This window comes from Microcoleus sp. (genome assembly GCF_041354475.1).
Taxonomy (GTDB): domain Bacteria; phylum Cyanobacteriota; class Cyanobacteriia; order Cyanobacteriales; family Microcoleaceae; genus Microcoleus.
The window spans coordinates 15,874-131,216 of record NZ_JBGJZU010000002.1 but is presented as its reverse complement, the minus strand read 5'-3'; the positions used below and the strand labels follow the sequence as shown (position 1 = coordinate 131,216).

Genomic DNA, 115,343 nt, shown 5'->3' with positions numbered 1-115,343 from the left:
GTAGGGACACGGCATTGCCGTCTCCTCCATCATTCCGGTGCAGCCGGAATTCATATAATAATTAACAAATAACAACTCACAAATAACCAAGCACAAAAAATAAGATACAATAAAAACCACAAGTTCAAGCGATCGACCTTATTTGACACTCAAGCTATGCAATCTACAACAAATCAGTCCGAGACAGAGCCGGTAATGGACGCCCCCAAACACGGCTTGCCAGTTACCATCATTACAGGATTCCTCGGCAGTGGCAAAACAACCCTGCTCAACCATATCCTGACCAACCAGCAAGGTTTGAAAACCGCAGTTTTAGTCAACGAATTTGGCGAAATTGGCATCGACAACGAACTGATTGTCACCACCGAAGACAATATGGTCGAGCTCAACAACGGCTGCATTTGCTGCACAATTAACGAAGATTTGGTAAATGCAGTTTACAAAGTTTTAGAACGTCAAGAAAATCTAGATTATTTAGTAGTAGAAACTACCGGACTCGCCGACCCCCTACCAGTAGCTTTAACTTTTTTAGGCACTGAATTGCGAGACATGACTCGTCTCGATTCCATCGTGACAGTAGTAGATGCCTCCAATTACAGCTTGGATTTATTCAATTCTCAAGCAGCATACAGTCAAATTGCCTATGGCGATATTATTGTTCTCAACAAAACAGATTTGGTTGAGGAAGCAGATTTAGATTTGTTGGAAGTTAAGATTCGTGATGTCAAAGAAGGCGCTCGAATTCTCCGCACAGTAAAATCCCAAGTTCCTCTGCCACTCATCCTCAGTGTAGGATTGTTTGAATCGGACAAATATTTCCAAGCTGAGGAAACTGCTAGCAGTCACGACCATCACGACCATAACGACCATAACGACCATCACGACCACGCTCATCACGACCATCACGACCACGCTCATCACGACCATCACGACCATCACGACCATCACGACCACGCTCATCACGACCACGCTCATCACGACCATTCAGACCATTTAGATAATGATGGATTTACCTCACTTTCATTTCAGAGCGACAAGCCGTTTTCTCTGAGGAAATTTCAATATTTCTTAGACCACCAAATGCCTACAAATGTGTTTCGGGCAAAAGGGATTATGTGGTTTGAAGAAAGTCCCAAACGGCATATTTTTCACTTGAGTGGCAAGCGATTTTCCATCGATGATGATGAGTGGAAAGGCGAACGGAAAAACCAGATTGTCTTGATCGGTCAAGGTTTGGATATCGAGACTTTGCGATCGCAAATCGAAAACTGTCTCTGTCTGCCTTCACCGAATCGCGGCAAAGGATTTGGCAAAAAATAAAGACAACAGGAATTACACAGTACAACTTCCATGCTAGAGCCTGGAAATGTCTAGAGGATCTATCTGGCTTTTATTCATGAAAATAGGAGGTAGAGCCTCTGGATATGCGTTACCAGACTCTAGCTTGGTAACGAGTAAACGAATAAGTTCTGATGTCTTTAATGTCAGGAAAAGTCTATGAAACTGCCGTTTAGTATCATCTCTATCGATTACCAATTACCGATTCTGAATGCGAATAATCATCCAGCGAGTCCAATCGTCTCAAGTCGAAGTTAACGATCGAATAATTGGCAAAATTAGCCGCGGACTGAATCTGCTAGTAGGCATTGCCACTACCGACACCGAAGCAGAACTAGATTGGATGGCTCGCAAATGCCTAGAATTACGTTTATTTCCAGATCCAGCCACTGACACTGGCCGCTGGGAGAAATCCGTACAAGACATTGGTGGCGAGTTGCTTGTTGTCAGTCAGTTTACGCTTTATGGCGACTGCCGCAAAGGTCGGCGACCCTCATTCGATCGCTCTGCGCCCCCAGAAGCCGCCTCCATTCTGTATGACAAATTTGTCGAAAAGTTGCGCGCCAGCGGTTTAAAAGTCGAAACAGGCGTGTTTGGAGCTCAAATGCAAGTCTCTATAGATAATGATGGGCCGGTGACTTTGGTGTTAGAAAGAGAAGCAGGGTAAATTATCTACTGCTCTACCGGGTTTTGTCCAAGAATATTTCGTTATATCAAATCCGTTGACATCGGAATTATGATTTCTCTCTTCTCTTTCTCTGTGTCCTCTGTGTTCTCTGTGGTTTAATCATTCCGATACAACCGGAAACGATATTACAAGCCTGATGCAATGGCAAAAACCCGGTTGCTTTGGTTGTCCTGAGAAAGGATACATACCAATTTTCTAAATTAACCGGGTTTTCAAACTGCTCTGTCGTAGGTAGAGAATACATTGCAGTTCCCTACATTCTGCTGACTACCAATTCCAGAATCTTCCACCCCCAAAATCCCGTCTCAAGGCCAGTTAGTAAATTGTCCACTGAACGGCCTTGCTATACCCTCACTCGCAAGTGCGATCGCCCCACCTTCGCAATAGCTCACAATGTTTGTACAGCATAGGTTTAAGCACAAAATCACCAATGCTCTACAGCCAAAGCTTAAAATCAGATTCAGCAGCCAAAAACAGTTGCATGAGAGAGTGGAACACCTGAGTCACTGCACTATTTGTACTTCCCGTACATTCAATGTATAGAGAGTTGAATCCGCACAGCAAGCCAAACCGCCTGCAACTGCATCACTCACTCTCTGACAAAAGTCCTCGCACTGTCGCTGCGGTGCCCTACCACCTGATAAATACCATGACTGTCACAACTGCCACCAACTCCGTTAACTGCAACACCGCTTCTACCATCAACTCCATTCAAACTGCCCCCTGCGAACAAGCCCTCGAAATCAATCACGTTCCCAGCGTCGATACCCTAGCTTTGGCTGACTTCGCCCTCAAAGCGTTGCAAGCAGAGATGAAAACAGCAAGCCGTAGCGCTCAATCGGTGGCGATGCGGATTGCGAAGGAAGTCGAACGGATTTGCCAAAAAAGCGATCGCATCCAAATTTCCGGCGAAGTCCAAGCTTGGCAAATCACCTTAGCCGAACACCGCTTGCAAAAAACCCTGGAATTCTATCGCCTCGGTTCCAAGCAAGGCCGCGTCGAACTTCACTCTCACCTCGCATCGATGATTTACCGCCATGTTGCTTCCTTTAGATCGAACTTGAACTACCAAGCTCGCTACAACATGATTGAAGACTTTTTGCAAGGCTTTTACATTGAATCTTTACGGGCTTTCCGCCGGGAACACCAACTCGATCTGAGCTACCAGCCCCGCACACAGCTAGAATTGGCTGAGTACATGGCTTTCACCGAACACTACGCCAAACGCCAAATTGGCTTACCAGGCCGCAACCGCCAACGCCTGATTGTCCTCCGCGCTCAAGGTTTTGCCAAGGGTCAACCTCCTGAAACTGCGATCGACATTGAAATGGCTGTAGAATCTGGCAAGGGAGAAGATGCAGAAATGTACAGCCGCTCTCCAGCGCTGCAACAAGTGCGCGAACAAATGGTGTCTGAAACTGTCGATCCGGCTGATGCTGTGCTGCGCGATCGAGTAGTATCGGAATTGATTGCTTATCTGGAATCGCAAAATCAGCCAGAATGTGTTAGCTACCTCAATTTGAAATTGCAAGACCTTTCTGCTTCTGAAATCGATCGCGTTCTTGGTTTGTCTTCCCGTCAACGGGACTACTTGCAACAACGTTTCAAGTACCACGTCGAAAAATTTGCCCGCACTCAAAACTGGAAATTAGTCCACGAATGGCTCGGTGCTGATGTCGATCAAAAATTGGGAATGACTTCGGACAAGTGGGAAACATTTCGCGCTCAACTTTCCCCCGAACAGCAACAACTGTTAGCAATGAAGCGGAATCAAGAAAGTGACAAGGCGATCGCCACTGCGATCAAATGTACTCCCAAACAAGTCCAAAAACGTTGGGCGCAACTGTTGGAGCTGGCTAGCCAGACTCGCAACAGCACCCAAGCCTAACGGGTACTTCAACATGAATGTAACCCTTGGCTGGAGACAGGAAAATGCGATCGGGTGCGGTGTACTAAAAACAATGCCCGCCCCGGCGTCCTCTCTCAAAACTCCCACTAGGGATGCGGGATTATGAAAGATTTTCAGCTAATTAAATATATTAAAACAGCACTACTTTTTTTTAATATTTATGATTCCCAGGCCTAACCTGGGAATTTGTTTTTTATTGGTATAATTACCCTCCCGAACCCCGATTTCCCGTCGCCCCCCTTAACCAGCTCAAATTTGGTATGATTATGAATATTAACCATCGCACCCCCAAAAGATTCTATAAAATTTATGTCTCTCAATCCCGGAGATGAACTGACCGGACGCTATAAAATCATTAATAAATTAGGACAGGGAGGAGCAGCCATAACCTACACAGCTCAAGATTTACAAAACCCCTCAAATCCACCCTGCGTCATTAAAGAAATTCCTTTTCCACATACCGAAAATCCCTTGGTACTAAAAAAAGCTAGGAACCGATTTCAACAAGAAGTTTTGGCTTTGCAGACTTTGGGAAATGATTCGCGCATTCCCACATTATTAAATCACTTTGAGGAAAATGATAATTTTTACATAGTTCAAGAATTTATTACAGGAACTGCCATAAGTCAAGAACTCCTTACAGCAAAAAATCAGTGGAATGAAGCACAGGCGATTTCCTTTTTACGAGAAATTTTTGAAATCTTACAACTTGTTCACGACGCAAATATTATTCATCGCGACCTGACACCTTCTAACTTAATTAGGTCTACAACAGGGAATAAAATTGTTCTGATTGATTTTGGAGCGGTCAGAGAAGTCAGCACTTTGACTTCTAACAGTACAGGTGAAATATTGACATCAAAAGCATGGGGGACAACAGGTTATATGCCAGCAGAGCAATACAATCCCCAGTCAATTCCCCAACCATATAATGATATTTATGCAGTAGGAATTATCACGATTCAAGCTCTCACCGGGCGCCGTCCCACAAATCTGCCACAAGACCCTGATAGTTGCGAATTTATCTGGACTCATTTAACATCCGATCGCCTGAGCGACCCACTCAAAAATATCTTAACCAAGATGGTGCACTTTAACTTTAAAGACCGCTACCAATCTGCTACCGAGGTGTTGCAAGCCTTAAAGCCACTTGTAGCACCAGTCAAGTCAAAACCCAGAAAAAATTCACCCCACTTTCGTTGGTTACTATTCGGCTTTGCGGGAGTAGCCTCTGCATTAATCATCGCCTATTCTTTCTCCTTATTTCGACCAACAATTCCTTCACTAGCCTCTGTAGAGGGTATCAGTTCAGGAGAAAAACTCCTCATTCAAACCTCGCCACTCTGGTCAAAACAAAGAGGAATCAATGAGTTTGCCGATTTAAATTATCCAGAAGCTTTAAAATTGCTCAAACAGTCTTGGAGAGAAGACCGTAAAGACCCAGAAACTTTAATTTACATCAACAATGCCCTGCTCAAATCAATCAACGCAGAATATTACACCATCGCAATAGTCGTTCCCGTCCGCAGAAATCAGGACGGCAGCATTTTCAATGCCAACTTAGCAGAAGAACTGCTGCGCGGCATTGCTCAGGCTCAAACAGAAGTTAATTTAAGTCTCATCACTCCCAATAGTAGCAATAAAGACTTTCCCGGTCAAGAATTGCTCGAAACAAAACCTCTTAAACGCAAAGGACTGAGAGTCATCATCGCCGATGACGGCAATATCAAATCCTACGCAGTTAAAAGAGCAAATTCTCTGGTTGCTCAGCCCGATATTTTAGCAGTAATCGGACACTACACCAGCGACATGACCGTGGAAACAGTAGATATTTACAATCAAAATAAACTTGTCGCTATTTCTCCGGGAAGCACAACAGAAGAACTGACACGCAAACCCCGGAAATTTTTCTTTCGGACGGCTCCGACAACTAGCATAGAAGCTGAAGCTTTAGTAAATCAACTAATCTCAGTCGATCAGAAAAAAGTTGCAGTATTTTACAATCCCAACAGTCCGTTCAGCGCTTCTTTGTGGGAAGAATTTAAAAAACAATTTGAAGCCCTAGGAGGAACGACTTTTAGAATCAATAATTATTACGATTTATCTAAAAATAATTTTAACGCCCCAGCAGCAATCCAAGAAGTTGAAAAACAGGGAAAAATAGCCATACTTTTGATTCCAGATGGTCAAGTCACCAGTTCCCTAGAAAATGCGATCGAAATGATTAAAGCTAACAACGATCGCAATTGGATTGTCGGCCCTTGGACGCTGTACGAAACGAGAATATTAGAATTAGCCAAAAAGTTAAAGTCTGTTAAAAAACTGGGAATATCCGTGTTTTGGCATCCGTTAATCAGTTTTGACAAAAAATTTCCACTCAACGCTGAAAAATTGTGGGGAGGTCCGGTAAATACTCGATCGGCCTTAACCTACGACGCAGCCCAAACACTGATTAAAGCCCTAGAAATACAGCAGCAACCAAGTCGGGAGGGAATGCAACAAACCTTAGCATCACCAAATTTTCAAGCCAGTGGAGCCACGGGTATAATTGAATTTGACCCAAACACCGGCAATCGAAAAAACTCTCCTAAACGATTGGCGCACATTGTTCCGTGTTCTAGAGAACAATTTGGCCTGACATTTGTGCCGCTCGAATTTCCCACAGCCGCCGCCGCAGGTTTAAAATGCGAGTGAATTAATATCTTGCACCATTCTCAACAAACCTGTACGGGCGGGTTTTACAAACCATTTCTGCCGAAAATCAATAATTTCATAAACTCGCCCCGCCCGGTGTCACTCTCGCCACAAGTGCAACATATCAATTTATTAGATATATTGAACAAGGCTAGTTTTTTTTATAGGAACATTTATGAATGTCAATCTCGCTCCCTCACCCGGTTCTACTCTCAAACCAGAAGCCCAGAATATATGTGCACTCAAACAAGTCTTCCAGACAATTGATGCCCATAGCTGTCCTGGTTCCTATAACTTCCATATGCACACAGTCTACTCGGATGGACGCTTGCAGCCAGAGGAATTGCTCCAAAAAGCGATCGCCCTTGGTCTCAAAGGCTTAGCTATTACAGACCACCACAGCACCAAAGGCTACGAAAAAGCTCAAATTTGGTTGAATAATTGGAAATTAGACCATCCCGACAACAATAGCACCATACCCACTCTGTGGACAGGGGTGGAAATTAATGCTGAATTACTAAATAACGATGTACATATTCTCGGTTATGGCTTCGATCCGCAACATTCCAGTCTCCAACCCTACTTAGGAGGTAAAGGTACAGAAGGAACTTATTTGTATCCAGCCATCAGGGTAATTGAAGCTATTCATGAAGCAGGAGGTTTAGCCGTTCTGGCCCATCCCTGTCGGTATCGTTCTACCGCTGATAAATTAATCCCAGAAGCTGCTCGTTTCGGCATTGACGGTGTAGAAATCTACTATGCCTACGGTAATCCAAATCCTTGGAAACCAAGCCCCAAACAAACTGCTTTAGTTAAAGATTTAGCAGAAACTCACAGCTTGTTTGGAACTTGTGGAACTGATTCTCACGGTCTGAGTCTTTTAGTCAGAATCTAGATATAGGATCAGATTCAAACTTAAGGCTCTGCTTTGAACTTATCGCATAAGTTTTCTGCAATAAGTTGACCAACTTGCTCATAGCCTTGGCTATTCCAATGACCTTCACAGGGCAGAGCATTGGGAAAGCCCTGTACACAAGTTTTATTTTTTTCTGCATACTCTCGCAATCGCGGGACTGTATCCAATGTCGTAATATTGAGGCGATCGCCAAGGGATTTGATTCTGTGATTAGGATAATACAAGTCCTTAATGCCAAATTGTTTCATATAGCTTTGACGAGCTATAGGATCTGGATGGACTTGATATCCCGTACTAACAATCAAAACCATAAAATCTGCCTTTTTTACCTTAACTTCCTGATTTATTAGTGTAATTAATCCTTCTGTCACCTGCCAAGCCTCTTTCCATACTGGCTCAATAGGTTCTTGAAAGTTCTTAGGGAATCGTTCTTTTTCTGTGGCATCAAGCAGACGTTTTTTATGATCTAAATCAACTTTTCTGACTAACCGCAAAATGCGTGAATTATTGACGAACCAAGTGGGAAGATAATCAACCGAGGAAAATTTTAAATAGTCATGTTCTTCCGGTGACATTTTCAGCCATGACATATCTGGGACTAATTCACCATTTTTATATAAAAAAAAGGGCCGACGTTTATAAAATTCAAGCTTTTTTGAATTATTAATAATATCGTTGCCCGAAAAAAAAGCTAAGATCACCAAATCGGGAGAATATTTCCAGACTTTCTGGCGCAGAGTCATTAGTTCTTGAGCCGTCCCATAACCCTGAACCCCAAAATTAATTACCTCAACTTTGCGATCGCCTAAAGCACTACATTTTTTATTGAGTTGCTTTCTCATTTTCCACCAAAAAGTATTTTCCATCGGCACTTGTAAAGCTTCGGCAAAGGAATCTCCCACCACCGCGATCCGAAAAGTTTTTGGTGGTTTCTCCTTCGTATGTTCACGATCGCGTAAACCATCTTTATTCGCTTGGATCAAGGAGCGCTCTCCTTCACCCAGCCACTCGAAAGACGCGCCCGGATTCAATGACCAAGCTCCAGCGGGATCGTCTAATCTGTAAGTATCAAAAGAGACAGGCTCACGGGGCTTTTTCAGACCTTTAATTCCCCCCAGATGAAGACCTAATTCTCCCAGGAAAACACCCGCCATAATTCCCCCCAAAATTAGGCTCAGTTGTTGCCCCCATAAACTTAGTTTTCTCATGTTAGTTTTCTCATGGGTAGAAAGCTGAAATCTGGAACTAGATGCTAGCCTTATCTGTAGGTTTTACAGAACGCGATCGCCCCCAAGTCAAACTCAAAGGCGATCGGCACTTAATTCCACTCAAATAGGACTCACAAAGCCCACGCTACAGAAACTATGCTGCTGGCACAAAAACACTTGCCGTAAGCTCGCTTGGGGCAACCCCTACAACGATACCCAAATAGCCGCCGAGTTTAATTGCCGTAGCACTAACAGCAGCTCCTCCATTCAGATTCAAACTTACAGTTTCCAAGGTGAGGCTAGCAAATACACTCCCGCCGGTTAGACCAATTTTGTCCCCAACAGTAAAGTCTGTAATCACATCTGCCTCTGCTAAGGTGGCTGCCGTCGCCGCCCCTCCAGTTAAGATAAATGTATCGTTTCCAGCGCCACCTGTGAGGATGTCTTGACCGCGATCGCCACTCAGTATGTCGTCGCCTAAGCCACCAATCAGGACATCATTTTCTTTACCACCGGTGATAGTGTCATTGCCATCTCCTCCGGTGAGAGTATCGTTGTCATTATTGCCGGACAAGTTGTCATTACCAGCACCGCCTTCAATCTGATCCGATCCTTTACCGCCGGTCAAAGAGTCGTTGCCAGCCCCTCCGTCAATTGTATCGGCTCCTTGCATTCCGTTAATGATATCAAAGCCGCTTGTCCCGGTAATATTGTCGTTGCCAGATAGCCCCAAGATTGGTTTGCCAGCAGCAGCCGGGGGCAGTGATGACACCAAAATATTGTCATTATTGTCTGACAGGTTGTAAGACTGACCGCTAACAGTGTTTGCTGGTTGCCCAGTAGGAGTACCAGGGCCGGAAGAATTGATTGCAGGTGCCGCGATCGTTACAGGCGTACCACCAGCCGTTGGTGTTGGTGTTGGCGATGGTGTCGGTGTTGGAGTTGGTGTTGGAGTTGGTGTTGGTGTCGGTGTCGTGACCACAGGTGTTGGAGGTGTGACCACAGGTGTTGGAGCTGTGACCACAGGAGTCGGTGTTGTGACCACAGGAGTCGGTGTTGTGACCACAGGAGTCGGAGTTGTGACCACAGGAGTCGGAGTCGTGACCACAGGAGTCGGAGTCGTGACCACAGGAGTCGGAGTTGTGACCACAGGTGTTGGAGTTGTGGAAGTAGCAAATGCCAAATTCAGAGTGTATTGGCTACTGTTATTCTTACCCTGACCTTCACCAGTACCAGCTACAACAACTTTGTCCTTAACGTTCAAAAAATATCTTCCGCCCGGTGTAAGTATCTCAAATTCCAATTTAGCGTCAGGCTTATTATCGTTACTTACAGAAGGAGAACCTACTACTTTAAATCCTTTGCTGTCTAATAACTCTACAGTGATATTACCATCTATATTTCCCAGAGTTGCGGTTAACTTACCCCGACCCGGCTCTTCAATGCGGTAGTTGTCAACAGTGTCAATCGAACCTACCCACCCTGAATAAGTTCCGGGGTTAACGGCTGGAGTATCACCATTTGATGCGTTGTTAAGATCGTTCGGCTCTAAATTAACTTCGACTGTGTACGCTGTTAGCGCAGTAGCGGCCCCTGTCTTGTCGCTAACAATCCCCGTGAAATTACCGCCTACGATGGGGGTAAAAGTGACGGGGTTAGTAGTTGCAATGTCACCACTTGCAACCTCGACGCTGCTAGGATTGTTGACCCGTAAAAAAGGTTTAAATTTGCTGTCATCGGCACTTTTTACAGAGATTTGAGTACGCTGATTTGCGACTATGCTCGGCAAAGGAAAATTAACACTTTAATCAGTTGGTGTGATTTGTCTAAATAAACTGTAACCGCTCATTGTTTTATTCCTCAATCAAGTTTGCTTGGATGGTTAGGCACTGGTTTAGTGACTAAAGTTAATCATTCGTTAGTATCTAATTGACTGGACAAATTGACAGACATTGCTATTGGATTTAACCTCAATAATTAAAGTTTGAACCGAGTTTATGAAGTAGGGACACGGCACCTTGCCCTTATTCGTGTCAACTTAAGGTCAAACCCTGTCACAGACTGCTGTTTGACTATTAACCCTAGATCCCCCCTAGCCCCCCTTAAGAAGGGGGGGACAAGAGTCCGATCAAAGTCCCCCTTCTTAAGGGGGATTTAGGGGGATCTAGACTTGGCTATGAACGAGAGATACCAAGGCTTTCATGCTTAAGTTGACACGAAGAAGGGCTCGCTTGAGTGTCCCTACCGTGGGGATAGATCGATCGCGCGGTGTCCTTCATAAATGTGGAATCTGCTGTATTGCTACACATCTCCCACGAGTCACCTGTGCAGTCATGCTGAAATCTGGAACTAGATGCTAGCTTTATTTGTAGGTATTACAGAAGGCGACGCACCTTTTTCAACCGGGGCGATCGCGGGGAGTAGGGGTCGGATTGCCCCTACAATAATTATGGGAGATGTCTAATTACTAACTACCGTTCGGGAAACAACTGACAAGCCCTGTTAGTTGGCTGATTAGCCCAATTTAAGCGAGAATTCCCAAACCGATCCATCCAACCTTCCAAATAAGCCCGATTAGCCTTTCTTTCCTCTGGATTAGATGTATTCATCGGATGAGGCGCTAAACCCAAAATAGTAGCCGTTGTCACGCAAAACATTGACTTTTGAAAACTCTGACAAATTTGCACCCGCACATCATCTTCGCCTCGACAGCTAGTGCGATAAATTTCTTGCAAATACTCCGGCAAAAAATGCCGCATATCTTGCATCAATTGAGTTGGCGGAATTCCCGCGCCGCCAATCGGTAAAGGATCGGCAAACAAAGCACCATAGCTAAAGTCTCTTTGTTGTTCCGGGATTTGATGAGCTTGAGCGTTGTAGGAAACTACTCCAAAAAATGCAGTTCCCCGAAAGAAAATTGACTCGACATAGGGAATCGCTACATCTGCTAAAAATGTCAATCCAGCCTCTGGGGGAATGATCTCGTAGACTTGACCGTTAATCTTAACGCTGTAGGTAATTGGTAAACTGGCGGCTGCCACTAACCCAGCTTTGACAAAATCAACTACGTCAGCAATAGACTTAGTTTCCCCTCGATCGTAGGAATCAGATAGGTCCATAAACAAATCGCTCATTACCCGCCAAAACTGACCTAAACCGGTGTAGTAAGCCAGCATCCGCACTTGTTCCGGCAAAAAATCAGGAAATGCTTTATGGAGTCCCTGCATGAAAATGTTGCCTTTCAATTTAGCTGCGATCGCCTTTTCGACCAAATTATCAAACTCCGGCGAATCTAAATAACTATCCAAACCACCGCCGCCGTGCCAAAGCATGGTTTTCATGCAATATTCGGCATACTCAAAATTTATGCGATCGTGCCACAAATAGCGCATCAATTTGGGCAGAGTAACTTCCCCATTGAAATATTTAAAAAATGGGAAAAGCACTAAAAACTGTTCTTCAGCGATGTAGTTCAGATTCCGAGAATAGGCATCGAGAACTATACCATAACTTTTGAGAACTCCAACAACTTCTATTAAATTTTCCGCAGAATCAGGTAGTAAAGCTTTGCCTGATTCCAAGATGTCAATGTATGCTGAGAGAGGATGAGAAGATGGTTTTAATACGGTACTTGTCATTTTAATTTAACCTTAAATGAAGGAAGAAGGAAGAAGGAAGAAGGAAGAAAGATGTTTGTAGTAACAACTTTAGTCCTTTCATGATGGACTAAAAGCTTTTCAGATATAGCATTTCTTGGTCTAGTAGGGACACTGCCGTGGGGAGCATTCAGAATTTGCAAATATATCGGTAGGGGCGAAGCATGACCGTAGTAAATCCTTCCTTTTAACCAATAACTTATCTGCCGGAATGCGAGAGCCCTTACAAAATCGGGATTCTCCCCTGCCCATTGGTGTCAACTTAAGCTGTCAGCCCGCCAAGTCCGTTAGTCATTCATCAAGTCCGCCAGGGGTTGAAACCCCTGTCTAATAGCGAAAGTCCTCTCAAAGAGGACTGAAGAGAAGAATCTCAACTCATTAGTCCTCTTTTAGAGGACTTTAGCTTTGAGACAGGGGTTTAAACCCCTGTCGGACTATCGGTTTGACGTTAAGTTGACACCAATGTCCCCTGCCGTGTCCCTACAGCTAGGTCATATTTTATGGTAAGTTTTGAGCGATCGCCTTAACTTGCGTTGGCACATTAGATACCATCGCGATCGCAGTTTTCTCACTCAAAGCCAAAATCACTCCCGGCTGTACTCCCATAATCAGAATAATCACAGCCAATACCAAAGAAGGAATGCGATCGCCCCAACGCACTTGTGGTAAACTCACCACCAAATCCGAAAGCCGACCAAAAAAAGCACGGTTGACCATAATTAAAAAATAAACTGAAGTCAAACCAGTGCCGATCATGCACAGCAAAGTTTGCACCGGAAACACTTGCAAGCTACCGCGAAATACCAAAAATTCAGCAATAAATCCAGCCAAACCTGGAATACCCGCACTAGCCATCACTCCCAGAATCATTAAACTACCAATCATCGGCAAACCTCGATCGGGATTAAACAAACCCCGCAGCACATCTAAATTACGGCTACCTGATTTTCGGTAAACAACACCGACGGTTAAAAACAGTAGCGCCGAAATTAAGCCGTGGCTTACCATTTGTAAAACAGTACCCAACATACTCACCGGAGTAGCCGCAGCGCTAGCCAACAGAATGTAGCCCATGTGAGCGATCGAACTATAAGCTACCATTTTCTTCATATCTTTTTGGGCGATCGCGCAACTAGCCCCATAAAGCACACTGACAACCGCCCAACTCGCCAACCAAGGTGCAGCCACCGCCCACGCATCAGGAAACAAACCCAAACCAAATCGCAGCATCCCGTAAGTTCCCAACTTCAAAAGCACCCCAGCCAGCAACACCGAAACCGGAGTCGAAGCTTCTACGTGAGCATCAGGAAGCCAAGTATGAAAAGGCACTAAAGGCATCTTAATCCCAAAAGCCAATAACACCCCAGCCAGTAACACAATTTGCCTCACCAAAGGCAAAGGTAAAGCACCCTGCAAATGGGATGCACCCACAGCACCAACAATATCAAAACTAGAAGCACCACTCAGCCAAACCGTCCCCAAGAAAGATGCCAGCAGCACAATCCCAGCAAACGCAGTATAGATTAAAAACTTAGTAGCAGCATAACCCCGACGTTCGCCTCCCCAAATCGCAATTAACAGGTAAAGGGGGATTAGTTCCACCTCAAAAAACAGGAAAAAGAGCAGCAAATTTTGAGCTAAAAAAGCGCCATTCACGCCACCCATTATCAGCAAAATCAAAGAATAATAAATTCGAGGTCTGCGAATAAACTCATCTGTACTGTAAATAGCCACCCCAGTCAGGAGAGCATTTAAAATCACCAAAGGCAGAGACAAACCATCAACACCCAGATTGTAGTTCAATCCCAAAACATCTATCCAAGGCAGAAATTCTGCAAACTGCAACTGACTCGCATTTATATCAAACTGAGCCGCTAGAATCACCGATAAAATCAAAGTTATACCTGCCATCGCCAGGGCCAGATTCCGCACAATTTTAGAACTAACCGCACTAGGCCAAAACCCAATCAGAGCCGCCCCCAATATTGGTATCCAAATTAAAGCACTAAGCATCAATTAAAACTTTCCTTTACTACAACTTTTAAAACTATATTTAAGATTAGCGCAAACCCAGACAAGATAAAAGCGATCGGCTGATTTTTTTTGTTAACATAGGTTCAGATGTATTTGGAACCATCCTATGACCTCAAGTCTTACAGAAAGTCTCACAGACCGGGAAGATTTGCAAGTTCGATCGGCTTATCCTTCCACCCGCCTCACAGTTGCCGACTTGGAACAACTGCAAGGTATACTCTGCGAAGCACAGCTAGACTACCAATTAGAACTCGTAGACGGGAAGATTATCATTATGGGCGGATCAGACATTGTATCGAGCGAAATTGGACTTGAGTTTGGCAGACTTTTGCTTAACTGGGTCAAACCCCGCAAATTGGGACGAGTGTTTGAATCTAGTGGCGGGTTTATTCTCCCGAATTCCGATCTGAGAGTTCCTGATGTTTCTTTTGTGGTAGCCTCGCGCCTCAAACAAAGTAAAAGGTATTTTGCCGAACTCGTCCCCGATTTAGTTGTAGAAATAAAGTCTCAGTCCGATCGCATTAAACCCCTGCGAGAAAAAATCCTCTCATTTCTCGAACTCGGAGCAAAAGTAGGAATATTAATCGATCCAGACAAATGCACAGTCACAATTTACCGCCCCGCAACCGAACCAGTTATATTGAGAGATGGAGACATTATTTCAATTCCTGAACTATTACCTGGTTGGGAAGTTCCCGTTGCAGAATTATGGCCGATCGAGTTTGAGTAAAATTGGATAAAAAGCAGACAAACCCAGAATAAAATCATCTGCTCTCATCTGCTCTCATCTGCTCTCATCTGCGGTTTAAAACAACCAAACTATCAAAGCCAGCAATACAGCCACTCCCCCAGCAATAGTCAACACATAAAACTGGGACTGACCATTACCACTATACTTCAAACCTTCGCCACTGAAAATGGTGGCAAAACCAAACAAATTCACCACGCCATCCACCACATACCTGTCAGTCCAAGCACTCATCTTAGAAATAGAATCAACTGCCCAAACCACAGTCAAACGGTAAACGCGATCGATATAAAAATCGTAAGCCAACAAATCCTGCAAAGCCGGAATCGGTAATCGCACAGGCCTAGGTATAACCCCATACCAATAAATAGCCACCCCGATCGCACAACCAATAAACCCAGACAACATCAACAACGGTGTATCCAAAGTTTTCAACAGCAAATTTAAACTATCAAAATCTCCAGTTTCAGCCCAAGGTCCACTCCAACTAATTAATAATTGCCACCGCTGCAACATCCAAGGCACTAAGAGTCCCGTAACAGTTAAAATTACCATTGGCACAGCCATTAGCCATCCGACTTCTGGAGTTCGGTGAGTTTTTGGCTGCGGTTTTCCGACAAACACCAAACCAAATACGCGAGTTAAATTGAGCGCCGTCAAACAATTAACTAACAGCAGCACAACTACCAACCATAAAGGTACTGTCCAAAAACCATTCAGCCAGCGCCGCATTGCCCAAAAATTCCCTAGGGGCAACAGTGCTACCATCCCCGCAGCGCCTACTACAAAAGCCGCAGTCGTGGCGGGCATTCTCGACCATAAGCCACCCATTTCTGTTAAATCTTGAGTGTTGGTGGTCGAAATAATCGACCCAGCGCTCATGAATAATAGTGCCTTGGAAATCGAGTGTGCGAACAGTAACAGCAAAGCAATGTCAACTTGATTTAACCCCACTGCGATAAACACCAAACCTAAAGAAGCGCTCGTGGAATGGGAGAATGTTCTTTTGAGGTCAATTTGGGCGATCGCCACTAAAGAAGCCCCAACCGCCGTCACCGCACCCAAAACCACCAACACCGCACCAGTCATCGGCGACAGCGCCAAAACCGGCTGAAGTTTAATCAAAACATAAGCCCCACCACCCACAACTACCGTATTCCGCATAATTGAAGCTGGGTTCGGCCCTTCCATCGCCTCGTCTAGCCACAAATGGAAGGGAAATTGAGCGCACTTAGCCGTAGGTGCGGCAATTAAAGCCAAACCTAATAAATTCCCAACTACAGGAGATAAAGTTGCCGATTCTGCCCATGTTTCTAAATCCGAAAAATTCAAACTTCCTGCTAAAGTAGAAAGTGTCACTACTCCCATCAGCAGGGGTACATCTCCCACTCGTTTGGTTAAAAACGCATCACGAGCCGCGGTGACTACCAGGGGTTGAGCGTACCAAAATCCTACTAGCAAGTAAGTTGAAAGTGTCAGCATTTCCAACAAAGCGTAAGTTAGAAGCAGCGAATCGCTAATTGCAATGCCACTAATTGCTGCTTCAAAAAAACCCAGCAACCCGAAAAATCGAGCCATCGCCCAGTCTTTTTCCATGTAGCCCAAAGCATAAATTTGTGCTAGCAAACTTAGAAATGCCACCAACTCCATTGCGCCCACACTTACGGTAGAGATTTCTAGGGCAAAAGATAGGTTTAAGTCTGTTACTTGCACCCAGTTTAGCAGCAATTGTTGAGGTGGTTCATTCCAAGTTTCTCTGAAAATCACTGACCCGTGGATAAAAGCCAACACAGTCATCAACAAATTGAAATAAGCCGCTGGTCTGGGCCCTGTTTTGCGAATTGTTCCCGTAGACCAAGGCAAAGTTAAAATAGCGCCTATTAAGCCATATAAAGGTACCCACCAACAGGTTTGGAGGAGCAATGGATTCATGAATTTATCCTGATAAATTTGGATTTTACTGCTGTCTTTATGAAAAAATATCCGCGAGCGATCGCACCCTCGAATTTTGGCTAAACGTGATTGTATAGTTTTGGCAAAATTTTTTGCACTAATGTTAACTATACCTTAAAGAACTCAAACTGAGAATTCTATCACTGAGAAATTAGTTTTTACCGCATAAGCGAACTCTACTTGACAAGTATTTTTACTTAGCGGACTCTCCAATTGCCACCTGCATCTACTCCTGACTATGTTAAGTTTATTAAAAAAATATTAAATCATTTTAAGGATCATAAAATATTTTAATTTTTGTTATTAAACATTATGATGTTGGTTTATATTGTCAAGGTACACAGCTTACCCTATTCTTAGAGGATAGGAAGCTTTAAACCGTTTTTCTAAATAATCTGGGCTCCCCCGTCCAATTTTTAAAATTGGTCAAAGATTTGTAACGGTAATTCCACTAACTCTCGCTTAGGAGATTCAAAAATGTCAATTGCCGTGGGAATGATTGAGACAAAAGGTTTTCCCGCTGTTGTGGAAGCTGCCGACGCTATGGTCAAAGCTGCTCGTGTCACCCTCGTGGGCTATGAAAAAATCGGCAGCGCCCGCGTCACAGTAATTGTGCGTGGTAACGTGTCGGAAGTCCAAGCCTCAGTAGCAGCAGGAGTGGAATCCGTCAAACGGGTCAACGGCGGAGAAGTTGTCTCTACCCACATCATCGCCCGTCCCCACGAAAACCTAGAATATGTTTTGCCGATTCGCTATACCGAAGCAGTCGAACAGTTCCGTGGCGACTAAGTTCTCACCGCACAGAAACTTAGTTCAGTGAAAAATTAGTGCAACCGTCAAAAAAACATCGTTTAGTTCCCCCAATATTAAATCAGGAGTAGAAACAATGGCAATTGCAGTTGGCATGATTGAAACTTTAGGCTTCCCGGCAGTTGTAGAAGCAGCCGACGCGATGGTCAAAGCAGCCCGCGTTACCCTAGTAGGGTACGAAAAAATCGGCAGCGCACGGGTTACAGTCATCGTCAGAGGAGATGTCTCGGAAGTACAAGCTTCAGTGGCCGCTGGAGTAGAATCCGTCAAGCGTGTTAACGGCGGACAAGTTATGTCCACCCACATCATTGCCCGCCCTCACGAAAACTTGGAGTATGTACTACCCATTCGCTACACCGAAGCTGTGGAACAATTCCGCGAAGGCGTGAGTGGCATTCGCCCACTCAATAGATCTTAAGACAGGCGATCGTTCATTGAGCTTTTGGTAATTAAAAATTAAAAATGAAAAATTTAAAATCCTGAGAGATTTTGATTTAGTATTTTTAATTTTTAATTGAGTAGGAGATGGCAGATTGGTTGTTAGTCATTAGTCATTACTCATTAGTTATTAGTCATTAGTTATGAGTCATTAGTTATTAGTAGACAAATAACTATAAAAGACGAAAAAAATGATGGAGGAAGGCTAATCTAAAAAGACTAATGACATCGAAAAATTGACAATTACCAATTACCAACTACCTGTAACCTAAAATGCAAATGGCAAAAGTTCTCGGCACAGTTGTCAGTACCCAAAAAGAGCCTAGTCTCAGAGGATCGAAATTTCTGCTGCTGCAATTCATCAATGAAGAAGGTTCGCCAGTTCCCGGATATGAGGTAGCCGCTGACTGTGTGGGCGCTGGTATAGATGAATGGGTTTTAGTAACTAGGGGAAGCGCAGCCCGGATTGCACCAGGAAGCGAAAACCGTCCGCTGGATGCTTTGGTGGTAGGTATTATAGATACTGTCAATGTAGAAAATCGCCTCATTTACAGTAAAAAAGACGACCCGTACCGCTAGTTGACAGTTGACAGTTGGCAGTTGACAGTTGACAGTTGACAGTTGGCAGTTGACAGTTGGCAGTTGACAGTTGACAGTTGGCAGTTGGCAGTTGACAGTTGACAGTTGGCAGTTGACAGTTGACAGTTGGCAGTTGGCAGTTGACAGTTGACAGTTGGCAGTTGACAGTTGACAGTTGGCAGTTGACAGTGAACGGTGAACAGTGAACAGCTAACAGTTAACAGTTAACAGTTAACAGTGAACAGCTAACAGCTAACATTTTTTTTTCAGTTCAGGAGAACTTAACTTATGGCAGCCCGCAGTGTTGCGGCTCCCCCGACGCCTTGGTCGAAAAACTTGGCAGAGCCCAAAATTCACGAAACCGCCTATGTACATTCCTTTTCTAACATTATTGGGGATGTGCGTGTCGGTTCTAAAGTGCTGATTGCCCCAGGAACATCTATCCGCGCCGATGAAGGTACTCCTTTCCATATCGGAAATAGTACCAACATTCAAGACGGAGTGGTAATTCATGGTTTAGAACAAGGCAGAGTCACAGGAGACGATGGCAACTCTTATTCCGTTTGGGTAGGGGAAAATACTTCCCTGACTCACATGAGTTTAATTCATGGCCCGGCCTACGTAGGCGATAACTGTTTTATCGGCTTTCGCTCTACGGTGTTCAATGCCAGGGTAGGAAACGGTTGCATTGTAATGATGCACGTACTAATTCAAGATGTAGAGATTCCTGCAGGAAAGTATATACCTTCAGGAGCTGTCATCACCAATCAGCAGCAAGCCGATCGCTTGCCAGATGTTCAAGATTCAGACGTTAAATTTGCTACCCACGTCATCGGAGTTAACGACGCTCTGAGAACTGGTTATCGCTGTGCCGACAACATCGCTTGTCTGGCACCTATTCGCAATGAACTTTCTAAAAATTCGGACATGACTCCAATCACTTATTCTACCCATGGGACCACTCAATTGAGCAATTCGCTAGTCGATAGCGTCCGCAACCTGCTAGCTCAAGGATACAGCGTCGGAGCAGAACACGCTGATGCTCGTCGCTTCCGCACCGGTTCTTGGCGTAGTTGCGGACCCATCTCGTCCACCCGCGAATCTGAAGTAATCAATGCTTTGTCGGCTTGTATGAGCGAACACCAAGGGGAATACGTCCGCTTGATCGGCATTGATACCAAAGCCAAGCGCCGCGTACTTGAGGAAATTGTCCAAAGACCGGGTGACAATGGCTCTAACGGTTCTAATGGCGCGACAACTCGCCAATCTAATGGCAAAGTTGCTCAACCTGCTCACCAGAATGGCGCTGCTGCGTCCAATGGTCAATTGAGTGGGGATTTGGCTGGGACTATTCGCAGCTTGCTAGCTCAAGGCTACAAGGTGGGGACTGAGCACGCTGATGCTCGTCGCTTCCGCACCAGTTCTTGGCAAAGTGGGGCTTCTGTGCAAGCACGGAACGAATCTGAGGCGATCGCCGCTTTGCAAGCTGTGATGCAACAGTACCCAGGAGAATACGTCCGCTTAATCGGCATCGATCCCAAAGCTAAGCGCCGCGTAGTAGAAGAAATTATTCAGCGCCCAGATGGTCCCGTTGCTCAATCTGCTCAACCAGCAGGGACTGCATCATACAAAGCAAATTCGACTGCAACAGGCAGCGCACTGTTGAGCGCCAAGACGATCGAGCAAATCCGCAATCTGCTCTCCCAAGGATACAAAATTGGTACCGAACACGCCGACCCGCGCCGCTTCCGCACAGGTTCTTGGAACAGTTGCTCGCCGATCGCCTCCAATCGCGAATCGGAAGTGATTTCTGCCCTGGAAAGCTGTCTGAAAGAACATACAGGCGATTACGTCCGCTTGCTAGGAATTGATTCCAAGGCTAAGCGCCGGGTGTTGGAAGAGATTATTCAGCGTCCTTAATTGGCTAGTAATTAGCATTTTTTTCCCGTTAGTTGCTGTCTAAGCTAACGGGAGAACCGCCAGGAAATTGAAGTAAAATTTGAAAGAGTTAGAAGGATAGAGCAATAATTATTGCTCAAAATTAGGCATTCTCTCAAAATTAGGCATTCTATCTATCAATAATACCATCCAAAATATCCTTGTTAATAAACCTAAAATCCTACATCTAAAATGGTTAAGTTGAATGTATTTACGGCCACTGCAATTAAGTAGCAACTCTCAAGTTTATATCAGTGGCGATGTGGTTGTTGATGAGGGTGTGGCGATCGCTCCTGGAGTGATTCTTCAAGCAGATCCAGATAGCCGGATCTCGATCGCCGCCGGTACTTGTATCGGTATGGGAGTAATTCTTCACGCCCGTCAAGGTACTCTGGAAATCGGAGCGGGTGCGATTCTCGGCGCAGGGGTGCTAGTAGTAGGTTCGGGGGCGATCGGAGCAAATTCCTGTATCGGTGCGGGGACTACGTTGATTAATCCTTGTATTGAGCAAAGGCAAATTTTGGCCGCCGGTTCTTTGATGGGAGATGATAGCCGCCAAATCACCGCAGAAGCAAAACCACAATCAAAACCAGAAACCTCCCCTGTCGAACCACCAGTCGAACCACCAGTCGAACCACCTGTAGAACCACCTGTAGAACCACCAGTCGAACCACCAGAAACTGCTCCAACAAATCCTCTCACGCCACCGGAGACGGCTGCATCCCCTCCATCAACGCCCACAGAGCAACCTCCTCAACCCGGAGAAATACCAACCATTTTGTACGGACAAGCTCACATCAATCGGCTGCTGGGAACGCTGTTTCCGCACCGCCAAGCTTTCAATCGATCGGAGGAAAACGGTAAAACTTTTTCTGGCGGTTCGGAGTAGTCGTTTTTTCGGCAAAATGCAGCTATGCTGAAAGCAGAAACATGAAATATAAATAGGTAATATCATATTATTATTGGTCGCCCCGCAATTTTTAATGCCTTGTAGCAGAAATATGTGTCTTGTAGCTCACGTAATTTGTCCGATCGTCTGACACACTAAAACTATAAACAAATTTCTATTTTGGGAAGTTTCTAAGGGTAATAGAAGATGAACGGACACACAAATAATCATAGTAACGAATCGCAATCTCAGCGCCAGGAATACTTCAAAGACACAGCTTTGGGTTTGGTATCCACCAAAAGTTTTCCGGCAATTGTTGGGACTGCTGATATGATGCTGAAGTCGGCTGGAGTGATTCTAGTAGGATATGAAAAAATCGGTTCAGGTCACTGTACGGCGATCGTCCGGGGTAGAATTTCTGATGTTCGTTTGGCTGTAGAAGCCGGAGCACAGACAGCGGAACAGTTTGGTCAATTTGTTTCTAAATTAGTCATTGCTAGACCTTTGGCTAATTTGGAGGTAGTTTTGCCCATCGGTTTTCGCCTGACTCAACTATCTGAAAGTGGCAGTTATTCTCGTCTGAGCAATCAAGCAGTTGGTTTGCTAGAAACACGAGGATTTCCAGCAATGGTAGGAGCTTGCGATGCTATGCTCAAATCCGCAGACGTACACTTAGCAGCTTATGAAAAAATTGGGGCTGGTTTGTGCACGGCAATTATTCGCGGTGCAGTCGCCGATGTGGCTGTGGCTGTCGAAGCGGGAATGTATGAAGCTGAACGCATTGGTGAGTTAAATGCAGTGATGGTAATTCCGAGGCCTTTGGAAGATTTGGAACAAACTTTGCCTCTGGCTAGTTGTTGGATTGAGCAGCGTCAGCCTGTAATGATGCCCCTCTCGGTTAAGCAAAAGGAACAAGAATTAATTCAACTTCCAGATTTGGAGAAGTTGACAGTTTCTGTGGAAGAGGAAGTCAATCGCTAGTTGGGAATCGTTCATGGGGAATCGTTCATGGGGAATTGGGAATTGGGAATTGTTCATGGGGAATTGCCAATTTGACCATAAACCTGTGGAAAATACTTAGAAAGAATCACAAATTAATGTATCAAATTTCATCTTGGGAAGTGCGTATAACAATCAGACCCAGTTGCTGATTTAAGTTGAATTGCGCGATCGAGCCATAGTTATTCAAGAATCAGACACAAGACAGCAACTCAAAGGAAATTTTTGAGTGGAAGTTGGTATTGTAAATAATCTAACTTGCTAAGTCAGTTGAGCCTCGGTTACAGATCTCTCCAGAAGATCGAAAAGCTGTTAAAATCAACCTAAAATCCTGTTTTCGTTAGATAGCTTAGAATAATTTTCTGGGTAATCTAATCGCAGGTGGGAAAAAAATAAATATTCAACGGTTGTCCAACTAAAAACTGAATCCTTACGAATCAACCCCCAGAATCAAGCAATCCTACAAGTTTCACTTATGAACGTTAAGCAATTTTACAAACGCGGTTTACAAAACGCCAAAAAAGGAAACTACTTCGAGGCGATCGACGAATTCGATCGCGTACTGCAACTCAACCCAACCGATGCCAAAGCCTATAACAATCGCGGCTTAGTCTACTATTACATGAAAGACTACCAAAAAGCAATAGCAGACCTGAGCCAAGCACTGGATCTCAATCCTAATTTATTCGAGGCATACCTCAATCGAGGCAATGCTTGGCGACATCTTGGAGAACACGAAAAAGCTATTGACGACCTCAACTGCGCTCTAGAAAATAATCCTGACAGCCATGCTATCTACAACAACCGCGGACTTGTACTTGCTAATTTAGGACATTACGAAGAAGCAATTCAAGACTACGATCGAGCTATATCCATCAATTCCCAAAATTATAAAACCTATTACAACCGGGGACGCGCTTACTACCTGTTGGGAAACAAGGAGGCCGCAACGGATAATTTTAACGAAACCCTACGGCGGAATCCTAAATATATCAAAGCCTACATAAATCGCGGTCTTTCTTATCACCAATTAGGAGATAATACTCAGGCGATCGCCGATTACAATACGGCACTGGGTATAGATCCACAAAATGTCTATGCCTATTATAACCGAGGTTGCGTCCGCTACAAGCTAAAACAAATGAAACTTGCCATTGAAGACTTTGACAAAGCAGTAGAAATCGATCCAAACTATGTCAAAGCATATCTCAACCGGGGTTTAGCTCTGTATAAACTGGGAGATATTACGACAGCAAACAAGGATTTTTATCATGTAATGTGCATTAATGCTGAAGCTTATTCATACTATCAAGCACAGCGTTGTACCCCAGATATTAATTCCTACTTCAAGGAAGCGCCACAAATGGAACTGAATAATGCTGTGGAATACTACAACACAACATTAAACAATACAATGTCAACTTCATTCAGTTCGGCAGCATTAAACTCGGTTTGGAATCAAGAAGATTTGGACAAAAGAGATTCTATTATCTGCGAAGGTGAATTTATGAATGATTGATTTAGTTGTTAGTTATTAGTCATTGACGGTGCCGGCTCAGCTTCATCAAAGGGTCCTATCGTTGACCGTTGCATGGTCATGATTTAACCACAGAAAACACAGAGAACACAGAGAGATCGGAGATAAATTAATAATTCCGATGAAGAGAGGAATTGATATCATTAGTTGATATGTAGGTTGGGTCGAGATCGCCAAACCCAACCTACTTTTAAATTCCTGACTACGAACAGAACTAAATACTGCTCATCACTTCACGAGCAGCGGCCAAAGTGCGATCGATATCTTCGTCTGTGTGAGCCAAAGAAGTAAATCCAGCCTCAAACTGCGAAGGAGCTAGATAAATTCCGTGTTCCAACATTCCCCGGTGAAAACGGCCGAACTTTGCCACATCAGACTTTTTGGCATCATCGTAATTATGAACTGGGCCTGCTGCAAAAAACAAGCCAAACATCCCGCTAATTTGTCCGCCACAAGCAGCGTGTCCGGTTTCTTTAGCAATTTGCAACAAGCCGTTAGATAATTTTTTTGTAATCTTATCTAATTGTTCGTAAGTACCAGGTTTTTGCAGCAATTCCAAAGTTTTAATCCCAGCAGTCATCGCCAAAGGATTTCCAGAAAGTGTGCCGGCTTGATACATCGGCCCAGCAGGAGCAACCATCCCCATAATATCCCGTCTGCCACCGTAAGCTCCGACTGGCAAACCACCACCGATAACTTTACCCAGAGTTGTCAAATCTGGGGTGATACCGAATTTTTGCTGAGCGCCACCGTAGGCGATGCGGAAACCGGTCATTACTTCATCAAAAACTAATAAAGCACCGTTCTCTTTGGTAATTTCCCGTAAACCTTCGAGAAAACCTGCATCCGGTACGATAAATCCGGCATTCCCCACAACTGGCTCTAGAATTACGCCTGCTATTTCGCCGGGGTTTTCGGCAAATAAAGCTTTGACTGCTTCCAAGTCGTTGTAGGGAGCGTTGAGGGTGTTGGCGGTAACAGATTTAGGTACGCCAGGGGAGTCAGGAAGGCCGAGGGTGGCGACGCCGGAACCAGCTTTTACGAGGAACATATCGGCGTGCCCGTGGTAGCAGCCTTCAAATTTAATCAGTTTGTCGCGCCCGGTGAAGGCTCGCATGAGGCGCAAAACGGCCATGCAGGCTTCGGTACCGGAATTGACAAATCGCACCATTTCAATGCTGGGAACGGCATCGATGACCATTTCAGCAAGCACGTTTTCCAGGAGGGAGGGTGCTCCGAAACTGGTACCTTTTTCCAGGGATTCGTGAAGGGCTTTGATGACTTCGGGGTGGGCGTGGCCGCAGATGGCGGGGCCCCAAGTCCCTACATAGTCAATGTATTGGTTTTGATCGACATCCCAAATGTAGGCTCCGTTGACGCGATCGAATACAATAGGTTGTCCGCCTACGGATTTGAAGGCCCTCACCGGGGAACTGACGCCACCGGGCATCAATTTTTGCGCTGCGGCGAATATTTCTTCTGATTTGGTTGTTTTCAAGGTTGTGGAAACCAATGTTTTCTCCTTAGTTAACGTCTGTTGTTGGTAGAATAATTTTATAGCCAGTTCAGCATAAAGGTTAGGTCGATGCCAGGAAACTATGCTTGTAGATTTTAGAGTAGAAACAACTTTGTAGCAATACTAGCTTGGGTTTTTCAGCCTTGGTCGCACTAGCACCGTGAAGCGAAGCTATCCCGTAGGGAATCGCCCTCAAGTGTAATAATTTGTAAAATAGTTCTTGACAATTTACCCATAACTAGGTAAAACTCCTCTTTTCTCTAACTCTGCGCGCTCTGCGCTCTCTGCGGTTAATAAAAAGAAATATCCGACAAGAAAGCGTAAATGTATATTAAATAGTTGAAATAAAATTATGTCTGTTAGTGATTTGTCTAGTTTAAGCCGATCGATCCCAATTGAAAAGATCCGTTACGACGATCGAGGTTTAGTACCAGCCATCGTCCAAGATTATTTAGATGGTACAGTGTTGATGATGGCATGGATGAATCGCGAGTCTCTGCAAAAAACCCTCGAAACCGGTCAAACTTGGTTCTGGAGTCGATCGCGTTCCGAATTGTGGCCAAAAGGCGCGACTTCGGGACACGTTCAAAATGTCAAAGGGCTGCGTTATGACTGCGATAGCGATGCGTTGCTAGTCACAGTCGAACAAGTCGGAGATATTGCTTGTCACACGGGAGAAAGAAGTTGCTTTCACCAAGTTGATGGGCAAATTGTAGCGCCTCCGGGAGATATGTTATCTCAATTATTTGAGGTAATTTGCGATCGGCGCGACAACCCTAACGAAACTTCTTATACTTGTAAATTGTTCGCCGGCGGCGACAATAAGATTCTCAAAAAGATTGGCGAAGAATCGGCGGAAGTCGTGATGGCTTGCAAAGATGACGACAAAGATGGAATCGCTGGGGAAGTTGCCGATTTATTTTATCACGCTTTGGTGGCGATCGCTCACCATCAAGTAGATTTGAGAGATGTTTATCGCAAATTGGGCGATCGACGAAAATAAGTTAGTTGACAGTTGACAGTTGACAGTTGTTAATCATGATAACTAACAACTACTGACAACTAACAACTAACAACTGACCCTTCGACTACGCTCAGGGCACCGCAACTGACAACTAACAACTAACAACTAACAACTAACAACTAACAACTAACAACTGACAACTGACAACTAACAACTAACAACTGACAACTGACAACTGACTGCTATTTTTTTAACCTGCGATCGACAATCTGCAAAATTAAGATCGCAACGCTGACACTCAAAGCCAAACCCAACCAAAAATTATTCGCTGCAAATTGTCCTCTATCCAAAGCCCAACCACCCAAAGGTGGCCCGATTAAATAGCCGATCGCCCAACACTGAGAATTAATTGACAAATACACGCCCCGCAAAGACTCTGGGGCTAATTCCACCACCAAACCAGAGGCAAAAGGAGTGTAAGCAACCGTTGCAACTGACAAGAAAAACAAGCCGATAACAGCTAAAAATAGATTGCCAGTTGCAGCCATTCCCGTCAAGCCGATCGCAATAAATCCAATGCCCCAAAGCAAAGCAGAAATCATCAAAGCTCGCGGACAAGAAAACCGCCTCAAAGCCCTAGCAACGGGCATTTGCAGCGCCACAGTCAAAAAAGTGCTAAAAGCAAACAAAATAGTGATTGTAGCTGTTGAGAAGCCTTTCCCCGACGCATCCACCGAGACAAAATTGGTAAAGTAGAGCGGCATCGTGGTTTGGATTTGGGCAATATATAAAGTAAACATCGTGTTGACAACAGCATAGATCAGCAAAGTGCGATCGCTCAACGCCACCATCCAGCCATTTTGCTGAAGTTTTTTACCTATTTCCGGTGAAGTAGATGGTTTATAGGTTTCAGAAATCGCCGCCCAAACTACCGCAAAAAATATCAAAAACGAGATACCATCAATTATAAAGAGCGATCGATAATTCCCCGTTAGCGAAATCAAAAAACCGCCCAGAATAATCCCCACCTGCAAACCCAAATTATCCGCCAGTCGCGTCAAAGCAAAAGCCTCTTGGCGATGTTCCCCATCAGCCAAATCCGCCACCATACTTTCGGTTGCAGGCCAATATAACCCAACACCAAAACCCATTAGTAAATTCGCCACAACTAAGCTGGGAAAATCCTTAGCAGCGGCCAACAGGAAAGAAGCCACAGCCGAAATAATTGCTGAAAGTAATAAAGTTCGTCGCCGTCCCATTTTTGGGGAATCAGAAAAAGAACCGCCCAAAATTCGACCAAATATCCCCGAAATAGAACCACTTCCCAAACCAATCCCCACCGCAGTAGCAGATAAACCAACTTGAGAGACAAAAAATATCGGCGCGTAAAATAAAGTAAAACCAGTGCCGCTTTGGGAGAGGAATCTGCCAAAAGCCAGAATCCATACTTGAGGGGAAAGACGGGGAAACCAAGATGGTAATTTAGGCACTTTCAATAAAAATTATTACTCAATTACACAAAAGTTAGCATTAAATTAAAAATACTTAACACCATTTGAGAAAAAAACTGGTTAAGCTCTAAAAAGAGGCAGAAAAAATTTTAGAGGATAAGTTTATGACAGCTATTAGTACATCAAGAGTAGAATCTATCAGACCCCGCTGGCAAGCAATTGTGATGGTGGCATTAATTTTCTGGCTAAGTGGTAGCCTGATTATCGATTTAGTAATCATGCCCAGCCTTTACGTCTCTGGAATGATGACATCTCCCGAATTTGCCACGGCCGGAAACTTAATGTTCTGGGGATTTAATCGCGTAGAGTTAATTTGTGCAGCTTTGGCGATGACTGGTTTGATGGTTTTGAGCAATTTATCCAGTGGCTTTGGCAAGCAAAGCCGCACAGCAATTATCTTATCTTTGGTACTTCTGGCGATCGCCCTGATTGACACCTACGCTCTGACACCACAAATGAGCGCCTTGGGAATGCAGCTAAATCTGTTCGATTCCCCAGAAGTCCCCACCAGCATGAATCTACTGCACAAAGGCTATTTCGCTTTGGAAGCAGTCAAGTTGGCTGTCGGTGCCACCCTGCTTAGCTTCTGCTATCAGCATCAAGCTTAATCCACAAAACACTCAACCGTCTTATATCTTAGTCCGCGCAGGCGGACTTTGTTTGTGTAGAAGCGGTTTCAACCGCCTAGTCTATCTCTTCCGGCACATCAGCTTTTGGCCACAGCAAACGCAAACCCATCACCGCAAATCCGATCGCCGCCATCCCCTTTACCCAGTTTGCGGGTAACACCTCAGCCGTACCTTGGCCCACCACAACACCGATCAAACTCGCTAACAACAGCGCCGATGCTGTGCCGAAAAACACAGCCCGTGGCGATTCACAACTGCTACCAAGGGCGATCGCAGCTACCTGACTTTTGTCTCCCAATTCCGACAAAAACACAGTAATAAAACTAATTCCTAAAAGTTGCCAATCCATGTATTTTCACTAAATCTAGTTTAGAATAACAGACAATTAACTAATCACTTCCCACAGCAAGATAGCTGAAATTCCTAGCAAAATCCCTCCGGCTAATCTCTCCAAAGTTCTCGGATCGATCCGACTTGCTAGCCATCTGCCCAGCAACACACCCAACAAACTCGTTGCTACCAAAGCTGAACCAGCACCGGCAAAAACAATCCAAGGATTGTGAGATTCAGCAGTCATTAACAAAACAGCAATTTGGGTTTTGTCTCCAATTTCTGCCAAAAAAATAGTTACAAAAGTAGAAGCAAAAATTGCCCAGTGCTTCTGAGTCAGTCCCTTTGGTTCTGGACATAAATCAGAAGTTGAACTCATGGAACAATCCACAGGTTCGGGAGTGAGTTTGAGAGCAATCTCAGGATTGCTTGTCAGTTTGATTTCTAACTGTGGCGACAAATCGGAATTGGGAGTTGCTGACTCAGAAGCAGACACATTTGGCGGGACAGAATCAAGTTTCACGGGCAATATTGCTAAAGGTTATTTATTACTTAATTTTGATGTTAACTTTGACTGCCTGCTTTTTAAGAAAGCAGGGTCATCTTTTTTTTACAGACTTCAGAAACTAATTTCTGAACTAACTTACTTCCTGGCTAAGTGCCGTAAGTTCGATCGCCCGCATCGCCCAACCCAGGTACAATAAAGCCCTGCTCGTTGACTATTTCGTCGATCGTCGCCGTGTAGATATTCAAAGTCGGATACTCAGCACTCAGCTTATGCAAAGCCGGAGGAGCCGCCACCACAGAAATAATCCGAATCAAGCTCGGATCGACTCCCCGTGAAATCAATTCCTGCATCGTCGCCATAATCGTCCCACCCGTAGCCAGCATCGGCTCGCTAATAATCACCCGCGTTTGGGGGTTAAACTGCGCCGGCAACTTGTTTAAATAACAACTTGCTTCCAGTGTCTCCTCATTCCTTACCATACCGAGGTGGTACACCGAAGCCAGCGGCACTACCGTCTGAATTCCTTCCAGCAGTGACAGCCCCGCCCGCAAAATCGGCACCACGCATAAGGGAGCTTGCGGATCGATAAACGTCGCCGGACATTCCCCTAACGGGGTTTGCACCGTTGTTTCCACTGTCGGCAACCAATCTCGAATTGCTTCGTAGGCTAGCCACCTTCCCAATTCTGTCATTGCAGAACGAAAAAGTACCGATGGGGTGCCACAGTCGCGGGCGACTGCTAGCCAGTGCTTAATTAATGGATGCGGAGGAACGTAAACGCGGAGTTGCAGGGACATTGGAAAATTTGGGGGATTTTGAAGTTTTTTGCGGTGCGGTCGATCGCGCGATCGCTTGCTCCGTCAACTTATCATATCCCTGAAGTGTATACAAGCCGTCCCTTAGAGCCCGTGGAACACTCAATTTTTCTCAACTTATTGAACATTTTTATCAAGAGTATTGACAGAATTTAGCAATAAGGCTATATTGATTTTCAGTGTTCTCCTCTCAAAGGATGTGCAGACGGGGGCAGTCGGCAATGGTAGACTGTTCCCGCATTTTTTTTGAAGCCTTGTATAAGGACGGGGCTTTAAACTCAAATTTCCGCTAATATTATAAAAATATTAAGATTTTTAACCTAATGCCTGCTCCTACCCAATCCCAGTTATTTTCTGCCAACAGCAGCCCGACAGCACAAGAGTTTGACGTGATAGTCATTGGTTCTGGCATTGGCGGACTCGTGACTGCAACCCAGCTAGCGGCGAAGAAAGCTAAAGTTCTCGTCCTCGAAAGTTACCTGATTCCCGGAGGTAGCGCGGGATATTTCGATCGCGAAGGCTACAGATTTGATGTCGGTGCCTCCATGATTTTCGGCTTCGGAGACCGTGGCACCACCAACCTGCTCACCCGCGCCCTAGCAGCAGTCAATGTCAGCCTCGAAACCATTCCCGATCCCATCCAACTTCACTATCACCTACCGGCAGGTCTCGACCTTCAGGTTCCCCAGTCTTATGAGAAATATTTGCAAGAATTAATTGACAGATTCCCCCAAGAAAAGGCAGGGATTACCAAATTTTACGGCGAATGCTGGAAAGTATTCAACTGTCTGAACGCCATGGAATTACTCTCCCTCGAAGAACCGGGATATTTAATGCGAGTCTTTTTCCAAAATCCTTTTGCGTGTTTGGGATTAGTCAAATATCTACCTCAAAATACTGGCGACATAGCAAGGCGCTACATTAAAGACCCCGTGCTGTTGAAATTCATTGATATGGAATGCTACTACTGGTCCGTAGTACCCGCCGACTTGACACCCATGATTAATGCCGGAATGGTATTTTCCGATAGACATTACGGCGGAATTAATTATCCCAAAGGTGGAGTCGGTCAAATCGCCCAAAAATTAGTCGAAGGATTAGAACAGTGTGGCGGGAAAATTCAATACAAAGCTAAAGTCACAAACATTATTACAGAAAAAGGCCACGCTGTCGGAGTCGAGTTGGCAAGCGGCGAAGTTTATCGGGCCAAGCGCATAGTTTCTAATGCAACGCGGTGGGATACTTTTGAGAAATTGCTGTCTCCAGCAGAGATGCCAGCTAGCGAGAAGAAATGGCAACAGCGCTATCAGAAAGCTCCAAGTTTCTTGAGTTTGCACTTGGGAGTGGCAGCAGATGTAATCGCTCCTGGTACTGCTTGTCATCACATTTTGTTAGAAGATTGGGAAAAAATGGAAGCACCGGAGGGAACTGTGTTGGTATCAATTCCTACGCTGTTAGACCCAAGTTTAGCACCAGAGGGCTATCACATTGTTCATGCTTTTACTTCCAGTTGGATAGAAGAGTGGGAAGGGCTTTCGCAGCAGGAATATGAAGATAAAAAAGAAGCCGCAGCGGGCAGAATTATCGATCGCCTAGAGCAGATTTTTCCCGGTTTAGATGCCGGTTTGGATTATATGGAAGTTGGCACAGCCCGATCGCACCGTCGTTTTTTGAATAGGGAAGATGGCACCTATGGACCCATTCCGAAACAAAAGTTAATGGGTTTGTTGGGAATGCCGTTTAATCGAACTTCTATGCCCGGTTTGTATTGTGTGGGTGATAGTACCTTTCCGGGACAAGGTTTAAATGCTGTGGCGTTTTCGGGGTTTGCTTGTGCCCATCGTATTGCGGTGGATTTGGGGTTGTAGCCGAGAATTGTGGTAACACAGGTTGCCCGATTCATTTCTCACTCAGGATTTGACGAATCAATTAAAAACCCGATTTCTGAAGAGAAATAGGGTTTTTTAACGGAAATTTGGCGGTTAGGAGTTTATATCAAATCCGGTAACATCTGAATGATTCAGATCTCTATTCTCTCCCTCTGTGTCCTCTGTGTTCTCTGCGGTTAAATCATTCCGATGCAGCCGGAAACGATATTACAAGTCAATTACTCATCGTAGCTACCACCAACACCGATTTGGGTATTGTAGATTTGGGCATCAGTGATCGTCATATCTTCCATGGATGCGCCGGATACATCTGCGGTGTTAATGATAGCGGCGGTCAAATTTGCCCGATCGAGGTCTGCATCATTTAAACTAGCATTCGTCAGGAAAACTGATGTTAAGTTAGCACTCCTCAAGTTAGCACCAGTCAAGTCAGCGCCTTCGAGGTTGGCCTGAGATAGATTTGCTCCTGCCAAATTGGCTTCTCTCAAATCAGCACCAATTAAATGGGCTTGTCTTAAATCAGCTCCTGACAAGTCGCACTGAAAACACTGCCCAGTCGATAGTAACTGCTCGACATCAGAAGTACGCTCGGCACGAGCAGGGCTTACCAACAGTAGGGGAGTAACTAAGAGAGTAGCAGCTAACAGATTCAGTTTCATAATGTATGTCTCCTGGGACGATTTTAGGTTTATAAGTTTTTTTTGTTTATAGCTACCATTTTACCACAGTGGTTTTTGCAAGTTGCGATCGAGTACACAGCCCGGATGTGACATGGAACCCGATGGGCGATCGCCCTCTAGTCAGTACCGCAATCTTCGCAAAACTTAACACTACAAAACTCAACAATATGAAATTCGATCTGGTGTGAATTTCAGTAGTAACACCTCTAATATTAACGAATGCAAGTAACATTTGCGTCTTTCTACAGATAGATATGAGTGGTGAGGAAAGATGGGATATTAGAGACTTAATGTTTTTGTTAACTTTCACATCCGATCTGGGAATCAACCCTAACAAATTCTGTAAAAACCAATTACAGTTGGTAATAGCAGTATCCTAGGTGCTGTTTCGATATCCCAAAGCCAGTGGTAGGTAAAATTCAACTCATTACCATCCCAACCCGCTCCTTTGGTACATAAAAAAGATACACTCTTAATTTCATAGATATAGCAAGAAACTTCGCCTGCTATCACAGTTGTGCCACCAGCAGGAAACTAGCCACAGCTCAACCAAATCTCCCAGGTGAATCTTTAACAACAAATTTTAATTAGTTAAAAGTTACGCACTTACTCCCCGCAACAGGGTTGATTCCTAGATCGATCGCAGCTAAACCTCTAATTTTTCCGACAAAATAGGGTTAATCAGTCTAACTCAACCAAACCTAGCCACCGTCAAACCATCTAGATACTGCTGGGGTAATAACTCGCAAGCAGTGCCTTGCTCAAAAGTCCTAAATTCTCTGCGATCGCCAAAAATTAAATATGATAAAAAACGATTCCTCCAAGTATCTACCAACCTTAGACCAAGTAATTGACCGCAGCCCCTTGACAGTTGCGCCAGATACCCCATTAGCAGAAGTAATTACCCTCATGGGTCAACTACGCGAAAGTTGTCCCCGCGAAACACAAATTCCACCCACAAGTATTTACCACCAACTAACAGAAATTACCCATCCCCTGACACCAGCAGATACACTCCGAGATACCAGAAGTGGCTGCGTCTTTGTCGTCGCCAAATTGAAACAAACTTGCTCTTGGGATGCCGATCGCATTTCTCCATTGCAAGGACTATTTACCGAGAGAGACCTGGTAGATTTGATTGCTTCAGGCAAAAACTTAAAAGCTGTCACCATCGCCGAAGTAATGAAACAGCCCATAGCAACTCTGACAAAATCCGAAGCTCAAGACATTTTCAGCGCCCTAATTTTACTTCGTCAATACAAAATTCAGCATTTACCAATATTGGACAATGACGGTCAACTTTTAGGAGTAATTACCCCCGAAAGCATTCGCCAAGCCATGTTGCAACCGGCCAATATTTTAAAAATGTCCCAAGTCAAAGAAGTAATGACAACTCAAGTCATTCAAGCCCCGGTAACTGCTTCAGTGATGAGTTTAGCGGAGTTGATGGCGCAACACCGCGTTAGCTGCGTCGTGATTACAGAAACAGAATTATCTAGAAATTGGGAATTGCCAATTCCGGTAGGCATCGTCACAGAACGGGATATGGTAGAATTTCAAGCCCTAGAAATAGATTTATCCCAAACGATCGCCCAAACAGTCATGAGTACCCCCTTGTTTTGTCTCAAACCAGAAGACTCCCTGTGGGTAGCTCATCGGGAAATGCAGCAACGCTTAGTCCGCAGGTTGGTTGTTACCGGAGAACAGGGAGAACTTCAGGGCATAGTTACCCAAAGTAGTTTACTCCGAGCACTAGACCCAATGGAAATGTCAGGGGCGATCGATGTGCTCCACGATTCGGTGCAAACACAAACTCACAAATTGCAAAAAGCCATCGCCTCCCTCAGCTTAACCAACGCCCAACTAGAAAGCGAAATCGCCACCCGCATCAAAGCCGAGGCCAGGCTACATCTTTTAGAATCAGCCGTAGTCAACGCTAACGACGCGATCGTGATTATGGATGCCGGACACAGCGATATCTCTGACCCCACCATCATCTACACCAACGAAGCTTTTACCCAAATGACGGGCTATCTACCCACAGAAATCATCGGACAAACGCCCAGTTGCTTGCGTGGCCCAGAAAGCGACCCAGCCCAAGTAGCCAAAATTCGCCGCGCTTTCTCTCGCCGCGAACCTCTGCGCTTGGAATTGATTAACTACCGCAAAGATGGTTCGACTTATTGGGTGGAACTCAACAGCGTACCCATTGCCGAAGCGTCGGGGAAAGTGACACACTGGGTGTCTGTACAGCGCAATATTAGCGATCGCAAGCGGCTGGAACAAGCATTTTTTCAAGAAAAAGAACTCGCTCAAGTTACTTTACAGTCGATCGGCGATGCCGTAATTACCACAGATGCTAGTGGCTACATTTCCACCCTCAACCCCGCCGCTGAAAAAATCACCGGTTGGTCAACCTGCGAAGCCAAAGGTTTGCCCCTAGCAATGGTGCTCAGCATAGTTGACGAAACTACCCGGATGTCGATCGCAAATATCGCTGACATCGCTTTGTCCCAAGGTCAAATTGTGGACAAAGGACAAAACAGCTTGTTAATTGCCCGCAACAACCGCGAATTTGCGATCGACTATTGCGTCGCCCCCATCCACGCCAGCGATAGCGAAATCATCGGTGCCGTCGTGGTGTTCCGAGATGTCACTCAAGTGCGAACTCAAGCGCGACAATTAACTTGGCAAGCAACTCACGACTCCCTGACGCAATTAGTCAACCGCCGCGAATTTGAATACCAGTTAGAATACGCCCTCCACAGGACTCTAGGTTATGGCCAAGAACACGTCATGCTTTACCTAGATCTCGATCGCTTCAAAATAGTCAACGACACCTGCGGCCATATGGCTGGGGATGAATTACTTCGTCAAGTCAGTCAGCTATTTAAAAATAATATCCGCAAAACCGATATTTTAGCCCGTCTCGGTGGCGATGAGTTTGCCGTACTCCTGTACGAATGTTCCGCCGAACAGGGATTGGAAGTAGCAGAATCTCTCTTAAATTGCATAGAAGGCTTCCGGTTCGGATGGCTAGACAAAACTTTTTCTATTGGTGTCAGTATTGGTTTAGTTGCCATTAATCACAAGACACCATCGGCCTCTGGAATTTTGATCGCCGCCGATATTGCTTGTTATGCTGCTAAAAATAAAGGTCGCCATCGAGTGCAGGTTTATCGATCGGGCGATCGGGAATTGCTCAAGCAGCACGGCGAAACCCAATGGGTAGTGCAAATCAATCAAGCCCTAGAAGATAATCGTTTCTGCTTGTATTCTCAGCCGATCGTACATTTGCTACACCCTCAAACCACAGGAGTTCACTGCGAAATTCTACTCCGTCTCCAGCTTGAAAGCGGCCAGTTAGTCTCGCCCATGGCGTTTATTCCCGCGGCCGAACGATACAATTTAATGAACGCGATCGACCGCTGGGTCCTCCGCACTTTATTTACAAATTTGTCACAAGTTTTTGGTCCAAATTCCTTAGCCCAGAACCAAAGCCCCCACAGCCAGTCCATCGCCACTTTGCCTGCTTGTTGTGCCATGCCCAACTTGCGGTCATCGATGGGTAACTATGCCAGCCTGTATGCTCTTAACCTCTCTGGTGCTAGCATCAACGAAGAACGGTTTATTGAATTTATTTACGAGCAGTTTTCCATCCACCAAATCCCCCCGGAAATCATTTGTTTTGAAATTACAGAGACCGTGGCGATCGCTAATCTCAGCAAAGCAGCTAGTTTAATATCTAAACTCAAGCAACTGGGATGTCAGTTTGCCTTGGATGACTTTGGTAGCGGGATGTCTTCCTTTGCTTATCTAAAAAGTTTACCAGTTGATTATATTAAAATTGACGGCAATTTTATTAAAAATATTGTCAACAATGAAATTGATATTGTGATGGTGGAATCCATTACAAAAATTGCTCATGTAATGGGAATTACCACTATAGCTGAGTATGTAGAAAATGAAGAAATTATGGAAAAACTAAAAGAGCTGGGAGTTGATTATGGTCAAGGTTATTTTTTGGGAAGACCTCAACTTTGTAATTTAAAAACTCTAAATTTACAGGAAGTTTTGGAAGAAGTTACTGTAAATTCTTTGGATTTGAAAACTCAGATAGCTTCTTGAAAAGTCCTTGGTCATTAGTCATTAGTTATTGGCGGCATCCGCTCAGATTCATCGAATAATCGAAATACAAGGCGCGCAGCAAATAACCAATAACCAATAACCAATAACTAGCTTCAACCCTCAACAATAGTTTCCACAGCTTCAATATACTGACTGTCTAGGAGGAAAGCACCTTTTTCAAAACGAATACCCCAATAATTGCCGGGACGTCGATCGAGTACAATACCCTCAGCGCCGATCGCAATTACATGAGCAGGCCGCAGCATCGGCATCCGTTCCGCAGTTTTCACGTAGGGTGGCATCGCCACAACTCGCACTTTTTGACCGACAGTAAATTCTTTTTCCATGAGTTTTTTTCCCTTTGACAATCTGGTGATTTGAGTAGTAATATCAATTCCGGTTGTATTGGAATGATTTAACCGCGAAGGCGCTAAGGACGCGAAGGAAGAGAAGAGAGAGTTTAATACAGGACGATGAAGACAGGATTTTATATAACTTTAGTAATGTATGTAACTGTTTATTTTAAATAGTCCTGCAACAATTTCCAAGCCATTTGAGTACCCTCCCCTGCGTTTACTTTCCCAAAATCTACATCTTTTCTCAAAACCACAAAACCCACACCTTCTTTGATTTCTATGTCCTCGAAATTGCTAACTCTCGCCAAAAACAAGTGATTTTCTTGTATAATTTGGGGATTGTTTTTGGTCTTTGGGTGAATAAAAGTTCCGATAAATTCCATTGTGTAATTGGTTTTGAGGCAAGTTTCTTCCTCCAGTTCTCGGACTGCCGCTTGCTTTGGACTTTCTCCAATGTCCACGGCACCTCCAAAAGTAGACAACATCCCTTGACTTGCAATACCTGGAATATTATCTCGCAGTTGTGCCACAATCTGACCGTTCGGGAGCTTGAGAAAAATCCGAACAATTGACTTAGGAATATTCATATTAGATGTGTTTTAGATTGAGAGTGAGTCCTGGACTAGGTTTGCACAATTGACTAAGTGCTGATCGCTCGTCCTGCTTCTCCATCCCTTTGACATACTAATCCAAATTTTTGGACCGATCACGCTACAATTGTCAATCGGGATAAAAACGGCAGACATAGCCGATCTAAAAGTAGGGGATAGTTGGTATGGCTACAAGTCGTCGCATAGAGCGCGTAGCTTCAATGATTAAACGCGAAGTCAGCCTCATGTTGGTCAACGGCATTAAGGACGATCGAGTAGGTGCCGGTATGGTTAGCGTCACCGAAGTAATTGTTTCGGGAGACCTTCAGCACACAAAAATCTTTGTCAGCATTTATGGTACTGATGAGGCGAAAGCCGAGACTATGGAAGGTTTAAAATCCGCTACTAGCTACGTCCGCAACCAGTTGGGCCAAAGGATGCAACTGCGCCGCACACCAGAAGTCACCTTTCTCGAAGACCGCTCCCTAGAACGAGGTGATAAAATGTTAATACTGTTGAATCAGCTTTCTGCCAATCGCAAACCGGATCTAGAAGATTCAGATGCAGAATTCAGCGACGATGAAATTGACGATACAGACGATGCAGATGAGGATTAATATTTAACTGGTTTTAACTGGTTCCCAGGCTCTGCCTGGGAACCGAGATCCAGAGGCTCTGCCTCCAAAGATCCTCCCAGCAAGCAATATCAGGAAATGAGGAGGCAGCCTCCCCACACACATTCCCAGGAAACAAGTAAACCAATAACCAGTTAGCAATTTCCCATGATTGACAATCTTTCCCTACCAGAATTAGTAGCCCAGATGTTCGTAGTGCGCGCTTCTGGTTATTTGTTCGATCGCCAAATTCGCTATCCCGAATGGGAACCAACCGCCGACAAACTCCGCCATTACGTAGAAAAATTGGGCGTTGGTGGTGTGATTTTGGTAGGGGGAAGTGCTGCGGAATTGTCAGTTCGATCGCACCAATTGCAATCTTGGGCAAAATTTCCGCTATTACTGGCGGCGGATATTGAGGAAGGTGTCGGCCAGCGATTCAGCGGCGCAACTTGGTTTGGCCCACCCATGGCGATCGCAGAAATTGCCAAGCAAAATCCTGAATCTGCTGGATGTTATGCCCAACAAATGGGCGCTGTGACTGCCATCGAAGCTAGGGCGATCGGTCTCAATTGGGTTCTGGCACCAGTAGTTGATGTCAACAACAATCCTGACAATCCGGTAATTAACGTCCGCGCTTTTGGCGAGACACCAGAAATTGTCAGCAAATTAGCCAGTGCTTTTATTCGCGGCGCCAGCACACAATCAGTTTTGACTACAGCCAAGCATTTTCCTGGCCACGGCGACACCGCCGTTGATTCTCACTTGGAATTGCCAGTTTTGCCCCATTCCCCAAGTCGATTGGCGGAGGTTGAGTTGCCTCCTTTTGTCGAAGCCATCGCCAATGGAGTTGATGCTGTGATGAGCGCCCACTTGCTGATTCCGGCTTGGGATGCCGAATTTCCGGCTACTGTTTCTCGCAAAATTTTGATGGGGAAACTCCGCCAAGAGTTGGGTTTTCAGGGTTTGATCGTGACAGATGCTTTAGTGATGGGGGCGATCGCCAATCAGTATGGCCCTAATGAAGCAGCGGTTTTGGCGGCTGAGGCTGGTGCTGATGTTTTGCTGATGCCCCTAGACCCCCAGGGCGCAATTCAGGCTGTCTGTGAAGCTGTGACTCAAGGTAGGATTCCCAGAACACAAATCAAGGAATCTGTCAAGCGGATTTGGGAGGCTAAGCGCAAAGTTGGTTTGCAGATTTCTGAACCCTCCCAACCCCCTGTTGTTAAGGGAAGGAGTAAGGATCAAACTGCTGTTGTCGAAAGCGGTAGCAAGAATCTACAATCCCTAAATTCGATCGACTTAAGTTTGCTGGCAACTCCCGCAGCCACGACAATTGCTGCTAATATTTTGCGAAATTCCTTGAAATTTGGTGGGAATCTACCTTTGGCTGTGTCGCCGACTCAAAAAAATCAGCCGTTGCGGAATTTAATAGTTGTAGATGATGTTTTGGCGTGCGAATTTTTGGGAAACCATACTCCCGCGATCGCCCTGCCGGCCAAGTTTGGTTACGAATTGCAACTGATTGACGATCGCACAGTCTCCATCGCACACAATACAAATGCAGAGTCCTTTACTCCCACTTTGCTGCAAGTTTTCATTCGTGGCAACTGCTTCCGAGGGAGTGCTGGCTTGACCTTGGCTGCTCAAGATTTATTTAAGCAATTATTAACAACTGGTGAACTTCAAGCTGTGTTAATCTACGGAAGTCCCTACGTTTTAGACCAATTTTTGCCCCACCTATCTCCCAGCATTCCCCATGTATTTTGTTTCGGCCAGATGCCGAGTGCCCAAGCCATTGCTCTAGAATTACTATTTGGTCTGGACTCAAAGCCTCTAGCATAACTAACAAAGTTGTAGGTGAAAGTCTCGCGCCTTCACCCACAGGCAGTGTCAATTATGAAAATTTTATAAATTTTTGTTAAGCTTATACTTGAGTAAATCTACTTAGTTGGTACGAAAAATCAGAGTTTTGAGACCGAAAGAGCCCTGCTGAAACTCCGAATAAGTCGTTACTGAGCGGATTTGTGTAATTATTAGAATTTCTTTTAAGTTTATATAACTAAATTGTATCTATATATACAGACAAAAATTAATCTAGGAATTAGTTGGGTGTACACTATATTATTAATAAGGACATAAAAATTTTTAGGAAACATTGAGGGCGCATTATGATTCAGTCCACCATCCACCCATTGCAATACTCTTTAGATGTCATCCAAGATGAAGCACGTCACCTCGTGCATGATGGCGTACTCAGCCGTCAACAGCCGATCTATACGATGTGCCAATTCATTCCCCCCCGCGAATGGGCCTGTGTGGAGTGCGAACTAGAAAAATGTGACTTTTTGCTGCGCGATCGCATCGCCGACCTGATCGGTTCAGAAAAGTGGGACAATGACTAAATTTGCTTCATCCAGTCCGGCTGTGTTGAGCAATTGAATCAGTTATGGGTGTTTGTTGTAGATGAGGCTGGTAGCAGAATTGGCAATTAGCACAATGTAAGTGTTTAAGTTAGAACGGCTTTTTTTCACACACATTACTCCTAATTGCAACAGTGTTAGAGGAGGTTGCTTGTTTGGGAAATACCTTTTTCGATTAAAAACTTTCAAATTAGTTTGTCTGCGACTCAAGATACTTTAATCCTGAGAATTTTCAGCCCGTAAACTTTCTAACTGGGTTCTGAGTGCCACCATTTGTGCAGTTAACTCTTGAATTTCTAGTTGTACGTCTGGTTGTGACACAGTATCGGGAGGATTACCTATGGGTGAATTCGATTGCTGAGGCGAGACTGATTCGCTTTCGGTATTCTCCCGCTCGTTTTGTCCCGAAAAAATAGTATCTACAAAATTCCGGGCTTCTGTATCGGTCATTTCTCCTCTTTCTAGCAACTCATCGGCTAATACACCCAAGTCTGACTTTAATTTTTCCAGATTTTCCTCTCGCTTCAGCGGGTCTTGCAATGTCTCAATTAAAAAAGAAGTTGCACCCAAAGCTAGGTGAAATCCGGTTTGCAGAATTTGAGGCAGTTTTTCAGAATTCATTTAAAAATTCCGCTAGTGCGAATTTGTGGATCGGGATCGCCCCAAATCACAAAAAACAAGTCTTTGGGGGGATGGCTTTCTATGTTACTTAAACTAATTTTAGCATTACTTGGCAAATTCAGAAATGTCAAGTGTAAAATTTTGTTACAAAAACCAAGGCTTTGAGATATTCAGGTTAAGCACCCATTAAGGGTAGAGTGTATCGCCGGTGGAAGGGTCAAATACAAATAGCCGATCGAAATCAAGCTCTACACTCAGTCGATCGCCCGATCGACAGCGCCCATTCCCAGGCACCACTACCTGTATCGTAGTTTCTGGACTCAACATCGGCAAACTCGCCCGGATTAAAGTTTCCCGCCCCAAAGGTTCAACCACTTTCACCTCTAACTCTAGAGGCACTTTTTCTAAGGCCCAAACATCGGTTTTTAAATCCTCATTCTCCGCCATGGATTTAGTAAAAACTGCTATGTGTTCTGGACGAATTCCCAAATCAAAACCCTGTCCTTCCCTAGGCTGCAATTTTTTCTGAATCGAGGGCGGACAAGCTAGAGATTGATTTCCCACTTGAAAAGATTCGTTCGCATAAATTGCAGGCAAAATATTCATAGCCGGATTGCCTAAAAATGTCGCCACCATCCGATTTACTGGTTTAGCATAAACAGTTTGAGGGTCTCCAATTTGTTGAATCAGACCGCGATTTAAAATAACTATTTTGTCAGCTAAAGTCATCGCTTCCACTTGGTCGTGGGTGACATAAACAGTCGTAATTCCTAGCCGCTGATGCAGTAGTTTGAGTTCGGCCCTAGTATCATCTCGCAATTGAGCATCCAGGTTAGAAAGCGGTTCATCTAAGAGAAAAACTTTGGGTTCGCGGGCGATCGCCCTTCCCAGTGCTACCCGCTGTTGCTGACCTCCTGAAAGCTGTTTCGGCTTGCGGTTAAGCAGACGATCGATCGATAGCGTCTGGGCTACAGTCTCCACCCTTTCTTGAATTTTTGATTTTTCAACATTCCGCATCCGCAATCCAAAAGCCAGATTTTCTGCCACAGTCATGTGCGGGTAAAGCGCATAATTTTGAAATACCATTGCCACATCCCGCTGTCTGGCTGGAATGTTATTGACTAAATTATCTCCAATATAAATATTGCCAGAAGTTGCAGTTTCTAGACCTGCAATTGTCCGCATAATTGTAGATTTACCACAACCGGATGGTCCGACTAATACCCAAAATTCTCCGTCCGGGATTTGGAAGCTAATATTTTCGATAGCGGTGACATTTTGGTAGCGTCGGGTAATATTTTCTAAGCGAACATTTGCCATTTTTCTTAGTTAGGAGTTACTGGTTATTAGTTAGGAGTTACTGGTTATTAGTTATTTGTTTATTCCCGGAAGCACTAATAACCTAAATCATCTCATTCTCTGGGTTGGGAAGCATCTCAAATCTTTGCCACACCGTCACCATGGGTCTAGGACTATAGTTTTTACATTATCGCCTAATTGACGACAATCTTTTAAGGGCGATCGCACCTTATAGATTTTATCAGGAGCCGAGACCAATCTGAGTGAACTAGAAGCATGGAGAATGCGATCGTGTCGCCAAGGGAGATTAGGTGTCCTGTGGCTTTCGGTATAGCCGTCTTTGACACTCCCCGGCGTGAACGCCTCGTTCCTCGATCGCCTAGTCAAGTAAAATTGCGATCGTCTCATGTTCCGAAGCCCCCTACTCTAAAGCTATACTAACAGTATCCAACATCAGAATCATCAAAGAGAGGTTGCGATCGTGACAGCTACTATAATTATACCCAAAAATGCAGACCCAAAAATAGAGCCAGAATCCCAGCAAAAATCAGAAAACATACCAGAAATTCAGCCAGAATCCGAACCCAAACAAGTCATATCTCTGGAAGATTTTTTAGTCAAGCCTGCTGATAGAATGGAATGGGTTGACGGCAACTTAGTGGAGAAAACAGGAATGACATTCAAGCACGGTCTCGCTCAAGTTAAATTAGCCCGTTTCTGGGGAAATTACAAAGACTCCAGTGGACAGGGAGGAGAAGTTATTACAGAAGTCCTTTGTCGTACAGCCAAACAGGGCCGCCGTCCCGATGTCGCTTACATCACTCCTGAACTGCTGCCACAATCTGGCAATTTTACAGCATTTTTCCAAAGTTTCCCCCTGATAGCAGAAGTTGCTTCTCCCGAAGATAGTGGCGAAGAGTTATTTGCAAAAGCTCAAGAATATTTAGAATCAGGTTGTTTAGAAGTTTGGCTGCTATTTCCTGAAGCTAGATTAGTATTTGTAAATGCAGGGAAAAACTGGCAGTTATTTAATGGGGATGAAGTTGTTAATACTCAAAAGGTGCTTGCAGGTTTTAGCGTAGCTGTTAGTGAATTGTTGGCTTAAGAAAATTGTTAAAATAATTTATTAACATCAGAAAACTGGCTACTCAAGTGCTGAATCAAAAAATCAATGCGATCGCCCAAATCTTTCGGATATGCTAGAGATATCTCCGTTACATAACTCAACCTATGGCACTCCCCGCAAGCACCCAAGCGCAAACATTCCCAGCGATTGATGGTTATACCATTGTTGAGCAACTCTATCTAGGGTCGAGAACAGCGGTCTATCGCGCGCTCCAAATCGCGCAGCAGCGTCCAGTGGTGATTAAGGTCTTGCGGCGGGAGTATCCCAGCTTTGGCGAATTAGTGCAGTTTCGCAATCAATATATCATCGCCAAACACCTCCCTGTCCCTGGCGTGGTTCAACCCATCAGCCTGGAATCGTTGGGGAGTCGGTATGCCTTGGTGATGGAAGATATGGGCGGCATTCCTCTCGGACAATATGCTCAGATGCAGCCCTTGGCGTTGACGGAAATCTTAGCGATCGCACTTCAAATCGCCGAGACACTTCACAATCTTTGTCAGCATCGAGTGGTGCATAAAGACATCAAACCCGCCAATATTTTGATTCATCCAGAATCCAAACAAGTCAAGTTAATCGATTTCAGTATCGCTTCTTTACTACCCAAAGAAACGCAAGACATTCAAAACCCCAATGTTTTAGAAGGTACTCTGGCATATCTGGCTCCAGAACAAACCGGACGGATGAATCGCGGCATTGATTATCGGGCGGACTTCTATGCGCTCGGTGTCACGCTATATCAACTCTTGACCGGAGTGTTGCCGTTTCAGTCCGACGAGCCCTTGGAGTTAGTGCATTGTCACATTGCAAAAATGCCGACCCCGATCGCGCAAGTGAATCCCGATGTGCCGCAAATGGTGAGTGCGATCGTCACGAAACTGATGGCAAAAAATGCCGAAGATCGCTATCAAAGTGCGAGGGGACTTAAACATGATTTGCAACAATGTTTGAGCCAGTGGGAAGCACTCGGTGCAATAGTCGAATTTGAACTAGGAGAACGGGATTTGAGCGATCGCTTCCTGATTCCCGAAAAACTTTATGGACGCGAAGCCGAAGTTCAAACATTATTGAATGCTTTTGATCGCGTTGCCGATGGAGCCTCTGAATTAATGCTCGTCGCCGGATTCTCCGGGATTGGTAAAACGGCGGTGGTCAACGAAGTCCATAAGCCTATTACTCGACAGCAAGGCTACTTCATCAAAGGCAAGTTTGACCAATTTAATCGCAACATTCCGTTATCGGCGTTTGTGCAAGCCGGGGGGGATTTGATGGAGCAATTGCTCTGTGAATCTGACGCGCAACTGGCGCAATGGCAAGCCAAAATTCTGACAGCAGTGGGAGAAAACGGCCAGGTTTTGATTGAAGTCATTCCTGAACTAGAACAGATTATTGGCAAACAGCCCTCTGTTACGGAACTATCGGGCAATGCGGCTCAAAATCGATTTAACCGACTATTTCAAAACTTTATTGAAGTATTTACCACCGCCGAACATCCGTTAGTGCTGTTTTTAGATGATTTGCAATGGGCCGATTTAGCCTCGCTTCAGTTAGTCAAACTGCTGATGAATGACAATGGCTATCTGCTGATGTTGGGTGCCTATCGTGATAATGAAGTGTCGCCCGCGCACCCGTTTATCATGACGATCGAAGAACTGAAGAAAGCAGGCGCGATTGTCCATACGATTACCCTGCAACCGTTAACGCTGAATGATACGAATGCGCTGATTGCGGACACCTTGAATTGTTCCACCGAACTGGCAAAGCCCCTTACTGAACTCATCGATCGCAAAACCCAAGGCAATCCCTTTTTTACAACTCAATTTCTCAAAGCGTTGCATGATGACGGACATATTACCTTCGATCGCGATCGCCGCTATTGGGAATGCGATATTGCTCAAGTGAATGCGCTGGCTCTGACTGATGATGTGGTGGAGTTTATGGCGTTGCAGTTGCAGAAATTGCCACCCGAAACTCAACAGGTGCTGAAGTTGGCGGCTTGTGTCGGGAATCAGTTTGATTTGGCGACATTGGCGATCGTTTCAGAGCGATCGCCAATTCAGACCGCAACCGCATTGTGGAAGGCGTTGCAAGAAGGCTTGATTTTGCCTACGAGCCAAGTCTATAAGTTCTTTCAGGGGACAGAAACATCAGATACGCAAAATACGGTCAATCCGAAATATCGATTTTTGCACGATCGCGTCCAACAAGCCACCTATTCTTTGATTCCAGAAAATCAACAACAGTCAACTCATTTAGCAATTGCTCGATTGCTGCGACAAAACATCCCAGACGCAGAACTAGAAGCCAATATTTTTGAGATTGTCAACCACTGGAATCGTGCGATCGCCCTTCTGGTCGATCCACTAGAAAAAACGAATCTCGCCCAACTTAATTTAATTGCTGGAAACAAAGCCAAAGCCTCTAATGCCTATGAACCCGCGCTCAACTATTGCAAAACAGGTATCGCTCTGCTAGAGGATCTGGGCTGGAAGAACCAAGCGAGTCTGATGTTGGAATTACATGAAGGTGCCGCATTAGGGGCTTATCTCTGCGGCGACTTTGCCCAAATGGAGCAGTGGGTGAGCGTCATTTTAGCTCAAGAATTAGATCCACTCGATCGGGTTAAAACCTATGAAATCCAGATTCAAGCCCATAGCAATCAGAGTCAGTTTTCAGAGGCGATCGCGATCGCACAAAACGCGCTAGAGCAATTCAATATTCATCTACCCAAACAACCAACACCCGCAGATATCGTCCCAGCCCTGCAAGATGCTGCGGCACTACTCAAGGGCAGAACCGCCCATGATTTACTCGAGCTGCCCGTGATGACAGACGCAGTATCTTTGGCAAGTATGCAGTTACTGTCGAGTATTATCCCAGCCTCTTATATTTCTGCCCCCTTACTGTTTCCCTTTATTACTTTGGCTCAAGTCAAGCTATCGATTCAATCCGGTAATACAGCCCTCTCTGCTTATAGCTACAGTTGCTATGCTATTTTATTAAGCACCGTTTTAGAAGACTTGGACGCAGCCTATGAATTTGGCCAGATCGGGTTAGAACTTGTGGAAAGGTTTAAAGTGCAAACTGTTCAGACAAAAGTGAATTTCATCGTCGGAACCTTTATTCTCCACTGTAAATCCCACTTCCAAGATAGTCTACCTCTGTTCACAGAAGGATTCAAAATTGCACTAGAAGTGGGTGATTTTGAACATACGGGCTACAATGCGTCCCATCTTTGTCAATTTTCCTATGCTGTTGGCAAAGAATTAACGACACTGCTGGCAGAAGTAGAAATTTATATCGCCACACTCCTGAAGCTAAACGTCGTCACAGGCTCAAACCATACTTCTACTGTTTTTCAGACTATTCAGCGATTACAAGCTACTCGGAATGAGGCTGGGCTGACTGCCCAAAAGGAGTTGCATCATACCTTAACTATTTCTAATGATTTAACCGGATTACATTATTATTGGGTTTGTCGGCTGACAGCTTCCTACTTGCTCAACGAAATGGTTGAGGCAAAACAAGATGCGGTGGAAGCACGCCAAACCTTAGCAGCCGGTGCAGGTCTGATTAGCACACCCATTTTTTACTTCTATGATTCTCTGACTGCATTGGTTGACTTTTCGGAGGTGACAGACAAAACGGCAGTCCTCGATCGCGTCTCTGAAAACCAGACCAAACTGCACCATCGCGCTTACCATGCGCCGATGAACTTTCAACATAAATATGACTTGGTGGAGGCAGAACGATATCGCGTTTTGGACAATAAAATTGAGGCAATAGAAATGTACGATCGCGCCATTACCGGAGCCAAAGCCAATGGTTATATCCAAGAAGCAGCCCTTGCCAACGAACTCGCTGCTAAATTCTACCTCAACTGGGGTAAAGAAAAAATTGCCGCCAGCTATATGCAAGAAGCCTACTACGGCTATGCTCACTGGGGTGCAAAAGCTAAAGTTCAAGACTTAGAACACCGCTATCCCCAACTGCTCGCACCGATTTTGCAACAGCAAAAACGATTTTTGTCGGCAACAGAAACAGCTTTTGCGATCGATCCTCTGAACACAATCCATGCGACTATATCGCAGACATCTCATAGCACTAGCATCAGCATTTCTGACACCCTCGACTTAGCAACCATCCTGAAAGCATCGCAAACCCTTTCGAGTGAAATCCAACTCGATAAACTCTTGGCAACATTGCTGCATACGGTACTAGAAAATGCCGGAGCCGATAAAGGCGTATTACTGCTACCGCACGATCGGCAATGGTTTGTGGAAGCGGTTGCCACCCTCGATCGGCCTGCACAAGTCCAATCTATCCCCTTGCTCAACAGTCTAGAAGTCCCGCACAGCTTGATTAACAGCGTCAAACGGAGCCTCCGCCCGATTGTGATTGCCGATGCGCTTGCCCATCCTACTCTGGCGACAGATGTTTATATCATGCAACAACAACCCAAGAGTCTGTTGTGTACTCCGATTTTGCAGCAGGGTAAACTCGTCGCCATATTGTATTTGGAGAATCAGGTTACGGTGGGGGCGTTTACGCGCGATCGTGTCCAACTCCTCAACTTCCTCTGCGCCCAAGCCGCCATTTCCCTCGAAAATGCCCGCCTTTATCAACAAGCCCAAGACTACGCCCAGCAGCTTGAACAATCCCAACTGCAAACCATCCAAAGCGAAAAAATGGCATCTTTAGGGAATTTAGTGGCCGGTGTGGCCCACGAAATCAATAACCCGATCGGCTTCCTGAATGGCAGTATCAACAACGCCAAAGACTATGTGAAATATCTGCTCGGACATCTAGAACTCTATCAACAGCACTATTCCAACCCAGTCACATCAATTCAACACAATGCCGAAGACATCCATCTGGAATTTCTCAGCAAAGATTTCCCCAAACTACTCAACTCGATGAAAGGAGCCACCGATCGCATCAAAGGCATCAGCACCAGCCTCCGCACCTTTTCCCGTGCGGATACCGATCGCAAAGTCACCGCCAACCTCCACGACGGCATCGATAGCACCCTGCTAATTCTCAAATATCGCCTCAAAGCCAACGAATATCGACCGGAGATCTCAGTGTTCAAAGACTATGGTAAGTTATCACCAATTGAGTGTTTCCCCGGACAACTCAACCAAGTGTTTATGAATGTTTTGGCCAATGCGATCGATATGTTCGATGAGATGGCACAGACTCAATCCTTTGAAAAACTCCAAGCCCATCCTCAGCACATTACGATTCGCACCTCAGTCGATGCAACCCAGGTGCAGATCCAAATTCGCGATAACGGCAGAGGCATGACCGAAGCAGTGAAAGCCAAAATCTTTGACCATTTATTTACCACTAAAGGTGTAGGGAAAGGAACTGGATTAGGATTGGCGATCGTCCGTCAAATTATCGTAGAAAAACATGGAGGTGCGATCGAGGTGAATTCTGAGATAGGTCAAGGAGCTGAATTTATCTTGACATTACCCCGCTGTTAGTGCTCTTTGGAGTATTAGTTATCCCATTCTTTACTTGATTGCTTCGCTATTGTCATTGAACAATACGAGTTATTAGCATAAAAAACTTGCCAAGAATGCCATCTTATGAAATAATCTAAAATGTTCAATCTTTCAACTATAGCAACCTTCAAAAATAAAAATATATATGGATAGATTCAGAGTAGAAGTTATTTCACAAACACCAAATCCTCAGCAAGTAATTTATGCTGCCCTCCATCAAGACTATACCGAGAATTTCGTATTTGACGAACGCGATTCCTGGCCCTCAGACGCAGAATGTGGCGAAATAATCGTCAAAAGGCTCCTCGCAGGCGATCGGGGTCACTACGGCCCCTTAGAGCATCCCCAAATTATCTTTAATTGTGGCTACTTTCCCCACAGCGTCATGCAGCAGGCCAGGACACATCGTGTAGGAGTATCCTTCGATGTGCAATGTCTTGCTGCTGATACCATAATCACTTTTGTTGATTGCGACGGAAGTGCTAGCAAGACAAATTTGAGTAAAACCATTGAAGAACTGTATGATCTTTGGACTAATGGAGAAAAAGCGATTCGTTCTCGGTCTATTCGAGGTCGAAATGGTAAACCACCAGGCGAATATCGTCGTGACAGCAAGCAAAGAATCCGTAAAATGCGCTTACGAGTTTTAAATGAACAAACTGGCTTGTTTGAAGTGGGTCATATCAAAGATGTCATGTGTAGCGGTATTCAACCCGTTTATAAAGTTACATTGGAGGATGGCAAGACTTTAGAGTGTACGACCAATCACCGTTTATTCACCGCAAACGGTTGGCAAACAATGAAAGATGCGGTGGGATTGACAACGGCATCTGATGGCAATGTCGTTAGCATAGCCAAAAACTCCTATGTCATGTGCAATGGTTTATCAGTAACTGACGATCGGCTTTACACAGACAAATCATGGCTAGAAGCCCAAATTGCCAAAGGATTAACTATCAAAGAAATTGCTGGTTTATCGGATTGCTCTATTGCTACGGTTAAAGTATGGATTGATAAGTTTGAGTTATCTTTAAAATGCTCAACTCCAGGTCATCTCAACAATCACAAACCTTGGAATTATGATCCTAATGCCCTCTATCGCAACAAGCCTTGGTTGGTAGAGCAACTTAATCAAGGACTGCACGCCGATGAAATAGCGACTTTAGCTAACTGTTCAATTGAGGCGGTCAAAAAATGGGTCTATGCTTATGAATTGTCTCTAAATAAGCGAAAACCTGGAAGAGATGAACCTTGGAATAAAGGTAAAGGAGGTTATCAACTTAACCTCTCCGAAGAAAGCCGCCAGAGACGAATCGAAAATGGAAAAATTTACACGCAAAGAGGTACTGAGTCTAATTTTTGGAAAGGTGGTACTTCTACAGAGCGAGAATTAATTGGGGCTTGGACGCGGCAAATTGCGCCCCAAGTCCATAAAAAGTTTGATTTTATTTGCCAGAAATGTGCTGTCAGAGGTGGTGTTCTTCACGCCCATCACTTAATACCAGTTTTTGCAGATCAGTCTCTTGCTTATGATTTTGATAATTTAGTGACTTTATGCAAAGAATGTCACGAATATATTCATCAAAACAACTTAGAGCTTGAATTTGCTAAAGCTTACTCGCCAATATTAGAGCCTCAAAATTGGCAAGTCAAGCCAAAGCCAAAAGGGAGAAAATTGCGTTCTCATCCCGTAAAAGTCAAGAGTGTTGAATATGTTGGCGAACAAATGACTTATGACCTAGAGGTGGATGGTGAATGGCATAATTTCGTTGCTAATGGTTTAGTAGTACATAATTCTCTGCGTTATACAGGTAATCAATTTCTGGATGCAGCGATCGGCAAAAAAGACATAGAAGACATTTTTTACCTGCGTCCAGTAGATTATTACACAGACCGCGAAGGCAAAAAATACTACTATTCTCCCGAACAAAGACAGCAAGATTTAGAGTGGTGTCTAGAAGCCGCTAAACGTTACAAAATAGACTTCGATGGTGGAATGTCCGAAGAACACGCCAGAGGCAAATTACCCTTTGACTACCGCCAGCACTTTGTAGTCAGTTTCAATTTAAGGTCATTCCTGCACTTTGCTGACTTGAGAAACAAAAAAAATGCTCAACTAGAAATTCAAAAACTCTGCGAAATGATGTGGCCTCATTTTGAAAATTGGGCACCAGACATTGCCAAGTGGTACACAACAACTCGCCTCGGAAAAGCCAGACTAGCCCCGTAATAATTGCAAGATGATTCATATTGCTCTCTCTTCTCTTCCTCTGCGTCCTCTGCGCTCTCTGTGGTTAAATCATTCCGGTGGAACTGACATTAATACCACTAAAAACTTTGCTGTATCAGCATTCTACCTCCCACTCGCCAAACAAAATGAAATTAAAAATCCTTCAACTCCACGAACTAGCCATAATCCCCAAATACGCCCATGAATCCGATGCTGGACTAGACTTATTTTCGATAGATGAACTAGAAATTAGTCCGGGAGAAAGCAAATTAATTCATACAGGTATATCCATCGAATTACCAGAAAAAACAGAAGCCCAAATTCGTCCCAGAAGCGGTTTAGCTCTCAAACACCAAATCACTGTACTCAATTCACCAGGAACCATAGATGAAGGCTATCGAGGGGAAATAGGAGTCATCTTAATCAATCATGGTAACACTTCTTTTCAAGTGACAAAAGGCATGAAAATTGCTCAAATGGTAATCGCCCCGGTAATTCGCGTGGAAATTGAAGAAGTTAAAATGTTAAGTTCCAGCTCTAGGGGAGATAATGGATTTGGCTCCACTGGCATCTCCCAATAAATGGCTTCTCTCAATACAATTCTCATTCTATACTTTAAATGCAGAACACACCAGACAACTACGACCCTCCTCAAAGACCAGATTGGGATGAATACTTTTTAATGTTAGCCAAATTAGCCGCAACTCGATCGACTTGTCTGGCCTTTCCCGTAGGTGCTGTGATCGCTAAAAATAGGCAAGTGTTAGCCACCGGTTACAACGGTTCCCCCTCTGGTTCGGCACACTGCATCTCTCAAGGATTCTGCTATCCTGGTTTGAGCAGTTGTGATGCTAGCAAAACCTTACCATCGCGGGCGGTTCATGCAGAAGCAAATGCGATCGCCAAAGCCGCAAAACATGGTATATCTACTGCTGGAGCTACCATCTACGTCACCTTAGAACCCTGCATTTATTGTCTTAAATTAGTCATTGCCGCTGGGATTCGAGAAATATTTTACGAAACCAGCTTCAACAGCGGAGAAAAAGCAGCCTTGAGAGATACTTTTATCAGTGAAGGTATTGTGGAACTCAAGCAAATTCAGTTATCTGAAAATACAGCAAAAAAGGCTGCCCTATTTTTGCTGCATCCTACTTCTGTCCTCAAAGATTCTATTTATTGAAAATCACTATAACGGTTTTCCCTAGCGTCCACAGTCAACATTTAATCAAACTCATTCACAGCTTGCAAATAGTCGATCGCAGCATCTATCCTCGAAGAATACTTAAAAGCAAACTGATCGAACCAAAATCTCTCATCAGAATCTTTACTTAAGTTCTTCAGCCAAACTTGAGCTTGTCTCACTTTCTCCCGGTGAGTTTTTACTTCCACCTGCTGTGGTTCCTGTTTGAGAATTTTCTGAGCTTTATTTTGTGCTTCATCTTCAGCCAAAAGCTGTTCCTGTTTGACAACTTCTTCAGCTTGCTCTTGTGCTTGGTATTCAGCCTTAATTTGAGCTAAATCACTGTCGAAATTATCCAAATCCAAATTTTTGCCATAAGTTTCAATTACTTGACTAGACGGCGCAGTAGTTGCTTGCAAAGACGGTTCTGGTTGCACCATCCGCTGGCTTTTTAAGTCAGCAGATTTTTTTTGAGATTCTTGATACTCAGCCCTAAGTTCAGCTAACAAACGATCGATCGATTCCATTACTTAACCCCCTAAACAATGCTTCTGAGCCATCCGGCCAAAATACCATCGCCTTAAACTTAATTCACCTTCTCAATCAGTGATTGCATTCAGCAATACTTCCGTCAGAGTCATTCCTTCCATATCGTCCATAGTTACAGTATCCACGATATCGAATTTAGCCCCAGCGCTTTGTAGTTCATCATCCAATATCTTGAGAAACTTGGTAGCTTCTGGAGCATTCCCGACTTGGATAAACGAAATTGCTAATTCTTCATCTCGATCTAGCTTCCGCGAAGCTTCTATAATTGTTTTCATTACTTCTTTGCGATCGTCCGGTTCTCCGTCCGTCACCACTAATATTGTTTCCCCATTTTGCTGAGTCTTACCGGATATTTTTCGCTGAAAATAGTTGTTGAGAGCGTCTTGCAAAACTATCGCTAAATTCGTAGTCCCGGAAGGCTCATTTTCTTGGAATATTTGTACGACTTTCCCTGCTGTTACATTGTCGTACCGTTTGAAGCGACCCGAAAACAAGTAAACTGTGATGCCATCAGGGTCTAGTTCTTCGCATTTATTTGCTAATGCGATCGTCGATTCCTGCATCAGCGCCCACCGACTTTTGCCACCAGTCTTGTCTTTGGTGTACATACTGCCACTCTTGTCAATGATTATGGTATAATCTCGGTTGTGAAGCATGAGAGTTTTCCTGTTACATTAAGTTTTTTCAAAAAAGAGCAAAACCAGCGAGCAGAAGCTGTTGAGCTTTAGTTGCTCGCTGTGTTTTTTTTAGTTGATTGGCGATCGACTGAAACCCAATTTAAGCTGTAACTAAAGCATCCTTGAGTGGCTTCCAACTAAAAACTCGATCGCCCCCCATCTCTACAGCTATTTTAACTCGCGGTTCTAACGTCGGCAAAATAGTTAAATATTCGACCTCCTGACTAGACAAAATCTGCCCTTCAATGATCCACAGCACCAGTCCTTTTGCTTTCGGAGGCAAATTGTCCAATTGAGTCTTCAACATCGGTGGCACGTAGTAGGTATAACCCACCGACGCTTCATTACCAGTGGTTTTCTTACCCAAATGGGGCGGCCGCACCCCGTGTACCCCCGTCAAATACATCGCCAAATCGCCCAAACCCCGCGCTGTAATGTTGTAGGCACCATAGCCCGCAGCCCTGAGTCGGCGCAGGTAACGTCCCTCAAAACCTCCCTCCAAAGGAACGTACAGGGCTAGGGACCCCGACTTTTCCAAATCCCGAATCATATCTGAACCCGTCGTAATCAATCCCATAAATTTGTGTTGCTGTATGAAAATTTGGTCGATCGCCCAAGTGCGAACTGCAAGTATTTTGACACTCCCCAGTCTAAAGACGTGGGGATTCTTCATTCACAGGGAGATGCCTTGCAAAAGCAGTGCCTTTACTTGGTCTTACTCTCCCTCCCGAAGCAGTGGCGGTATGCCCTACCGCCAGAATTCGTAACCCTTCATCCCGAATATTCTTAGCGGCATTGATGTCTCTATCGTGGTTTTCTCCACACTTAAGGCATTGCCAACTACGAATATCTAAGCTCAAACTATCAAAACGATTTAAGCAGTTACTACAGGTCTTGGAACTGGGGAAAAATCTGTCAACTTCTAGATAGATTTTTCCTTCCCATTCAGCCTTGTATTTCAACATAGTACAGAATTGACCCCAGCCAGCATCACTAATTGATTTTGCTAGTTTAGGGTTTTTGACCATGTTGCTGACGGCTAGATTTTCGACCACTATGACTTGGTTTTCGTCAACTAATTTACGACTTAGCTTGTGGAGAAAATCTTCACGACAACGAAGGATTTTAGAGTGAACTTTAGCAACTTTAACTCTAGCTTTATTGCGGTTATTAGAGCCTTTTTGCTTGCGATTAAGTTTCTTTTGTCTCCTCGCTAATCTTCGTTCGTAGTTACGATAGTATTTAGGGTTCCCATGTTTAGTCCCATCTGATGTAATCGCAAAATGGGTTAGTCCAACGTCTATCCCGATAGCTTTTCCTTCTGATGATTTTTGGGGCAAATCCTGACCATCATCATAAAGACAAGATGCAAAATATTCTGCTGATGGATTAACTGAAACCGTAACCGACTTTAAATCTCCCTCGGGTTGCCGTGAAAGTTTGCAATAGACTTTGCCGATTTTAGGTAATACCAGAACATCATTTTTTAACTGACAGTGCTGAGGAAATCTAATCGACTGCCTATTTTGCTTTTTCTTGAAGTTAGGATATTTAGCTCTACCTTCAAAAAAATTAAGGAAAGCACTAGAAAGATTTAAAGCGGCTTGCTGTAATACCTGCGACGGGACTTCGCTTAACCACTCATACTCTTTTTTTAGGGAAGGCAGAAGCTTGATTATTTCGTTTCTGCTTAATCCTTTTCCAGTTTGTTTGTAAGTTTCGGATGTTAGATTGAGAGCGTAGTTGTAAAACCATCTAGCACAGCCAAACGACTTGGCAAGCAAAACGGATTGCTCAGCGGTCGGATAGATTCTGTACTTGAATGCTTTTAACATTTTGCTTACCACACTACATTTACTATGGTAAATTGTTTGGTCAAGAGTGTCAATCCGTCCTCCGCTACGCTAAAGGACGGGGTTTTAAACCCAAATTTTCGATAAATCTTTAAGCTGAGTCAAAAAAAATCTCATCGTGGCCTTGACAAATAGCCAACACTTCGCATACTATTGTAAATCGTTGCTGTAAAGGATACTGAGTGGTTAACTGCTCAAGTCCAGGCACGAACAAGCAAGAACGAAATAAATCTCGGAGACACAACAGCTAGAAGCCTGTGAATCTCGAAACTTGCAAGACTTCCACAAGCTAGCTCCCAAATTTAAAATTTAAATTTTAAACACCGCGGAAAGCTGTTGGTTGATAACAGTTAATTGCAGAATCATTGAAATAAATGTTTCTGCACAAGAGCAAGCGGATTGACGAAAACTTCGCAATCCGAAACCTCTTGCGTAAATAAAAGGAAAAAAAATCCGTGTCAGTAGGCATTCTTGGTACAAAACTAGGCATGACTCAAGTGTTTGACGCAGAAGGGAAAGCAATCCCCGTCACCGTCATTCAAGCAGGGCCTTGTACAGTAACTCAAATTAAAACAAAACCAACAGACGGCTACAGTGCCGTTCAAATTGGATACAGCGAAGTCAAACCAAAGGCTCTCAACAAGCCAGAACTAGGACACCTAGCCAAGTCCGGGGCGAATCCATTGCGCCACTTGCACGAATACCGATTGGAAGACACAAGTTCCTTTGAATTAGGTCAACAACTAAAAGCCGATGCTTTTGCAGCCGGACAAATAGTAGATGTGATCGGTACAAGCATCGGTAAAGGCTTTGCCGGTTTCCAAAAGCGCCACAACTTTAAACGAGGCCCAATGTCTCACGGTTCCAAGAACCACCGCGAACCAGGCTCGATCGGACCTGGAACAACCCCCGGCCGCGTCTATCCAGGGAAAAGAATGGCAGGACGGATGGGGAATGTTCAAGTAACCGTTCGCAAGCTAACGATTGTGCGGGTAGATACAGAGCGGAATCTGCTACTAATTAAAGGAGCCGTTCCCGGTAAAGCCGGTGCCTTAGTCAATGTTGTACCTGAGAAAAAAGTTGGGCGGTAGTCATTAGTTATGGGTTATTTCGTTATCAGTAGTAGCAGATAACAACAAACAACTAACAACTAACAACTAACAAACAACTAACAACTAACAACAGACAAAGGACAAAAGAAATGGTTAACTGTGTAGTGCGAAATTGGCAAGGCGAAGAAGTTGGAGAAACAACTCTCGAATTGCGCGTAGCCAAACAAGAAAATGCCTCTCACATCGTTCACAGAGCATTGACGCGGCAACTGAATAACGCTCGTCAAGGAAATGCTTGCACCAAAACTCGATCGGAAGTCAGAGGCGGTGGCCGCAAACCCTGGCGGCAAAAAGGAACAGGCCGAGCTAGAGCAGGTTCTATCCGTTCTCCCCTGTGGCGTGGTGGCGGTGTCATCTTCGGACCAAAACCCAGAGACTTTGAAGTCAAAATGAACAAAAGAGAACGCCGTCTCGCTTTGCGGACAGCATTCTACAGCCGTACAGAAGACTTGATTGTGGTGGAAGAATTTGCAGAGCAATTTCCGAGACCAAAAACCAAAGAATTACTAAATGCGATCGCCCGGTGGGGCATCGAAGCCGATACAAAAGTTCTGTTAGTCTTGCCAGAACCCCAACTCAACGTCTACTTGTCGGGACGCAACGTCGAATTGATGAACGTCATCCTGGCAACTTCCCTGAATGTATATGACGTTCTGGCCGCTGACAAAATTATCGTCACATCCACAGCCCTAGCAAAAATTCAGGAGATTTACGGTGAGTAAAATCGACCCCCGCGACTACGCAGATTTGATCCAGCGTCCTATTCTCACTGAGAAAGCTACCCGCATGATGGAATTAAATCAATTCACCTTCGACGTAGCCCCCAAAGCGACCAAGCCTCAAATCAAAGCAGCCATCGAAGAACTATTTAAGGTTAAAGTCACCGGTGTCAATACCCAAAACCCGCCGCGCAAAAAGCGTCGAGTTGGCAAATCCGTCGGTTTCAAACCTTGTTACAAGCGTGCCACCGTCACTCTCAGCGACGGAGATTCACTCCGCAAACTCTTATTCCCAGAAGTTTAAAATTTAGTAATAGGTAATCGGTAATGGGTACTCAGTAATAGGCAATCGGTAATTGAAAAGTATGAAAGATGAATTCGGACTTCACAATTACTAATTACCAATTATCAATTACCGATTACCAATTACCAATTACCAATTACCAACTACCGATTACCAACATTATGGGCATTCGTTCTTACCGACCTTATACCTCCAGTACCAGGGCACACACCGTTTCCGACTTCGCTGAAATTACTAAATCAGAACCAGAAAAGTCTTTAACGAGTAATAAGCACACCAAACAAGGCCGCAACAACCGAGGCGTCATCACCTGTCGCCACCGGGGAGGCGGTCACAAGCGCCTTTATAGAGACATCGACTTCCGTCGCGACAAACACGGCATTCCCGGTACAGTCAAGGAAATCGAGTATGACCCCAACCGGAACGCCCGTATCGCCCTCGTGTTCTACAAAGACGGCGAAAAACGGTACATCCTTCATCCACTGAACTTAACCGTTGGTACAGTCATTCTCTCAGGCCCCGACGCACCAATCGAAATCGGCAACGCCCTACCCCTGAGCAACATCCCTCTCGGTACAAGCATCCATAACGTTGAGCTAGTACCAGGCAAAGGCGGACAAATCGTCCGTTCAGCAGGTGCCAGCGCTCAGCTAATGGCAAAAGAAGGCAGCTACGTTACCCTCAAACTACCATCCGGCGAACAGCGCAAAGTCCGCGCCAACTGCTACGCCACCATCGGTCAAGTCGGCAACACAGATGCTAGAAACATCAGCCTCGGCAAAGCCGGCCGCACCCGGTGGAAAGGTCGCAGACCAACAGTTCGTGGTTCCGTCATGAACCCAGTAGACCACCCGCACGGTGGTGGTGAAGGCAGAGCTCCCATCGGGCGTTCAGGACCTGTCACACCTTGGGGTAAACCAGCATTGGGTGCCAAAACCCGACGCAAAAACAAGCGCAGCGATGCTTTAATTGTCCGCCGTCGTCGCAAGTCTTCCAAGCGCGGCAAGGGTGGCAGACAAAGTTAATGTTAAGAGGTAATGGGTAAATAGGTAATGGGTAATGGGTAATAGGTAATAGGTAATAGGTAATAGGTAATGAGTTATTGAAATTAACAAATGCCCAATGCCCAATGCTATAAGGCCCAATGCCCAATACCCAATGCCCAATGCCCACTGCCCACTCCCCAATTACTAATTACCAAAATCATGTCTCGTTCATTAAAAAAAGGCCCGTTTGTCGCAGACCATCTGATGACAAAAATCGAGAAACTCAACGCCGCCGGCCAGAAACAGTTAATTAAAACTTGGTCGCGAGCCTCCACAATCCTGCCCCAAATGGTAGGCCACACCATCGCAGTTCATAACGGCAGACAACACGTTCCTGTCTACGTCACAGACCAAATGGTTGGTCACAAATTAGGAGAATTTTCTCCTACTCGCACCTTTAGAAGTCACGCTAAAAGTGGTGACAAAAAGGCAAAGAGATAGCCGCCATTAGGTGACAGGTAAGAGGTAATCGGCAAACAATTACCAATTACCAATTACCTTCCAATTACCTTATTCCCAATTACCACAATCGCAATGGCTATAGATACCACATCCGAAATAAAGGCGATCGCCCGCTATATTAGAAGCTCGCCCTTCAAAGTGCGCCGAGTTCTCGATCAAATTCGAGGCAAAAGCTATCAAGAAGCGCTGATTCTACTAGAATTCATGCCCTACCGAGCTTGCGAACCAATTGTCAAAGTTTTGCGCTCCGCAGTAGCCAACGCCGAACACAACGCCGGATTGGATAAAGCCAAGCTAGTAGTTTCTCAAGCCTACGCAGACCAAGGTCCAGTCCTCAAGCGCTTTAGACCCCGCGCTCAAGGCCGTGCCTACCAAATTCGCAAGCCAACCTGTCACATCACTGTGGTAGTAGCTCCGCTCCTAGAACAATAAACAAGAGCACAGGTAATAGGTAAAAAACTGCTAAAAGTTGCAAACATCGGTAAACCCAATTACCAATTACCAATTACCAACTACCAATTACCAAATATCAACTTTTATGGGACAAAAAATACATCCAATTGGTTTCCGCCTCGGCATAACCCAAGAGCACCGCTCCCGCTGGTTTGCAGATGCCCGAAACTATCCCGAACTCTTGCAAGAAGACTACAAAATTCGCCAGTACGTTCAAAAAAACCTCAGTAACGCTGGGATCTCCTCCGTCAGAATTGAGCGCAAAGCCGATCAAATCGACCTAGAAGTGTTCACAGCTAGACCAGGTGTGGTAGTAGGCCGTGGTGGAGCAGGGATCGAAACCTTGCGAGTCGGTTTGCAGCAGCAACTCGGCAACAACCGCCAAATCCGCATCAACGTTGTGGAAGTCCAACGGGTAGATGCTGATGCCACTCTGATCGCAGAATACATCGCTCAGCAGCTAGAACGGCGCGTATCTTTCCGCCGAGTAGTCCGTCAAGCAATTACTCGCGCTCAAAAAGTCGGCATCGAAGGCATCAAAATTCAAGTCAGCGGACGACTCAACGGTGCAGAAATTGCCCGTACCGAGTGGACGCGGGAAGGAAGAGTCCCATTGCACACCTTGCGTGCTGATATTGACTACTCTTACTGCACCGCTCAAACCATCTACGGTATCCTCGGCATTAAAGTTTGGGTTTTCAAAGGCGAAATTATTCCTGGACAGGAACAAATAGCAGCCCCGAACAACGATGCCCCTCGGACTAAGAACAAGCGCCGTCGCCAGCAATTTGAAGATCGATCCAACGAAGGCTAGTGGTTAACTGTTAATTGTCAGTTGTTAATTGTCAGTGGCGATGCCCTGAGCGTAGTCGAAGGGTTCACAACCAATTACCAATTACCAACAACCAATTACTAATTACCAATTTCCAATTACTAAATCCCCCAGCCATGTTAAGCCCTAAAAGAACCAAATTCCGCAAACAACAGCGCGGGCGAATGTGCGGTGTTGCCACCCGCGGCAATACAGTTAGCTTTGGTGACTTCGCGCTCCAAGCTGTTGAACCCGCCTGGATCACTTCTCGCCAAATAGAAGCCGGACGGCGTGCCATGACCCGCTACATCCGCCGGGGTGGCAAAATCTGGATTCGCATTTTTCCTGACAAACCAGTCACTCAGCGGGCAGCAGAAACCCGGATGGGTTCCGGTAAAGGCTCACCTGAGTTTTGGGTTGCCGTTGTCAAACCGGGTCGGGTAATGTTTGAAATTGGCGGTGTCGCTGAAGAAATTGCCCGTGAAGCAATGCGTTTGGCAGCCTTTAAATTGCCAATCAAAACCAAGTTCATCACCCGCGAAGATGAGCAGTCATAGCGATTTTGGACTTTAATTTCCTCCTCAGATTCTGGGAAATAACTTAAGCAGATTTAGGATGATTTTTCAACCTCAAATCTCTCACCTAAAATCCATTGACCGATCGCTAACGATCCACGACAAAATTATGTCTTTATCCAAAATTAAAGAAGCTAGAGATTTAAGCGATGCCGAAGTGGCAGAGCAAATTTTAGCCGTTAAGCGCCAACTAATGGAACTGCGGTTATTCCAAGCTACTGGCCGTGTAGACAAACCCCATCTGTTTAAGCACGCCAAACACAGACTGGGTCAACTGATGACTGTTGAACGCGAACGGCAAATCGCGGCTGAAGCTGCTGCAAAATCAGCTTCGTCTACAACTGCCGAATCAACTGCTTCAACCGCAGCAGTCAGTTAAAAGACAAAAGTAGCCCAACCGAATCGCACAGCAGTTACACAAAACTCCATTGCACAACAAAAATAGGTAGGTATGGCAGTTAAAGAACGAGTTGGCGTAGTAGTCAGCGACAAAATGGACAAAACTGTGGTAGTGGCAATCGAAAACCGCTCCTCCCACACCAAATACGGCAAAATCGTAGTCCGCACCAAACGTTACAAAGCTCACGACGAAGAAAATAAGTGCAAACCGGGCGATCGTGTCCGCATCACTGAAACCCGCCCTTTGAGTAAAACCAAACGCTGGACAGTTGCTGAAATTTTCGGTACAAAAAACGGCTAACAGTTAATTGCATTCTGGCGATCGCCCGATCCCAGATTCACAATCAACACTCAACAGTTAACAGTCACCAATCACCATGATTCAACCCCAGACATACCTAAATGTCGCCGACAATAGCGGAGCACGTAAACTGATGTGCATCCGCGTATTGGGAGGCGGCAACCGTCGCTACGGCGGAGTCGGCGATGTCATTATTGCCGTCGTCAAAGACGCCATACCCAATATGGCAGTCAAAAAATCCGATGTCGTCCGGGCAGTCATTGTCAGAACCCGCAAAGCTTTGCGTCGCGACAGTGGCATGAGTATTCGTTTTGACGATAACGCCGCCGTTATTATCAATCCAGAAGGCAATCCTAAAGGCACTCGCGTTTTTGGACCAGTCGCCCGCGAACTGCGCGACAAAAACTTCACTAAAATTGTTTCCTTAGCCCCAGAGGTACTTTAAAATGTACGGAAAAAAGGGTAAAGCAACTAGCGAACCGCAACGCCATAGAATGCACGTCAAAGCAGGCGACACCGTTCAAATAATTACTGGCAAAGAAAAAGGTAAAGTCGGAGAAATCTTAAAGACCTATCCTAAAGTCAGCAAAGTAATTGTTAAAGGTGTAAATATCAGAACCAAACACGTAAAGCCCCAGCAAGAGGGAGAATCGGGTAAAGTAGTTACATTTGAAGCTCCAATTCATAGCTCCAATGTCATGCACTACTCCGAAAAAGAAAAAGTAGCTAGTCGTGTTTGCTACACCTTTAGCGAAGATGGCCGCAAACTCCGACAACTCAAAAAAACCGGAGAAATCCTCGATAATTAGTCAGTAGTCAGTAGTCAGTAGTCAGTAGTCAGTAGTCAGTAGTCAGTAGTCAGTAGTCAGTAGTCAGTAGTCAGTAGTCATTAGCTGACAACAGTCAACCGTCAACAGTCAACAGACAACAGTCAACCGTCAACAGTCAACCGTCAACAGACAAAGCACAATTCCCTGACCAAGCCCAGGGACAGTTAAAGAAACCCAAAAACAATGCCAGACAAACTCAAAGTTCTTTACCAAGAAAAGATAGTACCGAAACTGATGGATCAGTTTAAATATACTAATATCCATCAGGTACCCAAACTCGTCAAAGTCACCGTGAACCGTGGCTTGGGAGAAGCATCTCAAAATGCTAAGGCGCTAGATTCATCCATCAACGAAATTGGCATCATCACAGGTCAAAAACCAGTGGTGACGCGGGCGAAAAAGGCGATCGCAGGCTTCAAAATCCGCAAAGGAGTACCCGTTGGTGTCATGGTGACGCTACGGTCAGAGCGGATGTACGATTTTCTCGATCGACTAATCAACCTCGCACTTCCCCGAATCAGAGACTTTCGCGGCATCAGTCCCAAAAGCTTCGACGGACGTGGCAACTACAGCTTGGGTCTGAGAGAACAACTAATCTTTCCCGAAATAGAATATGACAGCATCGATCAAATTCGAGGCATGGACATTTCAATTATCACCACAGCAAACACCGACGAAGAAGGACGCGCCTTGCTCAAAGAAATGGGAATGCCCTTCCGGGACAACTAAGCAGTAGAGTAAGGAGCAAAACATGGCAGCTAACGATACCATAGCAGATATGTTGACGCGCATTCGCAATTCGTGCATGGCGCGCCACCAAACAACACAAATTCCAGCTACAAAAATGACCCGTAGCATCGCCGAAGTCCTCAAAAGTGAAGGCTTTATCAGCGAATTTGAAGAAGCAGAACCAGAAGGGATTAAGCGACATTTAGTGCTTTCTCTCAAATACAAAGGCAAAACTCGCAAGCCCATCATTACGGCACTTAAGCGAGTCAGCAAACCAGGACTGCGCGTTTACTCGAACCGCAAAGAATTGCCCAGAGTTTTAGGCGGAATTGGCATAGCCATTATCTCCACAGACCGTGGCATTATGACCGATAGAGAAGCCCGCCGCCAAGGTTTAGGCGGAGAAGTGCTTTGTTATGTTTGGTAGTCATTAGTCATTAGTCATTAGTCAATGGTCATTGGCAACAGACTCAAAAATCAATAACTAAGGACTAATCACTAAAGACTAAACATCCAGGACTAATAACTAAAAACAAAGGACCAAAAACTATGTCGCGAATTGGCAAGCGTCCGATTAGCATTCCCACGAAAGTCACCATCACCCTAGACGGTCAAAAAGTAGCCGTCAAAGGTCCTAAAGGTGAACTTTCACGAGTCATACCAGCAGAAATCACGATGGGACTCGAAGGCGAGACTTTACTCGTCACACGCAGAGACGAATCTCGCGTCGCCCGCCAACTACATGGCCTGTGTCGCACCCTAGTCGCCAACATGGTCGAAGGTGTATCCCAAGGTTTTCAGCGTCGCCTGGAAATTATCGGTACAGGTTATCGGGCCCAGGTTCAAGGACGGAACCTGATTTTAAACGTCGGTTACAGCAAGCCCGTTGAAATGCTCCCTCCAGAAGGGATCACCATGGCAGTAGAAGGCAACACCAACGTCATTGTCTCTGGCATTGACAAAGAACTCGTAGGCAATACAGCAGCCCGCATCCGCGCAGTGCGTCCGCCTGAAGTCTACAAGGGCAAAGGCATTCGCTACAGTGGCGAAGTCGTCCGCCGCAAAGCTGGTAAAACAGGCAAAACAGGTAAGAAGTAGACATGAAGCTTACTCGCAAAGAATCAGTCCACCGCAGACACCGCCGCGTGCGGCGCAAGGTGTTCGGGACCTCCGAACGCCCCAGATTAGCGGTATTTCGATCGCAACAGCACATTTACGCCCAAGTCATCGACGACAGCACCCAGCACACTTTAGCCGCCGCGTCAACCCTAGACCCGGAATTAAAGTCAGCTCTCAGTTCGGGAGCCAACTGCGAAGCCAGCGTGCAAGTAGGTCAGTTGATAGCCAAACGCTGTTCCAGCGTCGGCATAGCGAAAGTCGTCTTCGATCGCGGAGGCAACCTCTACCACGGTAGAGTCAAAGCCCTCGCCGACGCAGCTCGCGAAGCCGGGTTAGACTTTTAGGAAGAAACAAAAAGGAAGAAGGAATAAGGAAGAAGGAATAAGGAAGAAGGAAAAAAGAATCTACAATAAAATTCTTAATTCCTAATTGTTAATTTCTATTTTCCAACTACCAATTACTAATCCTCAATTCCCCAAGCACAAAACATGGCAGAACAAAAAGAACAGCGCAACAAGAAAAAAAGCAACAACAAAACGCGCGAAAAAGAATCCGAATGGCAAGAACGGGTAGTTCAGATTCGCCGCGTTACCAAAGTAGTCAAAGGCGGTAAAAAACTCAGCTTCCGCGCCATAGTCATTATCGGTAACGAACGCGGTCAAGTTGGGGTTGGAGTAGGCAAAGCTAGCGACGTCATCGGTGCCGTTAAAAAAGGCGTCGCTGACGGCAAAAAGCACCTGATTGAAGTGCCTCTGACCAAAGCTAACTCAATTCCTCACCCCATCAACGGTGCTGGCGGCGGAGCCAAAGTCATGATGCGACCAGCATCTCCTGGAACAGGGGTAATTGCAGGGGGAGCAGTCAGAACTGTTCTCGAACTAGCAGGAGTCCGCAACATCCTAGCCAAACAGCTAGGTTCGGGAAATCCATTAAACAATGCTAGAGCAGCCGTCAATGCCCTATCCACACTTCGTACCCTATCCGAAGTAGCTCAAGAGCGCGGAATTCCAGTAGAAAACCTCTACGGTTAGACAATGGAACACTGCAAGTTTTGAGTTGAGAATCAAAAAATTCAGAAACTCAAAACTAGCTCACTCAAAACTCACGTCCTACTGCAAACCCAATTACCAAAACTATGAGATTGCAAGACGCCCGACCAAAAGCGGGCTCCACAAAACGCCCCCGCCGCTTGGGTAGAGGTATTGCTGCCGGTCAAGGCGCGAGCTCTGGTAAAGGGATGCGCGGTCAAAAATCTAGAGCCGGTAGTGGCACTAGACCCGGTTTTGAAGGAGGTCAAAATCCTCTTTACCGCCGCCTCCCCAAACTCAAAAGCTTCCCTTTAGTGAACCGTAAAGAGTACACTATCATCAATGTCAGTAAATTAGCATCGCTGCCAGCAAACACAGAAGTAACTCTCACCTCTTTGATTCAAGCAAAAATCGTCACTACTGACGACGGTCCGCTCAAAATCTTAGGAGATGGGGAATTAAATGTAGCTCTGCAAGTCAGAGCTGCTGCTTTTACCGCAGGTGCTCGCACCAAAATAGAAGCCGCTGGCGGCAGTTGTGAATTAGTTGCCTAAAGATTTGAGGTTTGAGAATGTGTCCAAATCTCAAATCCTCAATGCTCCTATCAAAAAATGATTTAGCCTAAAATCCCAAATCTAAAATCCCAAATCGTAACTATGGACGTTAGTAGAGAAAAAGCGCCAACTGCACAAGAAACTTTCATGCAGATGGCCCAAGCTGCGGGTTTGCGGGACCGCATCCTCGTAACCCTAGGCTTATTGATTTTAGTGCGCTTGGGTGTCCACTTGCCAGTCCCCGGCATTGATCGCGTCGCCTTTTCCCAAAATGTTCAAAATAGCCCTTTGATTGGCTTTTTGGATCTATTTTCAGGGGGCGGGCTTTCAGCTTTGGGGATTTTTGCTCTAGGGATTTTGCCCTACATCAATGCTTCAATTATTGTGCAGCTTCTAACGGCGGCTTTACCAACTTTAGAAGAGTTGCAGAAAAATGAAGGGGAAGCTGGGCGACGCAAGATTTCTCAAATTACTCGCTACGTTTCTTTGGGCTGGGCAATTCTGCAAAGCGTTGGCATAGCGATTTGGGTTAGCCCTTTTGCTCAGGTTCCAGGACCTTTATTCATTGCACAAACCGCTTTGGCTTTGACTGCTGGATCGATGTTTGTAATGTGGATATCGGAAGTGGTGACAGAACGAGGTATCGGTAATGGAGCGTCTTTGCTGATTTTTATCAACATTGTTTCAGTTTTGCCACGTTCTCTGGGACAAACTTTTGAATTGGCCCAAAGTGGAGACACGCAAGTTGTTGGTCGCGTAATTGTGCTGTTGCTGGTATTTTTGGTGACGATTGTAGGGATTGTTTTTGTTCAGGAAGGTATTCGCCGGATTCCGATTATTTCCGCCCGTCGCCAAGTCGGTCGCAAAGTTTATCGGGAGAGTCGCAGTTATCTACCCCTGCGCTTAAATCAAGGTGGAGTGATGCCGATTATTTTTGCATCCTCGGTATTGATTGTTCCCTCTTTCTTAGCTCAATCTCTCAATAACCCGTTTCTGGTGCAAGTGGCTAATGTTCTGAGTCCCAATGGACCTGTACCCTGGGCTTATGCACTATTTTATCTGACTTTGATTCTGTTCTTTAGCTATTTCTACGCTTCGTTGATTGTCAACCCCGTAGATATGTCTCAGAACTTGAAGAAAATGGGTGCCAGTATTCCTGGGATTCGTCCTGGTCAGAAAACGAGCGATTATGTGGAGAAGGTTTTGAATCGTTTGACTTTCTTGGGAGCGATATTTCTCGGCCTGGTGGCAATTGTACCAACTGCTGTGGAAAGCGCGATCGGGGTGCAAACTTTTAGAGGCTTTGGCGCAACTTCCTTACTGATTCTAGTAGGTGTGGCGATCGAAACTGCTAAGCAAATTCAAACTTACGTCATCTCCCAACGATATGAAGGAATGGTGAAGTAATCCCAATGCAATTGATTTTTATGGGGCCTCCAGGGGCAGGAAAGGGAACTCAAGCTCAGCTTTTAGCAGATCTCTGGAAAATACCCCACATTTCTACTGGTGACATCCTACGCGCCTGCGTAGTGGCTAAAACTCCCTTGGGTGAAAAAGCCAAAGCCTACATGGATGCTGGTGAGTTGGTTCCCGATGGGTTATTGATGGATATCGTACAAGAACGCATGAATCAACCAGATGCTAAGGCTGGCTGGATTCTAGACGGCTTTCCTCGCACAGTCCCACAAGCAGCGTTTTTTGACACACTACTGTGCGATGTTCCTGGTGGGGGGGGCGCAAAGTCTGGGAAGGACTGCAATCTGAGGGCAGTGAATTTGGATGTTCCTGACAATGTTTTGGTGACTCGGCTGCTGTCACGAGGCCGCCAAGATGACAATGAGCAAACCATTCGCCGTAGGTTGCAAGTTTATCGCGAGCAAACTGAACCTTTGATTGAGTTTTACAGAGACCGCGAACAATTGGTGGCAGTTGATGGGGATCGCTCCATGCAGGAAGTTACCGCTCAACTCCAACAAGTTCTTTCCGGAAACTCTTGAACCTTCTCAATCGAGCCTGTTACCCGCCAACAACTTTTGCTAAGATGTGTTAACTAGGAGCTTTTTGTGCTCAAACGTCAATCTAATTGACACAACTTTAGGTTTATTCAATTAAGGATAAAGTTAGCGGTTGGTTGAGTTCTTAAGTCGATCGAGTGTCCCTTTCCTGTGCTAGTTTCACACTTACCAATAAATAAGTTTTTGTAGCAGCCGGGAAACTCCTAGTTAATCAAATGTAGAGTTGAGGTAAATACCAAATTGTCTAAGCAAGATTTAATTGAAATGGAAGGGACAGTGACGGAATCCCTGCCCAATGCGATGTTTAGGGTTGACCTAGATAATGGGTTTAATGTCCTAGCTCACATTTCCGGCAAGATCCGTCGCAATTACATCAAAATTCTGCCGGGCGATCGCGTCAAAGTCGAATTAACCCCCTACGACTTAACCAAGGGCCGGATCACTTATCGCCTTCGTAAAAAATAGGCTTAGATAAAACTTTCTAAAAACTAATTCTAAGTTTAATTAGAGAGAATTTGGTAAAACCAGTCAAATTTATGCTATAATGCTACGTTTGTAGTGTTGCCGAGAAGGACGTCAACAACCCACCGGTGTACAGAGTTAAGTCATTGCTACACCGTGAAAGTATAGATCGCCCTTCAGTCTGAAAGCAGGCGAACTTGACCCCAGTAGTGGGAGTGGGGACCAGCGGGTTCCTTCATCAAATAACCCCCGCTTCATAAAAATTAATCGAGGAGAGGCCTACACCTTGCCCTGCCTCTCCTCCCACCGCTATACAGGCAGTGCCCGCAGGCGTACTCTCCGGTATGGTGGCGTTCTCCAGGCAGGAAGAAAGATGAAAGTTCGAGCATCTGTCAAAAAAATTTGTGAAAAATGTCGCGTCATCCGCCGTCGAGGCAGAGTGATGGTGATATGTACTAACCCAAAACACAAACAACGCCAGGGTTAGAAAATCGGAAAATTAGGAATAGCAGATAGCTGCTGCCTAATTCAACATTGTAGCCAAACAGGAAAACTAGGGAGACAAAAGTGTGGCACGGATTGCCGGGGTAGACCTTCCACGCGATAAGCGCGTCGAAATAGGTTTGACATACATTTACGGAATAGGCCTGTCTCGGGCCCAGAAAATTATCGCTGCAACAGGCGTAAATCCTGATACTCGTGTCAAGGATTTAACAGAAGCAGATGTGACCGCCCTGCGGGCTCATGTAGAAAGCAACTACCAGATCGAAGGAGACCTCCGGCGCTGGGAGTCAATGAACATCAAGCGCCTGATGGATATTGGGACTTACCGCGGTCGGCGTCACCGTTTGGGCTTGCCAGTTAGAGGCCAAAGAACCCGCACCAACGCCAGAACCCGCCGGGGTGTCCGCCGAACTGTTGCGGGCAAGAAAAAAGCACCTTCCAAGAAGTAATATCTTTTTGGGAAAATTACGCTGGGGGCTGCGGGCTCCTAGCGCTTCGGGAAATTAGTTGACAGAAAAGTTAAAGAGACTCATATGGCGCGACCACAAACAGGCAAGAAATCTGGTGCAAAAAAGCAGAAACGGAATGTACCGAATGGGGTAGGCTACATCCAGTCTACCTTTAACAACACGATTGTGACTATTACTGACCTCAATGGCGAAGTCATATCCTGGGCATCAGCAGGTTCGAGCGGTTTTAAAGGAGCTAAAAAGGGAACGCCTTTCGCAGCTCAAACAGCAGCAGAAAGTGCAGCCCGCCGAGCCAATGACCAAGGGATGCGCCAAATAGAAGTAATGGTCAGCGGACCAGGAGCAGGTCGAGAAACAGCAATTAGGGCGCTGCAAGGGGCAGGACTAGAAATTACTCTGATTAGAGATGTTACCCCAATTCCTCACAACGGCTGTCGCCCTCCCAAGCGGCGTAGAGTCTAAAACGATTTGAGATTTTAGATTTTAGATTTTGGATAATGGCTAATTGCTGAAAGCCAAAAACTAATGCTTTCAACTATTGCCCCGTCCATCCAAAATCCGAAATCCGTTCAGGGGTATGCTCTGCAATCTAAAATCCAAAATCAAAAATCCAAAGTGGAAAAGGGAGGTCACTCCGTGGCGCAGTTTCAAATTGAATGTATAGAGTCTCATACTGACAAAGACCGGAGTCAGTACGGAAAATTCGTCCTCGAACCCCTCGACCGCGGTCAAGGAACAACGGTTGGGAATGCGCTGCGGCGAGTTCTGCTGTCAAATCTGGAAGGAACAGCAGTAACTTCAGTCCGCATCGCAGGTGTCAATCACGAGTTTGCCACGATCGAAGGGGTACGAGAAGATGTTCTCGAAATCCTGCTGAATATGAAAGAGGTCGTCCTCAAAACTCATTCTCAGCAGCCGCAAATAGGTAGATTGCGGATCGAAGGACCTGTCACAGTTACCGCAGATCGATTCGATGTACCTTCTGAGGTAGAAATAATCGATCGCTCTCAGTATATTGCGACTCTCTCCCCAGGCTCAGTTCTGGAAATGGAATTCAGAATTGAAAAAGGGATCGGATACCGAGCTGTAGACCGTAGTCGCGATGATGGATCTGCTTTGGATTTTCTGTCCATAGATGCCATTTTTATGCCGATTCGTAGGGTCAACTATAGTGTTGAAGACGCTCGCGTAGGCGGCACTGTCGAGAAAGACAGGCTGATTATGGAAATCTGGACTGATGGTAGCGTGACTCCTCAAGAAGCTCTGAGTCAATCTGCTCACATCCTGGTAGACCTGTTTGCACCTCTCAAAGACATCACCCAAGATTCCCTCAAACCCGAATCTCAAGGTGTAACCGATCCTACCAGCCAAATTCCGATCGAGGAATTGCAATTGTCAGTACGGGCTTACAACTGTCTCAAGCGGGCTCAGATTAACTCCGTGGCAGACCTATTGGATTATACCCAAGAAGACTTGCTCGAAATCAAAAACTTCGGGCAAAAGTCCGCAGAAGAAGTGATTGAAGCTTTGCAAAAGCGCCTGAGCATTACCTTGCCACAGGAAAAATCAGCTAAAAGTTAATCCAACGGTAATGAGTAACAAAGTTTTGATTTAGCCACGGCTAGCTCCAAAGGCCACGCTTGTGGATGAGCTTTAAATGCAAAATTTAAAACTCATAACTCAAAACTATTCACTTACCAATTACCAATTACCAATTACCAATTACCAACTGCTATGCGTCATCGCTGTCGCGTCCCCCAACTCAATAAACCCGCTGACCAGCGTCGCGCACTACTGCGCTCGCTGACCACCGAATTAATCCGTCACGGTAAAATTACTACTACTCTCGCCCGCGCCAAAGCGCTGCGTTCAGAGGCGGACAAAATGATTACTCTGGCAAAAGATGGCTCCTTAGCCGCTCGCCGCCAAGCTATGGGCTTTATCTATGACAAACAGTTAGTACACGCACTGTTTGATGCGGCAAAAGAACGGTACGGCTCACGTAACGGTGGCTACACCCGCGTTGTGCGAACTGTCCCCCGTCAAGGAGACAATTCCGAAATGGCGATCGTCGAACTGGTTTAATTCAATTTTGGGTTGGATATTTTTGATTTATGACTGAAAATCCCAAATCGGAAATCGACAACCCCAAATCGATGCAGCGTGTTGCTCTTGTCATCCAATATCTCGGCACTGACTTTCACGGTTGGCAGCGACAGCCGAATCAGCGTACAGTACAAGAAGAGATTGAAACAGCAATTTCCACTGTTCTAGAGCGTCCGGTAACGCTGCACGCGGCTGGGAGAACTGATGCGGGAGTTCACGCCGCGGCTCAAGTAGCCCATTTTGATGCCGATGGCCCAATTCCAGCTCACCGCTGGGCAAGCGTTCTCAACTCTCGACTGGCAAAAGATATTTTAATTCGAGCTTCGGCAAAGGTGGAACCTACCTGGCACGCTCGGTTCTCAGCCAGTTGGCGGCGCTATCGCTACACCCTTTATACAGACCAGACTCCTAATTTGTTTGTGCGTCCTTTTGCTTGGCATTATTATCACGCCCCTGTGGATGAATCTTTGATTCAGGCAGCTATGGTACCCCTGATCGGGCACCACCATCTAGCAGCTTTCCACCGCGCGGGGTCTGCCAGGCCCCATTCTTGGGTGGACGTACAAGCAGCAGAGTGTCACCGTTGTGGGCCTACGATCTATATCGAGGTTCAGGCGAGCGGGTTTCTGTACGGGATGATGCGGCTGCTGGTGGGTTTGCTGGTGCAGGTGGGTCGCGGGGAAAGGGCGATCGAAAATTTTACAGATATCTGGGTCAACGAACGTCGAGAATTGGTAAAATATGCCGCCCCCGCTCAAGGTTTGTGCCTGCTGCGAGTTGGCTATCAGGACTTTCCCTTTCCTCCCGAAGTTTGGTATGACACTCAGCCAAAATTAGTCATTAGTCAGTAGTCAGTAGTCAGTAGTCAGTAGTCAGTAGTCATTAGTCAGTAGTCAGTAGTCATTAGTCATTAGGTAACTACTAATATAAACTAAGGACAACTGACAACTAACAATTAAAAGCTGACAATTAAAAACTGACAACTGACAATTAAAAACTGACAACTAACAATTAAAAACTGACAACTAACAATTAAGAACTGACAACTGACAACTGACAACAGTTAACAGTTAACAGTTAACAGACAACTCACAACAAACAATGAACAAAAGTTACGTCCCTACTCAAGACTCCCTAGAGCACAATTGGTACGTGGTCGATGCCGCCGACCAACGGCTCGGTCGTCTGGCAACTGAAGTTGCCATGTACCTCCGGGGAAAACACAAACCAACTTACACTCCTTCTATGGATACCGGCGATTTTGTAATTGTCATCAATGCTGACAAAATCGCTGTTACTGGCAAAAAACGCACCCAGAAAATCTATCGTCGCCACTCTGGAAGACCGGGCGGCATGAAAACCGAAACTTTTGCGAAATTGCAAGCACGTTTGCCCGAAAGAATTGTCGAAGAAGCGATTAGAGGAATGCTGCCTCACACAGCATTGGGCAGACAACTGTTTACCAAGCTGAAGGTGTACGCTGGCCCTGAGCATCCGCACGCTGCTCAAAAACCACAAGAATTAATTGTTCACACGATTCCAGGAGGAAATGAGTAATGCAAGCAACAGATACCGGCCGCGCGGTGTACTGGGGTACTGGCCGTCGCAAGTGTTCCGTAGCACGAGTACGTTTGGTTCCCGGCACTGGGATATTGACTGTCAATGGTAAAGATGGGGATTTGTACTTGCAATTTAACCCAACTTATTTGGCCCTGGCTAAGGCTCCTTTGGAAACTTTGGGTCTGGAAAATGAGTACGATATTTTAGTAAAAGTCGAAGGTGGCGGGTTGACAGGTCAGGCTGACTCCATTCGCTTGGGTGTCGCTAGAGCACTGTGCCAATTAGACCCTGATAACCGCAAACCTCTCAAGATTGAGGGGTATTTGACTCGTGACCCGCGGGCGAAAGAGCGGAAAAAGTACGGTTTGCGGAAAGCTCGGAAGGCTCCTCAATACTCCAAGCGGTAATCGAGAGAACCAGGAACAAGTCCGAGGGAAGAGGGAAGAAGGAAGAGGGAAAAATTATCCAGATTCCATCCTCCTTTTTTTCAAGGTCTATTTCTGATCCCCGATGGGTGCTTTCACATCCCATCTGGCAAAATCACGGCGGCTGTTGGTACGCAAGTCCGAGCACGGCTAAAATGGTTGTAAAGTAAAAAAAATAGAGAGTAAAAAACAATGGCGAAAGCTGGCATTCACCCTCAGTGGTATCCCGAAGCTGAGGTTTATTGCAACGGGGAACTTGTGATGACTGTTGGTTCTACTAGACCCAAGTTGCAAGTTGATGTTTGGTCTGGGAATCATCCTTTTTATACTGGGACTCAGAAGATTATTGATACTGAAGGTCGTGTGGAACGCTTTATGCGGAAATATGGCATGACGGAAGTGGAAATGCCGAAGGCAGATGCTTCTTCTGGCCCGATCAAAATGGAAGACCCGAAAGCGGATGCTGCTAAGGCTGCTGCTAAAGGCAAAAAGAAGAAGTAGCCGGATTGTCATTTGTCCGCAGTTTGTTGAGAGTAGTTTTTTTCTACTGACAATTTACCGCCTTCGGATTGCAGATTTTAGATTGAAGACTTGCCCTTGCCAGCAGTTGAGTTGGATCGACATTCTATTCCAACTGCTCTTCAATAGACATCTCCCCAAAAGGCTAGCAAGGGAAGGCCCCATGCCTACCCCACAGGAATTATTGGAGATGTCTAATTCTAAAATCTCAAATCTCAAGTCTCAAATCTCAAATCTCAAATCTCAAATCGATTGACAGAGGACAACTGACAATGGCTGAATCTTATTTACTGGATAAATTGAAGTCGGTAGAGCAAACTTTTCATGAGTTGACTCGCCGCATGGCTGACCCGGATGTTGCTAGGGATAATTATGAGTTTCAGCGGGTAGCGAAGGCTCGATCGTCCTTAGAAGAAGTGGTCGATACTTTTGATCTGTGGAAAACCACGACTGATGATTTAGCAGGTGCGAAACAAGTTCTGAAAGAGGCTGCGGGCGATCGAGAATTGCAAGAAATGGCGGCCTTGGAAGTTGAGGAACTTGAGTCAAAATTGGAGAATTTGGAAACCCGTTTGAAGGTTTTGCTGCTCCCGCGCGATCCCAACGACGATAAGAATATTATGTTGGAAATTCGCGCGGGTACTGGCGGAGATGAGGCTAGTATTTGGGCGGGAGATTTGCTGCGCCTGTATTCGCGTTACGCTCAAACTCAAGGCTGGGTGGTGAAGTTGGTGAGCGAGTCGCTGGCGGAAATGGGTGGCTTTAAAGAGGTGATTCTGGAAGTTACGGGCGACAGTGTTTACAGCAAACTGAAGTTTGAGGCTGGGGTGCATCGGGTGCAGCGGGTGCCTGTGACTGAGGCGGGCGGCCGAGTACACACTTCGACGGCGACGGTGGCTGTGATGCCGGAGGTTGATGAGGTGGAGATTCACATCGATCCGAAGGATATTGAGATGAGTACGGCTCGATCGGGCGGTGCTGGGGGTCAAAATGTGAACAAGGTGGAAACTGCTGCGGATTTGTTTCACAAGCCGACGGGGATTCGGATTTTCTGTACTGAGGAGCGCAGTCAGTTGCAGAATAAGGAGCGGGCGATGCAGATTTTGCGGGCTAAGCTCTATGAGATGAAGTTGCGAGAGCAGCAGGATGAGGTGAAGTCCCGGCGTTTGGCTCAGGTTGGTACTGGTTCGCGATCGGAAAAAATTCGCACTTACAACTATAAGGATAATCGGGCTACCGACCACCGTTTGGGGGAGAATTTCTCGCTCAATACTGTTTTGGAAGGGGATATTGAGGGGATTATTCAGACTTGCATTTCTCAGGATCAGCAGGAACGTTTGGCTGAGTTGGCTGCTTCTACTTCTAATTGATTGGTTGATAGGGAACTTAGGCGCATTTTTGGGTGTGCCTTTGTTCTCTGATGAATTGACGGATGTAATCGGTAAAAAATGATACCAATTTCATAAAGTAGCACGACAGATCTACCCCCCCCAACCCCCCCTTGGTAAGGGGGGGCTAAGAGTTCCATCTATAGCAGGACTTTATGAAAATGGTATGAGATCTTGCACCTTTCTCAATTAGCTGTAGGGGCGGGTTCACCGACAGCCTCTCTGGTTGTAGATAGGTTAAATAAACCCGCCCTCCCCCACTGGAATCTTATCGGCAAGAACAGGAGCAAAATAAGAGAGAACTGGAAAATCAAATTGCATCTTATGAAAGCGAACTGGCTCTTAAAGAACAGCAACAGCAAAAAGCTGCTCAAACTTTAGAAGACTTGCAATTGCTACGGCAAGAGTTGCAAGAAACGTCTCAGCGAGAATCTGAAGCAAAGCAGCGGAGTGAAGCGCTCAATCAGAAAATAGCTGCTTTGAAGCGCGATCGAGATTCAATACAACAGCAATCTCGTAGGCTAGAGCAACAGCTAGAAATAATACCTAATATTAATGAACTGACCGCCGCACTAGAAGGAGCTAGGGCAGAATCAGAGCGGTTCAAAGCAGAAGCAAGGGATTGGGAAGTTTTTGTTTTAGCAGAAAATACAAGGCTAGAAGAGGAAAATGCTGACTTAGAACAAGAAAAAGTCAAGTTAAAGAGCGAATTAGATAAGTTAGAAAGCGATCTCAGTGCAGCCCAAGAGAACACTCAAACATTAGAAAATATTATTGAAGATTTAAACGTTCGGCTTCAAAATCTGTCGCAAAATTCCCATTCAGCTATACCTTGGTCTCAATTGCCAAGAATTTCAGGTAGAGAAGCTATCGGGTCTTTACAGCGTTTGGGATTCAGGAGAGATAGGCAAAATGGCGGTCACGTTTTTCTCAAACGGGTTCGGGTTGTAGAGCAAATAGATAGTTGTACTGTGCCAATCCATGATGAATTAGATTCTGGGACACTAGGTGGAATTATTCGCCAAGCAAATGTCACCCTAGAGGAGTTTTTAGATAATTTATGATCGTGTTGAATCGAAAAAAACAATTTTAATGGAGTTTAATAGGAAGTGAAATTTAGGGTACTCGAAACACTAATTGCTAGTTCTATTCTTCTATCAATTTCATCCTTGTCATCTGCTCAAAGTAATCAAGAAGATTCTACAATTCTACCCACAGGAACTTACTACTCTCAAGGAACCATGTTCAATAATTCCCGGAGAGAAATTGCACATAAAAACAATAGAATCTGTATTAAGATTGTCAAGGGCCCTGCAAATCCTTACAAGGGAGTGGAAGATATCACAATTAGCAGCGTGTCTTTTCAAAAGGGCAAATTCTATATTGATGCTACCGGAGAAGAGTTAATCTTAGAAAAAAATGGAAACGTAATAAATAGTGGTCGTGGTGGTGTATGGGAGTATAGAGGCACGTCACCAGATCCCAGGAGTCAACCTATACAGGCTCAAAAAATGGCAGAGTGTGTAGCGGCTCAAGGACGATATGTACAGAAGATGCAAGGAATATCCATCTCAGGAATTGATTTTCCCAAGCATTAACCATGATCAACATAGGTGGCGGTTAATGGGGGACTAGGCGCAAGCTAGGCTGAGCCTTTGTTCTGTGATGACTTGGCGGATGCGGTTGAGTAGGGCTTCCCAAATTGCATCGGCGATCGCCACTGGATACTTGAAATGTTCCAGGTCATACTGTACGATGATTTCTAGGGGTGCTAAGGTTTGCTGGTTTCGACAACTGGTAATTGTGGCGATCGCCTCTTGCTGCCATCTGGCAAACAGTCTATAGCTGAAAAAGGAACTGCATTTTTGTCCTTTCTGGTTCAGGTAAACGACTATTACCTGATGTTGTTTGGGGTATACTTTGACTATGCGGTTGACGGGCATTCTGAGGGCTTCGGCTGCTTCTATTTTGGAGATTTGCCAGCACTGGGGTTTGAGCCAACCGGAGGCTGTAAGGCTTTGACGTGTGTGGCGTGTCTTGCGATTCATTTTGCTCTCCCCGACCGATGATAAATAAAATTACGATTTTAAAAGTATTTACAGAATAACTGGTAAATTTTTAGCTGTCAAGCACGAAAGACAAATTTGTTGGTAGATAAGTAAACTAGGAGTTGTGTTTATCTGGTGACTAATACTGTGGACTCAGAAGCTAAGAAAAAACTGAGCGAAGTTGTGAAGCTAGCGCGTGGCGACCTGAGTTTTAGCGCTTTTGGTAGGCTATTGGGAGTCTCTGGTGCTGCTGTTCAGTATTGGGAAAAAGGTCAGGTGCTCCCGGATACGAAAAATTTGACTCAGATTGCGGCAAGAGCGGGCTTTACGATGGAAGAGTTAATGGCTCATCTCGAAGGCAAACCAATGCCGGAACCTGTCAATACCAACGAGCTGCTTAAGAAAATTCAATGTATGCCGATTAGTGAGTTAGCAGTGATTGGTAGAGCTGTGATGGATAGACTCGCGGCGGCGGCTGAGTCTTCTGGGTAAGCACAGTTGAATGGATCGAAGGTGCGATCGCCCTTAAAAATTTTTACCACTCATGGTCATAACAAAGTCAGTAGTTTGTCAAGAAAAAGTATACTTTAACTCAAAATGTATGCTTCTCCGAAAAAGACATGATTGGATATGAAGTTGATAGCAGCGACGTAGCTTAAGTCAGATTTCTAAGGTCATTGATTTTGTTATTCAAGTTATCATTGTGGGGTCTACTATTGTATGTCTTGGAAAGCCTGGGGAGCTTGTTGAAAAACGAAGAGCGAAAGAGGAATTACGGAAAACGATTCCTCGTCCCCAGGCTTTGCCTCCTGTGAAGCTGCGATAAGCGAGGCAGAGCAAGAGTGATATGGGTTCCCAGGCAGAGCCGGGGAACCAGTGAATATGGGTTCCCAGGCAGAGCCGGGGAACCAGCTTGCATCAGCTAAGATATCCTAGTTTTTAGCCGCCCCAAACTTTCTTTAAAACATCTTCAGGAGAGATGTCCGCCATCTTCCCAGTAGGAGATTTAATGCCCAAAAATCGATCGCTCTTAGGTAACAATTTTGCTGGATCGGTGGGGCCGAACAAAGCTATTGTATAAGTTTGAACCGCTACAGCTAAGTGCATGGGCGCACTATCTGTACACATCATCAAATTAGCCGCAGCAATCATGGCGGCTAATTTGCCAACATCATCGGGTGATGTCACTTTCACCTGGGGACACAACTTGATTAGTTGGGCCACAAAACCAGCATCTTCTGGCCCTTGAACCACCACCACTGGTAAATTTGGCTGTCGCTTTTGACAATCTTCTATTATTTGCTTCCAATTGTCGATCGGGTAAATTTTGTCAATACCTTTAGACACAGCTAACTGACTAGAACCGCCGTGAATTAAAATGTAACCACTTTCTTTAATCCCCAACTGTTGCTGTTGGGCTTCCGCCCACTGAATGTCCTGTTTTGGTACATTAATTGCGATCGCAGGACACGGATTTTTAATGTTGAATCCTTGCAGCAAATCGTGGTACATTGAAGCTGCGTACTGTTGTGTTTTCAGCGGTACGGGATTGGTGAGAAATAAACTATTGTTGCTTCCGGCATAGCCAACTCTCTGGGGAATGCCCGTCAGCCATAGCAAAAGTCCGACTGTCCAACGCTGACCCAGGGAAATTACTGCTTCGTATTCGCGATCGCGAATTACACCTAGCAAATTACCCCAATCCGCCATCGCATTCCGGTCTTTGAAATTGTAAGTCAAGACTTCTTTGACAGACTTGCAGACTCGGTAAGCACTTTTTGCCCTCGGTTCCACCATGACATCAATTTGAGCATCGGGATAACACTGTTTGAGGTCATCAAGAGTGGGAAAAAATAAAATTTGGTCGCCAATTCCACCAGGGACAAGTGCTAGTATTCGCATCATAAACGATCGGACTATTATTTATACAAAGTAGCTCTCAGCGATCGGCTTTCAGCTATCAGCTTATAGTATTTCTAGACCTTAAAAGCTACGGGCTGACAACTAAACCACTGATTGAAGAGTACAGGACGCTCTTATTATATATATGTAGTTGGGTTAAAAACGGTTAGTAAATGCACTTATTAATTCCTGCGGCGGGTTCGGGGCGACGGATGGGTAGTCAGCGGAACAAACTGCTGCTGACTTTGGTGGGAAAACCTTTGTTGAGTTGGACTTTGGCGGCGGCTGAGGCTTCGGGGCACATTACCTGGATTGGTATCATGGGCCAGCCTGATGATTTTCCCGATTTTGAAGCAATTTTGAGCGATTTATCTTTGACTAAGCCTGTGAAACTGATTCAAGGTGGTGCCACCAGGCAAGAGTCAGTTTACAACGGTTTGCAGGCTTTGCCTGCTGAGAGCGATCGAGTGTTGATTCACGATGGGGCCCGATGTTTGGCAACTGCTGAATTGTTCGATCGCTCCTCAGAGGCACTTTTGAGCTGTCCCGGCTTGATTGTTGCCATCCCGGTCAAGGATACGATTAAGGTGGTGGATGAGCATCGAATTGTGCGAGACACACCGGAAAGGAGCAATTTGTGGGCTGCCCAGACTCCCCAAGGATTTGAAGTGCAATTATTGAAAAAGTGTCATCAAGAAGGCCGAGAGAAAGGTTGGGAAGTTACTGATGATGCCGCTTTGTTTGAAAAATGCGGCTTACCAGTGCGAATTGTGGAGGGAGAAGAGACTAATTTGAAGGTGACAACTCCCGTTGATTTAGCACTAGCTGAATTTATTTTGCGACAGAGAACACTGACAGTTGACAGGTGACAGTTGGCAGTTGGTAGTTGGCAGTTATTACCAATTACCAATTACCAATTACCAATTACCAATTACCAATTACCAATTACCAAATCTAAAACCGATAGTGTTATCCTATAAATATCATAGCTGGAAATAAACATATGATTTCTGTTGTGCCGATCGCACCACCGTTAACCCTAGGCGAAAAGCGAGTGGTGTTTAGAGATATTAGTTGGGAGGGTTATCAACAACTGCTCAAGATTTTTGGCGATAGACGAGCGGCTAGATTGATATTCGATCGAGGGACTTTAGAAATTACCATGCCTTTAGAACAACACGAATTCTCCAGATGCTTAATCGAACGACTGATTATTATTTTGGCTGTAGAACTAAGTTTGAAGATTAAAACAATGGGTTCAACAACCTTAGATCGATCGGACCTAGAACGCGGTGCAGAACCAGACAATGCCTATTACATCCAAAATCAGCCCCTCGTAGCCGGTCGTACCGTAGATTTAGCCACAGATCCAGCACCCGATTTAGTAGTAGAAGTAGATATCACCCATACTGATATTAATAAACTAGCTCTCTATGCTAGTATGGGAGTACCGGAGTTTTGGAGATACAATGGTAGAGAATGGCGGATTTATCAGCTAGAAAACTCTGAGTATTTAGAAGTGTCTGTCAGCCCCACTTTTCCGATTCTCCCCAAAGAAAAGCTCTACGAATTTTTGGCAGCAGCGCAGTTAGATGAGGTAGAAGCAGAGGTGAATTTCCGCAACTGGGTGAGAGAGATGGTAAAATCTAAGTAGCGAATCTATTGCAAATTTGATGTTTCATAATTGTCAATTACCTGTTTAGGAACTGCCAAGATGCCCGTTCCACAAGAAAATTCAGTCGGGAGCATCCCGAATTTGCAAATATATCTGTAGGGGCGAAGCATGACCGCAGTAAATCTCTCGTTTCACTATTTCTCAATAAAAAGCTCGCTCGACGTTTTAAAGGATACGACTTTGATGGCAATGGCTACGTTGAGAAAACAGATTTCGAGCAGGCCGTTGCCAAGATGTGCGAGGCATTTGGTCATGGTCCTGATTCCGCAGCGCGACAGCGGTTATATGACCTCACCATGCAACTTTGGCAGCGTCTTGTCACCACTGCCGATGCCAATGCAGATGGTCGTATCAGCGAAGCCGAATACAAGAATGCATTTGCCAACAGTATGCTTGTAACCCCTGAAAACTTTGAGCAAGGCTATCGGCCGTTTTGCGAGGCGGTTCTGGACATCGTGGATGTCGATGGCGATGGTCGTCAAAGTCTAATCGCATTACACATGTTGCTGAGTTTCGGATGATGCCATCAAATCAACCGGAAATGGTGCAGCGAACAACCGCTCAACTCGATCTGGCCTGATTATTCAAATCGCGATCGCAACCAGGCTCTGCTTTATTCTTATTAATTGGAGAAGCAAACATTTGACAAACAAACGACTTTCACAGAAGCTTACGATCGCGGTGGCAAATTTAGAATGTATCGCCACAACCCTGTCTTACAAGATTATTTATTAGTCAGTTCCACCAGCATCGAAATGGATTTGTATCAGAAAACAGATAATGGCGAATGGGTCATCATTAACTATAAAGAAGGCGACACCATACAATTAAAAAGCATTAACCTTAGCTTTGCGATCGAACAAGTCTATCGTGGTCTAAACCTCACCCTAGAATCTGAATCAACTATCTAATCGGAGGTTTTTGCGGGTGCGGAGCGATCGCAAAAACGTCTTTACTCGTATAATTGGAGGTGCAAACATTTGACAAAACAAGGAAACCCTTATGGAATGGAACCCCGAAACAACCTGGGTTTTTGCAGTCGGTCTTCTGGAATGGGAGGATTCTGAAACCTTTTCCCCTTTTCCCGATGCGGTTGAAGGACGATTTGACGCACAGTTGGTAGATTTTTTTCGCGAAAGTGGGGTTCCAGATCAGCAAATTATCTATTTGCAAGACAAAGAGGCTACCTTAGAAACTATTCGGGAAAGTTTACCCGAATTTTTGTCTAATACGGATGAAGATCACCTGCTGATTTGGTATTTTACCGGACATGGTGGCTGGGATTCTGACACGGGCGAATATTACTTTTACAACTACGACGCGCAAGCTGACGATACGGAAACACATTGGGCAATTTCTTCGATCTTTGATGATATTGAGGAAAACTTTAATGGATCGAAAGCCTTACTTTTGGCGGATTGCTGTTATTCCGGCGGGTTGATTGATGAAGTGAAACTTCGAGATACTGAGATTTCCTATGCCTGTGTCACCTCTGCCTATGCCCACAACACTTCAACGGGAGAATGGACTTTTACGGCATCGTTATTAAAGGGATTGCAGGGCGATCCGGTGGTGGATTTAGATAAAGATGGGATGATTACGCTGTACGATTTTGCTCGCTATGCTGAGTTAGAAGTAGCATTTATCGAGGATCAAAAGTCGATGTTTATCACGACGAATCACTTCGATCCGCAAATGCAGTTATCGATTGTTGAAGGAGATAGCGATCCGCATTTTGGCAGGCGCGTAGAAGTCGAATACGAAGAAGAATGGTACAAAGCTAAAATCTTGGATAGGAATGAAGACGACGAGTTTTTAGTGTATTATATCGCCGATCGTACCGAAGAATGGGTGACGGGCGATCGCATTAGTCCCTACGAACCCGAAATGTATGAGATTGGTTCATCTGTGGAAGTGCTAAATGAGGACGAGGAGTGGTGTCCTGCGACGGTGAAAAAAGCTTGGTATGGCTTACACTATATCAGCTACGATGATTATGATGAAATTTGGGACGAGTGGGTTGGGGGCGATCGTATTCGAGAATTAGAGTAAATTACTCACCGACAATCAGGTGCGGTGATTCTTGATATTACCAGAAATCAGGAGACGGCAGTGCCGTATCCCTACAATACTAATAATTCTTGTGGAACAGGCATCTTGCCTGTTCGAAGCTGGCGTTGGTTTCTCATGAAGGGTTGATCGGAAACTCGCCCCCAATATCAACCTCTGCGGCACTTGTAACTAAATCCAAAAATGCAAACACAGCCGGAATTAACAACCCATCCCGCAACACAGCCACCCCAATTACCCTCTCAAAATCCTTTGGCAAACTGCAAACTTTTACCTTGGCTGGTATCGGTTCCGCCGCCAAACGTGGCAGAATTGCTGTACCCAAACCTTGCACCACCATACTGACAATAGTTGAATCTTCGCTGAGTTCGTAAGCGATATTTAAGGGAAACTCTGAAGTTGCCAAATACTTGCGAAGTGGTATCGAACAAGCCGTTTCCGGCGGCTGCAAAATCAGCGGATAAGCAGCTAATTCTTCCCAAGAAATCTTAGCATTTAGTAATTTGGCACTTGGTGGCAGTAATACAATATATTTATCTCGTAAAATTTCCCTTGTTTCAAATTCATTGGAGATGGGAAGAGAGACAAAGCCGATGTCTGCTTTGCCCGATCGCAAAGCCTCTTCCACAGCCTGGGTATAATAGACTTCGGTGATGCTGACGGCAATCTTGGGAAAGCGATCGCGAAATTTGGCTATAATACCAGGCAGGATATGAGTTGCGACACTCCGAAACGTAACTATCCGCACCTGGCCACCCTGCAAACCTTTTTCTAAATCCGCTTCTTTCAGCATCATTTCTAAGGCGCGGGCTATTTGATGTCCATGAATCAACACCCTTTCTCCCACAGGTGTCAGTTGAGCACCATGTCGCCCCCGATGAAATAGCTGCACTCCCAATTCGGTTTCTAAAGTGGCGATGGCGTGGCTGACTGCTGACTGGGAAAGTTCTAATTGCAAAGCTGCTTCGCTAAAGTTTGCACAGTCTGCTACTGCTATTAAAGCCTGAATTTGAGAGAGTTTCATCCGCCGCGTATTGATTTCTTTCATATAACCAATAACTGATATGTCTAAATGTATTCTGGAATTTCATGAGACTTTTTACTCCTACCCCTGTAGTTCGCGATCGGCAATTCATGGCTTAAACCTCAAAGTACCCGCCGGGAAACGTTGCGGGCTAATCGGTCAAAATGGGTGTGGCAAAACTACATTTTTTCTATTAGCAAATGGCTTGTATCAACCGCAGCGGGGAATCATTAGCTGGGAAGATGAACCCTTCCGCTACGATCGCAAATATTTGATGCAATTGCGCCAACAAATCGGGCTGGTATTTCAAAATCCTGAACATCAATTAGTTGCTTCGACGGTGGAAGAGGATATCTCCTATGGGTTGTACAATTTGGGTTTGCCCCAACCGGATATTGCTAGAATGGTTCAGGAGGCGATCGAGCAATTTGATTTAACTGAATTAGCTACTCAACCAATTCACAATCTCAGTTTAGGACAAAAAAAGCGCGTGTCGATCGCTGATATCATGGTTCTCAAACCCAAATTACTGCTATTAGATGAACCTACAGCCTATCTCGATCCACGCCATACGGGACAACTCATCGGTTTACTCCAAGAAATTCACGCCAGTGGTACTACAATTCTCTTAGCAAGTCACGATCTAGATTTTATTTATCGCTGGGCTGATTGGGTGTTTGTGATGGATGGGGGACAACTGATTTTAGAAGGAACACCGGAAAGCGTTTTTGCTCAACGGGAGGTTTTGGAAAAATTGCAGCTTGGTGTACCGCTGGCCATCGAGTTGATGGAGCAAATGAGGGCTATGGTTGAGAAAGATGATAGCTCACAAATGCACACTTTTGAGCAATGGCAACAACAAATTTTACAAAAGTGGCGACTTTAGTTATTGGTTTTTGGTTCTGGGTGATTGATTATTGGTTTCCGAAATTGATGTTAGGTGGGATTTTTATCACTCAAAAACCACTGTTTTATTCCCATAAACTAACACCCGGTTACGCAAGTGCGATCGCACGGCTCTGGCTAAAACTATCCGTTGTGACATACTCCCACGTCAAGCCGAGTACAGCTATGACGTGGGCATCTTTGCAGCCCTACTAAGGGTATACAAAATTTCCTTCTGGTACGCTTCATCCATAGTTCCTAGTCTATCTGGACAAGCAATCAGGAGAGTTGCTGTAGGAAGTGTCATACAAAGTCAAAGTCCTGTAGATTAGTGTGGCTCGCATTTTTGTCAACTCTCAAACAGATTAATCTGCTACTCTTTCGGAGACTTCACCTTCGCAAATGGTGAGTTGCGAAGGCTGACATCGTTTGATAATTATACTAAGTCTTTTTGCTCCTTCGCTTTCCAAGTCTTCGATATAGCCTGGAGTATGGATTAAGGCTTCTTTATCGCTGTCAAAGGGACCAAAATAGTAAGTGCAGCGGGGAAAATTGGTAATAATTTCTACCCACCATTTTTCTTGTCGTTGACTGTGGGTGGGCTGGGCAAGGAGAGACAAGACTACAACGCATATACAGAATAAATAAAATCCGAGCATTGTTCTTCTTCGGGTAGATTTATGTATTATTTAAATTTACCAAGGCAATTTAGGCGATCGAATCAACCTCTGTGCTGATTTTGAGTCAATTGAATCACGCACCCGCCCCACTTTGCGTGTAATCTCCAATCCGGTAGCATCTGAATTATTCATCCCTCTATTCTCTCCCTCTGTGTCCTCTGTGTTCTCTGCGGTTAAATTATTCCGATGCTACCAAAAACGATATAATCTCAAATCTAAAGCAAAACCCGCCTGTGCGGGTTGTTTGCTTGTTGAAAAATTCTCTTTTGCCAAAGCCGGTTACTAGGTACTAGCTCAGAAGGCTGAAGCTTAGGACTTACCTTTGGGGAAATGGTCAATCCCAGCCCAACCATAAAAAACCAGTTCGTTGTTTTGGACTCGACACCTGTCTACTCGCAGTTGAGTGCCTTCGAGAGCAAATTTGTCTAAATCTAGCAAGTTGTTGACGTGGGCAATTATCGCTTTGCCCAAGTTGACTGCTTGCTCGTCACCGCCGTAAGTAACGCTCACAAATTGGATTTTACGCCGTTCCTCTACTTGCAGTTGAGCAGTAATATCTATTTTGACAGGTTCGCCAGCATCGCCTACGGTAATTTCGGACTGAAGCCGAATCGATTTATCGGCACCGAAGCTGACTTCGGTGTTTTGAAAATGCAGAGACTGGTCTTGATAATTGAGCCGTTGCAGTTTTTCAACTACAAAAGGCGTATTGAATGAGGTGGTTAAGTCTGATTGGCTCAAAACTACTCGCATATTTGCCTGGGTAGGCTGTCGTAATTTAACTTGACCTGCAAAAATTGCCCCAAAATCAATGGAGAGTGCTTGCAAGTAGAGTTCCATTACTTCGATGCGAAGACCGTTGTACATTAACATTCCTTTGCCAATGAAGTCGAAACCGTCGATGCTTCCCTGCAAGAGTTTGGCTACAGGTTCGACTCGGATATTGGCTTGGGCCTGTTCCGAACGCTTGAATAAGGCCGCAATCGCAGCTCCTGCTACTTTGCTGACAAGGCGATCGCCACTTTGACCTTGAAAGGATGTACCGCTAAACAAAGCTGCTACCATTTATTCGTTTGCTCATCTACATTGGCTATTATAACCCCCTATTAAGAAATGTTAAAATAGCTTGTGCTTATGTACATTATAAGAATGAATTGTTTTTTGGATCTGTTTGGAAAATAAGACTTGGACTACGCCAAGGTGCAGAGCCTTCTTGAATGTTAAAGGCTCAGGGGGGTGCCTTGGAGACAAGCTCGATCGAGTAATGCTCCATCCCAGAGGGTGTGTTCGATCGCAGCACAGAGCAAATTAGCACCTGTGAGATTAGCGCCACGCATGACGGCTCCATTCAGGATAGCTTCTTCCAAGTCTGCACCGGACAAATCTGCGCCGGACAAATTGGCATGACTCAAATCTGCGTGGTGCAAAATTGCCCTCGCCAAATTCACAGCCCGCAAATCGGCACCACGAAAATCGACACCGCTCAAATCCAAATTCCCCATCGTCGCCCCAGCCAAAAAAGCTCCCCCAAAACTGGCGTCACCAACTTGAGCATTCCCAAAGTAGACTCCGCGCAAGTCAGCATTCCGAAAATCTGCTCCTCGCAAGTCAGCGCCGCTCAAGTCAGCGCCTCGCAGGTTGGCCCGCAAGATGGCGCGCTGCAAATTCGCACCAGCGAGATTAGCTCCACTCAAGTTAGCTTGAGACAAATCGGTATCGGCGAGCTCGGCTCCCGATAAGTCAGCGCCAGCTAAATTATAGCCGGACAGCAATTTAATTTTGCCTTGGCAAATGGCTTCTATGTTAGTCATTACTTATATGGTCATTGGTCATTGGTTATTGGTCATTGGCATCGCTGAGCCCTTCGACTACGCCAGCGGTGCCGCGTAGCGTCGAAGGGTCATTGGTTATTGGTCAATTTAAGATGCTGAAGTTACCGAGGGAGTGCGATCGCCCGCATCCTCCAACCAGACATTAGGTAGTTGACTAGGACGACTTGGTAATTCCATCAAACCCATTTCTGCCAACCTGACGACGTTGCCGAGAGTATCTACTAAGGCTGGATCGAAACGACTGCCACTAATTTCCCGGCACTTTTCCCAAGCTGCTGTCAAACCCAAGGCTGGACGATCGCCCCGCCCTTGAGTCCACTCTTGAAAACAGGCAACCAAGCCCAAAATCCGGGATGCGATCGGTATTTCTTCCCCTCGCAAACCGTCTGGCCTACCGCTACCGTCCCAGTGTTCCAGTTTATGCTTGACAATTTCGGCTACGGGTGATAGTTCCGGCATGGCTTGCAACAGTTGGGAACCGATGAAACTGCGATCGCGCCAAAATGTTAGAGTCTGTTGGTCAAAGCGATCGGGAGTTTGAGTAAACACCTCATTGGGGGCGGAAACTAACCCGACTCGAAACAGCAATCCCGCCAACCGCAACCGCCGCAACTGCAAAGCTGGCAAATCGAGAAGTTGACCCAAAGTTTCCGACAATGCCGCCACTTGCAAAGACGCGGTGGGATTTGCGGTATCGCGTTCATCCACGCGCTGGGCCATCCGCAGAAAAGCTTGAAGTTTATTGGCGTTCAAGTTGCGACTCACGCGCAGGGCTTGACCTTCCAATTCCCATAAGTCACGGGTTTGGCGGTTAATAGCCACCATTTGCTGCTGAGAACTTTGCAAGTAAGTCACGATCCGCGACACTACCCCGCTAATGTCTGCTAGGGGTGGGCCTACGGTGGTGAGGATTTCTCCGTAAAGTTGCAGCAGTTGGTCTGCCAAAGCCTTATCGTAATGTCGCGTTTGTTCTATAAAAATTTTTGCAGCCTCCGACACCAAAGATTGGTCAAAGGACCACAAGCCGTAGAATTTTCTTTCTATATCGATTTCTGGCTTACCTTGGGGCTGGTATTCTTGGTGTGAAAGTTCGCGACAAAGCACCATGGCTTTGTAGGTTGGGGCGAGGATAATTAAATTCCATTCCTGGATTATGGGGTCGATCGGATCGAGATTTATTAAAGATACATTTTCTAATTGACCGGTTTTGTGGTTGGCAAAACCGCTGTCGGCTACTGCACCGATGACAACCCGTCGAGAGGCCTTAGCAATATCAAAGTAGCGATCGGCTTCTTGCAAATACCATTTTCCCTGCTGGAATGTCACCAACACTAGGGGTTTGATTTCTAGTTCTCCCCCCCCACTGGTTTGCAAGATGTGGTCTTCTAGGGCGTGACACAGTGCTACTAAGGTATTTTTGAAATAAACGCCGTAGCTAGAAGGCAGTTTATTGTCGGGAAGTGTAGCTTGTAATCTGGCGAGAGTTGATTCTGGATTCATTACAAAAGGCGGTGCCGGCTTCTTAATTCATTGTAGCGGGCGATCGCACTTCTGGAAAATATCAAATTTTCGAGAGGGAAATTTGGGATTTTTCACCCCCAAATATAAGCTTTCCAACGCCCTGGCTGATAGTGGAGCCAGCTAGCGAGCGCAACTTTTTCTACAATCTGTGTCTTTTGCTGATGTGTTTTCCAGGGGAAACCTGTCTTGAGGAAGACTCCAGACAACTTAGCGATTATCTACTTTTTTTAAAACCATACTGGTAAATAAAACCGTGATTCAACCAGAGCGGAGTTTAGGGGAACAGGCGATCGACAAAGTAGTTGAAATTGCAATTTCTAGCCAATTTGACGAATCAGAAAGTTTGTCAGTCAACGTCCAAACCCAACCTATACAGAAGACGCAGATACCCGACTTATTTTAAAATAAGTCGGGTATCTTAACTTGGCTTAAGGAAAGTTCCGTTACCAAACTCAATCCTCTGCAAAAATAAGGTACGGATATAAATTAATATCAATCAAGGGGAGCGATCGTTCGAGTGGCGATCGCTCCCTTTATTGATATTTATTAAGCCCATTTTCCAAAAAACAGCATAGCCACAGCCCCGACTTCTGCAAGAAATCGGGGCTTTAAAGTGTGATATATATGCCAGGAGTAATTCCTATTGCTCTCCAAGCTTTTTCAGATCTAAAACAAGTTTGTGTTATCGACCTTGTGACTCAGAAACATCTGCTATCAAATCATCTTTATCAACTTTCGGCACAAAATCAGGTCGTTCTTTGGATTCCCAACCGGGGGGGCGCTTGGAGTTGTACCAAGCAATGGAGCCAATACTAACCGCAGCCACAAATCCAACACCAAGAACTGCGAGGGGAATCATTAGGTTGCTATCTACCATTTTGTGCAAATCCTTATTTACTCTACTTATTTAGTATCTTATCTGCTAAGCGCCCTAACTCAATGTATCTCAAGACAGAAAAAGTGTGGGAATTGAGATGGGAGAATTATTCCCACGGCTGAATCCGGGGCACCGGACTCCTTTGGTTTCGGTGATAATGTTGAGATGTTGGAAATTGGAGCTAATTTTATTATGCTGTTGTCGATCGCATTGTTATTAGTCGCCAGTTTCGCGATCGGTGCTTTACCACTAACGGGTTGGGCGGTGAGAGTCTTTGCGGGAAAAGATTTGAGGGTATTGGGTACCGGCAATATTGGCGTGTCAGCCGCTTTCATTCACGGCGGAAAGGTAGCGGGAATTGCTGCGGTGTTGGCGGAAATTGCCAGAGGTATGATACCAGTTTTGGCGGGGCGATTTTGGTTCCCCGATACACCTGCACTCGCACTCGCGCTGTTAATTCCTCTAGTTGCGGGCAGATATGCGATCGCCCGTGGAGGAGGAGTCACCAACGCTGTTTGGGGTATTTTCGCATTTTCCCCAGCGGTGGCTATCACAGCGGGCATTTTTGGGTTGCTGGTGTGGCGTTTGGCTGAGGTTGTGTGGGGTAAGGGCGATCGAGCGCGGCTGTTTGCTTCCCGTTGCGGATGTCTGTGCACCCCAATCTGGCTTTGGCTATGGCGACAAAATACCACAGAATTTTTAGCAGCGGCAGGATTAGCCTGTTTACTGTTCACAATTAGTCTGCGTCAGGGTGATGATATGGCCTTATCTAAATCGGAAAAATTGCTTTCTCTGGATAACTCATTAGATGCGAAAGTCTGTGGCGATAAAGCTGCGAAATTGTCTCTACTGAAACGAGCCAAATTTAATGTACCTCCGGGTTGGATATTATTGCAAGGCAATCCCAATCTAGCCCCAAGGGGGGAAAGTCAACCCCCCCCTACCCCCCCCAAGGGGGGAAGTCAACCCCCCCTTACCGCCTTGGGGGGAAGTCAACCCCCCCTTACCCTCTTGGGGGAAAGTCAACCCCCCCCTACCCCCCCCAAGGGGGGAAAGAAAGAGGGAAGAAAACGTGAGGAATTGTCAATTTCTGATGCTGTAATCCAACATCTCACATCCCAAATTCCCAATCAGATGATTGCGCGCTCTTCTGCTGTAGGAGAAGACGGCGATATTAGTTCCGCAGCCGGACAATATCAAACTATTGGCCCTGTTTCAACGGCAGCTCAATTGCGGGAGGCCATTAATTGTTGTCGCCAGTCTTATTGGACTTCCGAAGCAGTGGCTTACCGTCGCCAGCGACAATTGCCTGATACCCAAATGGCTGTTTTAATTCAGCCTTATATTGACGGCCAAGTTGCGGGAGTCATGTTCACCCGCAATCCTTTAGATGGTGGTTCTCAGGTAATTATTGAAGCTTTACCGGGAGGAGCAGAATCAGTTGTTGGCGGACAAATTACTCCGGTTCATTTGGAAATTGATTTTAGTACATCTGAGTCACTACAAGCAAGTTTTATTAAACTTGAAAATAATTCATTTATTGCTCATTCGATTGTAGCAGAATTGGTAAAACAAGCGCAAGCAATCGAAGAATTTTTTCATGGGATACCGCAGGATATTGAGTGGAGTTGGGATGGTGAGCAAATTTGGATTTTACAAAGTCGCCCGATTACTAATTTGCAGCCCTTCTGGACGCGAACTATTGCCGCTGAAGTGATTCCCGGTGCAATTCGTCCGCTAACTTGGTCGATTAATCGCCCGCTGACTTGTGGAGTTTGGGGAGAAATTTTTCAGGTGGTTTTGGGCGATCGCGCTGCTAATTTAAACTTTAATGAAACTGCGACTTTGCTGGGTTCTCACGCTTATTTTAATGCTACTTTGTTGGGCGAAATTTTTCGGATGATGGGATTACCGGAGCAGGGTTTGGAATTTTTGCTGAGAGGGCAAAAAATGGGCAAGCCACCTTTGGGGAAGATTTTGCCGTCTTTGCCCGGTTTGTGGCGTTTGGTGCAGCGAGAGAGGGCGCTCAATGGAAAATTTAAGAGCGATCGTACTGGTATTTTTCTACCTGCAATCCAAAAATTACAGAAGTCAGAAGTCAACCCCCCTCTACCCCAAGTCAACCCAGGGCTGTTTCATTCTCAGATAAATCATCGTTTTGTAGGGGTAGTGGATGGTGCGTGCCTACCCTCTTCGTCCACTGGTGAGATGGGGGCGGGCACGGGGGCACCGCCCCTACAAGAGAATGAAACAGCCCTGCCCCTACCCCCCCCAAGGGGGGAAAGAAGAGGGGACAATACCCAAGATTTAATGGGATTGTTGGAGAGAACCGAGCAAATTCAGGAGTGGCTAAAACCGATTACTTACTACAATATATTAGGTCCGATCGGCCTGGCAATTCGTAAAGCAATTTTTCGGGTTCCCGACGAATGGTTAGACAATGATAATGCACCGGAAATTGCATCGGTACGAGCTTTACAGCACTTAGCCCAAAAGTTGCGACAAGCTGCGATTTCGCAATCGGATGAAACGATTTCAACTGCAAAATTAGCCCAGATATTTGCTGAAAGTTCTGCTTTACAAGCGGAATTTGACCAGTGGCTTGATACTTACGGATATTTGAGCGAAGTGGGTACGGATATTGCTGTTGCTACTTGGCGCGAACAACCGGAAGCTTACCAGAAGTTGCTCCTAACTATGGCACAAAAATCGGTGGTAACTAATTTAGATGCCAAACAAAAATTAGGGTTGACTTTTTGGCAGAAATGGCGATTAGATAAATGTCAGGAAAGAGCGAGAGTCAAAAATGAAATTAGCCAAGTCTACGCCCGGTTGTTGGCTCATTTGCGCTGGACTTTTTTGGCCATAGAAGCTGGGGGCTTAGCCATGGGTGTATTTCAGGAAGCTGGGGATATCTTTTATTTGGAATTTGGGGAGATTCAGCAGTGGATACGCAGTGGCGATCGTGTTTCGTTTCAGGATACGATTAGCCAAAGGCGCGCACAGTTAAAAGTCGATCGCCTCCGCCCGATTCCTCCTGTAGTATACGGTAATCTACTGCCCAATTCTCAGGAAAAGACGAGAACACCAGCGACATCCACAACTAAAATCATCCAGGGAATTCCCGCAAGTATCGGCCGTGTCGAAGGCTTGGTCAAGATTTGTCGCACCGTGACTACAGATTTAGGAGAAAATGCGATCGTAGTAGTTCCTTACACCGATGCAGGTTGGGCTCCGCTGCTATTAGGAGCAACAGCAATTATATCTGAAGTTGGCGGCCAACTATCTCACGGAGCAATTATCGCTCGCGAGTATAAAATTCCCGCAGTCATGAATATTCCAGAAGCTACAACTCGCTTCCGAGACGGTCAAAAAGTGCGAGTAGACGGATATCTGGGCACTGTAGAATTGCTGGAATAAACGGAAAGAAAAATGTAAAAATTCATACATTCTGTAGGGGCGGGTTCCACCAACAATAATTGCCCAAAACAAACAATCTCGCAAACCCGCCCCCACCCCACAAAAAACCTTTCCTAAGCCTTTAAGAAATTTTGAACAACATAGTTGCCCACATTTCTGCCAGAACTTAAACCATCCACGTTAGCACTCATGAAATGGATGCCTCCGTAAAGGCGACTCATACCCGATTCATCCGCAGCTTCGGCAAAGTTGTCAAAAGTTCGCAAAGTGTTAACAGTTTTATCTCCCTTGTCCGCAAACCCAAAATCCGAACCAAATACAGAGTTCATGACAGGTTCTGCCGCACCGCTAAAGGTACTGTGACCCGACGTGTACTCAGGGAAGGGCGGAGTTACCAGCAGCGGAGTCCACTGGGGGTCGGCTATGGTGTTGGGGTTGTTGTCCGTATCAGCTTGGCGAATGGCTGTGACCGGCCGCCACAGCTTGTACTGGTACTTGGCATCCCAGGAACTAATAGCTGCATCGGCTTCGGCAATATTTAGCAGGGCGAACAAGCGGGCGGTATCTTCGAGGGAGTTACCCGTCAGGGCCGATGCGTCTTGGGCGATTTGGTTCCAGTGGCCAGGAGGGGTAAAAGTACCTGCACCGTTGGCCCAAAATTTAGCAATGACTGTCTGGTCCGGGGTCCGCGTGAGACTGTCAATTTTGCCGATTTCTTTGACATAGTTCACTTCCTCTGCGTACTGGGTACTGTCGAGGGCGGGAGGGCCGGCAGGACGGAATTGGGAACCGCTAGTCATCGCAAAGGGAGTCACATCTGGCCACTGTGGCAGCAAGGCGGAAGCCAAAGCGGGGGGCGTCGGCACCCAAGTTCCGGGGTCAGTGGTGGGGGTGTATGGCACTACTTTGGTTGCACCGTCTGTACTCCGCCAACTAATCATGTTGTCGGCAACCTTTTCTCCCAGGGCGATGCCGTCGTCTTTGGATTTGCCGTCGGGGATTTTGGCTAGAGACGATGCGTAGGCTTCATTGAATTTGACTGCTTGGGCTGGGTAAAGGCTGACTAACACGCGGTGGGCGGCCGCCGCCGTGGCTGCTTCTTCTGATGCGCCCGGTGGTGCATCTATTTGCACGCGGTAAGGGCTATATTTTTTACTGATGGAGTTAACAGCGTCGTAAATGGCTGCGTGAACCATTGCCATGTTGCGCGCAGCGAGGGGAGGTGCTGTGCTGGCTGTCCGCACCGCATCGAGGAGAGTGGTATTCCAGTCTGTGACAGCGTTTCCTAATATGTGAGTTGTGAAGTTGTTGGGGTTGATGGTGCTACTGTTGACTCCTGGTAATACTGCTAAATACTCTCCCGTAAGTTTGTCTTGGATTACGGTGCTGTTGCTGTTAGCACCCGCGCCTTGCTGGATGTTTAAATCTTCAAAGGTGAGGCCGTTTAGCAATCGAATTTTGTCATTCCCGTTGCCGAAATCGCTGATGTAGTCTGCTGTGGCTAAGGTTGTGCCTCCACTGCCTTTGGCAATGGCAAATATATCATCGCCCTCCCCACCGGTCATGGTATCGCCCTCTAGACCACCGTAAATGATATCGTTGCCGGAGTTACCAACAATTAGGTCGCGACCTTTGCCTCCCCAGAGGATATCATCGTCTGCACCGCCAAAAATGCTATCGTTTCCTTGGTCGCCACAGATTTTGTCTTTGCCTCCATCCCCTTCGAGAAAGTCGTCTCCACTATTGGCATAAATTATGTCGTTGCCATCCAAAGCACTAATTGTATCTGATTCGGATGTTCCTTCGAGATAGTCAAATTTTGGAGTTCCGGTGAGAGATGCCATTTTTTTTATTTTGTATTCTGGATTAAACAGCAAAGACTAATAATACTATCTATAATGATTAGGTCTGTTTGCTGCTGACTTAATCTTATTAAACTTTGTGCTTGGTTAGCAAATACCCCCACCGTAACTTAATTAAATCTTTAGTATTTAACGGGTTTTTATGAATTTTTTTCGATGTAAATATGCGTAAAAATACGGTTGTCAAAACTAATTTAAATACTGCATCTTTGTTAAATATTTACAATAAAACGGTTTTTTTAATGTTTAGATAAATACAGCGCGATCGATCTATCCCCGCCGTAGGGACAGGGCATTGCCCATTGGTGTCAACTTAACTTCTAACCCAGTCAGAGACTGCTGTTTGACTATTAAACTTCGATCCCCCCTAGCCCCCCTTAAGAAGGGGGGGATAAGAGTTCGATCTTTCGTCCCCCTTCCCCCCTTGGGGGGGGCTAGGGGGGGGTGGGGATGCGAGGGGGATCTAGACTTAGGTAAAAGCGAGAGATACCAAGGGTTTCAGGCGATTGTTGACACCTATGGGCATTGCCCTGTCCCTACTCGATAGACCTGGAATACCCTGTATGTTTTTGATTACCATAAAAGGAGCGTATTGTGTGAATAAATAAGTAAATATTTATTAAGCGCTTCTCAAGGCGGCGATCGCGTCTAGTTTGGCAGCTTGGCGGGCTGGGACAACGCCGAAGAAGAGGCCCACAGCACCGGAGACGCTGACTGCAAGGGCGATCGCCACGGGCGATATTCCAGCTTGTAGGGGTGTGAAATTACCGATGAGTAAAATGCCACTGACACCGACAAAAGTGCCGACTAGGCCTCCGGCGGCGGATAAAATTACAGCTTCGATAATAAATTGAAACAAGATATCTTGTTGGGATGCTCCGATCGCCTTTCTGAGCCCAATTTCCTGAGTACGTTCGCTCACCGACACCAGCATAATGTTCATAATCCCAATCCCACCAACTAACAAAGAAATGCTAGCAACGGCAGTTAACATAATTGTCAAAGCCCCAGAAATTGCCCCCATTCTTGCCATTAAATCTTTCTGATTTCTGACAGTAAAATCATCTTCTATGGTAGTTTTATGTCGCAATCTCAGCAGGTTTTCTACCTGAAATTGAGCCGCGTCCATTTTCGCTTCATCTTTAATAGAAATATATATAGATGTCACCGCTAAACCGTAGGGAGATTTTCGCCCGACAATGCGGTTTGCCATGGTGGCGATCGGCACTACGGCAGAGTTGTCATAATTAGTACCAAAAGATGTGCCTTTTGGTGCTAATACTCCAATTATTTTCATACTGACATTTTTAATCCGCACTTGTTGGTCGAGAGGATTAGTATTACCAAAGAGTTTCTCTGCTAATTCTGAACCAAGAACCACAACTTGGTTATTTTCCTTGACATCAATATCTGTTAAAAACCGCCCCTTTGCCATTTCAAAGCTTCGGACTTGCAGAAATTCGGGAATTGTGCCAAAAATCAAAGACGAAACATTTTTGTTACTGTAGCGAACTATTTCGGAACTGTTAAGTTCTGCGGAAACGCCTTGAACGGAGGGGACTTGAGAGGCGATCGCCTTTGCATCTTCTACTATCAGCGTCTGAGGTGCATTGCTAATTGCATTACGCCTAGCATTGGGTACTCCTGGCCTCACGATTAATACGTTGGTACCGAGGGATTGAACTTGTCCTGCAACATATTTTTGAGCTCCTTCTCCAACTCCAATCATCGCAATTACTGAGGCGTTACCCACAATCATCCCAATCATGGTTAAACTGCTGCGGGTTTTATTTGCTAGCAGGGTTTGACCGGCCATTTTGACGCTTTCAATAAAATTCATAATTGGGAATGGGAAATTGGGAATGGGAAATTGGTAATTGGGAATGGGTAATTGGTAATTGGTAATTGGTAATTAGAACAACAACTGCTTTCCTGTCAACTGCCAACTGTCAACTGTCAACTGACTAATTAAGCACTTCGGAGTGCAACAATTGGGTCTAGTTTTGCAGCTTGTTTTGCGGGCACGATGCCGAAAAATAAGCCGATGCTACCGGAAACACCGACTGCAAGGGCGATCGCCACTGGAGAAACACTAGCTTGCAAAGGAGTAAAAGCAGATACCAAAAGCACGCCACCAATACCAAATGCAGTGCCGATCGCCCCACCTGCCGCCGACAAAATCACCGATTCAATCATAAACTGAATTAAGATATCTTGCTCCGAGGCTCCGATCGCCTTTCTGAGTCCAATTTCCTTAGTGCGCTCAGTCACAGAAACTAGCATAATATTCATAATCCCGATCCCACCGACCAAAAGCGAAATTGCCGCCACAAAAGCCAACATCAACGTTAAAGCCGCTGTAATACTACCCAAAGTATTCATCAAATCTTTCTGATTTCTGACAGTAAAATCATCCTCCTTAGTAATTTTGTGACGCAATCTTAGCAGATTTTCTATTTGAAATTGCGCAGCTTGCATCATATTTTCATCTTTGATAGAAACCGAAATAAATGTGACTTTTGTACCGTAGGGAGAAGTTCTACCCACGATCCGATTTGCCATTGTTGTCAGCGGCAAATAAACATTCATATCTTGATTGTCACCAAAGCTAGAACCCTTAGCCTGCATCACTCCAATCACTTGAAAAGTAGAATTTTTGATGCGGATATATTGACCAATTGGCGGTGTATTACCAAACAATTGTTCGGCGGCTTCTGAACCTAAAGCTACTACATTTTCTTGTCGGGCTAAATCTAGTTTATTTAAAAAACGACCTTGGGCAATATCAAAGCTTCTAACTGTCAGAAACTCTGGAGTAGTTCCTACCACAGAAGACGAAACATTTTTGTTACGATAGGTAACGAGTTGACTATCATTGAGAGTTGGTGCAACTTCTTGGACAGAAGGAACTTGAGAGGCGATCGCCTCTGAATCCTCCAACACCAAAGTCTGAGGTGGAATCACGGGGCGACTTTGTGCTTCGGGACTTCCAGGAATAATAAATAGCAAGTTTGAACCCAGAGAGTTAACTTGTCCCTCGATAAAGGTTTGAGCTCCTTCGCCGATGCCAATCATCGAAATTACGGAAGCATTACCGATGATGATTCCTAACATCGTCAAGCTACTGCGAAGTTTGTTTGCCGTCAAAGTTGTGACGGCCATTTTGATGCTTTCAACAATATCCATAATTCGATTTTGAATTTTAGATTTTGGATTTTAGATTAGGGAATTGGGAATTGGTAATTGGTAATAGGGAATGGGGAATTGGTAATGTGTCAACTTAAGATTTAAGCCCATAATAAATCTCGCTTGTATTCGAGTCTATATCCCCCTAAATCCCCCTTAAGAAGGGGGACTTTGAATACTCTTTTTCTCCCCTTGTTAAGGGGGACTTTGACCGCTCTTGTCCCACCCCCTACTCCCCTTCTTAAGGGGAGTAGGGGGTGACTTTGACCGCTCTTGTCCCCCCCTTCTTAAGGGGGGTTAGGGGGGATCTCCGGGTTTAAAAACACCCTAGGGGCGATCAAGAGAAATAATGCCCAATGCCCAATGCCCCATACCCAATGCCCTATTCCCCATGCCCTACTTTTGATTCTTGATAATATCCTCCAACTTCTTACCTTGAGGAAGTTCTGTGAACACCCGATCGCCAGCCTTCGCACCCTCCAAAATCTGAATCTTATTACCTATCGTTGAACCAATGGTAACTGGGTGAAACTTAGGCTGCTGTTTCTCATCTGGAATCAACACACCTGTTTGACCTTTATTCGTCACAATTGCCACCGTCGGCACAACTAAAGCATTGCTCAACTTTTGACCCACAAATCTCAAATCTACATTCATCCCCGACTGCAACAAATCTTTGCCCGTATCTATGGCTACTCGGACTTGAAATAACGTCACATCCCGTTCTTTGACAGCTTCTGGGGCAATTAATTTAACGCGGCCTTTAAAAACTTTATCTGGATAAGCATCTGCCACTATTTCCACTACTTGACCCGGTTTAATTTGACTAATATCGGCTTCCGGGACTTTCGCTAAGACTTCCACATCTCTTGCTAAAGCCACAATCGATGTGGAAGTTGCCGAAGTAGCTTCAGATGCCGATGTTGCCGGAGTCACAAAAGCTCCTTGGATGGCGTACCTTTGGGTAATTATTCCTGCAAAGGGAGCGCGAACTTTGGTGTCTTCTAACTGCACTTCTTGATAACGGACTTGGGCTTGAGCTTCTGCTAAGTCTGCTTTAGCTTGTGCTACTTCTTCTGGGCGAGAGCCGTTTACTTGTACTGCTAATTGGCTTTTTGCTTCGGCAACTGCTGCTTGGGCTTTGGCTATTTCTTCTGGACGATTGCCGTTTTCTAATTGTGTTAATTTGCTTTTGGCTTCAGCAACTTCTGCTTCGGCTTTGGCTATTGCTTCCGATCGCGTCCCGTTTTTCAATTGGTTTAATCCTTGCTGCTCGACTTCAACAGCAGCTTGCAGTTGCTGGATTTGGGAGAGCCGATTTTCTTGCAGTTGTTGCAGGCGTCTTTGGGATTCTGTTACTTTAGCTTGGGCAGTCCGATTTTCTTTAATTAATTCATCCAGTTTATCTTGAGCCAGAGCACCTTCTTTGACTAATGACTGATTGCGTTCGACACGTTGAGCTGTTAGTTCGGCTTGGGCTTTACTCGATTCAATTTGGGTTTGTGCTTGGGCAATTTCTTGTTTTAAACTACCAGTTTGAGCATCTGCTAAACGAGCTTGAGCTTGGGCTAATTTAGCTTTCCCTTGGCTGACTTCTTCCACGCGACTACCGGTACGCAGTTGTTGCAAGCCGGCTTGACTTTGCTGCAAGCGGGATCTGGCTGCTGCGACTTCTTCCACCCGACTGCCGGCTTGGAGTTGAGCGAGACTGGCTTCGGCTTGATCTAAGCGGGCTTGGGCACTGGCGATGTCTTCCGAGCGATTCCCGGCCTCGATTTTGGCAAGTTTGGCTCGAATGCTAGTTTCCCTGGCTTTGGCTTGTTGGAGTTGGGCTTCGATGTCGCGACTTTCCATCCGGGCAATAATTTGTCCTGCTTCGACGCGATCGCCCTGTTCGACAAATAATTCTGCTATCCGCCCGGAGCCTTTGGGGCTGAGATTCACGCGCTGTACCGGCTGCACCGTGCCGCTAGATGTGATCCGCACGGTGAGGTTTTGCGATTCCACAGGCACTGTCAGGGTGGCGATCGCATCTACTTTGGGCTGGGATTTACTCTTTACTATATAGATGGTGGTCGGTACAGCTATCAACCCTGCTGCAAGCAGCCCGATCGCCCACCGTTTCGATTTGGGCGCGGGTTTTTTGGGGGACTGCTTTTGAGCGGTTTTGGTATCTGCAATCTGGGTATCTGCCGTCTTCGTATCTTCCACTTGGACTTGAGCAGTTTCCTTTTTAGGGCTAACGATCATACCGAGTCACCTAATTTAATCTCAGGATTACCTTTAAGGTAAAGTTTTTGTTAATGTTTGGCATCGTCTTTGAGACTCATCCGATCGGGTGATTTCAAAAAAGTTCCCGAATCAACATCTATTAAGAATTATATAGCCTATTTGACGTTTTTGAACCCAGCGAGGTAAAATTATCTGCCCTGAAGCTTACCTGGGGGAAAAATAAGTTATTCAAAAAGTCAAGGCACAAACAAAAACCGGGTAACTCCAAAGCTACCCGGAAATACCAAATTTAGGATTCAGACAAATCTAAAATCTAAACCTTAAAATTCTTAAACAGTTACAGCTTTCTTAGCAGTAGAGCTCAATTCGCCCTTAGCATATTTAGCTGCAAAATCATCCAAAGATACTTGCTTGATTTTTGTACCGTGGCCAGCACAGCCAAAAGATTGATAGCGATCGCTACAAACTTTTTGCATAAACTTGATCGATGGCTTCAAGAAGTGACGGGGATCAAACTCATCAGGCTTCGCAAACAAAGCTTGACGCACCGCAGCGGTAATCGCCAAACGGTTGTCAGTATCGATATTGATCTTGCGAACGCCGCACTTAATTCCCTTTTGGATTTCTTCGACTGGTACGCCGTAGGTTTCGCGGATTTTGCCACCGTTGCTGTTGATGATTTCCAGCAATTCTTGGGGCACAGAAGAAGAACCGTGCATTACCAAGTGAGTGTTTGGTAAGCGGCGGTGAATTTCTTCAATGCGGCTGATTGCCAAAATTTCGCCGGTGGGCTTGCGAGTAAACTTGTAAGCGCCGTGAGAAGTGCCGATCGCCACTGCTAGAGCATCAACGCCGGTTTGCTCAACGAAATCAACAGCTTGCTCAGGATCTGTCAACAATTGATCGTGAGACAAAGCACCTTCAAAGCCGTGTCCGTCTTCTGCTTCGCCCATCCCGGTTTCCAGAGAGCCCAAGCAACCCAGTTCACCTTCGACGCTAACGCCGATGGAATGAGCAACATTCACGACATCGCGAGTAACTTGAACGTTGTACTCGTAGCTAGCAGGAGTTTTAGCATCTGCTTCCAAAGAACCGTCCATCATCACGCTGGTGAAACCTTGGCGCATGGCAGAATAGCAAGTACCGGGGGCATTGCCGTGGTCTTGGTGCATGGAAATGGGGATGTGAGGATAGGTTTCAACTGCGGCCAAAATCAAGTGGCGCAGGAAGTTTTCCCCAGCGTAGGAGCGAGCGCCGCGAGAAGCTTGCAGGATCACGGGGCTGTTGGTTTCGTCAGCAGCACGCATGATCGCTTGGATTTGCTCCATGTTATTGACGTTGTAAGCCGGTAGGCCGTAACCATTTTCAGCCGCGTGGTCGAGCAGCAGTCGCATAGGTACTAGCGCCATAGATATTCCTCCTAATTATTTGTGGTTTCTGGCCAGTGAATTTTGGACAAGTTCAATTCTTACGACAATCTTAAGACAATTTGCTACCGATCGCGCAGGATGTTTGCAGATTCAATTGAAAATTCTCAATACTAAAATATTGAGTTCTGAGTGTTATACTCAGAACTCAATATTTCTTGTTTGATGTTAGTTTATGGGTCGCCCGGGATTTGAACCCGAGACCAATCGGTTAAAAGCCGAATGCTCTACCGCTGAGCTAGCGACCCGCGAAAACATTGTTACCGCGCACATTTACTAATAGTAGCACCCATCATTTTAAATAGCAAGTCTTTTTTACAAAAAAGTTGCCGTCATCCGCACCAACATCTCGCAAGTCGCGCCGGGGGGCAAATACATCAAGTGTTCGCCTGTGTTTAGGGCATTCCGAGGAGCAGTCCAAGGTTCCAAACAGTAAAAATCCTTGCCTTTGAGCATCCAGAAGACCAACTTGCCATAGCTAGAGCTGTAGCTAAGGGTGAGGCGTAAATCGCGAGCCGAGTCAGTGACAGTAGCAGCCAGGCCTGTGAGTTCATCAAAGGAAACATCTATTTCATCCAGGTTGGGGTCAAAAACTCCGGTGAAATAACCCTTGGAGTGAGTGTTCTGATCTCTGTACTGCATCCCCGGAATTTCAAAGCGGAGCTGGGATTTGTCCTCTGCTAAAAAGTAAGGGTGTAAGCCGCTAGAAAAGGGCATCGGTTCCTCAGACAGATTGGTGTATCGCTGAAAAATTTCCAAAGCATTGCCTTTAATCTGATAAGTAAAGGCTAGTTGGAAATCAAAGGGATAAACAGCCAGGGTCTTGTCGCTACTTTCGAGCATCAGGGTAACAGCGGCGCAACCATCCGTCACCATTTCCTCTACCGTCCAAGGTAAATCGCGAGCAAAGCCGTGCTGTTTGAGTTGCCGCTCCACTCCCTTGTGTGTGTAGGTATTGTCGGGGAGATTGCCACAGATGGGAAACAGGATCGGCACTCCGCCTCGTACAGTCAAATCGGGATTGGTGAACCGTTCGGTGTCTAAGTATAAGATTTCTTTGCCTTCAACCAGCCAGCTAGTGGCAATACCGCCTCGTTCCGGCACAACTTCGAGAGTGGAGTTAGCGGTTTCGTCAGAGAGGACGTAGGTTTTGTACTGCTTTTGCTTGAGCGCGATCGCAAACACATTTGTCATCGGTAGTAGGTCATGGATCATTGGTTGTCAGTCAATTTGTGGTTAGTAGTTAGTCGCCCATTTGTTGCTACCCCTTGGACTCTCATTTCTTCCCTCGGTAGTCCTCCCTGCTGGTTAACCTATCTTTGCAGATAGGGGAGGCAAGGCGATCGGCTTGTAGTCGCTGGAGGTTTTTTTAGCTGGGAGCAGCGCTGTGGGAGTCGGTGGTTTGACCGCGAGTTTGAAGGATACAGACTGAGTTGGGGGAAGATAACTTTGGGGACTGCTTCCTGTTGGCGAACTCGGAGATGGCGGCGAAATGAACGGTTCTTTGATGAATGGCTCTTTGGTAAATGGATCTGATTCGCCACTAGGTTTTTGACGTTCACCTCGGTAGATGCGGGGTGGCAAATCTTTACTCGGAGGCGGGCTTGACTCAACAGCCGGAAAGTTTCCGTTCTCAAAAAATGACGAATTTTCTTGCTGTTTGGGTGCCACGGGCAAAGTGGGCAAACTACGATTTGGTTTGATTTGTCCTGGCTGGGGTTGGCTACTTTCACCTCCTAGGGAAGGGGCATCTGGCTGGGATTTTTGTGTACGGTTCTTAATCACTACTGGTAATTGAGAATTCGGATTTTTTTGGTCTGGTACTCCCGACAATGGGGCTTCTAGAACTACTTGCGATCGCATCGGTCGATCGAAGATACTCGAAATCTGCTCGACGCGCTTAAGGATGCGATCGGCCGCTGCTCCTGTCACCACCTTCGGCTGAAACTTTTTTACCTCCACAGGCAGAAACTCTACTTTCATATTTCTGTCTTTGAGCGATACTTTCAGCACTGCTGTGTCGTAATCGCTACGAGCATTGCCCCCAAAGATAAAATTTCCCAGGGAGTAAACTATCGGTCTGCCTTTGTAAACTTCCGCACCTTGCAGAACATGGGGGTGGTGTCCTACCACCAAATCAGCTCCTTGGTCGATCGTGAACCGAGCCAAATCTATCTGCCAATCCCCTGGATAATCTGCCAATTCTACTCCCCAGTGATAATTCACAATAATCCAGTCTACCTGACCCCTGAGAGCTCGAATATCCTCCGCCACACGGTTATTGCGGCGCGGGTTAGTTCCTGCTGTCCCCAAGTCGGCAGCGTGGAGGTCAGAATCGTAGTAACCAAGGTAAGCGATCCGCTGACCCTTAACTTCAATAATATCTGGACGCCTTGCTTCTTTAATATTTTTGCCGGCTCCCAGATGCTGAATTCCCGCATTATTTAGAGTATTTATAGTTTCCACCAGTCCAGGTTCCTGGTAGTCCATAGCGTGGCTATTTGCTAGATTGACAATATCCACTCCGCCTGCTGTTAATACTTTGACCAGTTCTGGATCGGCTTGAAAATTTAATTGTTTTTTATTTTTACCCAAGCTAGAACGAGTCAGGGGATTTTCTAGGTTCACCATCGCCACATCTGCTTTGCGATATTCTTCCATGTTTGCGAAGGCCCAATCGTAGCCTCTGTCTGCCACTTTGGAAAAGGCATCTAATAGATTCACATTCCCGCCGAACATCAGAGTAACAGTAGGGTCATAAGGATTGGCAACTCGATCGAGCTTTACTACTGGTAATGTTTCTAAAGCTCCTTGTACGGTGTTCCCGCGTTTGGGAGGAGGACCGGACATTACTGCCACTTTCTGGTATGCAGAGGTGGGCGGGTCTAACCGCATCACCAGAGCTTCTTGGTATGTCACCCAACAACCTAATATAAATGAAGCCAGTGATGAACCGACTAGCAGTAGAGAACGATAGCTTTTAAATTTAACCCAATCGAATACCAGCAGGGAACGGTAACGTCGCCGTCCCCGATTTGCCGGAGTGACGATGCGTACTGATTGTTTCCAAAGAATTTCTGGTTCTCCTGCTAAACGCGCGTGAATTCTCACGCCTTCTACTGCTGGCGAGTTAAGTCTCCACAGTTGGTGACAAATGAATTTGACTACACCTTCTCGCAGAGTGCTCCCCAGTAGTGTGGCATCTGAAGCAAAGTCGCGCTGGAATTCTACCAAGATTTGTACGCATCCTGCCTGAGCCTCTTCGACGCGGGCATAAATCCCTTCTGGTCGCAGCAAACTGTCTATCCAATAATTAAGCGCTTGAAAGTTTCCCGATCGCGCTAGCTCCAGAATAGACGGCTGCGACCAATTTTCTGCATATACCATCAATTAGCCTCCTTAACACGCTTCACTCGCGCTGACTTCAATTTTTGTTAACGGAACCGCAATTTTCTTAGCTTAACCGCCACAGGTTCCGCTGCCCGCTTTGAAGCTAGTTATTGGCCGCCACCATTTTCTACATTTAGTTGCCCACTGCTGTCAGTGACTTCCATCACAATTGGCTAATTTTAATCCTAACCTTTGGTGATGAGTGGCAAAATTTGCGGAAAAATGGATGGGCGATCGAAATTTCTTTGCAGAGTCTGTTTTTATTATCCTTGTTTGAGTATCGCTTTGACGATCGATCTGCACATATAGCATTTCGGCAGTTCGGCACTTGGGCTTGAGGTATGGCAGTTCGGCAGAAGGCAGACGCTGATCCTAGGTCCTAATACAGGCACAGCATAAACTGTGACAATATAAATGGCGTAGTAGGTAGATTTAGTGGTATCATTTAATTTGGTAATTCCCATCGGTTTCAAAGTTTTAGAAAACGTGAAACTGGCTAGTCTATCGGGCTGTGCCTTCCGATGTAAAGCTCAAAGTACGTTAATGTAAACAGGCAATCTTTTAAGCAAGTTACACTGCGCAGGAGAACTGACAAATGCTACAGCGCAAAATCTATCAACTCTGTTGTGATGGTCGTGAGGTTTCTATTTTTCTTCGAGATCAGCAACGTTGGATAGAGCGCGCTCGTATCCTAGATATTGAAGGGGATCTAGTCACGCTGCGCTACGAAACCGACGAAGAAGACGAACTCAGCTCTTGGGAAGAAATGGTGCGTCTAGAGAGTATTGGCTCTGTGTCCCAAAAATTGGCTTCGGTGTCGAGAATTAACTGCGAGCCCCTAGTTTCTGACGATTGTCCAGAAGCAGAACAAATTCGCAATCACTACCCAGACTCTAGTTTGGAATAGTTTTCAGATTCTGTCTAGGCAGGAAATCACACTGGGGAGATTAGAAAATAACTTTTCTCCCTTTTTTGCGCTCTGTTTCTGTTGTAGTTGAACAGGGAACTAGGGGCTGTCGGTTTCCTCCGAGGGGGAGAGTTCCGACTCTGGTATCGATTTAAACACGGGACAGTAGCCATCGGGAGTGACTTTGAATCCAAACAAAGGAGATAATTGACTCCAACAGCGCTGGCCGCGGTAGTGCTGGCAGTTGGCACAGCATTCGATGTTGATGATGCGAGTTCGATCGCTCCCTTGAAACAACAGTTCCCGTTGAGAAATCCCCCGCAGCACAAGTTCCTCCCCTTGCCATCGGGCTTCTACCAAACCGGTATCGGCAAAATTGACCCAGCGGGGATCGTCTGTAATCTGGTGTGGCAAATTAATGGCTACTTCCGTCCCCAAGTCACTGAGTTCTCCCTCATAATTAGTTTCCGGGATGGCCGGTTGCAAAAACATTTCGCCCAGGGGCAGATCTACAATAGTTCCGGTGGCAGGAGTGTGCAACTGGTAGCGGTTTCGCAACTCGTCCAAATTAGCCAAATCCGCCAAATAGGCGGGGGAACCGTGGATCAAAATTACGTGCTGCGGGCGCAAGTTGTGAATTAGCTGGGTAGTTCCGGGTCCGTCACAGTGTTCGGCTAATAAGTAAGTTTCGATCGGTCGGACTCCTGATTCCTGTCTGTCACCAACAGATTCTCTGACAGGATATCCGGGTTTTTGAGGTAGAAGTACAATCCAAGGATGGGTGCGATCGGCAACGTACAAATTCCAATCAGCAGTTTCATCAGTAATCACAATACAGGGGCCTTGGCCCAAAAATGGCTGCTGTTTGGGATCTCGTCGGCGCACGCGGGGTTTGACCCTTTCATCCCAAAATAAAGGTTGATGCAGAGCAAAATTTTGGACTGCTGTGGGAAATTGAGGTAGCAATTCCAAATAAGCGTCGCAGCCGTCAGCCACCGCACCATCTACCCAGATATCTAAGTCGCGACCGGTAAAATAGTGGTGGCTGCGGAGTAGCATTAGGAGTTCTTGGCCCAAACCCAGTGCTGGTGTGGGCAACAGTACGGAATAGCCGTCGGCGATCGCGCGATGAATCCGTTCTGCTAACTGATTTTCCAGTTGTCGGCGGTGAGGGTGACGGGCAGTACCATAACTGCCTTCCAAAATTAGCACATCGGGTTTGAGTCCCCGGAGTTCTCCCAGGGGCAACCCTTCCACCAAACGAGAATTGGACAGAAAAAAATCACCGGTGTAAACGAGGGTGTAGGTGCGGTGGGGGGCAGCATAGGTGAGGATGGCAGTGGCCGCTCCGGGCAAATGGCCCGATGGGAATAACTGGACGGTGAGTCCCCGGCGCAGTTCCACGGGGGACTGCCAAGGCAGTGGCTGACAGAAATGCAAATCTGATGACTGGGCCTGTTGTAACCAGTTCAGGGGTAGCAGTTGGGTTGTCACTTCGCTGGCATAGATGGGTAACTGGGGGAAAGATTGGTGAAGTGCTAGTAAACCTCTGGCGTGGTCGGCATGGGCATGGGTACATATCACTAAATCGGCGGGATCTGGCCGATCGAGGTCTGCTGACAGCAGTGGGATATTTTCGACACCACAGTCAAGTAAAATCCGGTGCGGTCCCATTCGCACTAACAGACAGACGCCTTCATTACCATGACCTGCGCCGTAAGGTAAACAATCGAGTTCCATCATTGCGGTGAGCTCCCTGCTTTGCGCGCAATTTGCTGTATCACCACATTTAAACTCTTGTGACGACTCCATTGAGCGATCGAGTGGAAATGTTTGCGATACAAATTCTGCCCTTAAGATTTGATGCTACCAAGGAAAGGGATCTTGCGAGTGATACATAATTGGTAGTAAATCAGGATTTATCATAAAACTGGGTTGAAAACCCTGTCACTCCGGCGAAGCTGAACTCTTAACCGCCGTTGGGCCAGGGATTTGTATCAGTTTCGCATCTGGCTCTAATGGTGTGGAAAAGTAATAGCAAAAATCTATCGGATAACTCATGGCAACAGCTATTCTCGACCTCGAAATTTCTCAACTGCCGCCAGAAATAGCGTTTGAGGAGCGCTACAGCAAAGCGCTGGTGTTAATTCGATTGCACGGAAATCCGATCGGTCAAGCAACTTTGCCAGTAGTCGGAGGTCGCATTGGCGGCGATGAATTACAGGAAGCACTGACGAAGGCTGTGGGGAAAAACCTTGGAAAAAACTGGCTTTGGGAGGCCTTAGCATGGGACGAACGGGGGCCTGTGCAGCCTGTGCCGATCGCCACCGTAGCGGTTTGCACGCGCGATCGCCCGGAAGATTTGCAGCGCACTCTTGAAGCATTGATGGGACTGCCCGATGATGGTCAGGAATACTTGGTAATTGACAACTGTCCCGCCACTGATGCTACCAGGGAACTGGTCAAAAATTACCCAAAAGTCCGTTATGTGCGGGAGGATGTACAGGGCTCCAGCGCGGCCCGCAATCGAGCTTTACGGGAAGCTAAACACGAATTCGTGGCGTTTACAGATGACGATGCGACTCCCGATCGGAATTGGTTGCGATCGCTCTTGCAAAATTTCAGTGACCCCAGAGTGATGTGCGTGACGGGCCTAGTGATGCCACTGGAACTGGAAACAGAAGCCCAAGAATGGTTTGAGCGCTACAGCCCCCACGGGCGGGGATTTGAGCGCCTAATATTTGATGGGGCCCACAGCAATCCTCTGGTTGTGCATCTGGTGGGGGTTTCAGCGAGTATGGCTGTGCGTTCAAGTTCGATGGACTTTATCGGGCTGTTTGACGAAGCTTTGGGGGCGGGAACGCCAGCGGCTAGCGGGGAAGACTGCGAATTTTTTACCCGCATTTTGCGATCGGGCTACTGCATTGTCTACGAGCCCAGGGCCTTGAGTTGGCATCGCCATCGGCGCACCTGGGAAGAATTGCGGAACACTCTTGAAGGCTATGGAGTGGGAGTCTATGCTTTTTGGACGCAGATGATTTTGGTGCATCGAGAATTCGGCGTGATGCTGTTAGGCTTGTCATGGTTGTGCTACAAACAAATTCCTGAACTAATTGCTTCAGTGCGAAAGCAACCGGATGCTGTTCCTAGTGATTTGCTTTTGGCTCAATTACGGGGCTGTATTAGTGGGCCGATGGCTTATTTTGCTTCTCGGAAGTGGTTGCAAAAGATTAAGGAAGAAATTAGTTGTTAGTTGTTGGTTGTTAGTTGTTGGTTGTTAGTTGTTAGTTGTTAGTTGTTGATTATAATAACCGATGCCCGATTCCCAGTTCCCAATTACCAATGTAAATATGGAAAACATAACAGTTAGTATAGTTCTGATAACTCACAACCGCAGTTATTCGCTGCGGCGGGCTTTGGATGCTTTGCAATTACAGACTTATCTCTTAGAACTCATCGAAGTTAGAGTGGTGGTAGATAGCTGCATTGACGATACTTTAGCAATGTTAGAAGAGTACAAAGCTCCTTTTAAACTCCAAATAATTGAGGCAAATTGCCGCAGTGTGGGTATGTCTCGTAATGTTGGAGCTTTAGAGGCTACTGGACAAATGTTGCTGTTTCTCGATGATGATATCGAACCAACTCCCTGTTTAGTAGAAAACCATTTGCGGGTTCATCGAGAGCATCCGGGCTGCGCTGCGATCGGTCCTTATCCGCCAAAGTTACGCTCCAGGACTAAGTTTTTTGAGATAGAAGTGCGGACTTGGTGGGAGGAAAAATTTTACCAGATGAGCAAGCCCGATCACCGCTATAGTTATCAAGATTTGCTCTGTGGCAATCTTTCTATTGAGACTAAACTGTTTGCTAGCACCGCAGGTTTTGATTCTGCCTTTGGTCCTGGTACTGCCTATGAAGATTATGAATTCGCCTTGCGTTTGCTCAAGGCAAATGTGCCTTTTGTGGCGGCACCGGATGCTGTTGGCTATCATTATGAACATGAAACTAATTATCTCGATCGCTCTTTTGGTCGTGCTCGTGCGGAAGGGCGATCGGATGTTTTGATCGGTGAGCGACACCCAGAAATCAAACCCTTTCTACACATCAAGGACTATGAGACTCCTGATGCGTTGGTAGATAAAATTTTGGTGGCGATGGTGTTTCTATGGCCAGCCGGCTTAGATTTGTTGACTATCGGACTCAGAAAATCCCTTGACTGGCTGGAATACCTGGGGATGCGGGGTAGTTGGCGGTGGCTGCGGACAAGACTACTGGCTTACTCCTATTTGCGGGGGGTGATGGATAGTTTGCCAACGCGATCGGCTGTGGCGAGTTTTATGCAATCAGGAACGGCTAGCGCGGCTGTCAGGGCACAGGAAATTGAAATTGACTTGCAGGAAGGTTGGTTGGAGGCAGAGCGAATCATTGACGAAAAACGACCAGATGGGGTTCACCTGCGTTACGGTGAAATTCCGGTGGGTCACATCGCCCCGAAAGTTGGTATGGAACCACTACGAGGCGTTCACTTGCGTCCAATTTTGGCAAATACGATGTGGGAGGAATTGCTAGGGGCGATCGCCCTTAAAGGTATGCCGAAAAGTGCGGTCCAGAATGGGTCTAGTTTAGTTGACAACAGCCTACTTCAACATCTACAGTTATCTATAGTATTGGACAAAAAAATCAGCGATCGTCCTTCCTAGAAAGCAGCTATAGGGAGAAACCTGGTTTGTGACGACAATATTATATTTAAATATTTAATACTGGCAAAAACCAGATTGATTGGGAACTCCTGCTTAATTCTTATGATTTTAACCAAGACGAATGGGTCGTTAAATAATTAGGAATCCACCATGGTAATTAGGTCAATAAAACTGATGGGAGTCGATTTTTTAGAATCAAGGGCTGAGCCAGCAACTCAGGTGCAGATTGAGTGGGTGGAGACTACGCAACCAGAACTTGAAATAATGGGTGGGGTATGCTATGAAAAATAGGGTAAATGTGGGGAACATTCGCAAAATCATTCATTTCTTTGATTTGCTGCGGGTGTTGGTCGATCGAGATATGAAATTACTTTACAAGCGATCGTCTTTAGGTATTGCTTGGACTTTAATCAGTCCGCTGTTACAGTTAGCTGTATTTTCCTTTGTATTTCGCTCCGTCATACCCATTAATGTTTCTAAGTTCTCTTCCTTTGCGTTCAGCGGTTTGTTAATATGGACTTGGAGTCAGACAGCGCTATTCAAATCGACGGCACTGATTACCAACAACCGCGCTTTAATTAGACAGCCAAATTTTCCCACAGAAATTTTACCATTGGTGACAACAACCACGGGGTTAATTCACTTTTTGCTGGCGCTACCGGTGCTAATTATCTTTCTGGCTGTTGATGGCGTGCGGCCCAGTTATGTACTGCTGATTTTACCGCTATTGATGTTGATTCAGTTTGTTTTGACGGTGAGTTTTGCTTATCCACTCGCTGCGTTGAATGTCACATTTCGTGATACTCAACACACTTTGGGTGTGCTGTTACAGATGTTTTTTTACCTGACTCCGATTTTTTACGACCTCAGCAGCGTCCCGCAAGCATATCGTGCATTCTATCAGTTAAATCCCATGGTACCTCTGATGCAAGCCTACCGCGATGTACTGTTGAGAGGTATTCAGCCGGATTGGGTAGCACTGTTAATTGTCAGCGCTGTTGTGGCTGCTCTTTTTCCGATCGGGTTGGGGATTTTTCGACGCCAAAGCGATCGTTTTGTGGAGGAATTGTAAATGCGTCCAGCTATTGTTGTTAAGGGTTTGGGGAAACGTTTTAACCGCTACAGTGCCGATCGACCTTTTACTATTATGGAGGCCGCTTTGTGGGGATGGTGGCGGATGAAACCCCAGGCTCATTTTTGGGCGCTGCGAGATGTGAGTTTTACGGTGTCTCCTGGGGAAATGCTGGGAATTATTGGCAAAAATGGGGCCGGAAAATCGACCCTATTACAACTTGTTGGCGGTATTGGCTGCGCTGAGGAAGGGACTATTGAGGTTAATGGCAGAATTGGTGGTTTGTTAGATTTGGGGGCAGGTTTTCATTCGGATTTAACTGGTAGAGAAAATGTGTTTGTGGGGGCGGTGGTGGCTGGTTTGACTCACAGAGAAGCGGGGCGTCGGTTTGATGATATTGTTGAATTTGCGGAGTTGGAAAAGTTTATTGATAGCCCCATGCGGACTTACAGTACGGGGATGCAAATGCGTCTGGCTTTTTCGGTGGCGGTTCACACCGATCCAGAAGTGCTTTTAGTAGATGAACATTTGTCGGTTGGGGATGTGGCTTTTCAAACTAAATGTTTGAATAAGATTAATGATTTTAAGAGTCAAGGTTGTGCAATTGTTTTGATTTCTCACATGGCTGAGCAAATTCAGAAAATGTGCGATCGGGCTTTGTGGTTGCGATCGGGTACAATCATGGCTTACGGGGAGACTGAAGCCGTAATCAGTCAGTATTTAGGGGAAATGGGTTCGGAAACTGAAATACTTAATCCCCTGATTCTTCCTCAAGTAACAAGTACCGTTTCTCCACAGCGAGTTAATCAACATTGCTTCGGTTCTTTAGGTGTCAAAATTACGGATGTTAAAGTGTTACCGGATGGAGAAATTGAGAGTGGCGATTCTGTAACTATTGAGATAGATTATGCGGTGGTCAAGTCAATTTCTGGTGTGATATTTGGGGTGACAATTAGCCGGAAAGACGGTCAAATTTGTTTGGATATTAAAACCAATAAAATCGGTCAATTGCTACCGCTGGCTCAGGGTGAGGGCAAAATTAGGCTGTATTTAGATAGATTAGATTTGGGGAATGGTCAATATTATGTAAATGTTGGGGTTTATGAAAAAACCTTGGCTTATACTTATGATTATCGCCATCAGGTTGCTCCGTTGTATGTGCGATCGCCTTTACGCCAAAACACGATTCTTTGTCCTCCTTACCGCTGGGAGTGGGATGGTCAAATCGAGAGTGCCCAATTAGCAAATCAAGTTGAACCAACTCACCCTATTAATAAAAACAATCCGAATTATGCCACAATTTTGACTCAGTTGCAAGAGCAGAGTAAGCCTAATTTTTTAATGTTGGGTTCTCCACAATGCGGTATTGAGGCTTTGTATGGATGTCTGGAAAATTCCTTGCAAATTATTCAAGCAGGTGCGAGGAAAGTTCACTTTTTTGACTTAAATTACGATCGCGGTGTCGAGTGGTATAGCCAGCAGTTGACTCACGGTGTGGCGGGAGATACAGTGCTGCGCTGGGAGATGACTCCTGAGTATATGGATCATCCTTTGGTAGCGGAACGGGTTTATAAGTGTTTCCCCGATGTGAAATTAATTATGATGCTCAGAAATCCCGTGCAAAGAGCATGGGTACACTATAATTTGGAAGTGGCGATGGGTTTTGAAGAGTTCGATGTTACCAAGGCGATCGCTTCTGAGTGCGATCGGCTAGCAGGTGAAATCGAAAAACTTCGTTCTACTCCAAATTACCACAGTTTTAATCACCAGCACTATTCCTATTTGTCGCGGGGTATTTATGTGGAACAAATCAAGAATTGGCTGGACTATTTCCCAAGAGAACAGTTGTTGATTTTGAAGACTGAGGATTTTCAGGAAAATCCTGGTAAGGTATTTTCTAAGGTGTTGAATTTCTTGGATATTAGCGCTAGTGCTGTCAAGGAATACGAGATTAATATTGTTGAGGATTATAGTAAAATGCCGGAGGCGATGGAAGATAAATTAATCGGTTATTTTAAGCCTTATAATCAGCAGTTGTCTGATTTGTTGAAAGAGGATTTTAGTTGGAGTTAGGGAAAGAGTTTTTTACCGCAGAGAGCGCAGAGAGCGCAGAGAGTGCTAAAAGGAACATAAATCATAGCTCTTTCTTCTCTTCCTCTGTGTCCTCTGCGCTCTCTGTGGTAAATTTAAAAAAATCTTATTCACCAACACTTTATCAAGTATCAACATGAACAGAGTTTTTTACCTTACTAGAGCGCAGAGAGCGCAGAGAGCGCTGAAAGGAACATGAATCATAGCTCTTTCTTCTCTTCCTCTGTGTCCTCTGCGCTCTCTGTGGTAAATTTAAAAAAATCTTATTCACCAACACTTTATCAAGTATCAACATGAACAGAGTTTTTTACCTTACTAGAGCGCA

The 115,343-nt window shown here is 45.6% G+C and carries 110 protein-coding genes, 1 tRNA gene and 1 pseudogene; 74 read left to right on the top strand and 38 right to left on the bottom strand.

Features of this window, described 5'->3' with window-relative positions:
* Positions 1-156: 156 nt before the first annotated feature.
* The 5 genes from ACBR23_RS01330 (at position 157) to ACBR23_RS01310 (ending at position 7,524) form a co-directional block, all read left to right on the top strand.
* On the top strand, positions 157-1,320 hold the full coding sequence (locus tag ACBR23_RS01330; RefSeq protein WP_371118553.1) for a GTP-binding protein: 1,164 nt from the start codon (positions 157-159) through the stop codon (positions 1,318-1,320).
* Between the two features lie 229 nt (positions 1,321-1,549).
* Positions 1,550-2,005 (top strand): D-aminoacyl-tRNA deacylase, encoded by a 456-nt coding sequence (gene dtd, locus ACBR23_RS01325; protein WP_371118554.1) that lies wholly within the window; start codon positions 1,550-1,552, stop codon positions 2,003-2,005.
* A 670-nt stretch (positions 2,006-2,675) separates the two neighbouring features.
* Positions 2,676-3,914 carry a HetZ-related protein gene (locus tag ACBR23_RS01320; RefSeq protein ID WP_371117888.1) on the top strand — a complete coding sequence of 413 codons (1,239 nt, stop codon included), beginning with the start codon at positions 2,676-2,678 and terminating at the stop codon, positions 3,912-3,914.
* Between the two features lie 330 nt (positions 3,915-4,244).
* Entirely contained in the window at positions 4,245-6,629 is a 2,385-nt protein-coding gene (locus ACBR23_RS01315; RefSeq protein ID WP_371118555.1) for an ABC transporter substrate-binding protein, read from the top strand.
* A gap of 175 nt (positions 6,630-6,804) precedes the next feature.
* Positions 6,805-7,524: a PHP domain-containing protein gene (locus ACBR23_RS01310; RefSeq protein ID WP_341739255.1), complete on the top strand. Its 720-nt coding sequence runs from the start codon at positions 6,805-6,807 to the stop codon at positions 7,522-7,524.
* Between the two features lie 20 nt (positions 7,525-7,544).
* Here the strand turns inward: ACBR23_RS01310 and ACBR23_RS01305 are convergent, their stop codons facing one another.
* The 4 genes from ACBR23_RS01305 to ACBR23_RS01290 form a co-directional block, all read right to left on the bottom strand.
* Positions 7,545-8,753 (bottom strand): SGNH/GDSL hydrolase family protein, encoded by a 1,209-nt coding sequence (locus ACBR23_RS01305; protein ID WP_371118556.1) that lies wholly within the window; start codon positions 8,751-8,753, stop codon positions 7,545-7,547.
* A 154-nt stretch (positions 8,754-8,907) separates the two neighbouring features.
* Positions 8,908-10,542, bottom strand: coding sequence for a calcium-binding protein (locus tag ACBR23_RS01300; RefSeq protein ID WP_371118557.1), 1,635 nt, complete (start codon positions 10,540-10,542; stop codon positions 8,908-8,910).
* Between the two features lie 682 nt (positions 10,543-11,224).
* Positions 11,225-12,391: a CO2 hydration protein gene (locus ACBR23_RS01295; RefSeq protein ID WP_371118558.1), complete on the bottom strand. Its 1,167-nt coding sequence runs from the start codon at positions 12,389-12,391 to the stop codon at positions 11,225-11,227.
* A 516-nt stretch (positions 12,392-12,907) separates the two neighbouring features.
* Positions 12,908-14,422, bottom strand: coding sequence for an NADH-quinone oxidoreductase subunit M (locus ACBR23_RS01290; RefSeq protein ID WP_371118559.1), 1,515 nt, complete (start codon positions 14,420-14,422; stop codon positions 12,908-12,910).
* Positions 14,423-14,549: 127 nt separating this feature from the next.
* Between ACBR23_RS01290 and ACBR23_RS01285 the strand changes: the two genes are divergently transcribed.
* Positions 14,550-15,173 carry a Uma2 family endonuclease gene (locus tag ACBR23_RS01285; RefSeq protein ID WP_371117880.1) on the top strand — a complete coding sequence of 208 codons (624 nt, stop codon included), beginning with the start codon at positions 14,550-14,552 and terminating at the stop codon, positions 15,171-15,173.
* Between the two features lie 75 nt (positions 15,174-15,248).
* On the opposite strand, the gene ACBR23_RS01280 is transcribed toward ACBR23_RS01285, so the two are convergent.
* Positions 15,249-17,123 (bottom strand): NAD(P)H-quinone oxidoreductase subunit F, encoded by a 1,875-nt coding sequence (locus ACBR23_RS01280; RefSeq protein WP_371117878.1) that lies wholly within the window; start codon positions 17,121-17,123, stop codon positions 15,249-15,251.
* A 498-nt stretch (positions 17,124-17,621) separates the two neighbouring features.
* On the opposite strand from ACBR23_RS01280, the gene ACBR23_RS01275 reads away from it, so the two are divergent.
* The 7 genes from ACBR23_RS01275 (at position 17,622) to ACBR23_RS01245 (ending at position 24,316) form a co-directional block, all read left to right on the top strand.
* On the top strand, positions 17,622-17,933 hold the full coding sequence (locus ACBR23_RS01275) for a carbon dioxide-concentrating mechanism protein CcmK (protein WP_096828468.1): 312 nt from the start codon (positions 17,622-17,624) through the stop codon (positions 17,931-17,933).
* Between the two features lie 97 nt (positions 17,934-18,030).
* Positions 18,031-18,372, top strand: a complete 342-nt coding sequence (locus ACBR23_RS01270) for a carbon dioxide-concentrating mechanism protein CcmK (RefSeq protein WP_006635058.1) — start codon at positions 18,031-18,033, stop codon at positions 18,370-18,372.
* A 293-nt stretch (positions 18,373-18,665) separates the two neighbouring features.
* Positions 18,666-18,971, top strand: a complete 306-nt coding sequence (locus ACBR23_RS01265; protein WP_341733803.1) for a EutN/CcmL family microcompartment protein — start codon at positions 18,666-18,668, stop codon at positions 18,969-18,971.
* 288 nt (positions 18,972-19,259) lie between these two features.
* Positions 19,260-20,891, top strand: a complete 1,632-nt coding sequence (locus ACBR23_RS01260) for a ribulose bisphosphate carboxylase small subunit (RefSeq protein WP_341737518.1) — start codon at positions 19,260-19,262, stop codon at positions 20,889-20,891.
* Positions 20,892-21,114: 223 nt separating this feature from the next.
* Complete coding sequence (locus tag ACBR23_RS01255; protein WP_371118560.1) at positions 21,115-21,798, top strand: carbon dioxide concentrating mechanism protein; 684 nt, start codon at positions 21,115-21,117, stop codon at positions 21,796-21,798.
* A gap of 207 nt (positions 21,799-22,005) precedes the next feature.
* Entirely contained in the window at positions 22,006-22,779 is a 774-nt protein-coding gene (locus tag ACBR23_RS01250; protein WP_371118561.1) for a carbon dioxide-concentrating mechanism protein CcmK, read from the top strand.
* A 493-nt stretch (positions 22,780-23,272) separates the two neighbouring features.
* The gene (locus tag ACBR23_RS01245) at positions 23,273-24,316 is read left to right on the top strand and encodes a tetratricopeptide repeat protein (RefSeq protein WP_371118562.1); all 1,044 of its coding nucleotides are present in this window, start codon (positions 23,273-23,275) and stop codon (positions 24,314-24,316) included.
* 232 nt (positions 24,317-24,548) lie between these two features.
* Here ACBR23_RS01245 and hemL read toward each other — a convergent pair whose 3' ends face one another.
* Positions 24,549-25,847: a glutamate-1-semialdehyde 2,1-aminomutase gene (gene hemL, locus ACBR23_RS01240; protein ID WP_341737514.1), complete on the bottom strand. Its 1,299-nt coding sequence runs from the start codon at positions 25,845-25,847 to the stop codon at positions 24,549-24,551.
* A 355-nt stretch (positions 25,848-26,202) separates the two neighbouring features.
* On the opposite strand from hemL, the gene hisIE reads away from it, so the two are divergent.
* Positions 26,203-26,853 (top strand): bifunctional phosphoribosyl-AMP cyclohydrolase/phosphoribosyl-ATP diphosphatase HisIE, encoded by a 651-nt coding sequence (hisIE, locus tag ACBR23_RS01235; protein WP_341737513.1) that lies wholly within the window; start codon positions 26,203-26,205, stop codon positions 26,851-26,853.
* 203 nt (positions 26,854-27,056) lie between these two features.
* Here the strand turns inward: hisIE and ACBR23_RS01230 are convergent, their stop codons facing one another.
* Positions 27,057-28,310 carry an MDR family MFS transporter gene (locus ACBR23_RS01230; RefSeq protein WP_371118563.1) on the bottom strand — a complete coding sequence of 418 codons (1,254 nt, stop codon included), beginning with the start codon at positions 28,308-28,310 and terminating at the stop codon, positions 27,057-27,059.
* Between the two features lie 119 nt (positions 28,311-28,429).
* On the opposite strand from ACBR23_RS01230, the gene ACBR23_RS01225 reads away from it, so the two are divergent.
* Positions 28,430-28,933: a hypothetical protein gene (locus ACBR23_RS01225; protein WP_371118564.1), complete on the top strand. Its 504-nt coding sequence runs from the start codon at positions 28,430-28,432 to the stop codon at positions 28,931-28,933.
* A 76-nt stretch (positions 28,934-29,009) separates the two neighbouring features.
* Here the strand turns inward: ACBR23_RS01225 and ACBR23_RS01220 are convergent, their stop codons facing one another.
* The 3 genes from ACBR23_RS01220 to upp all read right to left on the bottom strand — a co-directional run bounded on the left by ACBR23_RS01220 (position 29,010) and on the right by upp (position 30,589).
* The gene (locus tag ACBR23_RS01220; RefSeq protein WP_371114715.1) at positions 29,010-29,303 is read right to left on the bottom strand and encodes a TMEM165/GDT1 family protein; all 294 of its coding nucleotides are present in this window, start codon (positions 29,301-29,303) and stop codon (positions 29,010-29,012) included.
* A 36-nt stretch (positions 29,304-29,339) separates the two neighbouring features.
* Positions 29,340-29,807: a TMEM165/GDT1 family protein gene (locus ACBR23_RS01215; protein ID WP_371118565.1), complete on the bottom strand. Its 468-nt coding sequence runs from the start codon at positions 29,805-29,807 to the stop codon at positions 29,340-29,342.
* Positions 29,808-29,938: 131 nt separating this feature from the next.
* Positions 29,939-30,589 carry a uracil phosphoribosyltransferase gene (upp, locus tag ACBR23_RS01210; protein ID WP_341737503.1) on the bottom strand — a complete coding sequence of 217 codons (651 nt, stop codon included), beginning with the start codon at positions 30,587-30,589 and terminating at the stop codon, positions 29,939-29,941.
* Positions 30,590-30,930: 341 nt separating this feature from the next.
* Here upp and crtH point away from each other — a divergent pair, with 341 nt between their 5' ends.
* Positions 30,931-32,475, top strand: coding sequence for a carotenoid isomerase (crtH, locus tag ACBR23_RS01205; RefSeq protein WP_341737502.1), 1,545 nt, complete (start codon positions 30,931-30,933; stop codon positions 32,473-32,475).
* A gap of 239 nt (positions 32,476-32,714) precedes the next feature.
* On the opposite strand, the gene ACBR23_RS01200 is transcribed toward crtH, so the two are convergent.
* Positions 32,715-33,155 (bottom strand): pentapeptide repeat-containing protein, encoded by a 441-nt coding sequence (locus tag ACBR23_RS01200; RefSeq protein WP_371114714.1) that lies wholly within the window; start codon positions 33,153-33,155, stop codon positions 32,715-32,717.
* Between the two features lie 52 nt (positions 33,156-33,207).
* The gene (locus ACBR23_RS01195; protein WP_371118566.1) at positions 33,208-33,408 is read right to left on the bottom strand and encodes a hypothetical protein; all 201 of its coding nucleotides are present in this window, start codon (positions 33,406-33,408) and stop codon (positions 33,208-33,210) included.
* Between the two features lie 569 nt (positions 33,409-33,977).
* On the opposite strand from ACBR23_RS01195, the gene ACBR23_RS01190 reads away from it, so the two are divergent.
* The gene (locus ACBR23_RS01190) at positions 33,978-37,304 is read left to right on the top strand and encodes an EAL domain-containing protein (RefSeq protein ID WP_371114712.1); all 3,327 of its coding nucleotides are present in this window, start codon (positions 33,978-33,980) and stop codon (positions 37,302-37,304) included.
* Between the two features lie 113 nt (positions 37,305-37,417).
* On the opposite strand, the gene sipA is transcribed toward ACBR23_RS01190, so the two are convergent.
* Both sipA and ACBR23_RS01180 read right to left on the bottom strand, forming a co-directional pair.
* Positions 37,418-37,651, bottom strand: a complete 234-nt coding sequence (gene sipA, locus ACBR23_RS01185) for a regulatory protein SipA (RefSeq protein WP_371114711.1) — start codon at positions 37,649-37,651, stop codon at positions 37,418-37,420.
* A 170-nt stretch (positions 37,652-37,821) separates the two neighbouring features.
* Positions 37,822-38,247: an NUDIX domain-containing protein gene (locus ACBR23_RS01180; RefSeq protein ID WP_371114710.1), complete on the bottom strand. Its 426-nt coding sequence runs from the start codon at positions 38,245-38,247 to the stop codon at positions 37,822-37,824.
* Positions 38,248-38,435: 188 nt separating this feature from the next.
* Between ACBR23_RS01180 and rbfA the strand changes: the two genes are divergently transcribed.
* The 3 genes from rbfA (at position 38,436) to ACBR23_RS01165 (ending at position 41,269) form a co-directional block, all read left to right on the top strand.
* Positions 38,436-38,867: a 30S ribosome-binding factor RbfA gene (gene rbfA / locus ACBR23_RS01175; protein WP_341737496.1), complete on the top strand. Its 432-nt coding sequence runs from the start codon at positions 38,436-38,438 to the stop codon at positions 38,865-38,867.
* Between the two features lie 165 nt (positions 38,868-39,032).
* Positions 39,033-40,709 carry a glycoside hydrolase family 3 N-terminal domain-containing protein gene (locus ACBR23_RS01170; protein ID WP_371118567.1) on the top strand — a complete coding sequence of 559 codons (1,677 nt, stop codon included), beginning with the start codon at positions 39,033-39,035 and terminating at the stop codon, positions 40,707-40,709.
* A 326-nt stretch (positions 40,710-41,035) separates the two neighbouring features.
* The gene (locus ACBR23_RS01165; RefSeq protein WP_340518115.1) at positions 41,036-41,269 is read left to right on the top strand and encodes a DUF4327 family protein; all 234 of its coding nucleotides are present in this window, start codon (positions 41,036-41,038) and stop codon (positions 41,267-41,269) included.
* Positions 41,270-41,503: 234 nt separating this feature from the next.
* Here the strand turns inward: ACBR23_RS01165 and ACBR23_RS01160 are convergent, their stop codons facing one another.
* From ACBR23_RS01160 to ACBR23_RS01150, 3 genes are all read right to left on the bottom strand, one after another.
* Positions 41,504-41,908 (bottom strand): hypothetical protein, encoded by a 405-nt coding sequence (locus tag ACBR23_RS01160; RefSeq protein WP_371114707.1) that lies wholly within the window; start codon positions 41,906-41,908, stop codon positions 41,504-41,506.
* 186 nt (positions 41,909-42,094) lie between these two features.
* Positions 42,095-43,228: an ABC transporter ATP-binding protein gene (locus tag ACBR23_RS01155; protein ID WP_371118568.1), complete on the bottom strand. Its 1,134-nt coding sequence runs from the start codon at positions 43,226-43,228 to the stop codon at positions 42,095-42,097.
* 135 nt (positions 43,229-43,363) lie between these two features.
* Entirely contained in the window at positions 43,364-43,615 is a 252-nt protein-coding gene (locus tag ACBR23_RS01150; protein WP_341737491.1) for a hypothetical protein, read from the bottom strand.
* A 73-nt stretch (positions 43,616-43,688) separates the two neighbouring features.
* On the opposite strand from ACBR23_RS01150, the gene ACBR23_RS01145 reads away from it, so the two are divergent.
* From ACBR23_RS01145 to ACBR23_RS01125, 5 genes are all read left to right on the top strand, one after another.
* On the top strand, positions 43,689-44,312 hold the full coding sequence (locus ACBR23_RS01145) for a Uma2 family endonuclease (RefSeq protein WP_371118569.1): 624 nt from the start codon (positions 43,689-43,691) through the stop codon (positions 44,310-44,312).
* Between the two features lie 125 nt (positions 44,313-44,437).
* Positions 44,438-49,819 carry an AAA family ATPase gene (locus tag ACBR23_RS01140; RefSeq protein ID WP_371118570.1) on the top strand — a complete coding sequence of 1,794 codons (5,382 nt, stop codon included), beginning with the start codon at positions 44,438-44,440 and terminating at the stop codon, positions 49,817-49,819.
* A gap of 166 nt (positions 49,820-49,985) precedes the next feature.
* Complete coding sequence (locus ACBR23_RS01135) at positions 49,986-52,070, top strand: FAD-dependent thymidylate synthase (protein ID WP_371118571.1); 2,085 nt, start codon at positions 49,986-49,988, stop codon at positions 52,068-52,070.
* A gap of 146 nt (positions 52,071-52,216) precedes the next feature.
* A complete protein-coding gene (dut, locus tag ACBR23_RS01130) occupies positions 52,217-52,651 on the top strand; it encodes a dUTP diphosphatase (RefSeq protein WP_371118572.1) in 435 nt (144 codons plus the stop codon).
* 38 nt (positions 52,652-52,689) lie between these two features.
* Positions 52,690-53,250, top strand: coding sequence for a cytidine/deoxycytidylate deaminase family protein (locus ACBR23_RS01125; protein WP_371118573.1), 561 nt, complete (start codon positions 52,690-52,692; stop codon positions 53,248-53,250).
* A 41-nt stretch (positions 53,251-53,291) separates the two neighbouring features.
* Here the strand turns inward: ACBR23_RS01125 and ACBR23_RS01120 are convergent, their stop codons facing one another.
* The 4 genes from ACBR23_RS01120 to tnpB form a co-directional block, all read right to left on the bottom strand.
* Complete coding sequence (locus ACBR23_RS01120) at positions 53,292-53,777, bottom strand: salt stress protein, Slr1339 family (RefSeq protein ID WP_371114700.1); 486 nt, start codon at positions 53,775-53,777, stop codon at positions 53,292-53,294.
* Between the two features lie 72 nt (positions 53,778-53,849).
* Positions 53,850-54,455, bottom strand: coding sequence for a VWA domain-containing protein (locus ACBR23_RS01115; RefSeq protein ID WP_341737484.1), 606 nt, complete (start codon positions 54,453-54,455; stop codon positions 53,850-53,852).
* 121 nt (positions 54,456-54,576) lie between these two features.
* Complete coding sequence (locus tag ACBR23_RS01110; protein WP_341733776.1) at positions 54,577-55,053, bottom strand: NAD(P)H-quinone oxidoreductase subunit N; 477 nt, start codon at positions 55,051-55,053, stop codon at positions 54,577-54,579.
* A 73-nt stretch (positions 55,054-55,126) separates the two neighbouring features.
* The gene (tnpB, locus tag ACBR23_RS01105; protein ID WP_371118574.1) at positions 55,127-56,311 is read right to left on the bottom strand and encodes an IS200/IS605 family element RNA-guided endonuclease TnpB; all 1,185 of its coding nucleotides are present in this window, start codon (positions 56,309-56,311) and stop codon (positions 55,127-55,129) included.
* 473 nt (positions 56,312-56,784) lie between these two features.
* On the opposite strand from tnpB, the gene rplC reads away from it, so the two are divergent.
* The 33 genes from rplC (at position 56,785) to ACBR23_RS00940 (ending at position 77,818) form a co-directional block, all read left to right on the top strand.
* Positions 56,785-57,420 carry a 50S ribosomal protein L3 gene (rplC, locus tag ACBR23_RS01100; RefSeq protein ID WP_371114699.1) on the top strand — a complete coding sequence of 212 codons (636 nt, stop codon included), beginning with the start codon at positions 56,785-56,787 and terminating at the stop codon, positions 57,418-57,420.
* A gap of 110 nt (positions 57,421-57,530) precedes the next feature.
* Complete coding sequence (rplD, locus tag ACBR23_RS01095; protein ID WP_340518138.1) at positions 57,531-58,163, top strand: 50S ribosomal protein L4; 633 nt, start codon at positions 57,531-57,533, stop codon at positions 58,161-58,163.
* A complete protein-coding gene (locus ACBR23_RS01090) occupies positions 58,156-58,464 on the top strand; it encodes a 50S ribosomal protein L23 (protein WP_341737481.1) in 309 nt (102 codons plus the stop codon). The genes rplD and ACBR23_RS01090 overlap by 8 nt, the downstream gene beginning before the upstream one ends.
* Before the next feature lie 161 nt (positions 58,465-58,625).
* Entirely contained in the window at positions 58,626-59,489 is an 864-nt protein-coding gene (gene rplB, locus ACBR23_RS01085) for a 50S ribosomal protein L2 (protein WP_341737525.1), read from the top strand.
* 180 nt (positions 59,490-59,669) lie between these two features.
* Complete coding sequence (gene rpsS / locus ACBR23_RS01080; RefSeq protein WP_340518144.1) at positions 59,670-59,951, top strand: 30S ribosomal protein S19; 282 nt, start codon at positions 59,670-59,672, stop codon at positions 59,949-59,951.
* Positions 59,952-60,044: 93 nt separating this feature from the next.
* Complete coding sequence (gene rplV / locus ACBR23_RS01075; protein WP_340518146.1) at positions 60,045-60,404, top strand: 50S ribosomal protein L22; 360 nt, start codon at positions 60,045-60,047, stop codon at positions 60,402-60,404.
* Between the two features lie 106 nt (positions 60,405-60,510).
* The gene (gene rpsC / locus ACBR23_RS01070) at positions 60,511-61,239 is read left to right on the top strand and encodes a 30S ribosomal protein S3 (RefSeq protein WP_341733770.1); all 729 of its coding nucleotides are present in this window, start codon (positions 60,511-60,513) and stop codon (positions 61,237-61,239) included.
* 134 nt (positions 61,240-61,373) lie between these two features.
* On the top strand, positions 61,374-61,793 hold the full coding sequence (rplP, locus tag ACBR23_RS01065; protein ID WP_340518151.1) for a 50S ribosomal protein L16: 420 nt from the start codon (positions 61,374-61,376) through the stop codon (positions 61,791-61,793).
* Positions 61,794-61,851: 58 nt separating this feature from the next.
* Positions 61,852-62,190 (top strand): 50S ribosomal protein L29, encoded by a 339-nt coding sequence (gene rpmC, locus ACBR23_RS01060; RefSeq protein ID WP_371114698.1) that lies wholly within the window; start codon positions 61,852-61,854, stop codon positions 62,188-62,190.
* A gap of 72 nt (positions 62,191-62,262) precedes the next feature.
* Complete coding sequence (gene rpsQ / locus ACBR23_RS01055; RefSeq protein WP_340518155.1) at positions 62,263-62,511, top strand: 30S ribosomal protein S17; 249 nt, start codon at positions 62,263-62,265, stop codon at positions 62,509-62,511.
* Positions 62,512-62,587: 76 nt separating this feature from the next.
* Positions 62,588-62,956, top strand: coding sequence for a 50S ribosomal protein L14 (gene rplN / locus ACBR23_RS01050; RefSeq protein WP_193973611.1), 369 nt, complete (start codon positions 62,588-62,590; stop codon positions 62,954-62,956).
* A 1-nt stretch (position 62,957) separates the two neighbouring features.
* The gene (gene rplX, locus ACBR23_RS01045; protein ID WP_340518156.1) at positions 62,958-63,320 is read left to right on the top strand and encodes a 50S ribosomal protein L24; all 363 of its coding nucleotides are present in this window, start codon (positions 62,958-62,960) and stop codon (positions 63,318-63,320) included.
* A gap of 204 nt (positions 63,321-63,524) precedes the next feature.
* The gene (gene rplE, locus ACBR23_RS01040) at positions 63,525-64,070 is read left to right on the top strand and encodes a 50S ribosomal protein L5 (protein ID WP_340518158.1); all 546 of its coding nucleotides are present in this window, start codon (positions 63,525-63,527) and stop codon (positions 64,068-64,070) included.
* A gap of 22 nt (positions 64,071-64,092) precedes the next feature.
* Positions 64,093-64,497, top strand: a complete 405-nt coding sequence (rpsH, locus tag ACBR23_RS01035; protein ID WP_341733768.1) for a 30S ribosomal protein S8 — start codon at positions 64,093-64,095, stop codon at positions 64,495-64,497.
* A 122-nt stretch (positions 64,498-64,619) separates the two neighbouring features.
* Positions 64,620-65,168 (top strand): 50S ribosomal protein L6, encoded by a 549-nt coding sequence (gene rplF / locus ACBR23_RS01030; protein ID WP_341733767.1) that lies wholly within the window; start codon positions 64,620-64,622, stop codon positions 65,166-65,168.
* Between the two features lie 2 nt (positions 65,169-65,170).
* Positions 65,171-65,533: a 50S ribosomal protein L18 gene (rplR, locus tag ACBR23_RS01025; protein WP_341737479.1), complete on the top strand. Its 363-nt coding sequence runs from the start codon at positions 65,171-65,173 to the stop codon at positions 65,531-65,533.
* A gap of 144 nt (positions 65,534-65,677) precedes the next feature.
* A complete protein-coding gene (rpsE, locus tag ACBR23_RS01020; RefSeq protein ID WP_340518166.1) occupies positions 65,678-66,220 on the top strand; it encodes a 30S ribosomal protein S5 in 543 nt (180 codons plus the stop codon).
* A 104-nt stretch (positions 66,221-66,324) separates the two neighbouring features.
* Complete coding sequence (rplO, locus tag ACBR23_RS01015; RefSeq protein ID WP_341737478.1) at positions 66,325-66,771, top strand: 50S ribosomal protein L15; 447 nt, start codon at positions 66,325-66,327, stop codon at positions 66,769-66,771.
* Between the two features lie 102 nt (positions 66,772-66,873).
* Positions 66,874-68,178 carry a preprotein translocase subunit SecY gene (gene secY, locus ACBR23_RS01010; protein ID WP_341737477.1) on the top strand — a complete coding sequence of 435 codons (1,305 nt, stop codon included), beginning with the start codon at positions 66,874-66,876 and terminating at the stop codon, positions 68,176-68,178.
* A 5-nt stretch (positions 68,179-68,183) separates the two neighbouring features.
* Positions 68,184-68,768, top strand: coding sequence for an adenylate kinase (locus tag ACBR23_RS01005; RefSeq protein WP_341737476.1), 585 nt, complete (start codon positions 68,184-68,186; stop codon positions 68,766-68,768).
* 258 nt (positions 68,769-69,026) lie between these two features.
* Positions 69,027-69,251 carry a translation initiation factor IF-1 gene (gene infA, locus ACBR23_RS01000; RefSeq protein ID WP_006276978.1) on the top strand — a complete coding sequence of 75 codons (225 nt, stop codon included), beginning with the start codon at positions 69,027-69,029 and terminating at the stop codon, positions 69,249-69,251.
* A gap of 370 nt (positions 69,252-69,621) precedes the next feature.
* The gene (rpmJ, locus tag ACBR23_RS00995) at positions 69,622-69,735 is read left to right on the top strand and encodes a 50S ribosomal protein L36 (protein WP_015178722.1); all 114 of its coding nucleotides are present in this window, start codon (positions 69,622-69,624) and stop codon (positions 69,733-69,735) included.
* Positions 69,736-69,817: 82 nt separating this feature from the next.
* The gene (gene rpsM / locus ACBR23_RS00990) at positions 69,818-70,201 is read left to right on the top strand and encodes a 30S ribosomal protein S13 (RefSeq protein WP_340518176.1); all 384 of its coding nucleotides are present in this window, start codon (positions 69,818-69,820) and stop codon (positions 70,199-70,201) included.
* A gap of 84 nt (positions 70,202-70,285) precedes the next feature.
* The gene (gene rpsK, locus ACBR23_RS00985; RefSeq protein ID WP_332978136.1) at positions 70,286-70,684 is read left to right on the top strand and encodes a 30S ribosomal protein S11; all 399 of its coding nucleotides are present in this window, start codon (positions 70,286-70,288) and stop codon (positions 70,682-70,684) included.
* Positions 70,685-70,858: 174 nt separating this feature from the next.
* Positions 70,859-71,803, top strand: coding sequence for a DNA-directed RNA polymerase subunit alpha (locus ACBR23_RS00980; RefSeq protein WP_341737524.1), 945 nt, complete (start codon positions 70,859-70,861; stop codon positions 71,801-71,803).
* A gap of 153 nt (positions 71,804-71,956) precedes the next feature.
* Positions 71,957-72,307 (top strand): 50S ribosomal protein L17, encoded by a 351-nt coding sequence (gene rplQ, locus ACBR23_RS00975; RefSeq protein ID WP_340518178.1) that lies wholly within the window; start codon positions 71,957-71,959, stop codon positions 72,305-72,307.
* 29 nt (positions 72,308-72,336) lie between these two features.
* Entirely contained in the window at positions 72,337-73,179 is an 843-nt protein-coding gene (gene truA, locus ACBR23_RS00970; protein ID WP_371114697.1) for a tRNA pseudouridine(38-40) synthase TruA, read from the top strand.
* Between the two features lie 250 nt (positions 73,180-73,429).
* Positions 73,430-73,885 (top strand): 50S ribosomal protein L13, encoded by a 456-nt coding sequence (gene rplM / locus ACBR23_RS00965; RefSeq protein WP_341737474.1) that lies wholly within the window; start codon positions 73,430-73,432, stop codon positions 73,883-73,885.
* Positions 73,885-74,295 (top strand): 30S ribosomal protein S9, encoded by a 411-nt coding sequence (gene rpsI / locus ACBR23_RS00960; RefSeq protein ID WP_341737473.1) that lies wholly within the window; start codon positions 73,885-73,887, stop codon positions 74,293-74,295. The genes rplM and rpsI overlap by 1 nt, the downstream gene beginning before the upstream one ends.
* A 210-nt stretch (positions 74,296-74,505) precedes the next feature.
* Complete coding sequence (gene rpmE, locus ACBR23_RS00955) at positions 74,506-74,814, top strand: 50S ribosomal protein L31 (RefSeq protein WP_341737472.1); 309 nt, start codon at positions 74,506-74,508, stop codon at positions 74,812-74,814.
* A gap of 290 nt (positions 74,815-75,104) precedes the next feature.
* On the top strand, positions 75,105-76,202 hold the full coding sequence (prfA, locus tag ACBR23_RS00950; protein ID WP_371114696.1) for a peptide chain release factor 1: 1,098 nt from the start codon (positions 75,105-75,107) through the stop codon (positions 76,200-76,202).
* A 410-nt stretch (positions 76,203-76,612) separates the two neighbouring features.
* On the top strand, positions 76,613-77,284 hold the full coding sequence (locus ACBR23_RS00945) for a type II toxin-antitoxin system HicA family toxin (protein ID WP_371118575.1): 672 nt from the start codon (positions 76,613-76,615) through the stop codon (positions 77,282-77,284).
* A gap of 45 nt (positions 77,285-77,329) precedes the next feature.
* Positions 77,330-77,818 carry a hypothetical protein gene (locus tag ACBR23_RS00940; RefSeq protein ID WP_371118576.1) on the top strand — a complete coding sequence of 163 codons (489 nt, stop codon included), beginning with the start codon at positions 77,330-77,332 and terminating at the stop codon, positions 77,816-77,818.
* Between the two features lie 33 nt (positions 77,819-77,851).
* On the opposite strand, the gene ACBR23_RS00935 is transcribed toward ACBR23_RS00940, so the two are convergent.
* Positions 77,852-78,268: a hypothetical protein gene (locus tag ACBR23_RS00935; protein ID WP_341737469.1), complete on the bottom strand. Its 417-nt coding sequence runs from the start codon at positions 78,266-78,268 to the stop codon at positions 77,852-77,854.
* A gap of 135 nt (positions 78,269-78,403) precedes the next feature.
* On the opposite strand from ACBR23_RS00935, the gene ACBR23_RS00930 reads away from it, so the two are divergent.
* Positions 78,404-78,760: a helix-turn-helix transcriptional regulator gene (locus ACBR23_RS00930; RefSeq protein ID WP_341737468.1), complete on the top strand. Its 357-nt coding sequence runs from the start codon at positions 78,404-78,406 to the stop codon at positions 78,758-78,760.
* 447 nt (positions 78,761-79,207) lie between these two features.
* Here ACBR23_RS00930 and ACBR23_RS00925 read toward each other — a convergent pair whose 3' ends face one another.
* Positions 79,208-80,170, bottom strand: a complete 963-nt coding sequence (locus ACBR23_RS00925; protein WP_341737523.1) for a glycosyltransferase family 9 protein — start codon at positions 80,168-80,170, stop codon at positions 79,208-79,210.
* 173 nt (positions 80,171-80,343) lie between these two features.
* Here ACBR23_RS00925 and ispD point away from each other — a divergent pair, with 173 nt between their 5' ends.
* From ispD to ACBR23_RS00895, 6 genes and pseudogenes are all read left to right on the top strand, one after another.
* On the top strand, positions 80,344-81,039 hold the full coding sequence (ispD, locus tag ACBR23_RS00920; protein WP_341737467.1) for a 2-C-methyl-D-erythritol 4-phosphate cytidylyltransferase: 696 nt from the start codon (positions 80,344-80,346) through the stop codon (positions 81,037-81,039).
* Positions 81,040-81,056: 17 nt separating this feature from the next.
* The gene (locus ACBR23_RS00915) at positions 81,057-81,128 is read left to right on the top strand and encodes a hypothetical protein (protein WP_371118597.1); all 72 of its coding nucleotides are present in this window, start codon (positions 81,057-81,059) and stop codon (positions 81,126-81,128) included.
* 45 nt (positions 81,129-81,173) lie between these two features.
* Positions 81,174-81,824 (top strand): Uma2 family endonuclease, encoded by a 651-nt coding sequence (locus ACBR23_RS00910; protein WP_341737466.1) that lies wholly within the window; start codon positions 81,174-81,176, stop codon positions 81,822-81,824.
* Positions 81,825-81,850: 26 nt separating this feature from the next.
* Complete coding sequence (locus ACBR23_RS00905) at positions 81,851-82,366, top strand: EF-hand domain-containing protein (RefSeq protein ID WP_371121203.1); 516 nt, start codon at positions 81,851-81,853, stop codon at positions 82,364-82,366.
* A 141-nt stretch (positions 82,367-82,507) separates the two neighbouring features.
* A pseudogene (locus ACBR23_RS00900) lies at positions 82,508-82,756 on the top strand (Uma2 family endonuclease); the annotation flags it as partial.
* A gap of 91 nt (positions 82,757-82,847) precedes the next feature.
* A complete protein-coding gene (locus tag ACBR23_RS00895) occupies positions 82,848-83,897 on the top strand; it encodes an agenet domain-containing protein (RefSeq protein WP_371114692.1) in 1,050 nt (349 codons plus the stop codon).
* 133 nt (positions 83,898-84,030) lie between these two features.
* On the opposite strand, the gene ACBR23_RS00890 is transcribed toward ACBR23_RS00895, so the two are convergent.
* Entirely contained in the window at positions 84,031-84,963 is a 933-nt protein-coding gene (locus ACBR23_RS00890) for a LysR family transcriptional regulator (protein WP_341737464.1), read from the bottom strand.
* A 16-nt stretch (positions 84,964-84,979) separates the two neighbouring features.
* Here ACBR23_RS00890 and ACBR23_RS00885 point away from each other — a divergent pair, with 16 nt between their 5' ends.
* Both ACBR23_RS00885 and ACBR23_RS00880 read left to right on the top strand, forming a co-directional pair.
* The gene (locus tag ACBR23_RS00885; protein WP_371114691.1) at positions 84,980-85,825 is read left to right on the top strand and encodes an energy-coupling factor ABC transporter ATP-binding protein; all 846 of its coding nucleotides are present in this window, start codon (positions 84,980-84,982) and stop codon (positions 85,823-85,825) included.
* Positions 85,813-86,040 (top strand): hypothetical protein, encoded by a 228-nt coding sequence (locus ACBR23_RS00880; protein ID WP_371118601.1) that lies wholly within the window; start codon positions 85,813-85,815, stop codon positions 86,038-86,040. Before ACBR23_RS00885 ends, ACBR23_RS00880 begins: the two co-directional genes overlap by 13 nt.
* A gap of 149 nt (positions 86,041-86,189) precedes the next feature.
* On the opposite strand, the gene ACBR23_RS00875 is transcribed toward ACBR23_RS00880, so the two are convergent.
* From ACBR23_RS00875 to ACBR23_RS00860, 4 genes are all read right to left on the bottom strand, one after another.
* Positions 86,190-86,483, bottom strand: a complete 294-nt coding sequence (locus ACBR23_RS00875; protein ID WP_371114690.1) for a DUF1816 domain-containing protein — start codon at positions 86,481-86,483, stop codon at positions 86,190-86,192.
* A gap of 330 nt (positions 86,484-86,813) precedes the next feature.
* Positions 86,814-87,569 (bottom strand): DUF2993 domain-containing protein, encoded by a 756-nt coding sequence (locus tag ACBR23_RS00870; protein ID WP_371114689.1) that lies wholly within the window; start codon positions 87,567-87,569, stop codon positions 86,814-86,816.
* Positions 87,570-87,724: 155 nt separating this feature from the next.
* A complete protein-coding gene (locus ACBR23_RS00865; protein WP_371114688.1) occupies positions 87,725-88,315 on the bottom strand; it encodes a pentapeptide repeat-containing protein in 591 nt (196 codons plus the stop codon).
* Between the two features lie 108 nt (positions 88,316-88,423).
* Positions 88,424-89,836 carry an HD domain-containing phosphohydrolase gene (locus ACBR23_RS00860; protein ID WP_371118579.1) on the bottom strand — a complete coding sequence of 471 codons (1,413 nt, stop codon included), beginning with the start codon at positions 89,834-89,836 and terminating at the stop codon, positions 88,424-88,426.
* Between the two features lie 274 nt (positions 89,837-90,110).
* On the opposite strand from ACBR23_RS00860, the gene ACBR23_RS00855 reads away from it, so the two are divergent.
* The gene (locus tag ACBR23_RS00855) at positions 90,111-90,260 is read left to right on the top strand and encodes a hypothetical protein (protein WP_341737457.1); all 150 of its coding nucleotides are present in this window, start codon (positions 90,111-90,113) and stop codon (positions 90,258-90,260) included.
* Between the two features lie 279 nt (positions 90,261-90,539).
* On the opposite strand, the gene psb35 is transcribed toward ACBR23_RS00855, so the two are convergent.
* On the bottom strand, positions 90,540-90,734 hold the full coding sequence (gene psb35 / locus ACBR23_RS00850; protein ID WP_341737456.1) for a photosystem II assembly protein Psb35: 195 nt from the start codon (positions 90,732-90,734) through the stop codon (positions 90,540-90,542).
* Between the two features lie 165 nt (positions 90,735-90,899).
* On the opposite strand from psb35, the gene ACBR23_RS00845 reads away from it, so the two are divergent.
* Positions 90,900-94,154, top strand: coding sequence for a glycerol-3-phosphate acyltransferase (locus ACBR23_RS00845; RefSeq protein WP_371118580.1), 3,255 nt, complete (start codon positions 90,900-90,902; stop codon positions 94,152-94,154).
* Between the two features lie 113 nt (positions 94,155-94,267).
* Here the strand turns inward: ACBR23_RS00845 and ACBR23_RS00840 are convergent, their stop codons facing one another.
* The 8 genes from ACBR23_RS00840 to ACBR23_RS00805 form a co-directional block, all read right to left on the bottom strand.
* Complete coding sequence (locus ACBR23_RS00840) at positions 94,268-95,998, bottom strand: chemotaxis protein CheB (protein WP_371118581.1); 1,731 nt, start codon at positions 95,996-95,998, stop codon at positions 94,268-94,270.
* Between the two features lie 637 nt (positions 95,999-96,635).
* On the bottom strand, positions 96,636-97,856 hold the full coding sequence (locus ACBR23_RS00835; RefSeq protein WP_371118582.1) for an ABC transporter permease: 1,221 nt from the start codon (positions 97,854-97,856) through the stop codon (positions 96,636-96,638).
* A gap of 128 nt (positions 97,857-97,984) precedes the next feature.
* Positions 97,985-99,202, bottom strand: coding sequence for an ABC transporter permease (locus ACBR23_RS00830; RefSeq protein ID WP_371118583.1), 1,218 nt, complete (start codon positions 99,200-99,202; stop codon positions 97,985-97,987).
* Positions 99,203-99,598: 396 nt separating this feature from the next.
* Positions 99,599-101,452 carry an efflux RND transporter periplasmic adaptor subunit gene (locus ACBR23_RS00825; RefSeq protein ID WP_371114683.1) on the bottom strand — a complete coding sequence of 618 codons (1,854 nt, stop codon included), beginning with the start codon at positions 101,450-101,452 and terminating at the stop codon, positions 99,599-99,601.
* A 311-nt stretch (positions 101,453-101,763) separates the two neighbouring features.
* Positions 101,764-102,843, bottom strand: coding sequence for a class II fructose-bisphosphate aldolase (fba, locus tag ACBR23_RS00820; protein WP_341740127.1), 1,080 nt, complete (start codon positions 102,841-102,843; stop codon positions 101,764-101,766).
* 194 nt (positions 102,844-103,037) lie between these two features.
* Positions 103,038-103,109 (bottom strand) — tRNA-Lys (locus tag ACBR23_RS00815).
* Between the two features lie 67 nt (positions 103,110-103,176).
* Positions 103,177-104,076: an aldose epimerase gene (locus tag ACBR23_RS00810; RefSeq protein WP_341740126.1), complete on the bottom strand. Its 900-nt coding sequence runs from the start codon at positions 104,074-104,076 to the stop codon at positions 103,177-103,179.
* 93 nt (positions 104,077-104,169) lie between these two features.
* Complete coding sequence (locus ACBR23_RS00805) at positions 104,170-106,248, bottom strand: CapA family protein (RefSeq protein WP_371118584.1); 2,079 nt, start codon at positions 106,246-106,248, stop codon at positions 104,170-104,172.
* A 598-nt stretch (positions 106,249-106,846) separates the two neighbouring features.
* Between ACBR23_RS00805 and ACBR23_RS00800 the strand changes: the two genes are divergently transcribed.
* Positions 106,847-107,158: a DUF6679 family protein gene (locus ACBR23_RS00800; protein WP_340522346.1), complete on the top strand. Its 312-nt coding sequence runs from the start codon at positions 106,847-106,849 to the stop codon at positions 107,156-107,158.
* Between the two features lie 99 nt (positions 107,159-107,257).
* On the opposite strand, the gene ACBR23_RS00795 is transcribed toward ACBR23_RS00800, so the two are convergent.
* Positions 107,258-108,898, bottom strand: a complete 1,641-nt coding sequence (locus tag ACBR23_RS00795; protein ID WP_371114722.1) for an MBL fold metallo-hydrolase — start codon at positions 108,896-108,898, stop codon at positions 107,258-107,260.
* Positions 108,899-109,217: 319 nt separating this feature from the next.
* Between ACBR23_RS00795 and ACBR23_RS00790 the strand changes: the two genes are divergently transcribed.
* The 4 genes from ACBR23_RS00790 to ACBR23_RS00775 all read left to right on the top strand — a co-directional run bounded on the left by ACBR23_RS00790 (position 109,218) and on the right by ACBR23_RS00775 (position 115,000).
* A complete protein-coding gene (locus ACBR23_RS00790) occupies positions 109,218-110,411 on the top strand; it encodes a glycosyltransferase family 2 protein (RefSeq protein WP_371118585.1) in 1,194 nt (397 codons plus the stop codon).
* 97 nt (positions 110,412-110,508) lie between these two features.
* On the top strand, positions 110,509-111,855 hold the full coding sequence (locus ACBR23_RS00785; RefSeq protein WP_371114680.1) for a glycosyltransferase family 2 protein: 1,347 nt from the start codon (positions 110,509-110,511) through the stop codon (positions 111,853-111,855).
* A gap of 280 nt (positions 111,856-112,135) precedes the next feature.
* Positions 112,136-112,927: an ABC transporter permease gene (locus ACBR23_RS00780; RefSeq protein ID WP_371118586.1), complete on the top strand. Its 792-nt coding sequence runs from the start codon at positions 112,136-112,138 to the stop codon at positions 112,925-112,927.
* Positions 112,928-115,000 (top strand): ATP-binding cassette domain-containing protein, encoded by a 2,073-nt coding sequence (locus ACBR23_RS00775; protein WP_371114678.1) that lies wholly within the window; start codon positions 112,928-112,930, stop codon positions 114,998-115,000. It begins immediately after the preceding gene.
* Positions 115,001-115,343: the final 343 nt, after the last annotated feature.

Bases quoted from the DNA above. Each gene is read 5' to 3' on its own strand.
- rpmE (WP_341737472.1), top strand. From the start codon at position 74,506: ATGGCGAAAGCTGGCATTCACCCTCAGTGGTATCCCGAAGCTGAGGTT.
- ACBR23_RS00830 (WP_371118583.1), bottom strand. From the start codon at position 99,202: ATGGATATTGTTGAAAGCATCAAAATGGCCGTCACAACTTTGACGGCA.
- rplF (WP_341733767.1), top strand. From the start codon at position 64,620: ATGTCGCGAATTGGCAAGCGTCCGATTAGCATTCCCACGAAAGTCACC.
- rpsH (WP_341733768.1), top strand. From the start codon at position 64,093: ATGGCAGCTAACGATACCATAGCAGATATGTTGACGCGCATTCGCAAT.
- ACBR23_RS00780 (WP_371118586.1), top strand. From the start codon at position 112,136: ATGAAAAATAGGGTAAATGTGGGGAACATTCGCAAAATCATTCATTTC.
- ACBR23_RS01255 (WP_371118560.1), top strand. From the start codon at position 21,115: ATGTATTTACGGCCACTGCAATTAAGTAGCAACTCTCAAGTTTATATC.
- fba (WP_341740127.1), bottom strand. From the start codon at position 102,843: ATGGCGCTAGTACCTATGCGACTGCTGCTCGACCACGCGGCTGAAAAT.
- rplP (WP_340518151.1), top strand. From the start codon at position 61,374: ATGTTAAGCCCTAAAAGAACCAAATTCCGCAAACAACAGCGCGGGCGA.
- rbfA (WP_341737496.1), top strand. From the start codon at position 38,436: ATGGCTACAAGTCGTCGCATAGAGCGCGTAGCTTCAATGATTAAACGC.
- ACBR23_RS00895 (WP_371114692.1), top strand. From the start codon at position 82,848: ATGGAATGGAACCCCGAAACAACCTGGGTTTTTGCAGTCGGTCTTCTG.
- ACBR23_RS01165 (WP_340518115.1), top strand. From the start codon at position 41,036: ATGATTCAGTCCACCATCCACCCATTGCAATACTCTTTAGATGTCATC.
- ACBR23_RS01310 (WP_341739255.1), top strand. From the start codon at position 6,805: ATGAATGTCAATCTCGCTCCCTCACCCGGTTCTACTCTCAAACCAGAA.
- upp (WP_341737503.1), bottom strand. From the start codon at position 30,589: ATGTCCCTGCAACTCCGCGTTTACGTTCCTCCGCATCCATTAATTAAG.
- ACBR23_RS01140 (WP_371118570.1), top strand. From the start codon at position 44,438: ATGGCACTCCCCGCAAGCACCCAAGCGCAAACATTCCCAGCGATTGAT.
- psb35 (WP_341737456.1), bottom strand. From the start codon at position 90,734: ATGGTAGATAGCAACCTAATGATTCCCCTCGCAGTTCTTGGTGTTGGA.
- rplM (WP_341737474.1), top strand. From the start codon at position 73,430: ATGAACAAAAGTTACGTCCCTACTCAAGACTCCCTAGAGCACAATTGG.
- rpsC (WP_341733770.1), top strand. From the start codon at position 60,511: ATGGGACAAAAAATACATCCAATTGGTTTCCGCCTCGGCATAACCCAA.
- ACBR23_RS01170 (WP_371118567.1), top strand. From the start codon at position 39,033: ATGATTGACAATCTTTCCCTACCAGAATTAGTAGCCCAGATGTTCGTA.
- ACBR23_RS00935 (WP_341737469.1), bottom strand. From the start codon at position 78,268: ATGAATCGCAAGACACGCCACACACGTCAAAGCCTTACAGCCTCCGGT.
- ACBR23_RS01295 (WP_371118558.1), bottom strand. From the start codon at position 12,391: ATGACAAGTACCGTATTAAAACCATCTTCTCATCCTCTCTCAGCATAC.
- ACBR23_RS01270 (WP_006635058.1), top strand. From the start codon at position 18,031: ATGGCAATTGCAGTTGGCATGATTGAAACTTTAGGCTTCCCGGCAGTT.
- rplE (WP_340518158.1), top strand. From the start codon at position 63,525: ATGCCAGACAAACTCAAAGTTCTTTACCAAGAAAAGATAGTACCGAAA.
- crtH (WP_341737502.1), top strand. From the start codon at position 30,931: ATGCCTGCTCCTACCCAATCCCAGTTATTTTCTGCCAACAGCAGCCCG.
- ACBR23_RS00835 (WP_371118582.1), bottom strand. From the start codon at position 97,856: ATGAATTTTATTGAAAGCGTCAAAATGGCCGGTCAAACCCTGCTAGCA.
- hisIE (WP_341737513.1), top strand. From the start codon at position 26,203: ATGTCTGTTAGTGATTTGTCTAGTTTAAGCCGATCGATCCCAATTGAA.
- rplN (WP_193973611.1), top strand. From the start codon at position 62,588: ATGATTCAACCCCAGACATACCTAAATGTCGCCGACAATAGCGGAGCA.
- ACBR23_RS00885 (WP_371114691.1), top strand. From the start codon at position 84,980: ATGTCTAAATGTATTCTGGAATTTCATGAGACTTTTTACTCCTACCCC.
- ACBR23_RS00890 (WP_341737464.1), bottom strand. From the start codon at position 84,963: ATGAAAGAAATCAATACGCGGCGGATGAAACTCTCTCAAATTCAGGCT.
- rpsS (WP_340518144.1), top strand. From the start codon at position 59,670: ATGTCTCGTTCATTAAAAAAAGGCCCGTTTGTCGCAGACCATCTGATG.
- rpsQ (WP_340518155.1), top strand. From the start codon at position 62,263: ATGGCAGTTAAAGAACGAGTTGGCGTAGTAGTCAGCGACAAAATGGAC.
- ACBR23_RS01275 (WP_096828468.1), top strand. From the start codon at position 17,622: ATGTCAATTGCCGTGGGAATGATTGAGACAAAAGGTTTTCCCGCTGTT.
- ACBR23_RS00870 (WP_371114689.1), bottom strand. From the start codon at position 87,569: ATGGTAGCAGCTTTGTTTAGCGGTACATCCTTTCAAGGTCAAAGTGGC.
- ACBR23_RS00860 (WP_371118579.1), bottom strand. From the start codon at position 89,836: ATGAATCCAGAATCAACTCTCGCCAGATTACAAGCTACACTTCCCGAC.
- rpmJ (WP_015178722.1), top strand. From the start codon at position 69,622: ATGAAAGTTCGAGCATCTGTCAAAAAAATTTGTGAAAAATGTCGCGTC.
- ACBR23_RS01285 (WP_371117880.1), top strand. From the start codon at position 14,550: ATGACCTCAAGTCTTACAGAAAGTCTCACAGACCGGGAAGATTTGCAA.
- dtd (WP_371118554.1), top strand. From the start codon at position 1,550: ATGCGAATAATCATCCAGCGAGTCCAATCGTCTCAAGTCGAAGTTAAC.
- ACBR23_RS01155 (WP_371118568.1), bottom strand. From the start codon at position 43,228: ATGGCAAATGTTCGCTTAGAAAATATTACCCGACGCTACCAAAATGTC.
- ACBR23_RS01225 (WP_371118564.1), top strand. From the start codon at position 28,430: ATGACAGCTATTAGTACATCAAGAGTAGAATCTATCAGACCCCGCTGG.
- ACBR23_RS01200 (WP_371114714.1), bottom strand. From the start codon at position 33,155: ATGAAACTGAATCTGTTAGCTGCTACTCTCTTAGTTACTCCCCTACTG.
- ACBR23_RS01195 (WP_371118566.1), bottom strand. From the start codon at position 33,408: ATGTTACTTGCATTCGTTAATATTAGAGGTGTTACTACTGAAATTCAC.
- rpsI (WP_341737473.1), top strand. From the start codon at position 73,885: ATGCAAGCAACAGATACCGGCCGCGCGGTGTACTGGGGTACTGGCCGT.
- ACBR23_RS01180 (WP_371114710.1), bottom strand. From the start codon at position 38,247: ATGAATATTCCTAAGTCAATTGTTCGGATTTTTCTCAAGCTCCCGAAC.
- ACBR23_RS01315 (WP_371118555.1), top strand. From the start codon at position 4,245: ATGTCTCTCAATCCCGGAGATGAACTGACCGGACGCTATAAAATCATT.
- sipA (WP_371114711.1), bottom strand. From the start codon at position 37,651: ATGGAAAAAGAATTTACTGTCGGTCAAAAAGTGCGAGTTGTGGCGATG.
- rplO (WP_341737478.1), top strand. From the start codon at position 66,325: ATGAGATTGCAAGACGCCCGACCAAAAGCGGGCTCCACAAAACGCCCC.
- ACBR23_RS00875 (WP_371114690.1), bottom strand. From the start codon at position 86,483: ATGCTCGGATTTTATTTATTCTGTATATGCGTTGTAGTCTTGTCTCTC.
- ACBR23_RS00845 (WP_371118580.1), top strand. From the start codon at position 90,900: ATGTTGGAAATTGGAGCTAATTTTATTATGCTGTTGTCGATCGCATTG.
- ACBR23_RS00840 (WP_371118581.1), bottom strand. From the start codon at position 95,998: ATGGCATCTCTCACCGGAACTCCAAAATTTGACTATCTCGAAGGAACA.
- rplX (WP_340518156.1), top strand. From the start codon at position 62,958: ATGTACGGAAAAAAGGGTAAAGCAACTAGCGAACCGCAACGCCATAGA.
- ACBR23_RS01330 (WP_371118553.1), top strand. From the start codon at position 157: ATGCAATCTACAACAAATCAGTCCGAGACAGAGCCGGTAATGGACGCC.
- rpsE (WP_340518166.1), top strand. From the start codon at position 65,678: ATGGCAGAACAAAAAGAACAGCGCAACAAGAAAAAAAGCAACAACAAA.
- ACBR23_RS01320 (WP_371117888.1), top strand. From the start codon at position 2,676: ATGACTGTCACAACTGCCACCAACTCCGTTAACTGCAACACCGCTTCT.
- ACBR23_RS00790 (WP_371118585.1), top strand. From the start codon at position 109,218: ATGGCAACAGCTATTCTCGACCTCGAAATTTCTCAACTGCCGCCAGAA.
- ACBR23_RS00795 (WP_371114722.1), bottom strand. From the start codon at position 108,898: ATGGAACTCGATTGTTTACCTTACGGCGCAGGTCATGGTAATGAAGGC.
- ACBR23_RS00825 (WP_371114683.1), bottom strand. From the start codon at position 101,452: ATGATCGTTAGCCCTAAAAAGGAAACTGCTCAAGTCCAAGTGGAAGAT.
- truA (WP_371114697.1), top strand. From the start codon at position 72,337: ATGACTGAAAATCCCAAATCGGAAATCGACAACCCCAAATCGATGCAG.
- tnpB (WP_371118574.1), bottom strand. From the start codon at position 56,311: ATGTTAAAAGCATTCAAGTACAGAATCTATCCGACCGCTGAGCAATCC.
- ACBR23_RS01005 (WP_341737476.1), top strand. From the start codon at position 68,184: ATGCAATTGATTTTTATGGGGCCTCCAGGGGCAGGAAAGGGAACTCAA.
- rpsK (WP_332978136.1), top strand. From the start codon at position 70,286: ATGGCGCGACCACAAACAGGCAAGAAATCTGGTGCAAAAAAGCAGAAA.
- ACBR23_RS01280 (WP_371117878.1), bottom strand. From the start codon at position 17,123: ATGAATCCATTGCTCCTCCAAACCTGTTGGTGGGTACCTTTATATGGC.
- ACBR23_RS01110 (WP_341733776.1), bottom strand. From the start codon at position 55,053: ATGGGATTGATTACGACGGGTTCAGATATGATTCGGGATTTGGAAAAG.
- ACBR23_RS01290 (WP_371118559.1), bottom strand. From the start codon at position 14,422: ATGCTTAGTGCTTTAATTTGGATACCAATATTGGGGGCGGCTCTGATT.
- ACBR23_RS01115 (WP_341737484.1), bottom strand. From the start codon at position 54,455: ATGCTTCACAACCGAGATTATACCATAATCATTGACAAGAGTGGCAGT.
- rplR (WP_341737479.1), top strand. From the start codon at position 65,171: ATGAAGCTTACTCGCAAAGAATCAGTCCACCGCAGACACCGCCGCGTG.
- ACBR23_RS01120 (WP_371114700.1), bottom strand. From the start codon at position 53,777: ATGGAATCGATCGATCGTTTGTTAGCTGAACTTAGGGCTGAGTATCAA.
- ACBR23_RS01260 (WP_341737518.1), top strand. From the start codon at position 19,260: ATGGCAGCCCGCAGTGTTGCGGCTCCCCCGACGCCTTGGTCGAAAAAC.
- rpmC (WP_371114698.1), top strand. From the start codon at position 61,852: ATGATTTTTCAACCTCAAATCTCTCACCTAAAATCCATTGACCGATCG.
- ACBR23_RS00800 (WP_340522346.1), top strand. From the start codon at position 106,847: ATGCTACAGCGCAAAATCTATCAACTCTGTTGTGATGGTCGTGAGGTT.
- ACBR23_RS00865 (WP_371114688.1), bottom strand. From the start codon at position 88,315: ATGACTAACATAGAAGCCATTTGCCAAGGCAAAATTAAATTGCTGTCC.
- ACBR23_RS01135 (WP_371118571.1), top strand. From the start codon at position 49,986: ATGGATAGATTCAGAGTAGAAGTTATTTCACAAACACCAAATCCTCAG.
- rplD (WP_340518138.1), top strand. From the start codon at position 57,531: ATGGTTAACTGTGTAGTGCGAAATTGGCAAGGCGAAGAAGTTGGAGAA.
- ACBR23_RS00910 (WP_341737466.1), top strand. From the start codon at position 81,174: ATGATTTCTGTTGTGCCGATCGCACCACCGTTAACCCTAGGCGAAAAG.
- ispD (WP_341737467.1), top strand. From the start codon at position 80,344: ATGCACTTATTAATTCCTGCGGCGGGTTCGGGGCGACGGATGGGTAGT.
- dut (WP_371118572.1), top strand. From the start codon at position 52,217: ATGAAATTAAAAATCCTTCAACTCCACGAACTAGCCATAATCCCCAAA.
- ACBR23_RS01245 (WP_371118562.1), top strand. From the start codon at position 23,273: ATGAACGTTAAGCAATTTTACAAACGCGGTTTACAAAACGCCAAAAAA.
- ACBR23_RS01220 (WP_371114715.1), bottom strand. From the start codon at position 29,303: ATGGATTGGCAACTTTTAGGAATTAGTTTTATTACTGTGTTTTTGTCG.
- ACBR23_RS01250 (WP_371118561.1), top strand. From the start codon at position 22,006: ATGAACGGACACACAAATAATCATAGTAACGAATCGCAATCTCAGCGC.
- ACBR23_RS00925 (WP_341737523.1), bottom strand. From the start codon at position 80,170: ATGCGAATACTAGCACTTGTCCCTGGTGGAATTGGCGACCAAATTTTA.
- ACBR23_RS00810 (WP_341740126.1), bottom strand. From the start codon at position 104,076: ATGATCCATGACCTACTACCGATGACAAATGTGTTTGCGATCGCGCTC.
- ACBR23_RS01125 (WP_371118573.1), top strand. From the start codon at position 52,690: ATGCAGAACACACCAGACAACTACGACCCTCCTCAAAGACCAGATTGG.
- ACBR23_RS01150 (WP_341737491.1), bottom strand. From the start codon at position 43,615: ATGAGACGATCGCAATTTTACTTGACTAGGCGATCGAGGAACGAGGCG.
- ACBR23_RS00785 (WP_371114680.1), top strand. From the start codon at position 110,509: ATGGAAAACATAACAGTTAGTATAGTTCTGATAACTCACAACCGCAGT.
- ACBR23_RS01265 (WP_341733803.1), top strand. From the start codon at position 18,666: ATGCAAATGGCAAAAGTTCTCGGCACAGTTGTCAGTACCCAAAAAGAG.
- rplQ (WP_340518178.1), top strand. From the start codon at position 71,957: ATGCGTCATCGCTGTCGCGTCCCCCAACTCAATAAACCCGCTGACCAG.
- ACBR23_RS01305 (WP_371118556.1), bottom strand. From the start codon at position 8,753: ATGAGAAAACTAAGTTTATGGGGGCAACAACTGAGCCTAATTTTGGGG.
- ACBR23_RS01190 (WP_371114712.1), top strand. From the start codon at position 33,978: ATGATAAAAAACGATTCCTCCAAGTATCTACCAACCTTAGACCAAGTA.
- prfA (WP_371114696.1), top strand. From the start codon at position 75,105: ATGGCTGAATCTTATTTACTGGATAAATTGAAGTCGGTAGAGCAAACT.
- ACBR23_RS00805 (WP_371118584.1), bottom strand. From the start codon at position 106,248: ATGGTATATGCAGAAAATTGGTCGCAGCCGTCTATTCTGGAGCTAGCG.
- rplV (WP_340518146.1), top strand. From the start codon at position 60,045: ATGGCTATAGATACCACATCCGAAATAAAGGCGATCGCCCGCTATATT.
- ACBR23_RS01160 (WP_371114707.1), bottom strand. From the start codon at position 41,908: ATGAATTCTGAAAAACTGCCTCAAATTCTGCAAACCGGATTTCACCTA.
- rplB (WP_341737525.1), top strand. From the start codon at position 58,626: ATGGGCATTCGTTCTTACCGACCTTATACCTCCAGTACCAGGGCACAC.
- secY (WP_341737477.1), top strand. From the start codon at position 66,874: ATGGACGTTAGTAGAGAAAAAGCGCCAACTGCACAAGAAACTTTCATG.
- ACBR23_RS00775 (WP_371114678.1), top strand. From the start codon at position 112,928: ATGCGTCCAGCTATTGTTGTTAAGGGTTTGGGGAAACGTTTTAACCGC.